Here is an 87,997-nt window from a genome sequence, read left to right as displayed (position 1 = left end):
TTAATAATCAAAGGCTTGAGAGTTACTAACTGTTAGGGTCATTCAGATACAACGATGGCTGTGTGATCGCACGCAGCTACGACGCGAAGCCGTTCATCAAGATGGGCGAGCCGTATTTCCAGATCAAGCATAAGCTCAGGCAGCACGGCATTGTCGCGTTCTCCTCCAACTATGCGCTGTACGGCGACATGAGCGAACGCGTGATGAGCTTGATCGAGGCGATGGTACCGGCAGTTGAGGTGTATAGCATCGATAAGAATAAGTTGCATACTGTGGACGCCCAAAGTTAGATAGGGTTCCCATGGACATTGGCGCTTTTTCTTACAGAGATATCCCTTGGCTACCGTTGAGCACATCCACTTCAGTCCGCATGACCTTTCTGTCAAAGACCGCCTGATTACCTACTCGTCGAATAGCTCCCGGGTAGTAATCGAAGGGCTACCACAAATTTTCTGGGTAAACGGCTTGCCCTGGAGAGAGGCGAACCTCTGGGCTATGGAGCGTGTCACCAATGGGGAAGCAATCCTAAAGACCGTTTCCAGCAACGTTAATGGACTGCTGAACTACGCGAAGTTTTTGGAGAGCCGCAGACTTGAGTGGTTTGAGTTCCCGTCTCGAAAAGCTGATCGGTGTCTCGTTCAGTACCGTGGGGCGCTTATTAAGGCGCGAGATGCTGGTCATATCAGCCCAGCAACGGCCTCCGAGTACATGCGCAACTGCATCAGTTTCTATAGGTGGGTCAGGAAGCGTGGGCTTCTATCTCCGCTGTTGCCACTATGGAAAGACAAGCGCTTTTTCATCAAATACTTTGACCAGGTTGGTTTTGAACGAACCTTCGCTGGCACTACTACCGATCTGGGGATTCCCAACCGGAAACGCATCGGGATCACTTTGGAAGGCGGGTTGCTTCCTGTCACCTCATCTGACCGCGACGTCATTCTCGATTTTGCAAAACGTAATGCCTCGCCTGAGCTGTACCTGATGCTAGCTCTAGGCTTTTTCACGGGTATGCGACTGGGAACAATCTGTGACCTTCGTATCGGCGCGTTGGAACGTGCGATACCTGATCCGTCCGCTAAAGGCCTGCTTAGGATATTTGTGGGGCCAGGTGCGTCCCCGCCCGTGCATACCAAATTTGGAGTAACTGGCCAGGTATGGATTCCCGAAGCTTTGTGTTCAGAAGTTTTGGAATATTCCAAGGGGCTCCGCAGGTTAAGTCGCGAGGCATCTGCTGCCGATGAGAATCGAGACCTAGTTTTCTTGACTCGTTTCGGTAATACCTTCGGACGGCGCAGCAGCGATCAGTCTTCGGCCATAAACGTTGAGATGTCATCGCTTAGAAAAGCAGGCATCACAGCTGGCGTTAAGGTACTCAGGACATTTCGCTTCCATCAGTCCCGGTGCACCTTTGGAACTGAGCTAGCCAAGCTGGCTTTAGCAAATTGCGATGATGTGGCGATAGTGATTGCGACTGTTAGCAATGCATTGCTTCACGGTCGAAATTCGGAGGCTACTACCTTCAAATACATCAAGTTTGTGCAAGCCACACCCGCTAAGCAGGCCATTGCGAACAGCTTCATGGCTGCGTTTACAGGGATTTCTTCCAGGCACGGAGCGAGCAATGAATAATCGGACGTCTTCAGACCTAACGTTTCCAATGCTTGAGTACGCGAAGAACGAGACGCCTTGGGATCTGACCCCATTTTTATACAGCGGTGGTGCAAAGGCAAAAGTGAAGACTGTACGCAATGAAATCACATCAGGTGTTTTAGGGGATCCTTTGCTGGAACGGGTAGAGCTTGTAAAGGAGCTCCACGAGTGTTTGGCCGACGACCTTGTAGGCGGGGGGAGCCGCTTTTCGGCGAATAACAAGATCGGTTCGTTGCGGCAGTTTTTTCGGTGGGCGGATCAATCCGGACGCCAGTTGAGCATTGACAAGGTTGCGCAAGCTTACCTGGGGTGGGCAGAGCATCTTTTACACCGTCACCGTGTGGAAGGATATTTAACTGCCGGATCGTTATACGACACTGCAAGTTTGACAGCGACGATGCTTGATCGAGTGCTAGGCCGAAGCTCGACACTTTTGTACAGCACACGAATTCGCAAACCCAGAGGCAACGGACGGGTTAGAAATGGGAGCGCTGATAAGCAAAGTGTGGAAGAGAGCTTTTCTTTCGGGCAGTTAATTGCCGACCTCTGTACGTCACTCACTTATGAGGCTGTGGCGGGACCACTCCCCATCCAAGTGGCATTGAGATCGGGTACAACGCTACCTATCTGGTGCGGCCTTCGCGATACAGAGAAAGAAGCGTCACGACGGGTTCGACCTCAAACCAAATTCCAGATTGCGGCCATCCTTCGACACCGAGAATTCCGGGACTCTGACGTTTCAATCGAGACTCGATACCCGGCAGTAAATCTGAGAATCGAAGCCGAGATGCTTATGTTCATCGCGCAAACCGGCATGAATTTGTCGCAGGCGCATCAACTTCGGATCGACCAATACCACTATACGAGTCACCTTGATGGTTACCAAGTCAGGTCTTACAAAAAGCGTCGTCAGGGCGAAGTGCTATTTGAAGTTTTCTCAAGCTACAAGGAGTGGTTTGAACGCTACATTGAGTGGCGAAACACGTGGTTTCCGGACGACCTAGAGGGGCTTCTTTTTCCTCTCGTCCGTCTTGGGGGACGTCTCGTTGTAGAAGCTCCTCAGTTCACAGCTCTAGTGCGCCTCTGTACCGATTCCAATATTCGATTCGTTCGACCACGTAAGCTACGGGGTGCTCGTATTAACTGGTTGTTACGTGAATCGCAACGCCCTGAACTGGTCGCGGAAATCGCACAGCACACAGCTGAAACGTTGATCCGTGTGTACGCTGAGCCCAATCCGCAAATTGCGATGATTGAAATTACTCGATTTCACCGGCAATCAGATCCCGTCATTTGCTCACCTGCTCCAGGTGCTTGTGCGACGTCCTTGCCAGAATCGGTCGTAGATGCTCCGACGAATGCACCTGATCCCGATTGTATCAACGCTGCTGGTTGCCTCTTCTGCGTCAATCATCGGGATATTGAAAGCGAAGATCACGTCTGGTCGCTAAGTAGTTTGCGCGTGCTCAAGAGCTTGGAGCTAACTAGATATCGTCCAGCTTCCACGGATAGATCTGAGGAGGCTGACCATCCTGCAATGCTTGCGATTGAGCGTCTGAGTGCGAAGCTGCGGTTCTTTCAAGAAAGTAGCGAGGTGCGTCGGCTTTGGGTTGAGGAGGCACTGGCTCGCATAGCTGAGGAGAGTTATCACCCAGCTTGGGACGGATTTATTCGGCTGGCGGAAGTTACAGCGGGACCTTCCTTATGAATATCCTCACGACGTTAGGGCTTTCTATTGAGTCGCCTCTCGCCGTTCCCGGAGCGCCAAATTACCGTCCTGAGAGCTGGCCTCCGCCACCTGATTGGCCTGTCGTAATTGATGCACAGGGCAAAGTAGTAAGCCGTTGGGGCGACCCAGTTTGGAGGCTTGACCCATGGGCCAAGAAGGCGTTAACGCTAAATTTCGGGGATGGCCCCGCCACAAAAGTCGCGGCGCCCATTAGCTCGGCGAACGCTGATCTGCTTCGTATCATCACAGGCTGGTGGCTATACGGGCCGTACGGCGCTCGCGGCTATCGATCTCTAAAGACGCGGTTCGATCAGATGCGGCGGTTGTTTGTTTTGTGTGAAGAGGCAGGAATACTGGCCAGCGAATTGAGCCGCTTTCCACGCGTATGCGAGGAAATCCCTGCCTTTCTTCATGCCTCAAGAAAGACTGAGTTTCTGTCGTTAATGCATGAGCTATACGCGTCTCGCAGCGCCGTAGGGTTTACTTTGCTGGATTCGGGCTCGCTAACCCGTCTGGCTGCGCTGTTTCCACCCCACCAAACAGCTCAAACACCGTACATTCCTCCACGTATTTGGCACTACCAAGTCACCAGGCTGCGAGAGTGTCTTGATGACTTCCTATCCCATCAACAACAAGTTGAAGCTTGTTACCGGTTCAGCATTGAGGCTTACGAACATAATCATAGAGTTTCAAAAAGAGTGGCGTGCGCAAACGCACAACCTTTTTGCGGCCATAAGATGCATTTATCAGGCGCTAAAACGGGGCTTCGTTTTCTCGGAGCGTTTGCAGATACCGCGAAACGCTTCGGCATTTTTGAGCTACTTGAACGTTGGGTGGGGCGCAGTGGTGAATTGCAAGTAAGAACGCTGACTAGCTATCTGAAACTGGTCAATAGCGCAGGTTTAGCTTACATCCTTAACTTCAGCCTCATGCGAGTCGAGGAAGCTTGGAATCTTCGAGCGGGATGCCTTGAGGTCGAGCACGACAAGAATTTCGGCGACATTTTTTTGTTACGTGGACAGACGACGAAAACGCAGGCCGATAGCGACGCCCTGTGGGTCACATCCCCATCTGTAAAGGTCGCAGTGAGGGCGATGGAGGTCATTTCTCTGTTTCGGTCATTATACGCACCTCATGTAGCTGCGAGCGGGCTCACGGGGCGTTTTTTAACCTCGTTTTCTTACGAACCGTGGGCCCCATCGAGCAAGAAAAATGATCACTCACTGAGACCAAGTATTCCGTCATATTCCGACCTTTTGAGCCACTACGGCAAGGTGTTTGACTTGGAGCGTTTGCGTATCACGAGTGAGGATTTGAAATTGGCCCGGCTAGCTACTCCTACATTGCCGGAGGACTATCAAGTGGGCGCGGTATGGCCGTTAGCATGGCATCAGTTGCGTAGAACTGGTGCAGTAAACATGCAAGCTTCCGGGCTCGTAAGCGATGCCTCGCTTCAGTACCAACTCAAGCACGTCACCCGAGCGATGAGCCTTTACTACGGACAAAATCACTCGCAGATGCGTCTAGAGGATAAGGCTCACACGCTGTACGTTCGCACGATGTACGAGACGCTTGGTAGAGAGTTACAGCAGCTTACGAGTGAGCGTTTTGTAAGTCCCCATGGAGATAAACGTAAGGCTGAGATCGTTCGGCTGATCACGCCAGAGGATGCAAAGAAGATGATCGGTTTGGCGAAGAAGGGTGCCGCAGCATGTCGCCAAATCCTTCTTGGCGTTTGCTCGAGTCGCAAGCCTTGTCCGTACGGAGGAGTCGACAACATTGCTCATTGCGGGGGCGGTGATTCGGAGGATGAAAAACCTTGCCCTGATGTGCTGTATGACTCAGAACGATTGGACGCAGTCGATGATCTTGAACATGTCCTCAAAGAGCGGCTTGTTAATGCTCAGTACGGAAGTCCGCTAATGGAGTCCTTAATCGCTCAACAACGAAGCGTAGAGAGCTTCCGGCGAGTCATAGGGGGAGCAAATGGACGTTGAACTCACGGCGCGTCGCAGCGCGGCCGATCAATATCGCGAGGCTTTTGAGCGCTTGAAACTCAATAAGCCGCAGCTTCTAACGAAGGGGACACCGGTTACTCAAAACAACGTGGCCAAAGAGGCCGGGAGCGATCCGTCGGCACTTAAGAAATCACGTTTCCCGAGTCTCATCGCAGAGATAAAAACCTACATCGAACAACATGCGGAGGAGCGACCTCGTTCGTTGAACCAGATAAATCATCTTGCCCGTCAGAAAAGCCGCGCCTTGCGAGATCGGATTGAGCAGGTTGCCCGACAGCGCGACCAGCTAGCAAGTTTATTGAGCGAGGCGGATGCGAAAATCATAGAGCTGTATGACCGTATTGCTGAGCTTGAACGACAGTTACCTGCGTCCAACATACTATCGTTGGATCCACGCGGGCCCAGAAAGCTTTGAGATGGCAGTCGTGGGGGTACACGATCCGCAACTAGCCGCAAGGCTAGGGGCGATACTCAATGAGCGTGTTGTGAGGCTATGCTCAACGAGCGTCCGCTTTGGCTGACCTTGCTGACTGACCAGGGGGACGAGACGACACCTGGAGTATCGTCGAGGCGGATCATCACGACAGTCGCGGTGGATTTAGAGAATTAAAACTGTCGCTGCGAAGCCCGGCTTTCTGGGGCTTCAAGCCAACTCTGGAGGAAACGCAAAACTGTCGCAAACCCTCAAGTCTCTGCTGTGGAGCGGAGGCCTAGAGAATTAAAACTGTCGCGACCACCCGATTAGGCATGTTGCAACTGTTCAGCGAGTCACGCCTGCGCAATTGCCGACCTGAGCGGGTAGATGAATTCATCCTTCCATCTACGTTCACACATTACAGACTCAACCCAGCCGTCCTTTCTGCTCATTCTCCAACTCGGTGTGACGCTAAGAACAGAACGCGCATCGACGGTAGTGGCGACGGGGACCGGGCACATCGACAGGGCTACATTCTTTGGTAAGCCCCGCGTCAGCGGTTCAGGCGTGCTGGTGCAGGTCGGGCAGCTATAGCTTCGCTCCCATACCCGAATGCCTGATTTTGAGTTTCCAAAGCGCCCGTAACGATGCCAGACCTCAGATGGCCGTCCAAACCCAACGCCATATTTTTCGGCGCTAACTTTCACGGCAGACATGCCCAGGTCAAAATATCTTTCCACCGCCCTCATTCTAGCTGTAGGTAGAAGCCCCTTTCCCACCCTGCTTGTCCTAAAGCAACTAATGAACATTGGGGCAGTTTCACCGGAGATTCTGTTGAGAAGCAAAACACAGCCGAACGGGTAGAGCCATCTGTCTCCGCATGCACAGTTTATGAGCAGCGCAACTGGTCTTGCTGGCGTTTGCTGGTAGTGCGACAAGTCATCGTAGAATGCTTGGCCACGACACACTGCACTCGCTATATCGGCTGCATCCAGTGGTGTTTTTGCGACGAACACGGGGTTTGTTCGTGCTAGATCCTCGTTGATAACGCCCGTCAGGCCGATACTGCCGAATATCCAAAGAGTCGGAACACCAGAGCGATTGCGTTGTTCAGTGCGCTCATATGTCCGCTGCGCAGACTGAGGCGAAATCTGCACTTCTATTGCTAGGCGCGGAGCAAAGGCCGAGTCGCCAACCAGAATGTCAGCCCGCCAATCGTCTACGCCGTCTTCAAGCTCGGCTTGAATGCCTAGAGCAACCAGCTTCTTGTAAATGGCCACCTTCATGGCGATATGGTCTGGGCTTTCAGTGCTGGAGTAGCCCTCAGGGCTCTCTCCAGGAAAATGGGAAAAGTACCTGGTGATGCCTCCATCCCGTCTGAGGGTTTTGGCCTGTGCCGGAAGTTTCGTATCCGGCATGAGCACCTGGCGGCCTTTCGATATTTTCACTACTTTCTTCCAATCTTCATCGCTAAGCACTGAGGCCACAGTACGACAGCCGTTCACTAAACCCACGCAAGCCAAGGCAACCTCCTTTTCCAAAGACGCAGTTCAGATTCACAACAGAGTCAGTATTTGATCTTTAGTAATCTGAAACGTCTGTCAGGTACGACGCCTGGAGAATACTTATTTGGCAGCGACCCGTCACAACGGCGACCAGCCTGCGACAGATTTTTATACCCTGCGACAGTTTTAATTCTCTGAATTTAGCGGGGACCATCGCAGGATGTACTTATGCTTGTGGTCGTGCGCTAACGTTTTAGATCGTTTTGGTTACGAGACACAAGCCCAGTGAGTACGGCACGGGCCCTTTGACGTCGCAAACAATCCAGTGAGCATGAGATGCTGCTATCATCCAGGGTTCAGCGGGGGTGAACGTAAACAAAGGTGATTTGCGGAAGCGTAGTAAGCGTCTAGCCAACACACCTTACTGACCCCAAAGCATACTCCGAAGCTACCAACAAACACCTGAACACCGCTTCTCCAAAGGATAGGCGCTGCGAAATATGCCCGATCCTCGTAGAGACTATTCAAGCTCTGGCTAGAATCAATTATTGTCGATGCCGAGGTTCCAACCATGACCCTAGCCCAACTCCTCCTATTTCTCCCCGCAGCAGCAATCGTTGCCGTCTCACCGGGCGCCAACAACCTGCTTGCATTCGCAAATGGCAGCAGGCAGGGTTTGCTGCCTACAGTGGTCGGTCTGTCAGGTCGGTGTACGGCCTTTGCATTGATGATCGCAATGGTGATTGTCGGTTTAGGCGCATTGCTAGAGGCGTCTGAACCCGCTTTCCAGATTATTAAGTGGGTAGGTGTCCTTTACCTCGCCTATCTCGGCGTAAGAATGATGATAGGCCGTGATTGTCACGAAGATGGGGCTTCGGTATTCCAGCCTGTCGATGCCTACTCCTTGGCACGCAGGGAGTTCATGACTGCCATGACCAACCCCAAAGCAATCTTGCTCTTCACTGCTTTTGTTCCCCAATTCATTGTTGCTGGTACTGGCGCCTCCTTCACTGCCCAGTTCGTCGTTTTAAGTGCAATCTACATTGCGGTCGAGTTTATCGCCGCTATAGGCTGGGCCCTTGCTGGCAGCATCATTCGATCTCTGCACCCTTCGAAGCGGAAATTGTCGATCATCAATCGCATAACGGGTGCAATGATGCTCGGCGCAGCCGCCTTATTGGCTACAGCCAGACGAACTTAAGTGTGTACGTCCGAGCGTCACCCTTACATGATTAAACGGGCTCCCACTTATGCGGAAGCAACTGCTTGATTTCACTCACCCGCTGCGTCGGCAGGCGTCTGAGAACGTCTTTCAGATAAGCATACGGATCATGACCATTCAGCCGTGCAGACTGGATCAGGCTCACGATCGCTGCCGCACGTTTACCGCTGCGCAGCGACCCTGCAAAGAGCCAGTTCTTCGGCCCAAGAGCCCATGGCCTGATTTGGTTTTCGGCCCATTTGTTGTCTATGGGTACGGCACCGTCATCAAGGTAGCGCGACAGCGCTGCGGCCGTGTAAGACCCGACTTGCTGTGACAATGCGCTTTCTAGACTGGCGCTCACGACTAGACAAAATCCATGTTCGAAGGCAAGTCTGAAAGTGGTGGCGACGTAGGGATGGGCGTTAACTTGGGTAAACCAACTCAGACGGCCTATGGGTCACAATTTATTGGTATAAAGGACGGTAAGGAGATTCGCTCCTCGAAATATTGCGATCCTATTATCTAAAATCGGGCGTGTAAGCCCGTCACAGGAGAGGCGATGTCAAAATCCTATGTGATTGGGATTGCAGCTGCAATTTTCGCTACGTTCAGCTGGGCGCTTAATTTTCTGTCTCCTTACATGATGGGAGATTTTGGACCGGTTGATTTTATTACATTGAGATTCATCATCTCTGGCTGCATTGGTCTTGTTGTTATTCGTGTTTATTGGCCTGGCGATCCAGTTTTAAGCTGGCGTTCAACTATGATGGCCGGGCTGCTTGGCGTCCTAGGATATGCTCTTTACATAGGATGCATTATGGGAAGTGTACTTCACGGTGGGGCTATAATCGCACCCGCATTTTTGAGCGCTACGCCGGTTATAGTTGCCATCACAGGCAATTTGATCAACCGAACAGTTTCCTGGAGCAGCTTCTGTGCACCCATAATTCTGGCAGTTTTTGGTTTGGTTGCAACGAATTATGGAATTTTGGTCAGCGTTTTAGATGGAGGCGCGCCCTCGTACCTTGTGGCAGTAGGTTATGCGTTAGGCGCAGTATTGGCTTGGTTAATGTTCAGCATATTAAACCAAAAGATATTGGCAAAAATTCCCCAAGTACATTCAGGTCTTTGGACTGGACTAATGATGAGTGGAGCAGGTGTCAGCGTCCTGCTTTTCTTACCTTTCGGGCTTGTGTTTGGGGTATATAGCTACCCGCACATTGACCTACGTTTGGACAATACTCTACCGGTTTTCGCCGCAGCATCAGCGCTGGCATGTTTTGCCTCCGTTGGAGGGGCATGGGCTTGGAACATTGCAAGCCAGCGGTTACCCATGGCCCTGTCTGGGCAGCTCATTTCTGTAGAAACGATCTTCGCCGCTGCGTTCGGCCTTATCGCCGAAAACCGTCTACCTACCGGTCTTGAGATGCTGGGAGTAATAGCCCTGTTAACAGGTGCCACAATCGCAATAAAGGTCATGACGCCAAGTTACCGCGCAGGTTCGAGTGTACAGGCGTGATTTGCTCTGAAAGCCCATCGGAGAAAGTTCTTTGGTAAGCGTCGTTTGGAGTCACCTACACAAACCCAGCTATAAGCGCGATGGTGTTCATTTTAAAACCGGAGACACCGTGGCGCTTAATGCCGGAGCTTGGAAGATGTGTTGGCTGGACACCGCTGACAGGACGCATACGTCAGTGCGCATTCCACGAACTGGCCGTCGACCGCTAGTGAGCAGGAACCGGGAAAATCGTATACTAAGGTTTTCCGACCTGCCGTAGCGGCCTGAATTTTCCATCTTCCAGTTTGTGGCTCTGCCGCCACACGTAATCGCCTGTCAGGTTGATGTGCTACCAGCCCAACGGCGACAGGTACTGATACAGATCTGTATTCACCGGCTTTCCGGCGTCGGCTGACCTTTGGGCTGCCCGCTCGAGAAACACCGTGTTCCACAGCACAATGGCTGCGGTCAAGTCCAGCAAAGATGGCTAGACACCCGTGTGCACCGGGGCGACATTACAATGTGTGATGCCCGGTGCTTGCGCATTATCACAAAGCGACACGTCCCCCTTTCGCGGAGTATACCTATGTTCAGTCACGTGCACGTCGGAGCTAGGGATCTTGAGTGTTTGGTAGTCTTTTACGACGCCTTGCTGGCGAAACTAGGCCTTATCCAGATGCCTGAAGGGAACGGTGGGGCTGCTCGCGGCGTAGGCTGGCGATACCCCAATAGGCGATGGCCCCAGTTCTACGTCCAGCACCCTATAAATGGTCTTGCAGCCACTTGGGGGAACGGTGTTCAAGTGAGTTTTCTGGCAGCTTCGGAGGCCCAGGTTCGTGAGGTCTGGGCGCTTGCTATTGAGATGGGAGGAACCAATGAGGGTAAGCCGGGCTTTCGAGAATATGCTTCAGATTTCTATGCAGCATATTGTCGGGATCCAGAGGGGAATAAGCTTTGTTTTGCATATGCTCCGGATCCCTAAGCGTAGCTTGAAACTTTGAACAGTCGAGAATCGAGGGCGCAGCATTATCTATCGGGAAGCAAGGCGTGTTCGCCGGACGGATACGGCAGTGGAGCTGCCGTCAAATGCGAGCATCACCTTTTCGGGCTTTTTATAGCTGCTAGCTGTGATCAGGATAGGCCGGTGAATTGTTCGCACCACAGCTTCTATCTGGCTGCCAAGGCTGTGCGCGTTGCGTGAGTTGTCTTCACCCACTCTTCCTATCACCAACAGTCGAATCCTCCTGAAGGTCGCTCAGATTTCTACCAAGTGTCCGTGGCGCTGCTTCAGCTCAGGAAACGCAGCGCCGGAAATGGCCGTTCGCTCCCTGGCCTTTTCCAGCATGTGTTGGCCATGCTCCAAGGCCAGTTTTGCACGCTGCGCATCCAGCGTGGCCAGATCTTCCAGTAGATGTTCACTGCTGCCGAGACCGATATTGCCGCTGAGGTCAGCGGATGCAGGATATTTCTCCTTATCCAGCACATGAAGCAAGGTCAGGGGGAGCGCTGAGACGTTGCGAAGCCCATGCTGCGTAATCACAGACCGCCAATGCGGATTGTGAGTTATCTGCATGCCATTACGTGGGTCATTGTCGTCCTCCTTAGTGGCTCATGAGCTTGTCGATGGCACCGGGTTTGTCATGCATACCGAAGCGGTCAACGATTGTTGCGCTGGCTTCATTGAGACCGAGCACTTCAACCTCAGCGCCCTCACGGCGGAACTTGATCACGACCTTATCCAGCGCTGCGACGGCGGTAATATCCCAGAAATGCGCCTGTGTGAGATCGACGGTGACCTTTTTCAGCGCTTGCTTGAAGTCAAAACCCTCAGTGAACTTGTCTGCAGAGCTGAAGAACACCTGGCCCACAACGTAATAAGTCCGATGCGATTGCGCCTCTTGCAGAGTGCTCTTGATGTCCAGATAGTGTCCGACCTTGTTGGCAAAGAACAGGGACGCCAGCAGCACACCGACCAATACGCCGTAGGCCAGGTTGTGAGTGGCCACGACGACCACGACGGTCGCCACCATGACGAGGTTGGTCGACAGCGGATGCTCTTTCATATTGCGCAAGGAATCCCAGCTAAAGGTACCGATGGACACCATAATCATCACTGCCACGAGTGCCGCCATCGGGATTTTAGAGAGCCATTCGCCAAGAAATACCACCATCAGCAGCAGGAAAACGCCGGCACACAATGTCGAGAGGCGGGTGCGGCCACCAGATTTCACGTTGATGACTGACTGGCCGATCATCGCGCAACCTGCCATCCCGCCGAGCATGCCAGCGGCGATGTTGGCCACACCCTGACCTTTGCACTCGCGGTTTTTGTTGCTGGTGGTATCCGTCAGACCGTCGACGATGGTCGCGGTCATCATCGACTCCAATAGGCCTACAACTGCCAGCGCTGCGGAGTAAGGAAAGATGATGCGCAGGGTTTCAAAGTTCAGCGGCACTTCAGGCCACAGAAAAATCGGCAGTGTGTCCGGCAATTGGCCCATGTCACCCACGGTACGGATGTCCAGCCCGAGGTAAAAGGCAAGTGCAGTCAGTGTCAGGATGCACACTAATGGCGAAGGAATCAGCTTGCCAATCACAGGTACATACGGAAACAGGTAGATTATCCCTAGGCCCGCTGCGGTCATGGCGTAGACGTGCCAGGTCACGTTGGTCAATTCAGGTAACTGCGCCATAAAAATCAGAATCGCTAATGCGTTTACAAAACCCGTGATCACAGAGCGAGAGACGAAGCGCATCAGCGAACCTAGCTTCAGGTAACCCGCGAGGATTTGAAGTACCCCACAGAGCAACGTGGCTGCCAGCAGATACTGAAGTCCGTGCTCTTTAACCAAAGTAACCATGAGCAGTGCCATGGCGCCGGTAGCCGCCGAGATCATGCCGGGACGACCGCCGACGAAGGCAATAACAGCACAGATACAGAAGGAGGCGTAGAGACCAACCTTGGGGTCGACGCCGGCAATGATCGAGAAGGCAATGGCCTCCGGGATCAATGCCAGGGCGACTACGAGACCTGCTAGCACGTCTCCACGGACGTTGGAAAACCACGTTTGTTTGAGCGATTGCAGCATCAGAATATCCAAGGCAAAGCATCGCGCACGCCAAAGGAATGGCGAACGAATCGATACAAGTTCAAATTTTGAGGATTTTTTGCTGTGTGCTTGAGGTGCAAAAACCAGGCGTACAGCAGTGTGCGCCCGCGAGCGAGACTAGCGGAAGCAGGTGTTGCGAGGGGGGCGTAGCGCTAAGGCGGCGTAGGCTGCCAGTAGATCGTTTGGAGTACAGTCATGCTGATGTTCCTGTGCTCAAGGGGTATGCGGAACCGAAGTATACAATGAAGCCGTCGCCGATTGCGACCCGTTGCCAAGCTCTGCATGAGCTACGTCAGATATAGGCTTAGTCAATCGGTATACCTGCGGGCAAGACTTTGCTTTCCATTCATTCCTGTTCGAGCTGGTCTGTGTGCTGAGCGGTGAGTTGGCCAGACGGTTACTGTTAGCTGCCTTCGTGGCCGACCGGAGGCAGTTCTGCTCGCGTTTGATCGTCCAGGCTTATCGTCATGCTGGCGTGAACCTAGTGTCGGATGCGGACTTCTGCCATCCGGGGTGTTCCGGAAGGCGGCCGAGAGAACCCGGAAAAAACGTACGCTAACCTTTTGGTTTCTTCTAACCACAAGATACCGGCGCACTGAGCGCAGCGTAGGATGTCCAGCTGTTCCGCACGTAATAGTGTAGCAATGCACACTCTGCTATCATCCAATTTGCTCCCTGTGCGCGAGGCCATAGAAAAGTTCCAATTTTTTTGGGGCATTCCATCGAACCCGAGAGCACAGCTACTGGCCTTATTCCTGTGAGTGCACACTATGAACACCGTGACTCATCCCGTCAGTTCTAGTAAGTCCGCTCAAGAGGAAGCGCTCAGGATGAACGCTGTTCGCAGGTACGCCATCCTAGACACGCCTCCGGATGGCGCATTTGATCGTGTGACCGCGATAGCAGCTCGTCTTCTTGGAACTCCGATAGCAATCGTGAGCATCGTCGATACAGACCGAATCTGGTTCAAATCTCATCACGGACTCGACGTAAAACAAATTCCCCGCAATTCAGGCCTTTGTTCTTCCGCGATCCTCCAGGCAGAACCTTGGTTAGTAACGGACGCTAGACACGACCCTCGTACGCTCGTTAATCCCCTCGTCGCAGGCGAATTCGGGTTACAGTTTTATTTGGGAGTACCGCTTCATACCCACGACGGTTTCAATCTTGGCACGCTATGTGTTTTGGACACGCAGCCGCGTACGGTCACCCAAGACCAGCTAGACACATTGACGGATCTTGCAAGCGTTGTGATGGATCAACTGGAGCTGCGCCTGTCTGCTATGCGATCCATCGCGGAAAAGGAAGCGGCGCTGAATCATTCCCACTTAATGGCCGAAGAAATCGACCATCGTGTGATGAATAGCCTTCATCTGATTGTGTCGATGTTGAGCATTCAAAGTGCTCAGCTGGGCAGCTCTGAAGCGGCTAAGGAGATTTCCAGAGCGGCAACCAAGATATTTGCTGTAGCCAATGTGCATAAACATATTAATGTCGGCAAGGCAGCCTCTACGCTGGATAGTGCTGACTATCTCGTCCAATTGTGCGCTGGCTTATCTACGATGCTGGGATCTGAAAGCCAGATGGTAATCTCAGTCGACGCCGTCCCACTGGCGTTGGATAGTGAACAACTCAGCCGAATCGGTCTGATTGTTAACGAATTGGTGACCAATGCATTGAAATATGGAGCCTCTAAAATCAACGTTCATTTAACACCATATCAGCACCAATGCTGCTTGACTGTGAGCGACAATGGCAGAGGCCTCCCGACTGACTTTGATGTACATAAAATGTCGGGGCTGGGAATGAAGGTGATCACTGAACTGGTAAAGAACCTAGATGGTTCGCTAAGTCATGAGCCCAACGCAGACCTTGGAGGCACCGCGTTTCAGATAATTTTTTCTCCTGTGTTCAAGACTCGCCTCCCCGCAAGGCTGGTTCCTGATGGTCTTCTGAGATGAGCAGGGAGACCGTAACGTACAAGGACTTTAATGGAAACGGTCTGCAACTTCATCTCGGCGAGCGCTCTGTGTAAGGTTAATCTGAAACCCGTGTCGGGCAATGGATTGTCAGATATCGTATCCCTCGGATGCTCAAAAAGCCCGCCCAGCGTAGGCTTGAATGATTGGCGCTATCCAAGAGCAGCAATTATCCGCCACTGCTCATTACTGTTTTGTAGAGGTAACGACAGAGCTGCTCTTGCTGGGTTCTGTATTGGATTTCAAGACACACCACTGCTTCCATCTGACCCAGCCAAACGTCATCTGAAACGTGTTGCAGGTGATTAACCGTATCCCGCCAAGCAATGCGAGCCAGCTCAACGGCTTCCACCAATTCCACCAGGTACGAATCTGAAGCCAGCGTAGAGACTGTGTGCATTTAAAAAATCGCCACCCATGAGCCCTTCAAGGGCGCTGGCAGCGATCCCGCTTCGTGGTGCTCAACGTAAAATTCCAGCCAGCCAACGTACGTTCGGAGATTTTGTTCATTAAGTTGAGTGCCAAAATTTAAGGAAAATATTCGCTACGAATATGGCTTTCTCACGATAAGCAGCTACCGTAAAGTTGCCAATAAAATCTAACTGTGCTTTGTCCCTGCCTCGCAAGAGTCACGGCTGCTCCATGGAGGGGTAAATGGGCTGCTTGATATGCGCTCAAAAGACTGGTTTGCAACGGTCAATTGGCGATTGGGAGGAGCGTCACTGTGCTACCTGCGGGCATTACCGAATCTCAAGAAACTTTCTCGTTCTTATGGAAATACAGGGTCTGAAATTCAATATCGAGGAAACGAGACTCTGGCTGTCAACTCTGAGGAGAACTGATCCTCTCCCTGGAATCGTCGCGGAGAATGCGATTTGTGTTAAAAATTTATCTATCGGTTCTCGCGTTTATGCCACACGCGCAACAGGTAGACGATAGATCCCGTAATTTCGTAACGCATCTCGTAGTGGCCAATCAGGATTCGGCGCACATCGCTAGGTTCGAACTCATCTAGCCGCTCACCGATGCGTGGATTTGCCAGCAACGTTGTCGGGGCAACTGTTAGTTGCTGTACAGTACGAGCAGCGGCAGGCTGATCCACCACCGTCGCCAGAAATTCATATAGGCGAGCAAGGTCAGAAAGCGCTTTGCTGGTGCAATTCAACTCCATCAATTCGGGATTGCTAATGGCGATTCGGTGTTGGGGCTGTCGGCCCAGGCTTGGACAGCTTAGTGGTCAATCACATGACCAGCGTCTACATCGGCCAACGCTTCGCGTGTCAGGCGACTGCGCCCCCCTTCTTGGTCTATCCAAGCAGCCAGAGTCTGCTTGACGATCCAATTCTTGGAGCGCTCCAGCCGCTCAGCCATTAAATCTACCTTTTCGGCTAACTGCATAGGTACATGAGCGGTGACGGATCGAGTTTTTGCGGTAGTTGCCATGAAGACTGCTACTTCTAACCAATTGGCTGCACAAGGTGCATGCCTTGCCGGCGTTCAATCACAGCAGCTTCCGATGCCGCTTGGCGTAACGTAATGGCACGTTCGCTGGCTTGGCGTGCTTCGGCATAATCGCCATTTTTTCTGAGTTCATTGGCGCGCCATTCCGCCGCTTCGGCAGAAGCAAGCAACGCCAAAGAGTGCGGCACGTTTTGCTCTGATTTTTGATTCAGTTCTTGCGTGCTTCGATGGCGCTCGATCACGTGCGAGGCCTCGCGGGCCGCATTACGCAATTGGGTACGGGCAATATCGTAACTGTCATTGGGTACAGCTTCGAGGGTTTGGAGGCAATTATGCAACGACTCCACTGCCGTCAGCAGCTTATCAATTTTCTGTAACAGCTCAACTGTGTCAGGATGATTTTTCATGAAGCGTCACTTCTCTCGAATTGGTACGGTGGGGTTCGAGTGAGGAATGTCATCAGCAGCCGGTGGAATGACATGTGATTGAGCCTCTCATTCTACGCCAGCGTCCAAAAAAAATGATTCAAAGTAATCATAACTAATAATATTATGTTGACAAGCTGCGGTGTCAGGCTGGGCTATACCCTAACCTGATGTCAGCTCCTGCTGCTCGCAGTCAACAGCGGCTTTCGGTATGGACAGATTAGGCTCTGAAAGCGCTTCGTAGGTGGATATCCATGGTCATGGTGTATTCAGCGGGAAACTAGAGTTGGCGTGGGCTTCACTCATGTCCATGGGTTGACATCTTTCCTTTAGATCGACGAGGCATTCGCCGACCTGACTGGTATCGGTGGACTGGATGCCTTAGGCCGACAGATCCGCGCCCAGGTACTGCGTTGCACCGGCATTCCTGTCGGTGTGGGTATTGCTCATACAAAGACTCTAGCGAAGCTGGCAAACCACACCGCGAAGCGGCTGCAGTCGCAGACTGGCGGGGTGGTCAATATTACCGATCCGGTTAAGCGGGACTGGGTGCTGCGTAATACGGATGTGGCGGAGGTGTGGGGCGTTGGCCGCAAGATGAAGCTTCACCTCGATGCGATGGGTATAAAGTCTGCAATGGACCTGGCTAAGGCGGACCCATGGGCGCTCCGCAAGAAGTTCAGCGTTGTGATCGAGAAGACGGCCAGAGAGCTGGGCGGCACGCCTTGCCTAGAGCTGGATGAGCCCGATCCGCCAAAGCAAGAGATCTGCTGCAGCCGCATGTTCGGTAAGCGGTTGACGGAGTTGCAACCGATTAAGGAGGCCGTGGCTACGTACATGATGCGAGCCTCTGAAAAGCTCCGCGCACAGAATTCTCTATGCAAGAAGGTGCGTGTTTGTATTCGCACCGGGATGTTCAACCCGGAGGAGGCAAAGTACGCCAATGGCGTGATAGTGGATTTGCCTTATCCTACTAACGACGTGCGCTTGCTCACTCAGGCGGCGGTAGGCGCGCTTGATCGCATATTTCGGGTAGGCTTCAAGTACAGCAAGGCAGAAGTAATATTACTCAACCTCTGCCACCCAGGAGAGTACACAGATGATTTGTTTGCCACATCGCAGCCTACTGAGGCAACGAAGGTGATGAAGGTACTGGACCAGATCAATGAGCGGTGGGGGAGGGGGACTCTGCGCTCAGCTAGCGTGCCGTCGGAGCCTGACTGGGGTATGCGTCGTGATGTGATGAGCCAGAGCTATACTACAAAAATCGACCAACTTTGGTCTGTAAGCTGTAAATGACGGTAATTTTCCTGCCCAAGGCTGATGCTCAAGAATCGAGATGCGTAATGATAAAAGAGATGGTTGCTATCGTTAAAGTGCTGACCGATGCAGCGATGAGCTTTAATAAGTTTAAAAGTACGACCAAAAAAAATAACGATAACTTAGAGTTGCTCAAGATTTATTTTCTTCTCAAAGATGTCTTAGAGGATGGTAGGAAATTACTAGACGTGGCTTCGCCATATTCAGTGGTAGGGAGTGATGCGATAGATGGTGTTCTGAATATGCGGTTGAAGACTTGGGACACTGTCCTTCGGCGGCAAGGGCGGCGGCTTTATGAAATACATGGGTATATTAGCGAGCGAAGTGAGTTGTCCATCATAAATCCTCAGATTCAAAAGAGGTTGAAGATAATTGTAGGTTCTAAGCGTGACCGGGTACTTAGTTTGTTTAACTTAGGGGCAGGGTTGTTTTTTAGGACGGTTTTTCCGATTGAAGAAAGTTCTGAGGCTCTGCGGGGGGTAGTGTTGAAAACATTAACTCTTCATAGTGATGATGTTTTGGATGTTACCAAGATTCATCTTGAGTTAAATGAGTTGGAGTGTGCATTGGAAGAGTATAGAGAGTTGATATTGCGAATGATGTCTAGCGATGAAGTGAGGCTTTTGTCTGAAAAAGCGCGCAAGGAGACCGGGATTCATTGGTGAGCGCAATTAAGCTGTAAATAATAAATTATGGGGGACGTTTTTATTCGTTTGCTTGCCGATTAACAGGTTACTTACTTTGATAAAGGGATGGGTTAAAAAATCGCTCTTGGTTGGTTTTTTTTTTTTTTTTTGAGGTTTTTTAATTAATACATCGCAAAGTCAGGATAAGAAAATAAATGCCCGTTTCTTGCATCATTCAGCCAGTGGAACGCTTGATCTACACTATATCGACTGACGATTTCCTCAGCGAAAGCATTATGCCCCAGCGCAAATAAACTCATCAGTATGTTGTCCATTGCGTTGGATTTTCTGAACACATGCATAAAGCTGTTCTTGACGTTGTCCCCGCCCCACTCAAAATACGCTGTGCTTTCAGTAAGCTCTTGGAGATATATTTTTTCATAGCGCTCCACGTAAGTTCTATCTCTTGCGAAATAGAATAGGGTATGCAGTCCAGCAAGGCTCTCGGGGGTCAGAATCTTAGAAAACGTATCCCATACGATAGTTTCTGATTTTGCACGCTCTACAATATCCCTAATTAATTCTTCAGTTCCTATCGTGAAGTAGTCGAATATACTTTCACTTTCTTCAGTGATCTTTGCATGAGGGTTCTGAAGAGCCCAGAGATCAAGAAATAGTATAATTTGATCTCGCTCAACGCCTTTTATTGGAAGAGGTTCACCGATCATTGCGGCTAGGAAGTAATGGTTTTTGATTTTTTCAATCGCTCTGGATAGCTCACGATTGCTCACTCCGTATTTAGCCATTAAAGCTTTTTTCGCGATTGGAAACTCTTCTGAACTCCAAGACTGCTGTGGGGGTAATTCGCGTGCAAGCCTGTATAGCATAGGTCGAGAGAAACTTGTTGTAAATGTGTCTTGAGAGTATTCCTCGCGCAACCATACATTGAGCCTGTGGAGAACGTCTAGGCAACCTTCAAGCTCAATAAATTTTTCTTTTAGTCTAAAAAAATTTATGGCTGAAACATCTGTTAAGTGTTTGTCGTTTTGATGGCCTAATGGATACCTGAAAACCTGTCCTGTTGCATCAACCTCGGCAATGTCACATATAGTGGAGTTAATTTTGATGTTTAGTGTTATGTATCGGTCATCGAGCATTTCAGACTGATGCTTGAAATATCTCCATATGTTTCCTATGTCATGGGATCCGGTGAGGTCAAATCTAAGTGTTTGCCCCTTTTTAAATGCGACATGAGTTAGCTCCTCAATAGCTCCTTTCAGCCTTAGTTCAACAGAGTGACGCATATTGAAGCACACGGGATAGATAAGCTCATCGACACTCAATTTCAGGCCGCGGCCTGAAATCACTTGATCAATTAAGACATTTGCAGCAGTCGAGAATCCTGCCGCATACTCAACATAGCCGGGGCTTCCATTATTCCCTACGCAGGCGTTTGCCCATGATGGTTCCGCACTACAAAATGTCGGATTCTTATTAGCCGGCATGCCTACTCCAAAAAATCTAAAGGTGGGGCAAAAATGGGGCAAACCATACGCCAATCTATGCCATCCAATGCCCATTATGCGTTTACGCAACCTGCCTTGGGCGAGCGTCACAACCCGCAATCACGGGCCTATCTCCCAAAATCCCCCACATACTCCTACACAATCGGGGTGTGGGAGGACAGGTCTGAAGTGTTTTTACTCATTGGGTAGTAGGCAAATTCGTTGAAAGTGATGGGGCAAAGGGGGCGCTTGGCCCAGCATTTTTTGCGATGGCGGCAAGGTTAACACGCGAGGTCGGGGGTTCGCAGGTCGCAAACGGATAGGTAAAAAAGCAAAAGCGGTGCCGCCCCGATATCCACCACTAAAGGAGCGGCGCCGCCACAGGTTAGCGGTTACCCGCCTTTTCTATTTTCGCGGCTTACTGGGTATTAACCGGCGAATCCAACACCTTCACCCCATCATCAACCACCGCCTCGACCATTTCCTGCAAATCATGCGAAGCCTAGGCGTAACGGTCCGTCTCCATGGTCATCGCCGCATCTTCTGCGAGCAGCTTGGCGACGTGGAGAAGATTGGAGGTGTGGTGCAAGGCGTTTTGCAAGGAAACACCGCTGTTAACGCGTGAACCTGCTCTGGCTTTTCAGAAAGTTGTGTTTATGAAGAATTGTTTAAGTTGCGCTCGCAGGTCGTGCCTTCGCGAGATTCTTTCCGGGGCGAGCGTTTTTGAGCGGGTGAATATAATTTCGAATAATCAGGGTTTTAGAAAAAACATCCGCACTAAAAAGAATCGTTGATGTGATTTTTATTAGCTTCCTATCATTTTTTTCTGGCTCTCTATTCCAAAAAGGTCTTTTGTCGAAAAATTCGGAGCATGTTTTATTGCTCACAGATGTAACAAATTGTTTCATTTTTTTGCCGTTTTTCGGTATCGACAAGGGGGCTTTCTGTCGGCGAACAGGTGAGTTCCGTTCGTTGCGACGCAGTGGGTTAAGCCTGGGACATTGATGATTTTGCGTGTGTCTGTTCGGCGCACTGCAAACAAGGGATTTGACAATTATCGAGGCTTGAACCCATGAATCATGTGATCAACTCCATACTGGAAAATGCATCAACTCGCCCCTCAATCGGCCATACCAACCCCGCGCTACTGCATGACGTCCTATGGCGAGCCCTGGAGCACGCACTCAAGGCCAACACGGATGATGCTTCCCACACCCCGCATGCCCGTGCCTGTCTCAGGATCTATGCTGAAATCGATACGCTGTCGTATCTGGACAAGGGTGATTCGAAATTGGCCGCAGCTCTGGGCAAGGCGTTCTTCGAATCGCGCTCCAGCAAAGACGTCGAGGCATTCTGGAAGTTGTTACTGATCAAGCAACTGCTGTTCGAATTGTCGGTCAGGGGTGTGGCGACCCAGATTGCTTCGCAAGCCAGTCTGCCTCGTCAGTTGCTCACGCTCGATCCGCAGTTGATTGCAGCGCCTGCGGGCGTGAATATCAGCCTGGGAGTGCTGTGCAAAGAAACCGACCAGCTCAAGCATTCCGTTGTGCTGGTCTTGCAGAAACTGGCACAGCACGTCGAGGATCGTGGCCTGAAAAAGCCTCAAGTCACTGCGCAGCTTCTGCTGGAGTTGTACAACGCCGTGTGGTCGGGCAGTAATGGCACCGATATCGAGTCACAGATTTTTTACGCCGACAGTGTGTATAACGCGTTGCCCGACGTGCATCACGCCCTGGGCCTGGCGCCGCAGGAAAAATGGCTGACTTTGTTCACCTGGTTATACGGCGACAAGGATGGCCGCCCCTATGACACCAACCAGCACACCGAAACCCTGGTGGTGGCGCTGGAAACGGCGCTGCGCAATCGCTACATCGCTGATATCGACAGTCTGATCAAGGACGGCGGCGCACGGCATCGCCTTGAAGAGATTCGTGCTCGCGTGGGCAAGGATCATCCCGAGCATTTCAAGCGTCCCGCCGAACTGATCGACGCACTGAGCAGCATCCGTTTTACCCAGCCCGCCGCCATCGACCGTCTGCTGCTGCGGGTGCATGCGTTTGGCTTTCACTATCTGGATATCGAGTTTCGTGAAAACGCCGAGATGTTCAGCTGCGTGGTCGATGAGATCCTTTCCAGTCAGTGGCTGGAAACCATCGGCCTGGGCCAGGGCCGGCACTATCACGAGCTGGATGAGCGTGCGCGTCAGGCCGCCCTTGAGGTCGCGCTGGAGGGCGGGGCGGCCCGGACGCCCGCTGCCCTGTGGCAGGAGTATTTGCAACGCACCACGCCGATTTACACGCGGAAAGTCGAGCAATATGCCGGCCAGGATTACATTGCGCTGATGGAGCAGGATCCGAGCTATATCCGCATGCACGATGCGCGCAACGCGGTGGAACGGTTTGAAATGATTGACCGTTATCGCGACCGGATGAAAATCCACGGGATCGCCGAGTACACCTCGGCCCTCAGCGCGCTGGAGGTGCTGTTCCTGATGAAAGCGGCCCAGGTACGGGACGGGATTGACATCGCTCTGCAACCTGAAGACCTGGCAGGTGCCGAGCGCACGCTGGCCACGGTGCATGAGGTGTACGAAAACCCGGTGTACCGCCAGCACCTGGCAACGCGCGGCAACCGCCAATACATCACGTTTGGCCCCAGCGACACGGGCAAGCAAGGCGGCAAGGCCATGCACAAGCTGAACATGGCGATTGCCAACCAGCACAAGTTGATCGCGGCCCGTTATGGCATCGAGGTGGTCGTCCACGTCATCATGGGCGGGGAACACGCACGGTGTAATGGGGTGATCGCCGAGACCTTGCAGGAGTTCGGCGCGCTGGAGGGCCCGGAAACCCGCTTCATGCTGGCCGGCTGCGCGGAGATGCGCGCTCATCTGCTGACCCGCAACCAGTCCGTCAACTTTCTCAGCCAGTTGTACCGTATGCACGCCGAGCCCAAGCCGCAGCCGTCCGAGGAGGTCATTGCCGGCAGGGTTCAACGTTGGGGGGGCGTGGTGCGCCGCTACCAGGCGACGTTCTTCGAGCATCCGGCGCTGCCTTCCCTGCTGCGGGACCTGGCGCGATTCGATGTGGTCAGGGCCACCGCCAAAGGCACCCGGCCGCCTTCTCGTATCTTCAACATCAAGGTGTTCGAGTCGCGTCCCGATGCCATTCGTGCGATTCCCTGGACCCGCGCCTTGCTGGCCGGTGGATTGCACAGCGAACTGATCGGCGTCGGGCAGTTTGCGCAAGAGCCGGCAACTTGCTTGTCCAAGGCCTTCAACGAGGATGAGAGCTTTCACACCTACGTCAAAGGCATGGCCTACGCCATTGCGCGAACCGACCTCAAATGCGCCTGGCTGACCCTGACCGGCAGCATCCCGGAAAAGGCCCACATCCAGAGGCTGGCGCAAGCCTTGAAGGCCGAAGCCGTCGGTACCGCCGAACAGCTGCTGGCCAGCCTGCACCTGGAAGTGATTGAAGGTAAGCGCTTCGTGTACAAAGCCACCAACGGCACCGAGCCGGCGGATCCATGGAAAATCAAGGAAGGCAGCTTGCTCAACCTCTGGCCCAGCCTCAGGGCCGAGGTCTATCTCAAGGAAAAGAACTTGCGAATCTATCGCTTGTTTCTGCTCTACGCCAAAAGCAATCCCGCGTTCATCCAGTCGTCATCGCTGAATGATTTCTACAGCGGGTTCCTCGCGGCCGTGAGTACCGATGCAGGTTTGGTCGATCCCGCAAGCGCCCACCATTTCACCTGGTGATTAACCCCGATGCCCAGGGCAACCTGGGTATCGGCAGGCGCTACCCTCCAAGAGGATCAACTGTATGGCATTTACCACCTTGATACTGGATGCCCCCGGGCCGCCGTTACTGTTTGAGGAAGTCGATCGCTTTCTTGAACTGGGCCTGGGCGTCACCCTCAACCTGCATTATTTCGCGGACAAAGAGCGCATCCGGCAGCACTACGGCACGCGCATTCACTATGCCGAGATCAACTGCCATGACGAGCCTGGCTTTATTGCCGCCGTGAGTCAGGCCGGGGGTTATAGCGTGTTCAAGACGCGCCTGAACATCCCGTTGGGCGCTGGCCTGATCCGCGCTGCCACCTCGCCGGCGTTGGCCACGCCACTGCGCGCCATTGCCCAGGCTGGCACAGGGATCAATCATATTGATCGGCTGGCGTGCGAGCAGTGTGGCGTGGCGATCCTCAACACACCGGGCTCCAACGCGACCGCTGTTGCCGAATACGTCGTGGCCCAGGCGCTGTTTCTGTCGCGCGACCTGGATGACTACAACGCTGAAACGCACAACGGCCATTGGGCAAAAGGCTCCTTGGCACCTGCCTGCGAATACGCCGAACTGACGCTTGGGCTGGTGGGCACCGGCAGCATTGCCCGGCAGGTGGCGCGCAAGGCTGCGGCGCTGGGCATCAAGGTGATCGCCACCGGATCCGAACGTTTTACCGAACCGGTGGCGCACAGCCTTGGGCTTGAACGGCGGGCAGGTCTTGAACAGTTACTGGCCGAGGCGAACATCGTCTCGATCCACGTGCCGCTCACCCCGCAGACCCGAGGCTTGTTCGGCACCGCCGAGTTCCAGCAGATGCGCCAGGGATCAATCCTCATCAATACCGCGCGCGGCGGGATCGTCGACGAACACCGGTTGGCCGCTTTCATGCGCCAGTTTCCCAGGCATATCAAAGCCGTCGCCATCGATACCTTTGCCCTTGAAAAAGACCGCTTCGACTCGCCATTGACCGCTATTGCCAATGCGCAATTGACGCCGCACATCGCTGGCAATACCACCACGGCAATCCGGACGGCGTCACGCCAGATCGTCGACAAGATCCACGCATTCAGTGCCGACGCCACCGCGCGTTAACCCACAGGACACAAGGAAGGCCACATCATGCAAACCTCTATTGTTACCCGCCTCGACGCCCTGAGTTGCACCGACCTCAGCGATGCGATGGACCGCCTGAAAATCGTTTGCCAGTGCACCGACATCATGCCTCTGGACCGGTCGTTCAACCTCACAGGCAAAGCCTGGACCCTGCGCTACGGCCCTATTGGCCTGGACGGCGGCTCGGTGGGTGACTACATCGACGACCTTGAGGCTGGCCAGGTGGTAGTGATCGACAACCAGGCGCGGCTCGACACCACCGTGTGGGGCGATTTACTGACCTCTACCGCCGCCCGTAAGCAGTTGGCCGGGACGGTGATTGACGGTATCTGCCGCGATGTCGACCGTGCGTTGGAGCTTAACTACCCGATCTTTTCCCGGGGGAACTGGATGCGCACCGGCAAGGATCGCGTGCGTGTCGAAGCGATCCAGGCGCCCGTTACGCTGGGTGGCGTGCGGGTACAACCCGATGATTGGTTGCGCGGCGACGGTGACGGCCTGGTGGTGATTCCGGCCGGCTCACTGAGCGAAGTGCTGGAGGTGGCCGAAGAAATCCACCAGGCCGAAGAACATATTCGTACGGCTATCGAGGAGGGCGTTCCTTTACGCAAAGCTCGCGCCGATTACGGCTACCACGCCTTGCAGACTCCGCGCCGCTGACTGGCCGACGACAGAAGCCGCCGCGGCTGCGGCTTCAGTTGATGCTGGTCGGGGTGGTCAATAGCACCGACCCGGTTAAGCGGGACCGGGTCTTGCTCAATACAGACGTGGCGGAAATCCGAGGTGTTGGCCGCAAGATGAAACTCCACCTCGGTGCGATTTTTGCAGCCGGTCGCTGCTGGATAAGCTCGGCAAAAACTAAAAAAAAGATCAGTGCCTTGAAGATGATTAACTGACTTTTGCGTGCTCACACCTTAATGCCGGATAGAGAGAAGTCAGGGTATGAGTACGACCAGACTATTTGGATTTACGCCCACTAGCCGGAAACAACCCTCTGATCACCCCAAGAAACGCCGCAAACAAGTTGATTGAAGTCGCCGTAGTGATGGCAATCAACACATTGTCCGAGAACGGCGCTTTACCCGAGTAATACGTCGACCAGCCATTCCACACCAGCAGGACCCCCCAGAAGATCACCCCGCACGCAGCGAACCAAAACGCACGCCCCGCATATTTCTTGCGCAGTTGCCTTTCAGCCTTCTGGTCTTTGAGGTTCTGGCTTCTTTCATCGTCGGTGCCTATGGCTTGCTCGCCACCGGCTTGGGTGTCCTGGTCAGGCCCTGCCACGGGGGGCAAGGTGAGTTCCAGGTTGTCGAGTTCTTCACTCACGGATGCGGCTCTTTGGGTGAATGAGTGTGGCCATGTCTTCCCAGTCGATGGCCGAACCGTCGGCGCCCTTGAGGGCCCAGGCTGTGCCGTCCTCGTGGGAGAGGTTGGACAGTTGGGTGCCAGACCACTTGCCGTATTTGTTGATGATCCGGTCAATCAAACGATGGGTGTAGGTATCGCTCTCAGGCACTCTCGGTGTCACGAAGACAATGTCTTCAGCGTCGGGCTTCAGGTTGCTGAGCAACGCGGTCACCGGGCGATTACCGTAGGATTTTAACTCATGGTAAAGCGACGGAATGACCGGGCCATATTGCCAGCGGGCGAAGTGATCATCCATGAGGGGCTGATCCCGTTCGCGCAAATGCCAGGACTGCGTATAAAACAGCAGTTTTTGCAGCTTCATGGGCGTCAGGCCCGAAAGCTTGCCTTCCTTCGCACGTTCAATGAAGGCGTTAGCGACAGCTAGCGCTGAATAAGCCATGAGCACCTCCGTCGTTGCTGGCTACGTTGTCAAAGAGTTTTATACATAGGCCTTGAGTTGTCGACATGCAAGGTGTTGATCGGCAGCAATACCAAGCTGTCGGAATAATAGAGTGTCGATAACTGGTTGTATATACAGTGTTCTGATTCGAATTAAGTGAGATCCGGATGTTTAATGCATAAATATGCAAATTAGCATTTGCCAACCCCCCAAACTCCCGTCACTATCCGCGCTATGCAAAAACGCAACGTTTCTATCGTCTTAAGAGAGCTGCTGGACCGCGACCGGATCTCCCCCACGGAGCTTCACCGACGCACTGGCGTGCCTCAATCCACACTGTCCCGGATCCTCAGCGGCAAGATCGTTGATCCGTCGGATAAACACATCTCCCGTATCGCCGAGTATTTTCGCGTGAGCACTGATTACCTGCGCGGGCGTGCAGCAGTGGGCGCTTTGCGCGATGACGGGCGCGACCCGATGCATTCGGAACTCAAGGACATAAGCCTGTGGGACGACGACACCCCCGTCAATGATGACGAGGTGTCGATCCCCTTTCTGCGCGAGGTTGAATTGGCTGCTGGATCAGGAAGATTCGTCATCGAGGAAAGCGAAAAGGCCAGCCTGCGGTTCGGCAAGCGCAGCCTGCGGCATAACGGTGTGCAGTTCGACCAGGCCAAGTGCGTGACGGTGCGCGGCAACAGTATGTTGCCGGTGTTGCGCGACGGCGCCACGGTGGGGGTCAATGCCGGCAAGAGCGGCATTGGCGACATCGTCGATGGCGACCTGTATGCCATCAATCACAACGGCCAGTTGCGGGTTAAACAGCTCTACCGCCTGCCTTCCGGTATCCGCCTGCGCAGCTTCAATCGTGATGAACACCCCGATGAGGACTACAGCTTCCAGGATATCCAGGACGAGCAGATCAGCATCCTCGGTCATGTTTTCTGGTGGGGTATGTACGCCCGCTAACTCCCACTCGTAAGAAGAAACCCGCCCATGTGCGGGTTTTTTTTCGCCCGCAGAAAACCGGCAAACCCCAAGCCAGTAGGCCTTCTAATGCATATGCGCATTTCCGCAGCAAAAATAAATGCATTTGTGCATTGACTGTATATGCGTACATGCATATTCTTCATCTCAAGCCAGCCAACAAGGCCTGGTGGAGGCGGCAAGGATGCTGCCAAGGAAGACAAGGAAGGCACGCAACATCGGCAAGGACGCCATCGAAGCGATGGCAGGGATGCCAGGCAACACCGGCAAGGATGCCGACGCTCTTTAGTTTCACCGCTTCAACAACAGGCAGCGATGAACCGGCCTTAACGGTTCAGAGGGTTGGCAACTGACCCGGGTGTGCAGCGTAAAGCACCAGAAGCAGTTATCCGGCAGACAGGGATCGTGGTCGGAAAAACATCGAGGAAAGGACCGTACCGCGCCAGTAGCGCCGAAAGTCCGAGGACATCATTACTGAAAAGCCCGGGCGACCGGGCTTTTTGGAATGCCTACCTACTCAAGCATTTGTAAATGAAATACGGACTATCTATTGCTCAGCCAGGAGGCGTGACATGACAAATGAACAGCAAGCGTTAGCGGAAATGCCTATCTGGCTGGTGATCGTATTGGCAGTGATCGGCGGCGTATCCGGCGAGATGTGGCGGGCCGACAAGGAGGGCGCCCGCGGTTGGTCACTGATCCGCCGTCTGGCCCTGCGTTCCGGGGCGTGCATGGTTTGCGGGGTTTCCGCCCTGATGCTGTGCTACGCCGCCGGAATGTCGATCTGGACCGCCGGCGCCATTGGTTGCCTGACCGCCATGGCCGGTGCCGACGTGGCCATCGGTCTTTATGAACGGTGGGCAGCCAAGCGCATCGGGATCAACCAAGGCTCCCGCCAGGACCCGCAGTAATTGTTGCAAGGACGCTACTTAAAATGACGCTTATCGAAAAGCCATCCCAACTGCCCCAGGCCATCGGCGCGGTGCTGCACGCGGCCTTCCCGGACATCAAGGTCGGTAGCCACCAGGACTTTAAGGGCGACGCCGAAAAAACCGGTGTGCAGGTCACGGTCGAAGGCAATGGCCCGGGCATTCGCTCTCGCGAAGGGCGCAAGGCTCACGTGCTGAGTATTTCACTGAGGGCCATGGTCGCCCCCGGTGCATTGCCGTTCGATGCCTGCGACCTGGCCAGCCAACTCATGGACCTGGTGTTGGATAACCGTTGGAACCTGCCCCAGACGCAGTGCGATTTGCCGGCGAATATCGTCGCCGCTCCCGCTGCGCGCACTTCCGTGGAAACGGACTACGACACCTGGACGGTTTCCTTCACGCAAACCCTCTATCTGGGGCCGGTGTTACTCGACGATCCCACAGGCCAACCGCTATTTGCCTGCACTTGGGACGTCTCCAACATCGACGACCCAACCCAATACCAGCCACTGGCGGAGTAGCCCATGTTCGACGCGCTGTTACGCATGCAATTGGGACCGATCGTCGAACGCCTGGCAGAGATGGAAACCCAGCTCGAAGACCTCTACCGCCGCGCCGAAAGCTTCTGCCGGATTGGCATTTGCCAGCAGGTCGACGCGGCCAGCAACACCTGCAAGGTCAGCCATGGTGACTTGCTCACCCCGGCGATCCGTTTTTTCAACCCCAGCGCCGGTGCGCAAACCGAAACCCGTATCCCCACGGTGGGTGAACAATGCCTGCTGCTCAACTACGGCGGAGGGGAGGGCGGGGTGCAGTCTGTGGCGCTGTTTGGTCTCAACAGTGATCGCTTCCCGCCGGTCTCCAGCGTGGCGACGCTGACCCGGCGTCGACACCAGGACGGCACCCAAAGCGACTACGACGATGCCAGCCATACCTTCAACTGGGCCAACGGCCCAACCACCGTCAGTGGCTCCCGTGAACAGGTCGACATTAAAGTCGGCGCTGCCAGCCTGACCATGAATGCCCAGAGCATCACCCTGCAAATCGGCGGTACCAGCCTGTTGCTGGATGCCGGCGGCGCGCACTTCAGCGGCCCGGTGGTGGACCATCAAGGACGCGTCATCAGCCCCCGATAAGGACACCCCATGCTCGGAATCGATAGGAACACCGGGGCGGCCGTCGACGACTGGCTGCAATTTGTGCAGCGCGCCACCCGAGCGCTGACCACCCCCATCGGAACGCGGCAAAAACGCCCGCTGTACGGCTCACTGATCCCGCAATTGCTCGGCCAGAACCTGGGCGATGACTTGCTGATCCTCGCCCAAAGCCACGCCGCCCAAGCGTTCTACAACATTCATAACGGCATTGGCGATTTTGACCCTCAGGTCATTGTCGCTACCCGCCAGGGCGCCGGCCTGCTGCTGCGGTTTGCCGGGACCTGGAAAAACCGCCAACAATCCTTCGAGGTCGTGACATGAGCATGCTGATCCCCGGCCAGAACCAACTGGCGGAACCGGCCATCATTAAGGTCGATGAGTTCGAACCGTTGCTGGCCGAATTCAAAGCGTTTGTCATCGACTACGTCGCCACTCGCGCGCCGCAAAGCGCAGCCAAACTCCAGGTCAGCCTCGACAACGAAAGCGAACTGCTGACCCTGGCCTTGGAAGCGTTTTGCGTGCGCCTGCAAACCCACGAACGCAAATACAACGCGCGCATCAAGCAGATGCTGGCGTGGTGGGCCACCGGTAGCAACCTGGATGCGCGCCTGGCCGATATGGGCCTGGAACGCCAAGTGCTCGACCCAGGCGACCCGGCGGCTTTCCCGCCGGTGCCGCCCACCTTGGAAAGCGACGACGACGCCCGCCTGCGCTACTACTTGGCACCCCACGCCCCAGCGGCGGGCTCGCGCATGCAGTATCGCCGCGAAGTGTTCACCTTGGGCGAGCGCCCAGCAGTGAAAGTACAAAGCGCGACGCCCGGTGTGGTCACGGTCACCTACACCTTCGACCCCGACGGCTACGCGGCCCAGGTCAAGGACGGCAACGCTCGCCGCACCGCACCGGGGGAAGTCATGGTCACCGTGCTTTCCAGGGAGGGCGACGGCACGCCATCTGTCGACTTGCTTGACGGTGTACGTCGACATTTCGCACGGCCGGATGTACGGCCAGAAACCGATCTTGTCAGCGTCCAAGGCGCGCAGATTCAACCCTATAAAATTCGTGTGGTGGCCAAGATCAACGCCGGCCCGGACTCGGGGCTGACCCAAGTGGCCGCGCAGAAACTGCTGCAAGACTACGCCGAGTCCTGCCACCGTCTGGAAGGTCGGGTGGACCCCAGCTGGATCGACTACGCCATCCACAGTGCCGGGGCCGCGCAACTGCACATCCTCGAACCGCTGGCGCCGATTGTCAGCACGGCGTTCCAGGCCCCGTATTGCACGGGCGTCGAGGTGGAGGTGCGCACACTATGAGTGAACCCAAAGCGAGTTTGCTGCCCGCCAACAGCTCACCGCTGGAAAAGGCGTTGGACTTGGGCTTCGGCACATTGCTTGAGCGTGTCGCCCCGCCGTTTCCGGCGCTGATGAACCCGCTGTATACCCCTAGCGAGTTCCTGCCTTACCTGGCCGCCGACCGTGGCGTCAGCGAATGGGATGCCGAGGCCAGCGAAGCGGAAAAACGCCTGACCGTGGCCTTGTCCTGGCAGATCCAACGCCAGGCCGGCACACCCAAGGCACTGAGCCATGCGGTGGAGTCATTGGGCTTCACGCCGAATATCAGCGCCTGGTACCAGCAACGTCCGCTGGGCGTGCCTTACACCTTCGACGTGCAGGCGATCATCGGGCGCAGTTGGTCCAGCGGCGACCACAACCGGCTGATCCGTCGCATCAACGCGGCGAAAAGCGAGCGCGATCAGGCGACGATTACCATCGTGCATGAAACCGAAGGCCAGCTCGCGCTCACGCAAGTGCTCGACGCGCCTTTAAGCGACGGCGAGTTCTACCTGAACGGCGCATTGCCGGACCTGGCGCTGGTGGCTCGCCTAAACAGTGCCGGGGTTGCCCAGCACTACACCATTAACGATTACGACCTCAGGGCGCAGCCATGACAGATGAAATCACGCGCCTGGTGCGCTTCACCTCCAAAGGTTTGGATGAAGTGCTGCAGGCAAAGAACCAGGGCCTCAAAGGCGAAATCACCCACATCGGCGCCGGCACCGGCCGCTACAACCCCGACGGCACGGAAGTGGCCTTGCGTGACGAGCGCCAACGGGTGGCCATCGTCGATTACGAAGACCTGGGCGAGCGCCAACTCAGGATGGCCGCGCTGTTTGATGGCGACGGCGAATATGAGATTGGCGAGTTCGGGTTTTACCTCGCCAGCGGCACCTTGCTGGCGGTGTATTCCGTGGCGGGGAAGTTGCTGACGTATAAAGCGGCGGCGGCGCGGGTGCTGCAGAAGTTTACGCTGGATGTTTCGCCGTTGCCGGCGGATAGCGTGACGATTGTGGTGGGGAGTGAGAACTTGAATCTGTTGTTGGCGGAGGAGATCGCGATTATGGCCGCGGCTTCGGTTGGCAATATGTCCCGCCACGTTGATTTGATGTTTCGGGTTATGCAGCTCGAAGCGAAGTAGTAGCACTGACAAAAGTGCTGGAAAGATTAACTGACAGGGAGTTGATGATGGGACTTGAAACGACTATCACGAAGGTTGTGGATGCATGTAATAAACTTACGGAGACGGTTACCAACCAAATTGGGAAGATTGATGCGCGGGTAGAGGCCGCTTCGAGTCAGTTTACTGCTTGGCGTAATAGTGTGCAGGCTAAGGATATTAATGGCCGTGCCTCTTATACACAAACAGTTGATCTTACGGGACTTTCTACCAATATTTTTTATCCGGTCTGGTGGCGTATGCCAGGTAACGAGAGAGGTATGTCGGAGATCATAATTTCCAGAAACTATGGCTTGGACGCAGGCCTCAATCCATTCAACAACAATTTTGAGCCCCATGTCGCCGGTCTAAATCTGCAAATGGAGGGCTGTGGGATCCCGTGGAATGGGGACGCTAATTTTTTGACTATCAAGCGCATCTCTCAAACCTACCGAGAGACCGTCCGTCGTGCTCAATTCGGGATGTGGTCGTACGTCCGTCCGGTCACTGGCTTGAAGCCCATCTGGCTTAACCAGATACCAGGCACATTGGTCTCGTCCCCGCAGGAATCTGGCTGCTATTTGCGTGGCGGGCTGACGTATATCGTCACCAAGAGCTTTGAGGAGCCTGTGAAGTACAGTCGCTCAGATGCTGAAGTGGAATTGAGCCAAGCAGTGACCCCTGAATATGAAATTTGCTGGAAGGTGAAACCGTTTGCGATAACCGCCACCGAACTTGGAGAAACTTATCCGGAAAGCCGCTTGGCTTATACGTTGGATAACGATCTGCGTTACACAGCAAAAGGGGTATGAAGATGATTGGATATATCAAAACACTACTGCTTCCCTCTGGAGAGACGCTGATCAATGTCCCTGCGGACCGCCCAACATTGATGGCATTGGGATTTGACGAGGTTCGCGCAGATGAACTCGTCATGCAGGCGGAAAGCAATGCCAAGTTGGAGAGCGTTATCTCTGCGCGTCGTACGTTGTACGTAACTGAAGCTGATCCATTATTTCTGGAGTGGCAATACGACGAAACTCCAGAAAAAGAAAAGGCCTGGCGTGACAAAGTCGCCGAAATCAAGGCGCTCTATCCCTTGCCTGATCGCAACTGATCCCCACCGCGAAAGCGGTTTTTTTTCGCCTCCCCAAAGCCCCTCCCCGCAGGGGCTTTTGCATTTCTCACCCGGAGATTTCCACCCATGCCCACCCGCCAAACCTACACCGTCCTCGTCCCATTCCCCATCGGCAACGGCCATTGGTCCACCGCCGGCGAGGAACTGGAACTGCTCGACGTCGAAGCATCCGCCCTGCGCACCGCTGGCCGTCTGGAACTGACCAGCGTCCTCAACTCCACCCCCAAGAAGGCTGAATAACCATGGCAGAAGTCCTGAACTTCGAGCACAACGGCATCACTGTGAATGCCACTGAATCCCCCGAGGCCATGGGTGGCCTTGGCGATAACGTCATCGGCCTGGTCGGCACTGCGCCGAATGCCCATGCGTCAATCCCGAAAAACGCGCCGTTTCGCATCAACAGCTTCACCGCCCAGGCGCTGCTGGACCCTACCGGCACTGAGTCGGGCACCTTGTTCCAGGCGGTGTACCAGATCCTCAAGGTGGTCAAGGTGCCGGTCTATGTGGTCATCGTCGAAGAAGGCGCCACCCCGGCCGATACGATCAATAATGTGATCGGCGGCAACGACCCGGTCACCGGTCGCAAGCTGGGCCTGGCGGCCCTGAGCAGCGTGCCTGAAGACCTGACCATCATCGGCGCTCCAGGCTTTACCGGCACCAAGGCCGTGGCTGGTGAGTTCGCCTCCTTCGGCAAGCGCATCAAGGCCCGTGTGGTACTGGATGGCAAGGACGCGTCCGTTGCCGACCAAGTGACCTACAGCGGTGAACTGGGTGGGGCCGACCTCGGCTTCGACCGTTGCCTGCTGGTGCACAACATGCCGTCGGTGTACTCCAAAGCCGCGAAGAAGAACGTGTTCCTGTCGCCATCCTCGCTGGCCATCGCCGCATTGGCCAAGGTCAAGCAGTGGGAAAGCCCGGGTAACCAGGTGACCTTCGCCGAGGACGTTTCCCGCGTGGTCGAGTACAACATCCTCGACACCTCCACCGAAGGCGACCTGCTCAACCGCTATGGCGTGAGCTACTACGCCCGCACCATCCTCGGCGGCTTCTCGCTGTTGGGCAACCGCTCCATCACCGGCAAGTTCATCAGCTACGTCGGCCTGGAAGATGCCATCAGCCGCAAGCTGGTCAAGGCCGGCCAGAAAGCCATGGCCAAGAACCTCACCAAGTCCTTCATGGACCAGGAGGTCAAGCGCATCAACGACTGGCTGCAAACCCTGGTGGCCGACGAAACCATCCCCGGCGGCAGCGTATACCTGCACCCGGAGCTGAACAGCGTCGAGAAGTACAAGAACGGTACCTGGTTCATCGTCATCGACTACGGCCGCTACGCGCCGAACGAACACATGGTTTATCAACTCAACGCCCGCGATGAAATCATCGAGCAGTTCCTGGAGGACGTTCTCTAATGTTTACCAACCGAGTCAGACAGGCCATTGCGGCCACCCTTCAAGGCCTGCCGTTGTCCGCAACCGTGGAAGAATTCACCCCGCCGAAGATCGAGTTCGACATGGAGGCCATGTCCGGCGGGCGCTTTATCGCCGAGGAAATGGCCAAGAGCGGCAAGGTGCTCAATGCCAAGCTGGTGCTGCAAGGTGCCGGCCCGCAAATCATGCTGGCCCTGGGCGTGCGCATGGGCGACGACATTTTGCTGAACGTGCGTGAAGCCGGCCAGGATCAAGACGGCAAGACCTATTTCACCTACCACACCGTGGGCGGCAAGCTCAAATCCCTGGAGGAGGCGAAGCTGAAAATGGGCGACAAGGCCACCACCACGCTGGAACTGTCCTGCCGTACCTACAACCGTCTGGAAAATGGCATTTCGGTGATCGATATCGATGTGCGCACCCAGAAGTTCGTGCTCAACGGCGTCGACATCCTTGGCGATGCGCGCCGCGCCGTGCTGATGCCTTAAGGGCCGGCGCAATCTGAGGCGAGCACGGTCAAGGTGGGAGCTGGCTTGCCTGCGATGCAGGCGACTCGGTATCCCTGGTGTATCGAGTGGATGCCATCGCAGGCAAGCCAGCTCCCACAGGGGCCATGCTCAGGTTTAGATTTTTCGCACTTTTCAACACCGCTCAACAAGGAATTCCCCATGGCCTGGATGCCACCGTTGCACATCCTGCTGTCCCCGATCACCGCCGACACCGGTGCAATGATCGAGCAAGTTCAACTCAAACCGTTGTTCTACGCCGCGCAAAAAGACGCGCTGGCCCGGGCCGGTGATGACGAGGACGACCAGTTCTTCGAACTGGCGAAACTCGCCACCGGCCTGTCGGAAAAAGAACTCGACCAACTCAAGCGCCCGGACTACGTGAGCATTGCGCAGTACGTACACGAAATGTCGACACGCCCGGCCTCGTTCTTCCTGAAAGAACAGGACGTGACGACCCACGACCAGCCTGTCCACCTGCTATTACCCCTGGAAGCCGCCGGCCGAAACCTGTCGGAACTGCCCCTGGAAATGCCCGCCCTGCGCGCTACCAAGGTGATGAAAAAACTCGCCACTAACAAAGAGCGCGCCGAGTTCATCACCGCCCATTGCACGGGCCTGATGATTCCCGATCTTGCCGGCCTGACCGTGCCCGACTGGACCGAGCTGCAGGAGCGCATCGACGATTTTTTAAACAAACCGGCGGACTTCTTTCGGAGCGCGACATCGAAGTGATTCTCGATGTAGTGCCGCTGGTTTACTCGGTAAGCGAAGCGGAAATCCTCGACTGGGAAGCCGGAAAAGCAATGCGCCGCTACGACATCGCAATCAGTCGTCTTGGTGTTAAACAGGAGTAGAGCGCAATGGCAGACGGTAATCATGGAGCGGGGTCAGCCATTGCCAAGGAAGGCGTGATGACTCAGGGCTCACTTGCAATGGCAGGGGCACAAGCTAGCCTCAAGCCTATGGCGCAAACCCTGGCGAGCCCGCTGGAGGCACCGGGGAGTACGGCGAATTTGGCATTGGCATTGGCCGATGCCAGCTTGCAGATCAAGCATCTGGCGGACGGGCAGGTACGGTTGGTCGATACGCTGGAGCTGTTCAACGTCTCGTTGCTCAAGGTGATGGACGCCCGGCAAGCTCAAACTGCCGGGAACGCAGAGGGTACGAAGACCGTCGCGGCTACAGACAAGCGCACACCCTCGCAGGCGCTGGACGCCGCGATGACTGATATTGATCAACTGTTGATGTTTGCCCGGCATGAGCGCAAGGCATTGCGTGAAGCCAACCTTGCCATGGCGTCCGAGCCGGTGGTAGCTGCCAGTGGTGCCAGTGCCGTCGACCTCGCGAAGGTCGAGTATGCCGCCGCCCGTTCCGGTATCGGCAGTGATCGTAAGGACGCTTCGGGCAATATCGACCCCGTTGGGCGCCGGGCAGACCTGCAGCAGTTCGCTCGCGACGCTGCGATCATGGCGACGGCGTTCAAGATCGACGTCAAAAATGCCGGCGAAATCATGGGCGGCTGGCGCGAGTCAATGCACCTTGATCGCGCACAAGCCTTGGACCTTGCCGACGCAACAAACGTGCTGGGCACCCAGGTATCGCTCAAGGCCGAATCGGCGGATATCGGCGCTGTTGTGCAACTCCAGGGCGCTGCCGCGAAGGCTGCGGGCATGAGTCCCGAACAGGCTGCAGCGCTTTCGGCGGCGTTGTTGAGCGCAGGTAACAGCAAGGCTGTTGCTGGTGCCGGGCTGGAAAAAATCAGCACCGTCCTGGCTAAAGGCGACAACGCCTCTGCAGGGCAACGCAGTGCCTGGGCAGAGCTCAAGCTTGATCCAAAAGTACTCGCGGCGGGCATGAAACAGGACGCCCCACAGGCCGTGCTTACGGTGCTGGAGGCGCTCAAGTCGCAACCTGCCGAAAGGCAGGCGGTGCTGGCGACGCAGTTGTTCGACGGCAACCAGACGATTCTGAGCCTGGTACCGGTGATCGACAGCGTGAAACAGGCCTTTTCGCTGGTCGCAGAAAAATCCACCTACGCCACTTCGACGCTGGGCGACCAAGGTTCGGTGCTGCGTTCGGCCGCGGTTCGTGCGGACTCTACTTACGCGCGTCGGCAAGCCTACGAGGCCAGTACCACACGCTTGAGCACCGCCTCTGATACAGCGCTTGCCCCCGTTGTAGATGCCTCGCTGACCGCAATGAACGGCCTGGTCAGTGGCGTGGCTTGGCTCGCGGAAGGCCTGCCCAAGGCTGCCGCTGCCGTCGCCCTGGCGGGGGCGGTGCTGATCCCGGTGGTTTCTGGTGTTTTCGGTGCCGTGAAGGACAAGATTTTCGAAAAGGTCGCAGGGAAAGTGCTCGGAGAGGGGCCGGCAGCAGGGAATAAAACCACGCCGCCGGACAGCCAGCGCAAAGCCCCGAGCAATGACGAGCACAGCGGTAATCGCCCGCCTGCTTCCGGCCCTGGCATCTCTGGCAAAGCGGCGAAGGTGAGCAAGCTGGCCAAAGGGGTCCCCCTGGGTTTGGTGGTGGCCCAGGCCGGTGTCGAGATGACGCAAGGCGCGATGACCGGAAACCTGGGTCAAGCGGTTGGCACTAGCGTGGGCTCTATCGGCGGCGGTGTTGCCGGCGGTGTTGCCGGCGGTGTCGTCGGTGATGTGGCTGGGATGGCGATAGGCCGAGCGGTCGGCACGCTGGCGGGAGCTGTTATCGGTTCGGTCGTTCCGGGTGCCGGCACAGTGTTGGGCGGTGTGATGGGCGGCGTCGCCGGGGGCGCAATCGGTAAGGTAGTCGGTGGTGCCGTGGGCACTTTCGTGGGCAGTGACGTCGGTGCGTGGCTGGCTGAAAAAGTGATGGGGGCGGGCGATCGCCTGCCATCCCCCACAGAGGTCAGCAAAAACCTCAACGCCCCTCAAGCCGACAACCGCCAAATCAACTTCGCCCCGCAAATCACCATCACCGCGCCTGAGCAAGCCAGCCATCAACAACTGGCGGCGCTCGTGGTGCAACAGATCGAAGCGCAATTTACCCCGCTGTCGATGGACAACCTGCTGGCGACCCGACGCGGCGCAGCACTCACCGATGGAGCTGTGTGATGCGACAACAGATGGTCTTGGGTACTTTTATTTTCGGGCTGTCCCGTGGGTTCGCCTACGACACGCTTGATCGTGGTAGCAGCGGGGGCTGGGTCAGTCTCGACATCATTGCCGGCAAACCTAAATCCAGCCAGGTCGGCCAGGGGCTCGAAACGCTGGCATTGGGCGGCAAGGCTGCGCGTGCCAATGGCATGGCGCGCCTGGATGAGTTGCGCACCCTGCAGGCCCTGCGTGCGCCGTTGCCTTTGGTGGACGGGTTAGGGCGTAACTGGGGGCTATGGACCATCCAGTCGATCAGTGAAAAACAAGCCAGCGTGATCGACGACGGGACGGCCATGGTGATCAATTGGACATTGTTACTGGAGGAGTTCGTCAATGCGTAGGGTTCGAAGTATTGCCGGCGACTCGGTGAACCTGTTGCTCTACCGTGAACTGGGGCGCAGTGATGATGCCGCAGAAGAAGCGTTGTGGCGCTTGAACCCGGAGTTGGCCGAACAGGGCGCGGTACTGCCGGCGGGCGTCAGCGTGCTGGTGCCCGAGTTGGACGCGCAACCGGTTGCGAGCCGGCCGGTTTCCGCCTGGGATTAAGGAGCCATCATGGCACTCGGATTTACACCTGTAGTGGAGCTATACGGAGCCAATGCCGCGTTATTCAACGAGCGGCTCTTGGAGTGGGAACATACCGACGCAGCGGGGTTTGTATCTGATCAACTGAAGCTGACCCTCGATATCGAGGGGCTTGAAGGGCTGCCCGATCTGGGCGGCAAAATTGGCCTGCGTATTGGGTACCTGGAATCGGGCCTGGTGGATAAGGGCGTGTTCAAGATCACCCAGCGCACGCCCTCGATGTTCCCATTGCGACTGGTGCTGGTGGCCACGGCGGCACCGTTCGACGAGCACGAATTCAAACAGCGCCGCACCGCCAGCCATGGTCCGATAACCCTGGGTTCGCTGTTTCGCCAACTGACCACCCGATACGGTTTTTCACCGCGTGTGGCGCCTGAACTCGACGGTGAGCCGATCGCGCACATCGATCAGACCAATGAAAGCGACATGGCTTTTCTGACGCGCCTGGCCAAGCGCTTCGATGCGGTGGCCAAGCCTGTCGATGAGCTGTATGTACTGGGGCGCAAAGGCCAGATCAAGACGCTGTCGGGCAAGGCATTGCCGGATGTACGGTTGTCGATCACCCATGATAATCGCCCAGGTGACCGCGCGTTCATCAGCGCCAGTTTCACCGAAACCAGCCGTGCCAAATACAACGGCGCGCAAACGTCATGGTGGGACGCGGCAGCCGGAAAACAGCGTGTCGTCAAGGTGGGCATCGCACCCTTCAAAGTGGTGACACAGCGCTACCAGAGCGAGGACGAAGCACGCTCGGCGGCGCAGGGAGAGATGCGGCGGGTGGGGCGCGAAGGGTTGCAGATTGATGTGGTCTGCCCTGGTAATCCTTCGTTGGCTGCTGAAGGCCTGTTGCTGCTGGATGAGTCGTGGCCGGGGTTCATGCAAGGGCGCTGGTCGATTAAAACGGTGAAATCCAGGGGCGAGCGAAAAGGTGGCTATCGGAGTACGGTCCAGGCCAGCGGTTTGTCGGTGTAGATCCTTCCTTAGAGTAAAACCCATGGTAATCACACATGCTCAGCTTCTGGGTGTCATGCCTGGAGCCCGCCTTCGCGCGGGCATTTTTTTAACCTTTCTAAATGCGGCCTTTGCGGGGCATCAGATCAATACGGCCCGTCGCGTCGCCGCCTTCCTCGCCCAAATCGGCCACGAGTCTGCCCAGTTGCAGTACGTGCGCGAATTGGGCAGTGATCAATACTTGAGCAAATATGACACCGGCGTCTTGGGCGCGCGCCTGGGCAACACCCCGGAAGCGGACGGAGATGGACAAAAGTATCGCGGCAGAGGGTTGATCCAGATAACCGGCCGCCGTAATTACCTTGCGTGCAGCCAAGCACTGTTCGGCGATGATCGCCTGCTGCTCCAGCCGCAACTGCTGGAACAACCGCAATGGGCCTGCGAGTCCGCCGCCTGGTTCTGGCAAAGCAACGGCCTTAACGAACTTGCCGACAACGATCAGTTCACCACCATCACCCGTCGGATCAACGGCGGCCTCAATGGCCTGGACGACCGTTTGCAGTTGTGGGCGCGGGCGAAGGCGGTGCTCTGCGTTTCTTAGGTGCGTTTCGCCTGATCGGTGCGCGCCTGCTCATGGCGCATGTGTGGCAGGTGCAGGCCGTCGCGCATTAGCCTCTTGATGCACTCTGTACCTTGCATGGCCGATAGGCTCCTGTAGGGTAGACAAACCCCCGCCCATTCCTGGAGACGACCGTGAAGGAAATCACTCAACTGGCTGCCGAACTGGGGCGCCGTTTGCAGGTGCTCAGTGCCCACGTGACCACTGCCGAGTCCTGTACCGGCGGCGGTATTGCCGAAGCCATCACGCGGATCCCGGGCAGTTCGGCCTGGTTCGAGGCGGGCTATGTCACTTATTCCAACCGACAGAAGACCCGGCAGTTGAATGTGCCGGAAAAACTGTTCGCCAAAGTCGGAGCCGTCAGCCAGGAAGTGGTGGAAGCGATGGCCCGCGGTGCGCAGGAAAAAAGCCTGGCACGGTTTGCCGTGGCGGTCAGCGGTGTCGCCGGCCCGGATGGCGGTTCGCCGGACAAGCCGGTGGGCACCGTTTGGCTGGCCTTTGCCGTGGGCGACGAGGTGACCGCCGAGCTTGCGCACTTCCCCGGCAACCGCGACGAGGTCCGCCGACAAACGGTAAAAGCCGCGCTGGAGGGCTTGTTGCGACGAGCTGCAGCAGAAATAGACAATCAGGGGTAGGCGATCACCGATCTTTGTGGAACAATACTGTCTACTTATACAGGTGTTGGCCGTCAGGCCTTATTGATTACGTGAGGACTTTAATGGACGACAACAAGAAGAAAGCCTTGGCTGCGGCCCTGGGTCAGATCGAACGTCAATTCGGCAAGGGTGCCGTAATGCGTATGGGCGATCACGACCGTCAGGCGATCCCGGCTATTTCCACTGGCTCTCTGGGTCTGGACATCGCGCTCGGCATTGGTGGCCTGCCAAAAGGCCGTATCGTTGAAATCTACGGTCCTGAATCTTCCGGTAAAACCACCCTGACCCTGTCGGTGATTGCCCAGGCGCAAAAGATGGGCGCTACCTGCGCGTTCGTCGACGCCGAGCACGCCCTGGATCCTGAATACGCCGGCAAGCTGGGCGTCAACGTCGATGACCTGCTGGTTTCGCAGCCGGACACCGGCGAGCAAGCCCTGGAAATCACCGACATGCTGGTGCGCTCCAACGCCATCGACGTGATCGTGGTCGACTCCGTGGCGGCCCTGGTGCCCAAGGCTGAAATCGAAGGCGAAATGGGCGACATGCACGTGGGCCTGCAAGCCCGCCTGATGTCCCAGGCGCTGCGTAAAATTACCGGTAACATCAAGAACGCCAACTGCCTGGTGATCTTCATCAACCAGATCCGTATGAAGATCGGCGTGATGTTCGGCAGCCCGGAAACCACCACCGGTGGTAACGCGCTGAAGTTCTACGCTTCGGTCCGTCTGGATATCCGTCGTACTGGCGCGGTGAAGGAAGGTGACGAGGTTGTCGGTAGCGAAACCCGCGTCAAGGTCGTGAAGAACAAAGTGGCCCCGCCATTCCGTCAGGCTGAGTTCCAGATTCTCTACGGCAAGGGTATCTACCTGAACGGCGAGATGATCGACCTGGGCGTACTGCACGGTTTTGTCGAGAAGTCCGGTGCCTGGTATGCCTACAACGGCAGCAAGATCGGTCAGGGCAAGGCCAACTCGGCCAAGTTCCTGGCAGACAATCCGGATATCGCTGCCACGCTTGAGAAGCAGATCCGCGACAAGCTTCTGACCGCAGCGCCGGACGTGAAAGCGGCTGCCAACCGCGAGCCGGTAGATGAAATGGAAGAAGCCGATACTGACGTCTGAAGCAAACGATGACTGTTGTACTGGATACACTCGTCGCCGTTCGGCGCACTGCGATGGACCTGCTCGCTCGCCGCGAGCATGGTCGAGTCGAGCTGACACGTAAGTTGCGTCAGCGCGGCGCAGAGCCAGAGATGATCGAAACAGCCCTCGACCGGTTAACGGAAGAAGGGCTGTTGTCGGAAGCCCGTTACCTTGAAAGCTTTGTGTCTTACCGCGCACGTTCCGGTTACGGCCCTGCGCGGATTCGCGAGGAGTTAAGCCAACGTGGACTGCAACGTGCCGATATTGACCTTACGCTACGTGAGTGCGGTATCAATTGGCAGTCGCAGTTGGAAGACACCTGGCGTCGCAAATTTGCGGGGCATCTTCCGATTGATGCCAAAGAACGTGCGAAGCAAGGTCGTTTCTTGAGTTATCGCGGGTTTTCGATGGACATGATCAGCCGCTTGTTGAGCGGCCGGGGTATGGACGACTGAACGCCAAAAAACAAAAGGCCCACTATGAAAATAGTGGGCCTTTTTTTTTGCCTGCAAAAAATCACGCTGTCTCTGGCGTCATCCGTTGCTGGGCCTTGCCCTGAGCCTGTGCCCAGTTCTCCGGCAGGTTGATGTAATCCACCAACTCTCGCAATCGCCCCTGATCGCGACCGTTGAAATTGAACACCAGGCGCGTCAAATGGCTGAATCTCGGTTCGTCATGGTCTTCGCCCGTATAGGCGAGTTGCTGGAATTCGCCACTGAGCCGCAGGCTGGCAAACGCTTGCTGCATATGGGCGAGGGCGCGCTCACTCAGGGGATGATTCATGCGCACCACAAACTCACGCTTAAGCCAGCGGGTGGAGTGGAAGTTGGCGTAGAACTGGTTGATTTCGTCTACGGCCTCTTCGGCGCTGTAGACCAGGCGGACCAGTTTGAGGTCGGTGGGCAGGATATAGCGATTGGCTTCCAACTGACTGCGGATGAAATCCAGGGCGCCTTGCCAGAACCCACCGCCCGGCGCATCCAGTAGCACGACCGGCACCAGTGGGCTCTTGCCGGTCTGGATAAGGGTCAGCACTTCCAATGCCTCGTCGAGGGTGCCGAAACCGCCAGGGCACAACACCAGCGCGTCGGCTTCCTTGACGAAGAACAGCTTGCGGGTAAAGAAGAAGTGGAATGACAGCAGGTTGTCGGTGCCATCAATGGTTGGGTTGGCATGCTGTTCAAAGGGCAGGGTGATATTGAACCCTAGGCTGTGCTCCAGGCCCGCACCTTCGTGGGCCGCGGCCATGATGCCGCCACCGCCACCGGTGATGACCATCAGGTCGGACCGTGCCAACGCCGCACCTACCTCTCGGGCTAGCGCATACAGGGGGCTTTCCACTGGCGTACGCGCCGAGCCGAATACCGTGACTTTGCGCCGGCCCTTGAATTGTTCGAGCACCCGAAAGGCATGGTCCAGTTCGCGGATGGCCCGCAGGGTGATCTTGGCGTTCCAGCGATCACGGTCGTCCTGGGCCATGCGCAGGACGGTGAGGATCATGTCTCGATAAAGGGAGATATTCGGGCTGTTGGGGGCGATCAACTGAATTTGTGCGTCGACCTGCTGGGTGAGGTCGGTCCCGTTTTCTTCAAAATGACGAAGCAACAAATCATTCGATTCATAAGGCATTCAATTTCTCCTTCTCTACAGGGCCTGGGTAGTCGACGAGAACGTCGCCTGGGCCACGACACTGCTTGTGTCGCGGCATGCCGCAGGAGGGCAGGCCTTTTTTGCCCTGAAAATGTGACAGAACAGCGTTAAAAACTGTGGTGGGCGGGCATCTGGGATGAGCTGATCATGGGCCGAAAAACCCTTGGCTGGCAACCGCTTATTGATGGCTCATTAGGCAGTTTAGTCGTTGACAGCAAACGCAGCGGGGGCGTGCGCGCCGCTGGGCAGCGGCGCGGGAGGGGCAAGCAAAGGTTACTTTTTCTTCTTCGTCGGAGCCGGGCAATCGGCCTCTGCGAACTTGACCGAGGCCACCGGGCGATTGGTCTTGTTCTCGGTGATTTCATAGCGCATCACTGCGCCCTTGGCCATCAGCTCGCGGTAGCCCGGGTTGGTGCATACACTGCGGCCCAGCTGGAAATACACAGCCTTGGGGTTGGCGCGCATCTGTTCGGCACGGTCAGGCAACACGCTGAGGTGATCGATCAGTTGCATGCCTTCAACGGTGTAGGCGACTTCCAGGGTTTTTTCATCGATTTCCCGGGGCAGGTCCTTGTTGCTTTCGGCCGCGACGCTTTGCAGCTTCTTGTTCATTTGAGCCTCCAGCAGCGAGGCCGCGTGGGCGCCCATAGGCAAGACCAGCGCAAGGGCGACGGATGGGGCAACAAGGCGCAGCATGGAACGCAGCATGAAACTCTCCTGATTCGGTTACTGGTGCATAGACCAGCCACTGGGCTGTGCGTTCAGTGGCGCGCAATTATAGGTGAGCCCTTGCCACTACAGCCAGGCGTATCGCTGGTAAACTGCGGGACTTCTGTTTTTCACGAGTTTGTTCCGTGTCGATTTCTTCTACTTCGCCGCGTGCCCGATGAGTCACGCCGTCTCCCGTTTGCGTACCCAGCGTCTGGCGCGTGCCGTCAGGCCGTTTCTCAATCGGGGTTCCCGTGCTGAGCGCTGTCCCGGCTGTCGGGTCATTCCTGAGTACTGCCTGTGTGCCTGGCGGCCTCAGGTAGAAGCCAAGTCCGCCATGTGCCTGTTGATGCATGACGTTGAACCGATGAAGCCCAGTAACACGGGCTGGCTGATCGCCGATGTCATACACGACACCACCGCGTTTGCCTGGTCGCGTACCGAAGTCGACCCCGAGTTGCTCAGGTTGCTGGCCGACCCGCAGTGGCAACCCTACATCGTATTTCCCGGTGAATTCGTGGCGCCGCAACGGGTGGTCAGTGAAGTGCGCGTGGAGGAGGGCAAGCGCCCACTGTTCATCCTGTTGGACGGCACCTGGAGCGAAGCGCGCAAGATGTTTCGCAAAAGTCCCTATCTGGAACATTTACCGGTGCTGAGCCTGGCGCCCGAACAGTTGTCACGCTACAAACTACGGCGCTCCAAGCGCGATGACCATTTCTGCACCGCCGAGGTGGCGGCGCTGTGCCTGGAGCTGGCCGATGACCTGGCCGCCAGCGAAGTGCTGGATGCCTACCTTGATGTGTTCAGCACCCATTACCTGGCTGCCAAATTCCAACTGCCATTGGATGCGGCGGACACCGTGCATACCCGCCTTGCACCCTACATCCCGGCGGGATAACCAGACGACGTTTGCATGATGGCACTGTAAGCCCGCAACCCGCTAAAATCCCCACGGGCGTAGTGCTTGACCCTCCAGGCTACGCTGGGCATGCTGTGCGCCGATTGGGTGCAACCGTGAATTATCGACGTCGTTTCATGTGTTTTTGACGTTGAGCGGGCCCTGTGGCGATCGCTGCCTGGCCGTCGCCTCGTGTATTGGTGAACCCTGAACCCATCAGGGCTCCCATAAAAAACAGGATCATTTAACCAATGGCCACATACGAAATCCTGATTGCCGATGACCACCCGCTGTTTCGCAGCGCACTGCATCAGGCCGTAACCCTGGGCCTTGGCCCCGATGTACGTCTGGTCGAAGTTGCCAGCATTGCCGAACTGGAAGCCCGCCTGACTGAAAAATCCGACTGGGATCTGGTGTTGCTCGACCTGAACATGCCGGGCGCGTACGGTTTCTCCGGGCTGGTGCTGCTGCGTGGCCAATACCCGCAGATCCCCGTGGTGATGGTGTCGGCCCAGGAAGAAGCCGACGTGGTGGTGCGCTCCAAAGAGTTTGGCGCCAGCGGCTTCATTCCCAAGTCCAGCGCGATGGAAGATATCCAGAAAGCCGTGCGCACGGTGTTGGACGGCGATGTGTCCTGGCCACCCCAGGCGTTTGAAGAAATCAATGTGTCCGATGAAGCCAAGGCCGCCCGCGATGGCCTGGCCAGCTTGACGCCCCAGCAGTTCCGAGTATTGACCATGGTCTGCGAAGGGTTGTTGAACAAGCAGATTGCTTACGAATTGAGTGTGTCGGAAGCGACCATCAAGGCCCACGTTACGGCGATTTTCCGTAAGTTGGGCGTGCGTACGCGCACTCAGGCGGCGTTGCTTTTGCAGCAACTCGAGTCCATCTCGCAACATTAAGTTACAGCCGCTTCACGCTTTTTTGACTTTGCGTGATCTAGCTTCCCCACTTCTTTGGTTCAGTTGCCTACATCTATGTCGCCTTTCAAGGGTCAAACCGGTATCAAACGTATCTTCAATGCAGGGGGCTATTCCCTGGATGGCCTGCGTGCGGCTTTCACTGGCGAGGCGGCATTCCGCCAACTGGTATTGCTGAATGTCATCCTGATTCCCGTGAGCTTTTTCCTGCAGGTCAGCCGGGTTGAACGGGCGCTGCTGATTGCAGTGTGTTTGTTGGCGCTGATCGTCGAATTGCTTAACTCAGCGGTAGAAGCGGCCATTGACCGTATTTCCCTGGACCGCCACCCGCTGTCGAAAAACGCCAAGGACATGGGCAGCGCCGCGCAATTCGTGGCACTGACCATGATCACCCTGGTATGGGCCGTAATCCTGATCTGACGATCACGCGATACTCGGCAGCACGATCTCGTCGCTGCGCTGCACCCCAGCGGTGAAGGCGCGGCACAGTTCGAGAAACTCGCGCATCGCCGAGGTCTGGTACTTCTGCTTGTGCCAGATGAAGTAGAACTGCCGGGCCAGGTCCAGGTCCGGGGTTTCTACCGGCACCAGGCTGCCACGGCGGAAGGCATCGCGCAGCGCCAGCCGCGAAATGCAGCCAATCCCCAACCCCGACTCCACAGCCCGCTTGATTGCCTCGGTATGTTCCAGCTCCAGGCGGATATTCAGCGCGCTGCGATGATGGCGCATGGCCTGGTCAAAGGTCAGGCGCGTGCCAGAGCCTTGTTCGCGCAGGATCCACGCTTCGTGGGTCAGCTCATCCATGCTTGCCACGCCACGCTTGGCCAGATGATGCTGGGGCGCGCAAAACACCACCAGCTCGTCTTCTACCCAGGTTTGCACTTCGATATCCGGGTGGCTGCAGTCACCTTCGATTAGACCCAGGTCAATTTCGTAGTGCGCCACCTGATGCACGATATGCGCAGTGTTCTGCACATGCAGTTTCACCTGGCTCTCGGGATGCTGCTGCATAAAGCTGCCAATCAGCAGCGTCGCCAGGTAATTGCCGATGGTCAGCGTGGCGCCGACCGCCAGGGAACCGAAGCCTGACTTGCCGTTGAGCAGGTCTTCGATCTCCTTGGCCTGGTCCAGCAATGCCACCGCCTGGGGCAACAGCTGGTGACCGAGGGCGTTGAGGCTCAGGCGTTTACCGGCGCGGTCGAATAATTGACAGCTGGATTGACGCTCCAGCTCGGTGATTGAGGTGCTGGCGGCGGATTGAGATAAGGCCAGAAGGCCAGCAGCGCGCGAGACGCTTTCCTGCTGGGCGACGGCGACGAAAACTTGCAGTTGACGGAGAGTAAATCGCATATCGATATAACCGATAACCCTTATCTTAATAATCCAGTTAACAGATATTGTCGCCGCCATTAGAATGCTGTGCAATTGCGCATCCTTACCTTTGGCGCAGACCCATTTCCAGGAGTCCCCCGTACATGAGCAACATGAACCACGAGCGTGTCCTCAGTGTTCATCACTGGAACGACACTCTGTTCAGCTTCAAGTGCACCCGCGATCCGGGCCTGCGCTTCGAGAACGGTCAGTTCGTGATGATCGGCCTGCAACAGCCCAACGGCCGCCCGCTCATGCGCGCTTACTCCATTGCCAGCCCGAACTGGGAAGAGCATCTGGAGTTCTTCAGCATCAAGGTGCCCGATGGCCCGCTCACTTCCCAGTTGCAGCATCTGAAGGAAGGCGACGAGATCATCATCAGCAAAAAACCGACAGGCACCCTGGTGCTTGACGATTTGAAGCCGGGCAAGCATCTGTACCTGCTCAGCACCGGTACTGGCCTCGCTCCATTCATGAGCGTGATCCAGGACCCGGAGACCTATGAGCGTTTCGAAAAAGTCATCCTGTGCCACGGCGTGCGCTACGTCAACGAAGTCGCCTACCGCGAATTCATCACCGAGCACCTGCCGCAGAACGAGTTCTTCGGCGAGGCCCTGCGTGACAAGTTGATCTACTACCCGACCGTGACCCGCGAGCCGTTCGAAAACGAAGGTCGCCTGACCGACCTGATGCGCAGCGGCAAACTGTTCAGCGACATCGGCCTGCCGCCGATCAACCCCGAGGACGACCGCGCCATGCTGTGCGGCAGCCCAAGCATGTTGGATGAGACCAGCGAAGTGTTGAACAGCTTCGGCCTGAAAGTTTCGCCACGGATGCGTGAGCCGGGTGACTACCTGATCGAGCGTGCGTTCGTCGAGAAGTAATACAGAGTCAGTAACACCAGCGATCCAAAAAGTGTGGGAGCTGGCTTGCCTGCGATAGCATCACCTCGGTTCAACTGAACCACTGAGGTGTCTGCATCGCAGGCAAGCCAGCTCCCACATTTGGTTTTCGCCCTATTTAGCCGAAACCACTTCCAGCACACAAATCATCCCCGGCTCCGGGTAGTGCCAGCGCACATCCACATCCCAGAACCGCACACCGTATTCCCGTTCTGAGGTAGGAACCTGATACGCCGGCCGCGGATCCTGTGCCAGACACTGTTCAATCAACTCCACCAACGGTTCACCAAGGCGCTGTGCATGGCCTTGCGCCTGTTGCAGTGCAGCCTTGAGCCATTGCACGCCGATCAGCGCGGGCGCATTGCTGGCGATGTCGTTGGTGGCCGCATCCACGATATCGGCATACGGCACATACGGCTTGATATCCAGCACCGGCGTGCCATCGAGCAAATCTATGCCCGATATCCACAACCGCCCCGGTTCCACCTTGTCCAGCTTCACCACCGACTGGCCGATGCCATTGGGACGATGGGTTGCGCGGGTGGCAAACACACCCATGGACGTATTGCCGCCCAGGCGTGGCGGGCGCACTTTCAGGCGTGGCTTGTCTTCCAGTGCCTGATGAAACAGAAACAGCAGCCACACATGGCTGACCTGCTCCAGCCCCTGCACCGCCTCACCCTGGTCGAACGGCGCCACCAGCTCCAGCACGCCACGGGCAGCCGGTGCCAGTTGCGGTTGGCGCGGGATGGCGAACTTCTCCTTGAAACAGGAGCGTACGAAGCCGACGGGCGAGACCTGGTAACTCATGGGCTTAGGCACGGACCCGCAAGGTCAGGCCCTTGAGGAAGTTACGCAGCAACTGATCGCCACAGGTGCGGTAGTTTGTATGACCAAACTTACGGAACAGCGCGCTCAGCTCTGGCTTGGACACCGGGAACTCCGCCGCCTTGAGGATTGCATGCATGTCGTCTTCCTTCAGTTCGAAGGCCACGCGCAGCTTTTTCAGGATGATGTTGTTGGTCACCGGGGTTTCGATCGGCTGCGGCGGGCGGCTTTCGTCCTTGCCGCGCTTGAAAATCACCAAGCCATCGAGGAAGTGAGCCATGACTTCATCCGGGCAGAACACGAAGCCTTCTTCCTCATCTTTTTTGAGGTAGGTCAGCAGGTCTTCCTTGGTCACGTCCATGCCGCCGAGCTTGATGATCTCGACCATCTTGTTGTCGCTGATGTCGAGCATGTAGCGCACGCTGCGCAGTACGTCGTTGTGAATCATGGTGGGCAATCCTGGTATTCAACTGATGACACCGCCGGAATCAGGCGGTGTCGGGAAAAGGGGAACGGCTTAGAACTTCTCTTTGCCGGACAGGTAACGCCATTGGCCCACTGGCACTTTGCCGATGGACACGCCGCCGATGCGGATGCGGCGGATGGCGATGACTTTCAGCCCAACGGCTTCGCAGAACAGCGCGATCACGCCGGGTTGCGGGTTTTTCATCGCAAAGCGCAGGCGGTTCTCGTTCTGCCAGCTGGCTTTGACGGCAGGCAGCTCTTTGCCTTTGTAGGTCAAGCCGTGGTTCAGGCGGTTAAGGCCGTGGGCAACCATGTCGCCTTCGACTTCCACCACGTATTCCTGCTCGATCTTGGCGGCATCGGCGGTCAACTTGCGCAGAATCTTCCAGTCCTGGGTAAACACCAGCAGGCCACTGGCTTTGGCTTGCAGGTCGGCGCTGGCGCTCAGGCGCAGAAAGTGCCCCTTGAGCGGACGCTTGCCGAAGCGGTGTTCTTCAGAGAGGGTTTCGGCGCTGATCGAGGCCATGGCGGTTTCAGCATCCATGCCTGCGGGGGCGTGCATCAGGATGGTCACCGGCTCTGGCGCGGTGGCTTTAGCTTCCGGGTCCAGCTCGACTTTCTCGTCAGTGACCTTGAACTGCGGCTCGTCGATCACTTCGCCGTCCACCGAGACCCAGCCGCCTTCGATAAACAGCTCAGCCTCCCGACGGGAGCAACCGACCAGTTCGATAAGGCGTTTGGAGAGGCGTATGGGGTCAGTCATGACAAGGGCCGTAACAAAAGGGGGCCACTATTGTACCTGCCTGGCGCCGGTTAATCCCGGCCCCATTTCAGCACATCGGCCATAACAATTACTTAACTAACACAACACGGGTCAAATGTGGGAGCTGGCTTGCCTGCGATGGCGATATACCAGCACCGGATGGGTAGACTGACCCGACGCCTTCGCAGGCAAGCCAGCTCCCACAGTTCAGGCATTACGGGCCTGTTGCTGCTGGCGCAGACGCAGGTGCAACAACGGATAAGGCTGCCCAAGCCCATCATGGTCCGTTCGCCCGATCACCTCGAAGCCTTGCTTGAGGTAAAAACCCAGGGCCTGGGGGTTCTGTTCGTTGACGTCCAGTTCATCGGCGTTCATGTGTTCGATCGCGTAGCCCAGCAATTGCCGGCCCAGCCCCTGGCCACGGTAGCGCGGGTCGATAAACAGCATTTCCACCTTGCCCGCCGACACCCCGGCGAAGCCGGTAATGTGCTGGCGCACGTCCTTGGTGCAGATCAGCATGACCGCATCGAGGTAGCGGCTCAGCACCAGGTTTTTCAACATGTCGATATAGCTGTCCGGGAGGAAGTCGTGGGTGGCGCGTACCGAGTCCTCCCAGATCTGCACCAGGCGCGTGTAGTCGCTGGTTTTAGGTGTGTGAATCACCGAATGCTGACGCATACCCGCTGTCCCTTGCTGTATTCGGGGTTGATGGACAATACGATAGACCTAAAAAAGCCCCGCATCTTCTCAGAGGCGAGGCTTTTTTATCACCGTGCGATCAGTCGCGCTTTTCAGCCCACAAGTCGTACTCGTCGGCGTCGGTCACGGTGCACCAGACTTTGTCACCCGGCTTCAGGCCGCTGGCATCGTCGATAAACACGTTACCGTCAATTTCAGGGGCGTCGAAGAAGCAACGACCCACCGCGCCTTGCTCGTCGACTTCATCGATCAGCACTTCGATTTCCTTGCCGATGCGCAGTTGCAGGCGTGCCGAGCTGATGGCCTGCTGGTGCGCCATGAAGCGCTCCCAACGGTCTTGCTTGACGTCGTCCGGCACCACGGCCAGGTCCAGCAGGTTGGCCGGAGCACCTTCCACCGGCGAGTACTGGAAGCAACCGACGCGGTCCAGCTGCGCTTCGGTCAGCCAGTCCAGCAGGTACTGGAAGTCTTCCTCGGTCTCGCCGGGGAAACCGACGATGAAGGTGGAGCGGATGATCAGCTCCGGGCAGATCTCGCGCCAGTTCTTGATGCGTGCCAGGGTCTTGTCTTCAAACGCCGGACGTTTCATCGCCTTGAGCACTTTCGGGCTGGCGTGCTGGAACGGGATGTCCAGGTACGGCAGGATCTTGCCGGCGGCCATCAACGGGATCAACTCGTCCACGTGCGGGTAAGGGTAAACATAGTGCAGGCGCACCCACACGCCCAGGCTGCTGAGGGCTTCGCACAGCTCGGTCATGCGGGTTTTCACCGGCGCGCCGTTCCAGAAACCGGTGCGGTATTTCACATCGACGCCGTAGGCGCTGGTGTCCTGGGAGATCACCAGCAGTTCCTTGACGCCAGACTTGACCAGACGCTGGGCCTCGTCGAGCACATCACCCACCGGGCGGCTTACCAGTTTGCCGCGCATCGACGGGATGATGCAGAAGCTGCAGCTGTGGTTGCAGCCTTCGGAAATCTTCAGATACGCGTAGTGACGTGGGGTCAGCTTGATGCCTTGAGGCGGCACCAGGTCGATCAGCGGGTTGTGATCCTGGCGTGGCGGCACCACCTCGTGCACAGCGTTGACCACCTGCTCGTACTGCTGCGGGCCGGTCACCGCCAGCACACTCGGGTGCACGTTACGGATATTGCCTTCTTCCACCCCCATGCAGCCGGTCACGATGACCTTGCCGTTTTCCTTGATGGCTTCGCCGATCACTTCCAGGGATTCGGCCTTGGCCGAGTCGATGAAGCCGCAGGTGTTGACCACCACCACATCGGCGTCCTGGTAAGTGGACACGACGTCGTAGCCTTCCATACGCAATTGCGTGAGGATGCGCTCGGAGTCGACAAGCGCCTTCGGGCAACCCAGGGAAACAAAGCCAACCTTGGGGTTGGCTTTTGCGATGGTGGTGGACATGTCTAACCTCGGTATTGAATGACGCTGCCGGTCGTGCACGACAAGGCAACGGATGGGCGCTTGGTGCGCCTCTGATCAAAAAGTGCGCAATTCTATCGGTGGGCAACGCACTTGACCAGCTTTATGCAGGGAAATGCGACGAGTGCTGCGCCGGGTCATCCCCATAGCCACTGGCGCGCGCTTAAGCCCGGATGTCTTGTTCGGTTCGGTGCGATACCACTTTAGACATACCCACACCTAACGCCTGGAGGACTTTAAGCAAAGTGGAGAGCTTAGGATCGCCGCCGACGCCGATGGACCTGTAGAGGTTTGCTCTATTGAGTCCTGTGTTCTGCGACAAGCTGAGCATCCCACCACGGGCTTCCGCCACTCGACGGATAGCGACAAGGAAAGCGTCCTCGCCACCGGCTTCATCTATTTCCTCAAGCGCGACAGATAAATATTCGAGGGCGAATGCTTCGTCGTTGCGAAGCATTTCCAGAACGCTATCTTCGTGCGGGCGGGTACGAATGGTCATTTTTGCTGCACCTTGTAAGATTTCCAGAGAGCCTTGGCCTGATCGATATCGTTCTGCTGTCTGGCCTTCGAACCACCGCCCAATAGGAAAATGATTTTTCGATCCTGGACTGCCTAATACACGCGAAACCCTGGGCCGAAGTCGAGCTTCATCTCAAAGACCCCATCACCCACTGGCTCGGTAACGCCAAAGTGACCAAGGGACGCCCGATCCACTCTGGTGGTGATTCTTGCTTTCGAACGCGTGTCCTGCACTGTATCCAGCCAAGCCTGGTAGATATCCACGCCGTTGATTGACAGTACGTGTTTCACTTCGTACATGAGGAGTGTACCTTAAAAGAGACAGTCCGATAGTTGAGTTTTTATATCGACTGCGCGCCCTGCGAGTGCACGATTGACTGATCAGGTAATCCGGCCAAGGCGCTCCTGCTCACACCACCCAGGCATCACGACTGAGCCGGGCCAGGAATATACGGTTGGCGGTAAATGTGATCAATGCAGGCAAAAAGGCGCCAAAGTGCTGCTGTGGCCTCTATGACTGATTGCCTAAAACGACATCCCGTTCACTTGAACGGGGAAATGCGACGAGTGCTGCGCTATGCTTCGCGCCGTTGCGCACGGGTAAAGCCCTTGGGTCAATAAAACGTCTGTTACGAGAAGTAAAACAGCGCATGCTAGGGTCAGCTTAGAAGCGCTGTTTATAAAAGACCTCAGGTCAAAGGGCAGGAGTGGTTGATGGGTCAGGCAAGTAGTCAGGCAGCAGGTGCCGAGCATTCAAAAGCCAAGCCGATTGGCATGCTAGTGGCGGCGGTCGGGGTGGTTTATGGCGATATCGGGACCAGCCCGCTCTACACCCTTAAAGAGGTGTTCAACGGCGGTTATGGGGTGCAGGTCAACCATGACGGTGTCTTGGGGATCCTTGCGCTGATCTTCTGGTCGCTGATCTGGGTGGTGTCGATCAAGTACGTGCTGTTCGTACTGCGTGCCGACAACCAGGGCGAGGGCGGCATCATGGCCCTCACCGCGTTGGCCCGGCGAGCTGCCGGGAAGCACACGAAATTGCGCAGTTTCCTGGTGGTGTGTGGCCTGTGTGGCGCGGCGTTGTTCTACGGCGACAGCATGATCACCCCGGCAATTTCGGTGTTGTCGGCCATCGAAGGCTTGGAACTGGCGTTCGACGGCCTGGAAAAATGGGTGGTGCCCATTGCTCTGGTGGTGCTGGTGGCGCTGTTCCTGATCCAGAAACACGGCACCGACCGCATCGGCAAGCTGTTTGGCCCGGTGATGGTGACCTGGTTCCTGGTGTTGGGCGGCCTGGGGGTGTACGGCATCCTGCAGCAACCCGAAGTGCTCAATGCACTGAACCCGGCATGGGGTGTGCGCTTCTTCATGGTTCACCCCGGTATTGGCGTGGCGATCCTCGGCGCGGTGGTGCTGGCATTGACCGGCGCTGAAGCGTTGTACGCCGACATGGGCCACTTCGGCCGCAAACCCATCGCCCGCGCCTGGTTCCTGCTGGTGCTGCCGGCGCTGGTGCTCAACTATTTTGGCCAGGGCGCGATGCTGCTGGGCGATCCGGAGGCGGCGCGCAACCCGTTCTACCTGCTGGCGCCGAGCTGGGCCCTGGTCCCGTTGGTGGGCTTGTCCACCATGGCCACGGTGATTGCTTCCCAGGCGGTGATTTCCGGCGCGTTTTCGTTGACCCGCCAGGCGATCCAGTTGGGTTACATCCCGCGCATGCATATCCAGCACACCTCCAGTGCCGAACAGGGCCAGATCTACATCGGTGCGGTGAACTGGTCGTTGATGGTCGGTGTGATCCTGCTGGTCCTAGGCTTCGAATCCTCCGGTGCCCTGGCCTCGGCCTACGGCGTAGCTGTGACGGGCACCATGCTGATGACCACCATCCTGGTGTCGGCGGTGATGCTGCTGCTGTGGAAATGGCCACCGGTGCTGGCCGTGCCGCTGTTGCTCTGCTGCCTGTTGGTGGATGGCCTGTTCTTCGCAGCCAACGCGCCGAAGATCCTCCAGGGCGGCGCCTTCCCGGTACTGGCGGGGATCGTGCTGTTTGTGCTGATGACCACCTGGAAGCGCGGCAAGCAATTGCTCGTCGGCCGTCTCGACGAGGGTGGCCTGCCGTTGCCGATCTTCATCAGCAGCATCCGCGTACAGCCGCCCCATCGCGTTCAGGGTACGGCAGTGTTCCTCACCGCGCGGCCCGACGCCGTGCCCCATGCGCTATTGCATAACCTGCTGCATAACCAAGTGCTGCATGAGCAGGTGGTACTGTTGACCGTGGTTTACGAAGACATTCCACGGGTGCCAGCGGCGCGACGCTTCGAGGTGGATGCCTACGGCGAAGGCTTCTTCCGCGTGATCCTGCACTTCGGTTTCACCGATGAGCCGGATGTGCCTGAAGCGCTGAAACTGTGCCATCTGGATGACCTGGACTTCAGCCCGATGCGCACCACTTACTTCCTCAGCCGTGAAACGGTGATTGCCTCGCGCATCAAAGGCATGGCCCGTTGGCGCGAAGTGTTGTTTGCCTTCATGTTGAAAAACGCCAACGGCAACCTGCGGTTCTTCAAACTGCCGGTCAACCGTGTGATCGAGCTGGGTACCCAGGTCGAGATGTAAGGCGCTGCCTACCGGGAGCCGGCAATCGGCTCCCGCTTTCCTTCTGAACCCTGTGCAAACGATGGTTGTCGACTAGGCTGGTAGGAGCGAGCTCGCTCCTACAAAAATGCCTATGAAGCCCAGAAGAGGTGCGCCATGAGTCAGCTGCTCGAACCTTATACCCTGCGCCAATTGACCCTGCTCAACCGCATCGCGGTTTCACCCATGTGCCAATACTCCAGCGACGATGGCCTGGCCAATGACTGGCACCTGGTGCATCTCGGCAGCCGGGCCGTGGGTGGCGCCGGGCTGATTTTTACCGAGGCCACGGCGGTGACCGCCGATGGCCGTATCACCGCCCAGGACCTGGGCCTGTGGAACGACGCCCAGATCGAACCGTTGCGGCGCATCACCCGTTTTATCGCGGCCCAGGGCGCGGTGGCTGGGATCCAGCTGGCCCATGCCGGGCGCAAGGCCAGCACCCATCGGCCATGGATCGGCAAACACGGTAGCGTCAAGCCGGAGGAGGGCGGCTGGGTGCCGGTGGGGCCCTCGCCGATTGCCTTCGACCCCAATCACACCCAGCCCAAGCCACTGGACGAAGGGCAGATCCAGCAAGTGATCGCTGACTTTGTCGCCGCCGCCAAGCGCGCCTTGACCGCAGGCTTTGAGGTGGTGGAAATCCACGCCGCCCACGGGTATCTGCTGCACCAGTTCCTCTCGCCGATCAGCAACCAGCGTCAGGACCACTATGGCGGCTCCTTCGAAAACCGCATTCGCCTGGTGCTGGAAGTGACCAGGGCCGTGCGTGCCGTGTGGCCAGAGGAGCTGCCGCTGTTTGTGCGCGTGTCGGCCACCGACTGGGTGGAAGATGGTTGGAACCCGGATGAAACCGTGGAGTTGGCGCGCCGCCTGAAAGACTTGGGCGTTGACTTGATCGACGTGTCCTCTGGCGGCACCGCTGCCAATGCCGAGATTCCCACCGGCCCCGGCTATCAGACGCGCTTCGCCGAGCGAGTGCGCAAGGAGTCGGGCATCGCCACCGGCACGGTTGGCATGATTACCGAACCGGCCCAGGCCGAGCATATCCTGCGCACTTGCCAGGCCGACATCATCTTCCTGGCCCGGGAACTGCTCCGCGACCCGTACTGGCCTTTGCATGCCGACGATGATCTGGGTGGGCGCAAGGCCATCTGGCCCGCGCAATACCAGCGCGCCACCCACCGCGACCAGCCGATTCATGAGTCGGATCTGCGCGATTGATCCTGCACACGGCCCTACCGGACCCACCCTGACACGGTGGGTTTTTTCTTGCTCGCGTTTATAGGAAGGCTGATCCTTGGCGGTTGTTAAGCAGGAGAAGCTTATGCTGGTGGAACGCGCGTTAACCGAAGACGATATCCCTTTGCTGGCAACCATCGATCGTACGGAGCTGATCCCGGCGTGCTATCGCATGGACTGCGGCGAACTGGTGTTGTATGCCACACATCATGATATGCGCGGCTGGCCTGAAGGCGAGGCTGAACAGGATGCGGTGGCGCTGCATGCCTGCCTCCAGCGCGGCGGGTGGTTGTGGGGCGTATTCGACGGCCCGGTGCTGGTCGCCGCAGTGGTGGTGGACAATCGGTCCTTCCATCACCAGGGCTTGCTGATGCGGCAGTTGAAATTCCTGCATGTCAGCCATAGTGCCCGCGGTACTGGCCTGGGCGGTCGGTTGTTGGCGCTGGCTTGCGAGCACGGCCGGCAAGTGGAGGTCCAAGCGCTCTATATCTCGGCGACGGAGTCGCGTAACACCGTGGACTTTTACCTGCGCCATGGTTGCCATTTGTTGCAGCAACCCCACGCTGAGCTTTATGCGCAAGAACCGCTAGACATCCACCTGTATCGACCCCTGCGTGAGTAATGGCTGTAGGCTTTTATTACCGACGTTATTTTTTTAAGTTAATACTCTAAAAAAATCCCACGAATGGTGAGATAGTTTCTACGCTAAGGGTAAGCCCGACTCCTGGCCCAGGGAGACAGGCGGTTGGTCCGCGAAGCCGTTGCGCTTCCCGGGAGTTGGGAAATGGGCACCAGGAGTGTTTGACTGATATCAGGAGTAGCGGTCCATGGCCAAGTCCTATGGCGTAGCGGGTGCGGTGGCGTCTTTTCTGAGTCGCCGGATGTCCTTGCGGGGTCGAAGGTTGAGTTCAGATGAGATGGAGTTGCTGGTGCAATACCGGGCGCTGACCGAGAGCGATCAGGTGGCGATGCGCTATCTGATTGGCGCGATGAAAAGCGTGTCGCGATTCTGAGCCAAATCCGATCATTCCCACGTTATTGCGTGGGAATGATCGTGCAGTGTGGCATCAGGTGTATTTGCGTTGCTCTGGGGCAGGTGGGAAGTACTGATACAGCCAGGTTTCACTGAGGGTGCGGTCCTGGGTTCGTATAAACAGGCGCAATTCGACGGGTTCCACGCTGTCGCTGGTGGGGTACCAGTCGAACAGGATGCGGTAGCCCTTGATGTTGTCCAGCACCAGCACACTGAAGTCCTTCACCTCACCATGGGAACAGGTCACCACGGGCTCGATGCCGGTGCCCGCTGGCAGGCGATCCAGGCCGCCGCCCTTGAAGTCCACGGCGAAACGCCGCGCCCATACCTTCGGATAATGCTCGCCGGGTGCCCAGCCTTCGGTAAAGCCGCCCATGCCGGAACGGGTCGCATCGACCTGTGCCAGCGGCGTGCTCACTGGCGGCAGTGCGCTCCAGTACAGCTTGTAGCCGTAGTTGAGCGAATCACCGGCGGCCACAGGCTTTTTCGGGGTCCAGAAGGCCACGATATTGTCCAGGGTTTCGCCAGTGGTGGGGATTTCCAGCAAGTCGATGGAGCCTTCGCCCCAGGCCGTGGTCGGTTCAACCCACAGGCTTGGGCGTTTGCTGTACCAGTCGACGGTGTCCTGGTAGCTGGCGAACTCATGGTCGGTCTGCACCAGGCCGAAGCCTTTGGGGTTGGTGTCGGCGAACGCGTTGAATTGCAACTTGGCCGGGTTGTTCAGGGGGCGGCAGATCCACTCGCCGTTGCCGCGCCACATGGCCAGGCGGTCCGAGTCGTGGATTTGCGGGTGGATGGTGTCGCACATGCGGCGCTCATGGGTGCCGCAGCTGAACATACTGGTCATGGGCGCGATGCCCAGTTGCTCGATGGCGGTGCGCGCATTGATGTGCGCGTCGATCGCCATCACCACTTGGTTGGCCTGGCAGTCGATGTCGAAGCGGTAGGCACCGGTGGCGCTTGGCGAGTCGAGCAGGGCGTAGACCACAAAGCGCGTGGCGTCCTTGTCCGGAGTTTCGAACCAGAACTGCGTGAAATCGGGGAACTCCTCGCGTTTTTTCGCGTAGGTATCAATCGCCAGGCCACGCGCCGAGAGGCCGTACTGGCCGGTGGAATCCACCGCACGGAAGTAGCTGGCGCCCAGAAACGACAGCACGTCATGGCGGTCCAGCTCCGGTGCCTTGAACAGCTTGAAACCGGAGAAACCCAGGTCGCCGGTCAATTGCTGGGTGTCCACCGTGGTTTTTTCATAGTTGAACAACGACGGGCGAAAATGCACTTCGCGGGCTTCACGGGTCTTGGGGTCGACGCTGTGCATGCGCACCGGCGTCTTGAAGCCCATGCCGACGTGGAAGAACTGCACGTCCAGTTGGCCGTTCAACTCTTTCCACAGCGAATGGTTACGGTCATAGCCGATGGCGTTGAAATTCTGCGGGGTCATGGTAGCCAGGGTCGGCGGCAGCACCTGCTTAGTGTCCTGGTAGCCACGGGTGGCCAATTGCTTGGCCTGGGCCTTGAGCGATTCGAAATCGAACGCCACGGCCTTGCCATCGGCAGCCCGATTCCCGGCCCAGGCCTGCGCGGCCAGCAGGCCACTGGCCGACAAACCGGTGTAAGCCGCAATGGCCATGGATGCTTTGAGCAAATTCCTGCGGTGCATAGAGACAACCTGTCGTGAGCAAATCCCGCGCCGTTCCTGGCACGTAGCGGATCAGAAATAACGGTTCGGACATGCCTTCGGCCAAACGCAACGGACAACAAACAGACGCCGGATAGCTTAAGCGGTTCGATGAACAAGGAAAATTGATTGATGGCGGGATGATGGCGTTGCATATGCAACAAGACATTTCCAGCATCGCAGTAGAACGTTACATCTGGAAGCACTCTAGATCGCGGCTTTTTGGCACTTAGTTTTACGCTGAAGGCCTATTGGTCCTACGAACCCAAGTGTCTGGAGGCTACGAATGAATACCCGTGGATTGCTCGATCAACTGCTTAAGTCTGGCCAGGATATGTTGCAAAACAAGGCGGGTGGGCAGCCTAAGTCGAATGACAAGGGCGCCCTCGGCGGCTTGCTCAGCGGTGCAGGCGGCGGGGCCCTGGCGGCGGGAGCCATGGGCTTGCTGCTGGGCAACAAGAAGGCGCGTAAATTCGGTGGCAAAGCGCTCACCTACGGCGGCCTGGCCGCACTGGGTGTGATTGCCTACAAGGCTTACGGCAACTGGCAGTCCCAGCAGGCCAGCGCGCCCCAAGGCGAGCCGCAAACCATCGACCGCCTGCCAGCGGCCCAGGTCGAACAACACAGCCAAGGCATTCTCAAGGCATTGGTGGCCGCGGCCAAGGCTGACGGCCATGTGGATGAGCGCGAGCGTGCCTTGATCGAAGGCGAGTTTACCAAGCTGGATAACGACCAGGAGTTGCAACACTGGCTGCACGCCGAACTCAACAAGCCCCTGGACCCCACCGACGTCGCCCGCGCCGCCAGCACCCCGGAAATGGCCGCCGAAATGTACATCGCCAGCGTGATGCTGGTGGACGAAGAAAACTTCATGGAAAAAGCCTACCTGGACGAACTGGCCCGCCAACTGAAACTTGAGCCCGGCTTGAAGCTTGAGTTGGAAAAACAAGTGCGGCTTAACGCATAAACAAGGCCGCACGCCAATCAAAAATGTGGGAGCGGGGTTGCTCGCGAATGCGGTAGACCAGTCACTCTATTTCTGGCTGACTCACCGCATCCGCGAGCAAGCCCGCTCCCACTTTTGCATTCTGTGCACTGCACATCAAAAGCCTTGATAAAAGCGCGCAGCCGCTCAGCTATACTCCCCTCCATTTGAATGGCCCTGCGAGGAATTACTGTGAAGAACTGGACCCTGCGCCAAAGGATTTTGGCGAGCTTTGCGGTAATTATCGCGATCATGCTGCTGATGGTCGTGGTCTCGTATTCGCGCTTGCTGAAAATCGAAATCAGCGAAAACTCAGTGCGGGACGATGCGGTGCCCGGGGTGTTTTTCAGCTCGATGATTCGCAGCGCCTGGGTCGACAGCTACCTGCAAACCCAAGAGTTGGTCGGAATCCACGAGAACCAGGGTATTTCCGAAACCGACAAACAGGACTACAAGTCTTTCGAGGCTCGGCTTGAGCAACATATGGCCAGCTACGCAGGGACGATCAATATCACCCAGGATCGCACCGAATTCGATGCCTTCGAAAAACTGCACCAGAGCTACAACCAGATTCTCGCCCAGGTTTTGGCGGCCCATCAGAGCAATAACGCCGCCGAAGCACTGAGGTTGTTCAACGAGCAACTGACCCCCGCCTGGACAGCAGGCCGCATGAAGCTCAATGACATTATCAATGAGAACAAGCAGGTCGCCGACAACGCCACCGCCGCCATCGATGATGCGGTAGCGGCCGCGAAGATCAGCATGGGCGTCTCGCTGTTGCTGGCGATTCTCGCCGCCGCGCTGTGTGGCCTGTTGCTGATGCGCGCGATCATGGCGCCGATGCAGCGCATCGTTCAAATCCTCGAAGTCATGCGCACCGGTGACCTGAGCAAGCGCCTGAACCTGGAGCGCAAGGACGAATTCAACGCGGTTGAAACCGGCTTCAACGACATGATGACCGAGCTGACTGCCCTGGTGTCCCAGGCGCAGCGTTCATCGGTGCAGGTCACCACCTCGGTCACCGAAATTGCCGCGACCTCCAAGCAGCAACAGGCGACCGCGACAGAAACCGCAGCCACCACCACCGAAATCGGCGCCACTTCCCGCGAGATTGCCGCCACGTCCAAGGACTTGGTCCGCACCATGACCGAAGTGTCCACCGCCGCCGACCAGGCCTCGGTGGCTGCCGGTTCCGGCCAGCAGGGCCTGGCCCGCATGGAAGAAACCATGCACTCGGTGATGGGCGCCGCCGACCTGGTCAACGCCAAGCTGGCGATCCTCAATGAGAAGGCCGGCAACATCAACCAGGTGGTAGTCACCATCGTCAAGGTGGCCGACCAGACCAACCTGTTGTCCCTGAATGCGGCCATCGAGGCTGAGAAAGCCGGTGAGTACGGGCGCGGCTTTGCCGTGGTTGCCACCGAAGTGCGCCGCCTGGCCGACCAGACCGCTGTGGCGACCTACGACATCGAGCAGATGGTGCGTGAGATCCAGTCGGCGGTGTCGGCAGGGGTGATGGGCATGGACAAATTCTCCGAGGAGGTGCGCCGTGGCATGTCGGAGGTGCAGCAAGTGGGCGAGCAACTGTCGCAGATCATCCATCAGGTACAGGCCCTGGCGCCGCGGGTGTTGATGGTCAACGAAGGCATGCAGGCCCAGGCCACCGGCGCCGAGCAGATCAACCATGCGCTGGTGCAATTGGGCGATGCCAGCAGCCAGACCGTCGAATCCCTGCGCCAGGCCAGCTTTGCCATTGATGAACTGAGCCAGGTTGCGGTCGGTCTGCGCAGCGGCGTCTCGCGTTTCAAAGTCTGATGAGTGAGCTCGCGGCTAAACGCGGTGCCGTCCCGGCAGCGAAAAAGGCATTGTTTCTGGTGTTTCGCATCGGCAACGAACGCTTTGCCCTCAAGGCCACGGAAGTGGCCGAGGTGCTGCCGCGCCTGGCGCTTAAACCTATCGCCCAAGCGCCCTTATGGGTGGCGGGTATCTTCGCCCATCGTGGGGCGCTGGTGCCGGTCATCGACTTGAGCGCCCTGACGTTCGGCACTTCGGCCCAGGCGCGTACCAGTACGCGCCTGGTGTTGGTCAATTATCAGCCGCAGCCTTGGAGTGAGGCGCGTTGGCTAGGGCTGATCCTGGAACAGGCCACCGACACCCTGCGTTGCGACCCCGCCGAATTTCAGCCCTATGGCCTGGACAATCAGCAGGCGCCATACCTGGGGCCGGTGCGCGAGGACGCACAGGGCTTGATGCAGTGGATTGGCGTCGCCGATCTGTTGACCGCGCCAGTGCGTGCCTTGCTGTTTTCCGCCGAGTTGAGCCTATGAGCAATGACCCGCGGTTTTTCGCGTTCTTGAAAGAACGCATCGGCCTGGACGTCGCTTCGGTGGGCGAGGCGATCATCGAGCGCGCGGTGCGCCAGCGCTGCCAGTCGTCCCAGTCGCCGTCGGCGGAGGCTTACTGGCAACACCTGCAAACCTCCCATGACGAGCAGCAGGCGCTGATCGAAGCGGTGATCGTCCCCGAAACCTGGTTTTTCCGCTATCCCGAATCCTTTGCAACCCTGGCTCGCCTGGCCCAGGCACGCTTGGCCGAGATCAACCAGATGCGCGCCCTGCGTATTCTCAGTCTGCCGTGTTCGACCGGCGAAGAGCCCTATTCGATTGCCATGGCCTTGCTCGATGCGGGGTTGGCGCCCCACCAGTTCAAAGTGCAAGGCATGGACGTCAGCCCGCTGTCGGTGGAGCGCGCGCGGCGGGGCGTGTACGGCAAGAACTCGTTTCGCGGCGCCGATCTTGAATTTCGCGACCGCCACTTCACTGAAGACGTAGGCGTTTACCGCATCGCCGACCGGGTGCGTGAACAAGTGCGCCTGCAAGTCGGCAACTTGCTGGACCCGGCACTGCTGGCGAACGAGCCGACCTACGATTTTGTGTTCTGCCGCAACTTGCTGATCTACTTCGACCAGCCGACCCAGAAACAGGTCTTTGATGTGCTCAAGGCATTGACTCACGTGGACGGCGTGCTGTTTATCGGCCCGGCCGAGGGCAGCCTGCTGGGGCGCCACGGCATGCGCTCCATCGGCGTGCCGCAGTCCTTTGCCTTCAGTCGGCATGTAGAACCGGCCGCGCCGGCTGCACCTGTGATCAAACCGACGCCCGCGCCGCTACCGCAGCGCAGGGCGGCGCCGATACCGCTCAAGCCGCGACCGTTCAGCACCGTCAGCCCCAGCGTGCCACCGGTCAACGTGGTGCCAACCGATGCCGGGGATCTGCTCAGCCAGATCGCAACCCTGGCCAACGAGGGCAAAAGTGCCGAGGCCCGAGCGGCCTGCGAGCGGTATTTGAGCAGTCACCCGCCGGCCGCCCAGGTGTTTTACTGGTTGGGGCTGCTCAGCGATGTGGCTGGCAGTGCCCTGGAGGCCCAAGGGTATTACCGAAAAGCTCTGTATCTGGAACCGCAGCATCCCCAGGCCCTGATGCACCTGGCCGCGTTGCTCGAGTCCCAGGGTGACAGTGTCGGCGCGCGTCGTCTTCAGGCACGCGCCGCCCGTAGCGAGCGAGCTGACAGTGAGACCAAACGATGAGTAGCCCTGACGCGCTCGACACCGCAGGCCTGGACCTGACGCTGACCGATACCCAAGCCATTGACGACTGTTGGAACCGCATCGGTATTCATGGCGACAAGTCCTGCCCGCTGTTGGCCGAGCATATCCACTGCCGCAATTGCTTGGTGTATTCCGCCGCCGCCACACGCCTGCTCGACCGCTACGCACTGCAACAAGACGACCATCACGCGCAGGCAGCTGCCGAAGCGGATAGCGATGTGGTCACCCGTTCGCTGTTGATGTTCCGCCTCGGCGAAGAATGGCTCGGTATCGCCACCCGCTGCCTGGTGGAAGTGGCGCCGTTGCAGCCGATCCACTCGCTGCCGCACCAGCGCTCCCGAGCGCTGCTGGGCGTGGCCAACGTACGCGGGGCGCTGGTGGCGTGCCTGTCGTTGGTGGAACTGCTGGGCCTGGACAGCACCAGTGCCGGCGCCAGCGGCGGGCGGATCATGCCGCGCATGCTGATCATCGCTGCCCAGGACGGCCCGGTCGTCGTACCGGTAGATGAAGTAGACGGCATCCACGCCATCGATGAGCGCACCTTGAAGGCTGCGTCGGTGTCCGGCACCCAGGCCAGCGCACGCTACACCCAAGGCGTGTTGCAGTGGAAAGGCCGCAGTCTGCGCTGGCTGGACGAAGCGCAATTGTTGTCCGCCGTGACCCGGAGCCTCGCATGACCCCCGACCAGATGCGCGATGCCTCGCTGTTGGAACTGTTCAGCCTGGAAGCCGATGCGCAGACCCAGGTGTTGAGCGCGGGCCTGCTGGCGCTGGAACGCAACCCGACCCAGGCCGACCAGCTCGAAGCCTGCATGCGCGCCGCGCATTCACTTAAAGGGGCGGCGCGGATTGTCGGCGTGGATGCCGGGGTCAGCGTGGCCCACGTCATGGAAGACTGCCTGGTCAGTGCCCAGGAAGGCCGCCTGTACCTGCAACCTGAACATATCGACGCGTTGCTGCAAGGCACCGACCTGCTGATGCGAATCGCCACGCCGGGCAATGACGTGGGGCCGGCGGATATCGAGGCGTACGTAGCGCTGATGGAGCGCTTGCTCGATCCCTCGCAGCCGATTGCCACGCCCGTGCCAAATCCCGAGCCCATCCCCGCGCCGCGGGTTGACGCATTGCTGCTGGAGCCCGAGCTGGAGCCCGCGCCGGTCAGCAGTGAAGCGCCGCGCCAGAGCAAACGCATGACTGAAGGCGGCGAGCGCGTGCTGCGGGTGACGGCCGAGCGCTTGAACAGCCTGTTGGACTTGTCCAGCAAATCCCTGGTGGAAACCCAGCGGCTCAAGCCGTACCTGGCCAGCCTGCAACGCCTCAAGCGCATTCAGAGCAACAGCTTGCGTGCACTGGATGCCCTGGATGGCCAGTTAAAATCCCTGGATCTGAACCTGGAAGCCCAGGAAGCCCTGGCCGATACCCGTCGCCTGCTGAGTGAAGCCCAGGCCCTGCTGGCGGAAAAAAACGCCGAGCTGGATGAGTTCGGCTGGCAGGCCGGCCAGCGCGCCCAGGTGCTCTACGACACCGCATTGGCCTGCCGCATGCGGCCGTTTGCCGATGTGCTGGCCGGGCAGGTGCGTATGGTGCGTGACCTCGGTCGCAGCCTGGGCAAGCAAGTGCGCCTGGAGATTGAAGGCGAAAAGACCCAGGTCGACCGTGACGTGCTGGAAAAACTCGAAGCGCCGCTCACCCATTTATTGCGCAATGCCGTCGACCACGGCATCGAAACCCCTGAGCAGCGCGTGCTGGCGGGCAAGCCGGCGGAGGGCTTGATTCGCCTGCGCGCGTCCCATCAGGCCGGGTTGCTGGTGCTGGAATTGAGCGATGACGGCAACGGTGTCGACCTCGAGCGCCTGCGCGGCACTATTGTCGACCGGAATTTGTCTCCGGTGGAAACGGCTCTGCGCCTGAGCGAAGAGGAGCTACTGACCTTCCTGTTTCTGCCGGGGTTCAGCCTGCGGGACAAAGTCACCGAAGTGTCCGGGCGCGGTGTGGGCCTGGACGCGGTGCAGCATATGGTTCGCCAGTTGCGCGGCGCAGTGGTGCTGGAACAGACGGCGGGGCAGGGCAGTCGCTTCCATCTTGAGGTGCCGCTGACCCTGTCGGTGGTGCGCAGCCTGGTGGTGGAAGTCGGCGAAGAAGCCTATGCGTTTCCCCTGGCGCATATCGAACGCATGTGCGACCTGGCCCCCGACGACATCGTGCAGTTGGAAGGCCGCCAGCACTTCTGGCATGAAGGCCGACACGTCGGCCTGGTTGCCGCCAGTCAGTTGCTGCAGCGCCCGCCGGGGCAGACCCCTTCAGATACCTTGAAAGTGGTGGTGATCCGCGAACGCGATGCCGTGTACGGGATTGCCGTGGAGCGCTTTATCGGCGAGCGCACGTTGGTGGTGTTGCCGCTGGATGATCGCCTGGGCAAGGTCCAGGACATTTCTGCCGGGGCCTTGCTCGATGACGGCTCGGTGGTGTTGATCGTCGATGTCGAAGACATGCTGCGTTCAGTGGACAAGCTGCTCAATACCGGCCGCCTGGAGCGCATCGCCCGGCGCAACCAGCAGGCCACCGAAGCGCCGCGCAAGCGCGTGCTGGTGGTGGACGACTCACTGACGGTGCGCGAGCTGCAACGCAAATTGTTACTCAACCGGGGTTATGAAGTTGCCGTGGCGGTCGATGGCATGGATGGCTGGAACGCATTGCGCTCCGAGGACTTCGACCTGCTTATCACGGATATTGATATGCCTCGCATGGACGGTATTGAATTGGTCACACTTTTGCGCCGTGACAGTCGCCTGCAATCATTGCCGGTGATGGTGGTTTCCTACAAGGATCGTGAAGAAGACCGCCGCCGTGGCCTCGACGCCGGGGCCGACTATTATCTAGCCAAAGCCAGTTTCCATGACGACGCCTTGCTCGACGCCGTGGTTGAACTGATTGGAGGCGCCCGGGCATGAGGATTGCGATCGTCAATGACATGCCCCTGGCCGTAGAGGCATTGCGCCGTGCCTTGAGTTACGAGCCCGCCCACGAGGTGGTGTGGGTAGCCAGCAATGGCCTGGAAGCGGTGCAGCGTTGCGCCGAGCTGACCCCGGACCTGATCCTGATGGACTTGATCATGCCGGTGATGGACGGCGTGGAAGCTACCCGCCAGATCATGGCCGACACGCCATGCCCGATCGTGATCGTCACCGTTGACCGCCAGGCCAACGTCAGCCGTGTATTCGAAGCCATGGGCCACGGCGCCCTGGATGTGGTGGACACCCCGGCACTGGGCGTGGGCAACCCCAAGGATGCGGCGGCGCCCCTGTTGCGCAAGATCCTCAATATTGGCTGGCTGATCGGCCAGCGCGGCACGCGGGTGCGTGCCGAAACCCCGCCGCAGCGGGTCACCGGCAAGCGTCAACGGCTGGTGGCGATTGGTTCTTCGGCCGGTGGGCCGGCGGCCCTGGAAGTTCTGCTCAAGGGGTTGCCCCGGGATTTCCCTGCCGCCATCGTGCTAGTGCAGCATGTGGACCAGGTGTTTGCCGCTGGCATGGCCGAGTGGCTGAGCAGCGCTTCCGGCCTGCCGGTGCGCCTGGCCTGTGAAGGCGAGCCGCCTCAACCCGGCGTGGTATTGCTGGCCGGCACCAACCACCATATTCGCTTGTTGAAAAATGGCACGCTAGCCTATACCGCAGAGCCGGTGAACGAGATTTACCGGCCGTCGATCGACGTGTTTTTCGAAAGCGTCGCCAGCCACTGGAACGGTGACGCCGTCGGCGTCTTGCTCACGGGCATGGGGCGCGACGGCGCCCAGGGCCTCAAGCTGATGCGGGAACAAGGATATTTGACCATCGCCCAGGACCAACAGAGTTCGGCGGTGTATGGCATGCCCAAAGCGGCGGCGGCGATTGATGCTGCTGTTGAAATTCGCCCACTGGATAGAATTGCGCCCCGATTGCTGGAGGTCTTTGCAAAATGAACAAAAATCTCCCGCCGTGCTGGCTTGCAGGTAGTAATTCAGGTGACTGCACATGAATGATTTACAGCTCGACGACTTCAAGACCGACGAAAACGCCGCCATGGTGTTGCTGGTCGACGACCAGGCCATGATCGGTGAAGCCGTGCGACGTGGCCTGGCCCATGAAGAAAACATCGACTTCCACTTTTGTGCCGACCCGCACCAGGCGATTGCCCAGGCGATCCGCATCAAGCCCACGGTGATCTTGCAGGACCTGGTGATGCCGGGCCTGGACGGCCTCACTCTGGTGCGCGAATACCGCAATCACCCGGCCACCGCGAATATCCCGATCATCGTGCTGTCCACCAAAGAAGACCCGCTGATCAAGAGCGCGGCCTTTGCGGCCGGGGCCAACGATTACCTGGTCAAGCTGCCGGACAACATCGAGTTGGTGGCGCGCATCCGCTACCACTCGCGCTCCTACATGACCCTGTTGCAGCGCGACGCGGCCTACCGCGCGTTGCGCGTCAGCCAGCAACAGTTGCTGGACACCAACCTGGTGCTGCAACGCCTGATGAACTCCGATGGCCTGACCGGGCTGTCCAACCGCCGCCACTTCGACGAATACCTGGAGTTGGAATGGCGCCGCGCCATGCGCGACCAGACCCAACTGTCGCTGCTGATGATCGACGTGGATTTCTTCAAGACCTTCAACGACAGCTTCGGCCACGTCGAGGGCGACGAAGCCTTGCGCAAAGTCGCCAACACCATCCGTGAAGCCAGCAGCCGCCCTTCGGATTTGCCGGCGCGCTACGGCGGCGAGGAGTTCGCGCTTGTCCTGCCCAACACCTCACCGGGCGGCGCACGCCTGGTCGCGGAAAAGCTGCGCATGGCGGTAGCGGCGTTGAAAATCCCGCACATCGCCCCGGCTGAAGGTGCCAGCCTGACCATCAGTATTGGGCTGTCGACGTTGACGCCTGTCCAGGGTACCGATTGTCGGCAGTTGATCATGGCGGCGGACAAGGGGTTATACACGGCCAAGAATAATGGGCGTAATCAGGTGGGCATCGAATAATCCCAAGCGCCGGGCGCCTCTGTGGGAGCAGGTAAGCCAGCTCCCACATTTGATCGCTATCTGGCTATGGATCCTGTACAAACCACCGCCTTTTCGGCCAAGCGGACTGCCGTTCGCAGCCGTTTGCCGTTATACTCGCCGGCTTTCAAAAGTTCGCCAACGAGTGCTGCCCGCCATGGAAATCAACCCGATCCTTAACACCATCAAGGACCTGTCCGAGCGCTCCGAAACTATTCGGGGGTATCTTTGACTACGATCAAAAGCATGAGCGTCTGACCGAGGTCAATCGCGAGCTTGAAGATCCGAGTGTCTGGAACAAACCTGAGTACGCCCAGGAACTGGGGCGCGAGCGCGCTGCGCTGGCACAGATCGTCGATACCCTCGACGAACTGAACACCGGCCTGGGTGATTGCCGCGACCTGCTGGACATGGCCGTCGAAGAAAACGACGAAGGCGCAGTGGGCGATGTCGTCGCCGAGCTGGCCCGTCTCGAGGAAAACCTCGCCAAGCTTGAATTCCGCCGCATGTTCAGCCATGAAATGGACCCGAACAACGCCTATCTGGATATCCAGGCCGGTTCCGGTGGCACCGAGGCCCAGGACTGGGCCAACATCCTGCTGCGCATGTACCTGCGCTGGGCCGACAAACGCGGTTTCGACGCGACCATCATGGAACTGTCCGCCGGTGAAGTGGCCGGTATCAAGGGCGCGACCGTGCACATCAAGGGCGAATATGCCTTTGGCTGGCTGCGCACCGAGATCGGCGTGCACCGCCTGGTGCGCAAGAGCCCGTTCGACTCCGGCAATCGTCGCCACACCTCATTCTCTGCGGTGTTCGTCTCGCCAGAGATCGACGACAAAGTGGAAATCGAGATCAACCCGGCCGACCTGCGGATCGACACCTACCGTTCCTCCGGCGCCGGTGGCCAGCACGTAAACACCACCGACTCGGCCGTACGTATTACCCACGTACCGACCAACACCGTGGTCAGCTGCCAGAACGAACGTTCCCAGCACGCCAACAAGGACACCGCCATGAAAATGCTGCGGGCCAAGTTGTACGAGCAGGAAATGCAGAAGCGCAACGCCGCTTCCCAGGCGCTGGAAGACACCAAGTCGGATATCGGCTGGGGCCATCAGATCCGTTCGTACGTGCTCGATGCCTCGCGGATCAAGGATCTGCGCACTAACATCGAACGCAGCGACTGCGACAAGGTACTCGACGGCGATATCGACGAATACCTGGAAGCCAGCCTGAAATCCGGCCTCTAATACCCTCTGTGGGAGCGGGCTTGCCCGCGATCCCCCGCCGAAGGCTGGGGGCAACGAACCTGATGGAATATTTAAAGACATGAGCGACCAACAACTCGACCCGCAAGCCCTGCAACAGGAAGAAAACTCCCTGATCGCCCTGCGCAAGGAAAAGCTTGCTGCCGAGCGCGCCAAGGGTAACGCCTTCCCCAACGACTTCCGTCGCGACAACTACTGCGATGCCTTGCAGAAGCAATACGCGGACAAGACCAAGGAAGAACTGGCAGAGGCTGCGATCCCGGTCAAGGTGGCAGGTCGCATCATGCTCAACCGTGGCTCGTTCATGGTGATCCAGGACATGACCGGTCGCATCCAGGTCTACGTCAACCGCAAGACCCTGTCCGAAGAAACCCTGGCCTCGGTGAAAACCTGGGACATGGGCGACATCATCGCAGCCGAAGGCACCCTGGCCCGTTCCGGCAAGGGCGACCTGTACGTCGAGATGACCAATGTGCGCCTGCTGACCAAGTCCCTGCGCCCGCTGCCAGACAAACACCACGGCCTGACCGACACCGAACAGCGCTATCGCCAGCGCTACGTTGACCTGATCGTCAACGAAGACGTGCGCCAGACCTTCCGCGTACGCTCGCAAGTCATTGCTCACATCCGCAGCTTCCTGATGCAGCGTGACTTCCTGGAAGTGGAAACCCCGATGCTGCAGACCATCCCGGGTGGTGCCGCAGCCAAACCGTTCGAAACCCACCACAACGCGCTGGACATGGAAATGTTCCTGCGTATCGCGCCGGAGCTGTACCTCAAGCGCTTGGTGGTGGGCGGCTTTGAAAAGGTGTTCGAGATCAACCGCAACTTCCGTAACGAAGGCGTCTCGACCCGTCACAACCCTGAATTCACCATGTTGGAGTTCTACCAGGCCTACGCCGACTACGAAGACAACATGGACCTGACCGAAGAACTGTTCCGCGAGCTGGCACAGCTGGTGCTGGGCAGCACTGACGTGCCGTACGGCGACAAGGTGTTCCACTTCGGCGAGCCATTCGTGCGCCTGTCGGTGTTCGACTCGATCCTCAAGTACAACCCCGAGCTGACCGCTGACGACCTCAACGACATCGACAAGGCCCGTGCCATTGCCAAGAAAGCCGGCGCCAAGGTGCTGGGCTTCGAAGGCCTCGGCAAGCTGCAGGTGATGATTTTCGAAGAACTGGTGGAGCACAAGCTGGAGCAGCCGCACTTCATTACCCAGTACCCGTTCGAAGTGTCGCCGCTGGCCCGTCGCAACGACGACAACCCCAACGTCACCGACCGTTTCGAGCTGTTCATCGGTGGCCGCGAAATCGCCAACGCCTACTCCGAGCTTAACGACGCGGAAGACCAGGCCGAGCGTTTCATGGCCCAGGTGGCCGACAAGGACGCCGGTGATGACGAAGCCATGCACTACGATGCCGACTTCGTTCGGGCCCTGGAGTACGGCATGCCGCCGACTGCCGGTGAGGGTATCGGCATTGACCGTCTGGTGATGTTGTTGACCAACTCGCCGTCGATCCGCGACGTGATCCTGTTCCCGCACATGCGGCCGCAAGCGTAACCGTAGCGAAATCCGAAGCCGCCTTTTATAAGGCGGCTTTTTTATGTGGCCTGTTCAAGTGGTGCTCGTCAGTGATCATTCCCACGCTCCGCGTGGGAATGCACCCTGTGACGCTCCGCGTCACCTCTAAAGGAAGAAGTGTGGTGAACCGCGTAATAGCTCAAGAAGGTGCCGCCGGCATTGCTGCTGCCGTGGCTGAAAGCGTTCAGTACCAGGGCCGCAAGGCCAGCCGACGGGGCAGCGAGCAACGCCGGCAAGACATTCTCGATGCGGCCATGCGTATCGTCGTGCGCGATGGCGTGCGGGCCGTACGTCACCGGGCAGTGGCGGCAGAGGCGGGGGTGCCGCTGTCGGCCACCACCTATTACTTCAAAGACATCGACGACCTGCTCACCGATACCTTCGCCCAGTACGTGGAACGCAGCGCCGCTTTCATGGGCAAACTGTGGGTGCGCAACGAAGGCCTGTTGCGCGAGATGGTCGCCTATGGCGATGGCAGTCCGGAGTCGCGCTCGCAACTGGCCGATGATATCGCGCGCCTGACCGCAGACTATGTACTGCGCCAGCTGACCAACCGGCGCGAATACCTCATGGCTGAGCAGGCTTTTCGCCAGGAAGCCCTATTGAACCCGCGGCTGGCCGAACTGGTACGCTCCCATCAACAGATCCTGTTGCAGGGTACCGGGCAGTTTTTCCAGGTATTGGGCTCCCGTGAGCCGCAGCAGGATGCCAAGGTGTTGACGGCTATCATCAGTCGGATGGAATATCAGGGCCTGTTGGGCGGCGCAGAGCCTCTGACCGGTGACGAGATGCTTGAAATTCTCAAGCGTTACATGCACCTGGTATTGGCCTCGGTCTAGCCCTGTGCGCAATCTGCTTTGGGGGGAGCTGGGCTTGCTGCTGAAGCCGTGCGCTACCTGCGCGTGGGCCAATAACGTTTAAAGAGGAAGCACCGGGTGGACGATTACCAGCAGACGATACGCACCTTGTCCGATCGCATTGTGCTGGCGCAAACACCGATCCGCGTTCTCGATGCGGTGAAATGGGACGAAAACATTCGCCAGGGATTTCTCAAGGCCAAGGGCAAGGCGATGCCTGCCGTAGACCGTGATTACTACCTGAACCGACCGCTGTCGTTCGACTCCAGCGCGGTGAAGCTGGAATTCCAGAACATCGAGCGCGACATCACCCGTCGCCTTGGACAATTCAGCCCGGTGGGGCAGATCATGCGGCGCATGTGCCGCGAATACCGCATGGTGGTGCGCATGCTTGAAGCGCGCGGCACCGAGGACTTCGGTCTTATTTCCCAAGAGCTGTACGGCGCCGCCTCCGATGCGTTCCACGCTGGCGACCCGACCCTGGCCGACCTTGGTCTGATGCTCTCCGATTACCTGAACAACATTGATGGCCGGGGTGACCTCAAGGACGAAGCCAAGACCCTCACCGCCAAAGATGCGGTCAGCCTGCTACAAACCCGTCTGAACAAAGTGTTTGGCGAAGCGGAGGAGACCATCCGCGTATTCGAGTCCGATGGCATTGTCGCCGACGCAGCGGCGGGCGCTGACTACATCAAGATCCGCGCCGACGCGATGTTCAACGACCGCGACGTGCGCGCTTTGGAGGTGCATGAAGGCCTGGTGCATGTGGGCACCACCCTCAACGGCCAGAACCAGCCGATCTGCACGTTCCTGTCCAAAGGCCCGCCGTCGTCCACCGTCACCCAGGAAGGCCTGGCGATCCTGATGGAAATCATCACGTTTGCCTCCTACCCCAGCCGCCTGCGCAAACTTACCAACCGGACACGTGCCATCCATATGGTGGAGGAGGGGGCGGACTTCCTGCAGGTGTTTGAGTTCTTCCGCGAGCAAGGCTTTGAAATGGCCGAAAGCTATGGGAATGCCAGCCGGGTATTCCGTGGTTCGGTGCCCACCGGTCTGCCATTTACCAAGGATTTGTCCTACCTCAAGGGCTTTATCATGGTCTACAACTACATCCAGCTCGCTGTACGTAAAGGCAAGCTGGAGCAAGTGCCGCTGCTGTTCTGCGGCAAGACCACCCTTGAAGACATGCGTACCCTGCGCCAGTTGGTCGACGAAGGCCTGGTGGTGCCGCCCAAGTACCTGCCGGAGCAGTTCCGCGACATGAACGCGCTGGCGGCCTGGATGTGCTTCTCCAACTTCCTTAACCACTTGAGCCTGGACCGGATCGAGGCGGATTACTCCAATATCCTTTAACTGACGAAACCGGATCAAAATGTGGGAGCAGGCAAGCCAGCTCCCACATTTGATCTGCACGTGTCTTCAGAACTTTCGCGAGGCTTCAACGGATGAGAATCCTCGGCATTTTATGCCTGCTACTCACACTGAACGGCTGCAGCTCCTTGCTGTTCTACCCCGAGCCCGGCCTGCCCTTCACGCCGGAAAAAGCCCATCTTCCATACCGCGACGTCACGCTCACCACCGCAGATGGCGTGAAACTGCATGCCTGGTGGCTACCGGCCAAACCCGGTGTACCGCTCAAGGGCACCGTCCTGCATTTGCACGGCAATGGCGGTAACCTCGCCTGGCACCTGGGGGGCAGTTGGTGGTTGCCGGAACAGGGCTATCAAGTGCTGTTGCTGGACTATCGTGGCTATGGGCTTTCGGAAGGCAAGCCATCGTTGCCGGCGATCTACCAGGATATCGACGCCGCTTTCAGCTGGATCGACAAGGCGCCTGAAACCCAGGGTCAACCGCTGATTATCCTCGGCCAAAGCCTGGGTGGTGCACTGGCAGTGCATTACCTGGCAGCCCACCCGGAGCGCCAATCCCAACTCAAGGCGCTGGTATTGGACGGCGTACCCGCCAGTTATCGTGACGTAGGACAATTCGCCTTGAGCACTTCCTGGTTAACCTGGCCGTTGCAGGTGCCGCTGTCATGGCTGGTGCCTGACGGCGATAGTGCGATCAAGGCCATGCCAGGGCTGACCGGCGTGCCCAAGTTGCTGTTCCACAGCCTGGATGACCCTATCGTGCCGGTGTCCAATGGCATCCGCTTGTATCAGGCCGCCCCCCCGCCCAGGGTGTTGCAACTGACCCGTGGCGGCCATGTGCAGACCTTTGCCGACAAAACCTGGCAAACCGTCATGCTGCGTTATCTGGACGACCCGCAGCACTTCAACGGCTTGCGCCGCCTGGGAGAAATCCCGAATTACCCTGTTCCTAAAGTTGATTCATCAGAGAGCCCGCAATGAGCGAAGAACGCAATATGATCCCGCTGATTCTCACCGGCATCGGCACCATCATCGGCACCGTAGGCTGCCTGTGGTACTACGGCTACCTGCACTTCGCCAAGCCCGAAGATGCGTTGCTGCTCAGCGACTTCACCATGCTCAAGACAGTGCCGGGCGAGGATTACAAGATCTCCCTGACCCCGGCTGCGCAAGTGGCGCAGTGCGTTGACGGCGTGTTGGTGATGTTTGATACCGAACAGAAAGGCTTGAGCGGCGTGCTGGTCAATAACAAGAAGCAGGCCGTGCGTTGCATGGGGCAGGAAACCCCGCAGTTGCAACAGTGAGCCCAAAAACCATCCGGTGTGCAGCTTAGTTGCTCAAGGGCTTTCGAGCCTTTACAGATTGGAACCATCTTCATTCGTACGCCACAGATGAGGTACTGATTGGCCTGGCTGATCAGCGCACTTTATTTCATCAATCTGGAGTACGAGTTTTATGAATGGTATTGGCGCAGCACCTTCAATTGGCGTCGGCAATTCGGGAGGTTCTCAGGGGGCTTCGCAAGGTCTTGATCAGCAAATCCAGCAACTTCAAGAGCAAATCCGCGCTAAGCGCGGTGAAGGTTCGCAAGGTTCTGGTTCCGGTGGTTCCCAGGGGGGTGGAGGCGCTCAAGGTTCCGGAGCAAGCCAAGGCGCTGGTGGGGGAGAAAGCATTGAAGAGCTGCTTGAAATGCTGAAGCAACTGCTGGAAAAAAAAGCGGCTCAAAGTGGCCAAGCCGGTGAAGGTGGCTCAGCTGGCCAAGGCCAGATTCAGGCCGGCGGTGGCGAGAATCAAGGCTCAGTCACCTACTGATAGGCAACCCTTAAAAACCTGTCAGTTATCGACAGGTTTTTCATGTCAGCGGCATTGCACTTATCGGCGTACCGGGGGCGTGTAACGAAATTGTTTGGAACCTAATTGCGTCAGGTACCACAAAGGGCGATGTAACTTACGCACAGTGGGGGCGGGAAGGCAGTGATAAGAATTGATGCGATATGCAATATGCTGGCTATGGCCAGGGCGCATCAGGCGTTGGAGCGGGCGGATGCGCAAGAACAGGCGCGTAATCAGTTGGCAGGTTGCTCATCTGATACCTCCCGTCATAACAAAAAGATAACGCCGCCGGATGAAGATACTGATCGCATGATCAAGTTTCCCTAGTCAAAAAAACCACCGTTTCTGGTGGTTTTTTTGTGGCAATCGCAGCACCTTCGGATACATCAATGACTAAAGCTTGAATACGCATTCATGAATGGCAACGAAAAAGCCCCGCCTGAAGGCGGGGCTTTTTACCAGACCAATGATCAGTTAGCGACGGAAGACCGTGGCTTGACCGGCTGGTTGTCGTTGGAGATTGTCACCTCAACGCGACGGTTCATGGCGCGGCCGGAAACGCTGCCGTTATCGGCAACCGGATATTCCTTGCCATAGCCCTGGGTCACGATGCGCGAGATATCCACGCCTTGTTGAGCCAGTGCACGTTGAACGGAAGCGGCACGACGCTCCGACAGGCTCTGGTTGTACGAGTCAGAACCGGTGCTGTCGGTGTAGCCTTCGACGATCACTTTACGGTCTGGGTTGTCGCGCAGGAACTGAGCCAGCTTGGTGATGTTCACCAGGCCGCTGGATTTCAGGTCGGACTTGTTGGTGGCGAACAGCACGTCACCGAAAGTCACCAGGGTGCCACGATCGGTTTGCTTGGCGTTCAAGCTGTTTTGCAGTTGCTTGATCTGCGCATCACGCGCGTCCAGCAGGGCACGGGCGCGTTCGTCACCGGCGTTTTTCAGCTTGGCTTCGGATTCGCGCAGGACGATGGTGTCCTTGGCCACTTCAACGCGCTGGTTGGTCAGGTATGCGAGTTGGTCGACTTTCTTCTCGTCTTCTTTGTCGCGGTAGGCCTTGTCAGCCTTGTCCAGCCAGTCGCTGGCGTCTTTGGTTTCCAGCGCAGCCAGCTTGGTGGCTTGTGGGTTGGTTTGCAGGGACGAGAAATTGGTCCGCGCATTTTCCAGGTTCGCGTTCGGCGGGGTGGAGCAGGCCGCCAAGGCAACGCTCATCGCCAGCAGGGCAGGGATCATCAATTGTTTACGCATAGTCGTGTCGTCCTTTCAATTCGATATCAGGTGCGATGCAGTCAAGTGGCAGCGGCTTACTTCTGCATGATTGCAGCTGGGCGCATGCCTTCTTTACGCAGTTCGTCAACAGCCTTCTGGGAATCCTTCACAGCCTGTTGAGCCTTGGCAGCCTGGGCTTTACGCTCAGCGACGCGAGCATCCCACTCGGCTTGTTCAGCCAGTTGGCGAGCTTTGTCGTAGTTCTTGTCGTGCATGGCAATCTCAGCTTCTTTGAGCTTGTCCTGGGCCGACTTCATTTCCACCGCCGCATACTCGGTACCGCCGGCGCTGACTGCGCTGTTGACGGCCGATTGGGTCACGGCGTACTGCTCGGTTGGAGGGTTGCCGGCGCAGCCCGCCAGAACGAAGCTGGTGCCGATTGCCAGCGCGGCCAATTTGAGCCCGCGCAGGTGGTTAAACGAGGATTTGGCAGTGCTGGTGTTCATCGTCTTCAACTCCATTGGATAACTCCTGAAAAACATCAAAATCCATCGGGGCGTATCGATTTCGGGCCCGTCGGTAAAGCACATGGCGTCCGTTCAAACGACCGTTCCACAAGTGATGGCTACTGGCTGTGACCGGAGGCTTTTTTCAAAAGTTCAGCGGATATGGCGATTTGCCTAAAAAAATATCTGACTGACTGGTCAATGTTTAAAAAATGGAACTTTCGCGGCGGGCAGCGGTACCTCCGGGCCTGTAAAAGGCCCGGAATACGTGGGTTTAATTGACGTCAATAAATGTTTATCAGTGTTTTTGTTCGTCAGCAACGGCTGATAAATCATGCAAATGGCGACGGGATAACGTGAGAAAACGTGGGGTGGGGCCGACGTCTTCATACAGCGGATCACCCTCTTCGTCGGTGGCAATCACCTGCTGGCCCTGGATGTAGGGAAAGCTGGCTTCCAGCTCTTCCAGTGCGGCGCCGATCAGCTCGCCGAGCAGTTCTTCGACGTGGCGCTTGGGGTACATCTCGGCAATGGCCGCCAGCCGGGCAGCGGCTTCTACATCCAGATGAATGGCGTATTCAGTCTTGGTCAAACGACCCTTGGCGGTTTCTTCCCAATGCTGGGCCAGTTCTCGAATTTTCATGGCTACCTCAATAAAGCCTGCGATGGCAGGCGGTGATGAGTGACCAGCCGCCTGCGTGAAAATAACGCGGCGACTCATCGTTGAGACTAGCTGTAAGCGCCAAGGTTTAAAGTCGTTCGCGTTCGGCCTTGTCAGAAACCGACGTCGGCGGCACTCTGAAGCACCTGCGCGTCCCGGATTTCTGGCTGGAGATTGGCTGATGAGTGATATCGATGCACGCTTGCGTGAGGATGTTCACCTGCTGGGTGAGCTGTTGGGCAACACCATTCGAGAGCAGTACGGCGAGGCTTTCCTCGATAAGATCGAGCAGATCCGCAAAGGCGCCAAGGCCGACCGCCGTGGAGCCGTTTCGCAAAATGCCGCTGGTGATGAACTGAGCGCCAGCCTCAATCAGTTGCAGGAGGAGGAGTTGCTGCCCGTGGCGCGGGCCTTCAACCAGTTCCTCAACCTGGCCAACATTGCCGAGCAATATCAGTTGATTCATCGGCGCGATGAATCGCAATCTGCGCCGTTCGAATCCCGCGTCTTGCCAGAATTGCTGGCCCGTCTGCAAAGCGAAGGGCACAGCAATGAATCCTTGGCCCGGCAGCTGGCGCGGCTGGACATCGAGCTGGTGCTCACCGCCCACCCCACCGAAGTGGCCCGCCGCACGCTGATTCAGAAATACGATGCCATTGCCGCGCAACTGGCCTTGCAGGATCACCGCGATCTCACCACCGCCGAGCGCGAGCAGATTCGCGAGCGCTTGCAACGCTTGATCGCCGAAGCCTGGCACACCGAAGAAATCCGGCGCGTGCGCCCCACGCCGGTAGATGAAGCCAAATGGGGCTTTGCGGTGATCGAGCATTCGCTGTGGCACGCCATTCCCAATTACCTGCGCAAGGCCGACCAGGCCCTGCACGCCGCCACCGGCTTGCGCCTGCCCCTGGAGGCTGCGCCGATTCGCTTTGCTTCGTGGATGGGCGGCGACCGTGACGGCAACCCCAACGTCACCGCGCCGGTCACCCGCGAAGTGCTGCTGCTGGCGCGTTGGATGGCGGCGGATTTGTATCTGCGTGACATTGATCAACTGGCTTCCGAGCTGTCGATGCAACAGGCCAGCCCGGCGTTGCAAGCGAAAGTCGGCGACAGCGTCGAACCTTATCGTGCCTTGCTCAAGCAACTGCGCGAACGCCTGCGCGCCACGCGCCAGTGGGCCCACACCTCGTTGACCAGCACCACCCCGGCGCCGGCCGAGGTGTTGCAGGACAACCGCGACCTACTCGACCCTCTGCAACTGTGCTACCAATCGCTGCACGAATGCGGCATGGGCGTGATCGCCGATGGCCCGCTGCTCGACTGCCTGCGCCGTGCCGTGACGTTCGGCCTGTTCCTGGTGCGCCTGGATGTGCGTCAGGACTCCAGCCGTCACTCGGCGGCCATGACCGAAATCACCGATTACCTGGGCCTGGGGCGTTATGAGGACTGGGATGAGGATGCGCGTATCAGCTTCCTGACCCAGGAACTGACCAATCGGCGGCCCTTGCTGCCGGGTTACTTCAAACCCTCGGCGGACACTGCCGAGGTATTGAATACCTGCAAGGAAATCGCCGCCGCACCGGCGGCGTCATTAGGTTCGTATGTCATCTCTATGGCGGGCGCCGCGTCGGATGTATTGGCGGTGCAACTGCTGTTGAAAGAGTCGGGCGTACAACGGCCGATGCGCGTAGTGCCGTTGTTCGAGACCCTGGCCGACCTGGACAACGCCGGACCGGTGATGGAGCGCCTGCTGCAATTGCCGGGTTACCGCGCACGCTTGCAGGGCCCGCAGGAAGTGATGATTGGCTACTCGGACTCGGCCAAGGACGCGGGCACCACGGCCGCCGCCTGGGCGCAGTACCGGGCGCAGGAACGTCTGGTGGATATCTGCCGCGAGCAACAGGTGGAGCTATTGTTGTTCCATGGTCGCGGCGGCACCGTTGGTCGTGGCGGTGGCCCGGCACACGCGGCTATCCTGTCGCAGCCGCCGGGCTCGGTGGCGGGGCGTTTCCGTACCACTGAGCAGGGCGAGATGATTCGCTTCAAATTCGGTCTGCCGGATATCGCTGAGCAGAACCTCAATCTCTACCTGGCGGCGGTACTGGAAGCGACCCTGTTACCGCCGCCCCCTCCCGAGCCTGCCTGGCGTCATCTGATGGACGAACTGGCGGCAGACGGTGTCAGCGCTTACCGGGCCGTGGTGCGGGAAAATCCGCAGTTCGTCGAGTACTTCCGCCAGTCCACGCCGGAGCAGGAGTTGGGCCGTTTGCCCTTGGGCAGTCGCCCGGCCAAGCGCCGTGCGGGCGGGATAGAAAGCTTGCGCGCCATCCCGTGGATTTTTGGTTGGACCCAGACGCGCCTGATGCTACCCGCCTGGCTCGGCTGGGAAGCGGCACTGAGCAAGGCGCTGGAGCGCGGTGAAGGTCAATTGCTGGGGCAGATGCGCGAGCAGTGGCCATTCTTTCGCACGCGCATCGACATGCTGGAAATGGTGCTGGCCAAGGCCGATGCCGAGATCGCCCGTCTTTATGATGAGCGTCTGGTGCAGCCGGACCTGCTGGCATTGGGTGCGCACTTACGCGACCTATTGTCGCAGGCGTGTGACGTGGTGCTTGGCCTGACCGGCCAGTCGCAGCTGCTGGCCCATAGCCCCGACACCCTGGAGTTCATCCGCCTGCGCAACACCTACCTGGACCCCTTGCACCTGTTGCAGGCCGAGTTGTTGGCACGTTCCCGTCAGCAGGAGGCTGCGCAAGACAGCCCTCTGGAACAGGCGCTGCTGGTGTCCGTGGCCGGTATTGCGGCCGGTTTGCGCAACACCGGTTGAGGTTTTTTGCGTGCACTCAATGGCTTGCGGATAAACCACGACGACCGCCCGGAAACGGGCGGTCGTCTTTTGAGCAGGCGGGTTGCGCTCAGGCACACCCTGGCGCTGACGCATGTGCGGCGCGGGTTTCTCCTACTTTTGGCGGCTTGTATGGTGAGGGCCCGCTGTGTATCTTGATCAGCCTTTGGCCGTTTGATCGGCCTAGAACCACATTTTTACGAGATTGGCCCCACGCGGCGAATCCGAGCGTCATCTCTATAAAAAATTGAGGAGCACATCGATGCGCGTCATTCTGCTGGGAGCTCCCGGGGCCGGTAAAGGTACTCAGGCAAAGTTCATCACTGAAAAATTCGGCATTCCACAAATCTCCACCGGCGACATGCTGCGTGCGGCCGTCAAGGCTGGCACCGAGCTGGGCCTGATCGCCAAGAGCGTGATGGACAGCGGCGGCCTGGTCTCCGATGACCTGATCATCAACCTGGTCAAGGAACGCATCAGCCAGGAAGACTGCAAGAACGGTTTCCTGTTCGACGGCTTCCCACGCACCATTCCCCAGGCTGAAGCCTTGGTGAAGGCGGGCGTGGAGTTGGACGCCGTGGTCGAGATCGCAGTTGAAGACGAAGAGATCGTCCAGCGTATCGCTGGCCGTCGCGTTCACGAAGGCTCGGGCCGCGTGTACCACATCGTCTACAACCCGCCGAAAGTCGAAGGCAAGGACGATGTCACTGGCGAAGACCTGGTGCAGCGTAAAGACGACACCGAAGAAACTGTGCGTCATCGCCTGTCGGTCTACCATTCCCAGACCAAGCCCCTGGTGGACTTCTACCAGAAGCTGTCCGCAGCCCAGGGCAAGCCGAAATACAGCCACATCCCTGGTGTGGGCTCGGTAGAGGCCATCACCGCCAAGGTGCTGCAAGCACTGAGCTGATCCCTTAATCGGCGGCACAGACAACGGCCCGCTTGCGGGCCGTTGTTGTTTATACTGGCGCACTTTTTTCCGACTTGGACACCCACACCGATGAGCACCCTGCTGGCCCTGGACACCGCGACTGAAGCTTGCTCCGTTGCCTTGCTGCACGATGGCAAGGTCACGAGCCACTACGAGGTGATCCCGCGCCTGCACGCGCAGAAATTGTTGCCGATGATCAAGCAACTGCTTGAAGACGCCGGTACCACCCTGGCTGCCGTGGATGCCATCGCGTTCGGCCGTGGCCCCGGTGCATTCACTGGCGTGCGCATTGCCATTGGCGTGGTGCAGGGCCTGGCCTTTGCGCTGGAGCGCCCGGTGTTGCCGGTGTCCAACCTGGCGGTACTGGCCCAGCGTGCGTTGCGTGAGCACGGGGCATCGCAGGTGGCAGCGGCAATTGATGCGCGCATGGATGAGGTTTACTGGGGTTGCTACCGTGAGACCGCAGGCGAAATGCGCCTGGTCGGTGCGGAAGCGGTGCTTGCCCCCGAAGCTGCGCAGTTGCCCGCTGACGCCAGCGGTGATTGGTTCGGTGCCGGCACGGGCTGGGGTTATGGCGAGCGCATCAAGGTGTCCTGTGCCGAGCAGGACGCAGCGATGTTGCCCCACGCCGAAGACCTGCTGGCGTTGGCACGTTTCGCATTCGAGCGCGGCGAGGCGATTGCGGCGGACCAGGCAGCACCGGTGTACCTGCGCGATAAAGTCGCGCAGACCAAGGCCGAACGCGGGATTATTTGACGCCAAAAATGTGGGCGTTACGCGGCAAATTTCGCCAATCGTCAGAATTTGCCTGGGTTTTTAAACCTTTTACAAATTATGTGTTCTAGTTATCACCAGAGCATTTGCGCGCCATGGAAAGTGCCGCTAAATTGCCATCATTGATACCGAGTCTGCATGTATGCGTATAGACGGTTTTTCCTCACAGTCGTACCCCCTCAAGCGTAAGCCGCGCAAGGCGAGCGTGACGGTAGACGAGTCCGTCGAGGATTCACCGGACTTCATCGAAGTACACACCGATACGCCTTCCAAAGCTCCAGGCGCCTCGAGCGCACGTATCAGCGGCGTTCCTGCCCGTCAGCAAGACATGGTCTTTCCCCGTTCCATGAGCAAAAGCGTTGCCACCGCCCTGGCCAGCTACCTGACCACTGCCGGCTTTGTCGAATGGGATATGGAAGTGCTGGGTCTCGATATCCATATCTGATGCGTTTGCCTTATTACATCGGCTGCCCGTCCTGGAGTGAAAACGCCTGGCGCGAGTACCTGTATCCCGTTGAGGCACGTTCCAGCGATTACCTCGGGCTCTATTCCCAGGTCTTCAACGCCGTTGAGGGCAATACCACTTTTTACGCTCGCCCCTCGGCCGCCACTGTGCAGCGCTGGGCCGAAATCATGCCTGATGATTTTCGCTTCACCGCCAAATTCCCCGGCGATATCAGCCATGCTGGCGATTTACGTGAACAGTTGCCGGCGGCAGAAAGTTTTGTCGGCTTGATGAGCCCGTTGGGTGAGCGCGTTTCACCGCTGTGGCTGCAGCTCTCGAAGAGCTTTACGCCGCCACGCCTGGCGGAGCTGGCTGGATTTCTCGATGGCATTGATCGGCCGCTGGCCGTGGAGGTGCGTCATGAACAGTTCTTTGCCAAGGGTGATGCTGAGCGCATGCTCAACCGCCTGTTGCGCGATCGCGGTGTCGAGCGCATCTGCCTCGATCCCCGTGCACTGTTCAGTTGTACTTCTACCTCGGAAGCGGTGCTGCATGCCCAGTCAAAAAAGCCCCGGGTGCCACCGCGCCCGGCGGCCCTGACGCAGTTTCCCCAGGTGCGCTTCATCGGGCATCCGGACCTTGAGGCCAATGACCCGTTCCTGATTCCCTGGGTGGAAAAGATTGCCACTTGGATCGAAGAGGGCCGCACGCCCTATATGTTCCTGCACACGTCGGACAACCGTCTCGCGGCACAGCTGGCGCTGCGCTTCCACGCCAAGCTGATGGTGCGCCTGCCAGGGCTACCGCCGCTGCCTGCCTTGCATCGAGAACCCGTGGCGGAGCAGCTCGGACTACTTTGAGGGTTGAGCCGTGGGTGTGGTCAAGACATTGAGTGTGTTGCTGTTGTTGGTGGGGGCATTTGCGTTGGCTGTCTGGCGCGGTTGGGTGCCGATGCCGCCTGAATGGAACCCCTGGGCGCCCTTGGATGTGCGAGCGAGCCCCAACCTGTTGACGCGCTACAAGCTCAGTCGTTTGCAGGATGATCCAGCGCTGTGTGACCAGGTGTTGAACACCTCTGGTCTGCGCGTGAGCCGCCAGGCCGATACACCGACTGATGCAGCGTGCCCCTTGCGCAGTGTCCTGCGCGTGCAGGGCGCTGACGTGGCCTTGAGCAGCAGCTTTCTTGCCAGTTGCCCGCTGGCGGTGGCGTTCGCCTTGTTCGAGCGACATAGCCTGCAACCGGCGGCCCAGGCCGTGTTTGGCCAAGCGGTGAGCCGCGTCGAGCATTTGGGCAGTTTTGCCTGCCGTAATATCTACAACAACCGTGCCGACGGTCGACTCAGCCAGCATGCGTCGGCCAATGCCCTGGATATCGCCGGTTTTCGCCTGGCGGATGGGCGCAGCATCAGCGTGCTCAAGGATTGGCCGGGCCAGGGCGACAGTGCGCGTTTCCTGCGCTTGGTACGCGATGGCGCCTGTGATGATTTCAACGTGGTGTTGAGCCCGGACTACAACGCCGCCCATCGCAACCATTTCCATCTGGACATGGGGCGTTGGTGGGTGTGTCGCTAAGGTTCAGGCGGCCAGGCGCAGGTTGTGGGTCACCAGCGGGCGCGCCCAGTAGTAATCGAAATCCAGGGCCTTTTGCTGCGCCAGCAGTTCTTCTTCGGGGTACGGCGTGGCGGCCGGTGGCAGCAGGTCCAGCTCGAATTCGGCAATCGGCAGGTGCAGTGGGCGTGGTTGTGGCGCCGGGCCCGGCGCGGGTAGCGGTTGGCCGGCGTTCAGCACAATGGGGCGCACCCACTCGCTCTCAAACGCTTGTTGGCGTTGCTGGACGATAACTTCTTCTTCCGGGAACGGCGTCGCGGCCGGTGGCAGCAGCTCGGTTTCGAACTCGGCAATTGGCAGGAAGAGCGGTTCCGGCGGGGCGATCTCGGTGTCTTTCACATCGCACTCACGCTGGGTGAGGATCTGCGCCAGCAGGTCGGCGCCTTCGCGGGGTTCAACCGCCGGGTCTGCCGGGGCAGGCGTCTTGGCGGCGAGCGCGTCCGACGTTTCACCGAGCTGCTCGGCCAACGCACGGGCGAAGAAGTCCTGCCACACATGACTCACCCCGGCCAGCGCTTGGGTATTGCGCAGGCCGTAATGGTTGTGGGTCGGCAGTACACCGATGGAAAGGGGAAGAATGTCTGACATTTTTCTCGGTCGACGCTCAGCTCTGGCAAAATACCTGACTGTGATTTTTATCGGCCGTTGTTTGCCGATCCTTAATATTTTTGAGCGTGGCGATTGATGAACGAACAACCAGCGGCCAGCCGCATCCAGGTCCAAGCCTTGGCTGACAGCTTCCAGGCCCGCGCTGAACAGTGGGCTTCGCTGCTGGGGTTGCCTCTGCAGGTGGCCGATGCGGATTTTTCCCTGCAAGTGGGGGAGCACGGCTTGCAGTTGCAACAGCTTGGGCCTGATGCGCCAGGGCCGGTGCGGGTCGACTTTGTCGAAGGCGGCGCGGCACATCGGCGGTTGTATGGCGGCGGCAGCGGGCAGATGATCGCCAAGGCGGTGGGCATCGCCCAGGGCGTGCGCCCGCGGGTGCTGGATGCCACGGCTGGCTTGGGCAAGGACGCGTTCGTGCTGGCCAGCCTCGGGTGTGAGATGAGCCTGATCGAGCGCCAGCCGCTGATCGGCGCCTTGCTCGAAGATGGTCTGGCCCGCGCTGCCGAGGATTTTGACGTGGCGCCGATTGTGGCGCGCATGAAGCTGCTCAAGGGCAACTCCATCGACGTGATGCTCAACTGGCAGGGCGAGCCGCCTCAGGTGATCTACCTGGACCCGATGTTTCCGCACCGTGAGAAAACCGCCCTGGTAAAGAAGGAAATGCGCCTGTTCCGCCCATTGGTGGGCGATGACCCGGATGCCCCGGCGTTGCTCGCGGCGGCTCTGGCCCTGGCCAGCCATCGTGTGGTGGTCAAGCGTCCGCGCAAGGCACCCTGCATTGAGGGGCCGAAGCCGAGCCATGCGCTGGATGGCAAGTCCAGCCGCTACGACATTTATCCCAAGAAAGCGCTCAAGCCGTAAGCTGCAAACAGCAGCACTTATCTCCCAGGTGCGGCGAGATCCAACTGTGGGAGCTGGCTTGCCTGCGAAGACGGCCTGACAGCCGATGCCTATCTCTCTGGCGCGCCGCAATCCAAATGTGGGAGCTGGCTTGCCTGCGATGACGGCCTGAAAGCCGACACCTGTCTACCTGACGCCCCGCTATCCAAACTGTGGGAGCGGGCTTGCTCGCGAAGGCTGCCTGGCAGTCAACACAGTTGGATTGTGTACATATCCATTCCTGCGGTAACGGCCACCTAGGGTTCCGCTCTGACAGCGGCTCACTTTTGAAAAGCGCAAAAGTAAGCATGGGCCTGTCCCCCGGCAGCGTACGCCATGAAGCTGGTTATCCAG

Annotated in this window: 87 protein-coding genes and 7 pseudogenes; 67 read left to right on the top strand and 27 right to left on the bottom strand. The window is 57.9% G+C overall.

All coding sequences use genetic code 11. The features are described from left to right. Positions 1-50 precede the first annotated feature (50 nt). From AC4PS6_RS12625 to AC4PS6_RS12605, 5 genes and pseudogenes are all read left to right on the top strand, one after another. Positions 51-257, top strand: a pseudogene (locus AC4PS6_RS12625) (Y-family DNA polymerase); the annotation flags it as partial. A gap of 79 nt (positions 258-336) precedes the next feature. Continuing rightward, the gene (locus AC4PS6_RS12620) at positions 337-1,629 is read left to right on the top strand and encodes a site-specific integrase (protein ID WP_032873808.1); all 1,293 of its coding nucleotides are present in this window, start codon (positions 337-339) and stop codon (positions 1,627-1,629) included. Further along, a complete protein-coding gene (locus AC4PS6_RS12615) occupies positions 1,622-3,358 on the top strand; it encodes a hypothetical protein (RefSeq protein ID WP_019819593.1) in 1,737 nt (578 codons plus the stop codon). Before AC4PS6_RS12620 ends, AC4PS6_RS12615 begins: the two co-directional genes overlap by 8 nt. After that, positions 3,355-5,376, top strand: coding sequence for a hypothetical protein (locus AC4PS6_RS12610; RefSeq protein ID WP_236183096.1), 2,022 nt, complete (start codon positions 3,355-3,357; stop codon positions 5,374-5,376). The genes AC4PS6_RS12615 and AC4PS6_RS12610 overlap by 4 nt, the downstream gene beginning before the upstream one ends. Beyond that, complete coding sequence (locus tag AC4PS6_RS12605) at positions 5,366-5,812, top strand: hypothetical protein (RefSeq protein WP_019819597.1); 447 nt, start codon at positions 5,366-5,368, stop codon at positions 5,810-5,812. Before AC4PS6_RS12610 ends, AC4PS6_RS12605 begins: the two co-directional genes overlap by 11 nt. A 353-nt stretch (positions 5,813-6,165) precedes the next feature. Here AC4PS6_RS12605 and AC4PS6_RS12600 read toward each other — a convergent pair whose 3' ends face one another. Next, complete coding sequence (locus AC4PS6_RS12600) at positions 6,166-7,326, bottom strand: competence protein CoiA family protein (protein ID WP_236712996.1); 1,161 nt, start codon at positions 7,324-7,326, stop codon at positions 6,166-6,168. Between the two features lie 562 nt (positions 7,327-7,888). On the opposite strand from AC4PS6_RS12600, the gene AC4PS6_RS12595 reads away from it, so the two are divergent. Further along, on the top strand, positions 7,889-8,518 hold the full coding sequence (locus AC4PS6_RS12595) for a LysE family translocator (protein WP_019819600.1): 630 nt from the start codon (positions 7,889-7,891) through the stop codon (positions 8,516-8,518). 31 nt (positions 8,519-8,549) lie between these two features. On the opposite strand, the pseudogene AC4PS6_RS12590 reads toward AC4PS6_RS12595, so the two are convergent. Further along, a pseudogene (locus AC4PS6_RS12590) lies at positions 8,550-8,825 on the bottom strand (transposase domain-containing protein); the annotation flags it as partial. A 255-nt stretch (positions 8,826-9,080) separates the two neighbouring features. On the opposite strand from AC4PS6_RS12590, the gene AC4PS6_RS12585 reads away from it, so the two are divergent. Beyond that, the gene (locus tag AC4PS6_RS12585) at positions 9,081-10,040 is read left to right on the top strand and encodes a DMT family transporter (protein ID WP_019819605.1); all 960 of its coding nucleotides are present in this window, start codon (positions 9,081-9,083) and stop codon (positions 10,038-10,040) included. Positions 10,041-10,275: 235 nt separating this feature from the next. Here AC4PS6_RS12585 and AC4PS6_RS12580 read toward each other — a convergent pair. Next, positions 10,276-10,491, bottom strand: a pseudogene (locus AC4PS6_RS12580) (Tn3 family transposase); the annotation flags it as partial. A 114-nt stretch (positions 10,492-10,605) separates the two neighbouring features. Between AC4PS6_RS12580 and AC4PS6_RS12575 the strand changes: the two are divergent. Then, complete coding sequence (locus AC4PS6_RS12575) at positions 10,606-11,001, top strand: VOC family protein (protein WP_019819608.1); 396 nt, start codon at positions 10,606-10,608, stop codon at positions 10,999-11,001. Positions 11,002-11,085: 84 nt separating this feature from the next. Here the strand turns inward: AC4PS6_RS12575 and AC4PS6_RS12570 are convergent. Together AC4PS6_RS12570 and AC4PS6_RS12565 are read right to left on the bottom strand one after the other, a co-directional pair. Further along, a pseudogene (locus tag AC4PS6_RS12570) lies at positions 11,086-11,609 on the bottom strand (universal stress protein); the annotation flags it as partial. Between the two features lie 11 nt (positions 11,610-11,620). Then, positions 11,621-13,108: a SulP family inorganic anion transporter gene (locus AC4PS6_RS12565; RefSeq protein ID WP_019819612.1), complete on the bottom strand. Its 1,488-nt coding sequence runs from the start codon at positions 13,106-13,108 to the stop codon at positions 11,621-11,623. A 791-nt stretch (positions 13,109-13,899) separates the two neighbouring features. On the opposite strand from AC4PS6_RS12565, the gene AC4PS6_RS12560 reads away from it, so the two are divergent. Then, positions 13,900-15,090, top strand: coding sequence for a sensor histidine kinase (locus tag AC4PS6_RS12560; protein ID WP_081376978.1), 1,191 nt, complete (start codon positions 13,900-13,902; stop codon positions 15,088-15,090). Positions 15,091-16,000: 910 nt separating this feature from the next. Here AC4PS6_RS12560 and AC4PS6_RS12555 read toward each other — a convergent pair. The 3 genes from AC4PS6_RS12555 to AC4PS6_RS12545 are packed head-to-tail and all read right to left on the bottom strand — an operon-like array spanning position 16,001 to position 16,976. Continuing rightward, on the bottom strand, positions 16,001-16,279 hold the full coding sequence (locus tag AC4PS6_RS12555; RefSeq protein ID WP_019819619.1) for a type II toxin-antitoxin system RelE/ParE family toxin: 279 nt from the start codon (positions 16,277-16,279) through the stop codon (positions 16,001-16,003). Between the two features lie 59 nt (positions 16,280-16,338). After that, positions 16,339-16,551 carry a CopG family ribbon-helix-helix protein gene (locus tag AC4PS6_RS12550; RefSeq protein ID WP_019819621.1) on the bottom strand — a complete coding sequence of 71 codons (213 nt, stop codon included), beginning with the start codon at positions 16,549-16,551 and terminating at the stop codon, positions 16,339-16,341. A gap of 14 nt (positions 16,552-16,565) precedes the next feature. Continuing rightward, a complete protein-coding gene (locus AC4PS6_RS12545; RefSeq protein WP_019819623.1) occupies positions 16,566-16,976 on the bottom strand; it encodes a hypothetical protein in 411 nt (136 codons plus the stop codon). Positions 16,977-17,327: 351 nt separating this feature from the next. Here AC4PS6_RS12545 and AC4PS6_RS12540 point away from each other — a divergent pair. Beyond that, positions 17,328-18,293, top strand: a pseudogene (locus AC4PS6_RS12540) (DinB/UmuC family translesion DNA polymerase); the annotation flags it as partial. Then, positions 18,290-18,979: a hypothetical protein gene (locus AC4PS6_RS12535; RefSeq protein ID WP_336827136.1), complete on the top strand. Its 690-nt coding sequence runs from the start codon at positions 18,290-18,292 to the stop codon at positions 18,977-18,979. The pseudogene AC4PS6_RS12540 and the gene AC4PS6_RS12535, both read left to right, overlap by 4 nt. Before the next feature lie 143 nt (positions 18,980-19,122). Here the strand turns inward: AC4PS6_RS12535 and AC4PS6_RS12530 are convergent, their stop codons facing one another. Next, positions 19,123-20,445, bottom strand: coding sequence for a hypothetical protein (locus tag AC4PS6_RS12530; protein WP_336827137.1), 1,323 nt, complete (start codon positions 20,443-20,445; stop codon positions 19,123-19,125). 418 nt (positions 20,446-20,863) lie between these two features. Continuing rightward, a pseudogene (locus tag AC4PS6_RS12525) lies at positions 20,864-21,067 on the bottom strand (DUF3077 domain-containing protein); the annotation flags it as partial. A 450-nt stretch (positions 21,068-21,517) separates the two neighbouring features. Here AC4PS6_RS12525 and AC4PS6_RS12520 point away from each other — a divergent pair. The 3 genes from AC4PS6_RS12520 (at position 21,518) to AC4PS6_RS12510 (ending at position 26,006) form a co-directional block, all read left to right on the top strand. Further along, the gene (locus tag AC4PS6_RS12520) at positions 21,518-24,205 is read left to right on the top strand and encodes a phosphoenolpyruvate carboxylase (RefSeq protein WP_336827138.1); all 2,688 of its coding nucleotides are present in this window, start codon (positions 21,518-21,520) and stop codon (positions 24,203-24,205) included. 64 nt (positions 24,206-24,269) lie between these two features. Beyond that, positions 24,270-25,325, top strand: coding sequence for an NAD(P)-dependent oxidoreductase (locus tag AC4PS6_RS12515; RefSeq protein WP_060767089.1), 1,056 nt, complete (start codon positions 24,270-24,272; stop codon positions 25,323-25,325). Positions 25,326-25,352: 27 nt separating this feature from the next. Further along, positions 25,353-26,006 carry an RraA family protein gene (locus AC4PS6_RS12510; RefSeq protein WP_020301165.1) on the top strand — a complete coding sequence of 218 codons (654 nt, stop codon included), beginning with the start codon at positions 25,353-25,355 and terminating at the stop codon, positions 26,004-26,006. 297 nt (positions 26,007-26,303) lie between these two features. Here AC4PS6_RS12510 and AC4PS6_RS12505 read toward each other — a convergent pair whose 3' ends face one another. Both AC4PS6_RS12505 and AC4PS6_RS12500 read right to left on the bottom strand, forming a co-directional pair. Next, positions 26,304-26,675, bottom strand: coding sequence for a hypothetical protein (locus AC4PS6_RS12505; protein WP_014717155.1), 372 nt, complete (start codon positions 26,673-26,675; stop codon positions 26,304-26,306). Further along, positions 26,668-27,156, bottom strand: coding sequence for a Panacea domain-containing protein (locus AC4PS6_RS12500; protein ID WP_014717156.1), 489 nt, complete (start codon positions 27,154-27,156; stop codon positions 26,668-26,670). Before AC4PS6_RS12500 ends, AC4PS6_RS12505 begins: the two co-directional genes overlap by 8 nt. Positions 27,157-27,381: 225 nt before the next feature. Here AC4PS6_RS12500 and AC4PS6_RS12495 point away from each other — a divergent pair, with 225 nt between their 5' ends. The 23 genes from AC4PS6_RS12495 (at position 27,382) to recX (ending at position 43,338) form a co-directional block, all read left to right on the top strand. Then, complete coding sequence (locus AC4PS6_RS12495) at positions 27,382-28,125, top strand: LexA family transcriptional regulator (protein ID WP_172832690.1); 744 nt, start codon at positions 27,382-27,384, stop codon at positions 28,123-28,125. Between the two features lie 590 nt (positions 28,126-28,715). Further along, a complete protein-coding gene (locus tag AC4PS6_RS12490) occupies positions 28,716-29,054 on the top strand; it encodes a phage holin family protein (RefSeq protein WP_005785384.1) in 339 nt (112 codons plus the stop codon). A gap of 23 nt (positions 29,055-29,077) precedes the next feature. After that, positions 29,078-29,593: a hypothetical protein gene (locus AC4PS6_RS12485; RefSeq protein ID WP_014717158.1), complete on the top strand. Its 516-nt coding sequence runs from the start codon at positions 29,078-29,080 to the stop codon at positions 29,591-29,593. A gap of 3 nt (positions 29,594-29,596) precedes the next feature. Continuing rightward, on the top strand, positions 29,597-30,208 hold the full coding sequence (locus AC4PS6_RS12480; protein WP_060767087.1) for a phage baseplate assembly protein V: 612 nt from the start codon (positions 29,597-29,599) through the stop codon (positions 30,206-30,208). 9 nt (positions 30,209-30,217) lie between these two features. Continuing rightward, complete coding sequence (locus AC4PS6_RS12475) at positions 30,218-30,550, top strand: phage baseplate protein (RefSeq protein ID WP_014717160.1); 333 nt, start codon at positions 30,218-30,220, stop codon at positions 30,548-30,550. Continuing rightward, on the top strand, positions 30,547-31,542 hold the full coding sequence (locus tag AC4PS6_RS12470) for a baseplate J/gp47 family protein (protein WP_014717161.1): 996 nt from the start codon (positions 30,547-30,549) through the stop codon (positions 31,540-31,542). The genes AC4PS6_RS12475 and AC4PS6_RS12470 overlap by 4 nt, the downstream gene beginning before the upstream one ends. Continuing rightward, positions 31,539-32,177: a phage tail protein I gene (locus tag AC4PS6_RS12465; RefSeq protein WP_014717162.1), complete on the top strand. Its 639-nt coding sequence runs from the start codon at positions 31,539-31,541 to the stop codon at positions 32,175-32,177. Before AC4PS6_RS12470 ends, AC4PS6_RS12465 begins: the two co-directional genes overlap by 4 nt. Continuing rightward, complete coding sequence (locus tag AC4PS6_RS12460) at positions 32,174-32,704, top strand: phage tail protein (RefSeq protein ID WP_073453118.1); 531 nt, start codon at positions 32,174-32,176, stop codon at positions 32,702-32,704. The genes AC4PS6_RS12465 and AC4PS6_RS12460 overlap by 4 nt, the downstream gene beginning before the upstream one ends. A 47-nt stretch (positions 32,705-32,751) precedes the next feature. Beyond that, the gene (locus tag AC4PS6_RS12455) at positions 32,752-33,534 is read left to right on the top strand and encodes a phage tail protein (protein ID WP_492180848.1); all 783 of its coding nucleotides are present in this window, start codon (positions 32,752-32,754) and stop codon (positions 33,532-33,534) included. A 2-nt stretch (positions 33,535-33,536) separates the two neighbouring features. Then, complete coding sequence (locus AC4PS6_RS12450) at positions 33,537-33,839, top strand: hypothetical protein (RefSeq protein ID WP_032872916.1); 303 nt, start codon at positions 33,537-33,539, stop codon at positions 33,837-33,839. Positions 33,840-33,926: 87 nt separating this feature from the next. Next, entirely contained in the window at positions 33,927-34,100 is a 174-nt protein-coding gene (locus AC4PS6_RS12445) for a hypothetical protein (protein WP_191958244.1), read from the top strand. Positions 34,101-34,102: 2 nt separating this feature from the next. Next, entirely contained in the window at positions 34,103-35,269 is a 1,167-nt protein-coding gene (locus AC4PS6_RS12440; RefSeq protein ID WP_014717166.1) for a phage tail sheath protein, read from the top strand. After that, positions 35,269-35,775 (top strand): phage major tail tube protein, encoded by a 507-nt coding sequence (locus AC4PS6_RS12435; RefSeq protein WP_014717167.1) that lies wholly within the window; start codon positions 35,269-35,271, stop codon positions 35,773-35,775. The genes AC4PS6_RS12440 and AC4PS6_RS12435 overlap by 1 nt, the downstream gene beginning before the upstream one ends. A 180-nt stretch (positions 35,776-35,955) precedes the next feature. Next, positions 35,956-36,528 (top strand): phage tail assembly protein, encoded by a 573-nt coding sequence (locus AC4PS6_RS12430; protein ID WP_014717168.1) that lies wholly within the window; start codon positions 35,956-35,958, stop codon positions 36,526-36,528. Next, positions 36,525-36,650, top strand: coding sequence for a hypothetical protein (locus AC4PS6_RS12425; protein ID WP_020301160.1), 126 nt, complete (start codon positions 36,525-36,527; stop codon positions 36,648-36,650). Before AC4PS6_RS12430 ends, AC4PS6_RS12425 begins: the two co-directional genes overlap by 4 nt. Positions 36,651-36,656: 6 nt before the next feature. Continuing rightward, positions 36,657-38,888 (top strand): phage tail tape measure protein, encoded by a 2,232-nt coding sequence (locus AC4PS6_RS12420; protein ID WP_492180847.1) that lies wholly within the window; start codon positions 36,657-36,659, stop codon positions 38,886-38,888. Continuing rightward, positions 38,888-39,271 (top strand): phage tail protein, encoded by a 384-nt coding sequence (locus AC4PS6_RS12415; protein WP_014717171.1) that lies wholly within the window; start codon positions 38,888-38,890, stop codon positions 39,269-39,271. Before AC4PS6_RS12420 ends, AC4PS6_RS12415 begins: the two co-directional genes overlap by 1 nt. Next, positions 39,264-39,476, top strand: coding sequence for a tail protein X (locus AC4PS6_RS12410; protein ID WP_014717172.1), 213 nt, complete (start codon positions 39,264-39,266; stop codon positions 39,474-39,476). Before AC4PS6_RS12415 ends, AC4PS6_RS12410 begins: the two co-directional genes overlap by 8 nt. 9 nt (positions 39,477-39,485) lie before the next feature. Then, the gene (locus AC4PS6_RS12405; protein ID WP_198833025.1) at positions 39,486-40,487 is read left to right on the top strand and encodes a contractile injection system protein, VgrG/Pvc8 family; all 1,002 of its coding nucleotides are present in this window, start codon (positions 39,486-39,488) and stop codon (positions 40,485-40,487) included. Between the two features lie 22 nt (positions 40,488-40,509). After that, positions 40,510-41,067, top strand: a complete 558-nt coding sequence (locus AC4PS6_RS12400; protein ID WP_014717174.1) for a glycoside hydrolase family 19 protein — start codon at positions 40,510-40,512, stop codon at positions 41,065-41,067. A gap of 152 nt (positions 41,068-41,219) precedes the next feature. Continuing rightward, complete coding sequence (locus AC4PS6_RS12395; protein ID WP_020301157.1) at positions 41,220-41,720, top strand: CinA family protein; 501 nt, start codon at positions 41,220-41,222, stop codon at positions 41,718-41,720. A gap of 83 nt (positions 41,721-41,803) precedes the next feature. After that, positions 41,804-42,862, top strand: a complete 1,059-nt coding sequence (gene recA, locus AC4PS6_RS12390; protein ID WP_014717176.1) for a recombinase RecA — start codon at positions 41,804-41,806, stop codon at positions 42,860-42,862. Between the two features lie 8 nt (positions 42,863-42,870). Next, positions 42,871-43,338, top strand: a complete 468-nt coding sequence (gene recX, locus AC4PS6_RS12385) for a recombination regulator RecX (protein WP_020301156.1) — start codon at positions 42,871-42,873, stop codon at positions 43,336-43,338. Positions 43,339-43,399: 61 nt separating this feature from the next. Here the strand turns inward: recX and AC4PS6_RS12380 are convergent, their stop codons facing one another. After that, complete coding sequence (locus tag AC4PS6_RS12380; RefSeq protein ID WP_020301155.1) at positions 43,400-44,512, bottom strand: LOG family protein; 1,113 nt, start codon at positions 44,510-44,512, stop codon at positions 43,400-43,402. Between the two features lie 294 nt (positions 44,513-44,806). Then, a complete protein-coding gene (locus AC4PS6_RS12375) occupies positions 44,807-45,241 on the bottom strand; it encodes a PA3611 family quorum-sensing-regulated virulence factor (RefSeq protein WP_014717179.1) in 435 nt (144 codons plus the stop codon). A 178-nt stretch (positions 45,242-45,419) separates the two neighbouring features. Here AC4PS6_RS12375 and AC4PS6_RS12370 point away from each other — a divergent pair, with 178 nt between their 5' ends. From AC4PS6_RS12370 to AC4PS6_RS12360, 3 genes are all read left to right on the top strand, one after another. Next, a complete protein-coding gene (locus AC4PS6_RS12370; RefSeq protein ID WP_032903391.1) occupies positions 45,420-46,139 on the top strand; it encodes a tRNA-uridine aminocarboxypropyltransferase in 720 nt (239 codons plus the stop codon). Between the two features lie 251 nt (positions 46,140-46,390). Further along, the gene (gene erdR / locus AC4PS6_RS12365; RefSeq protein ID WP_003189050.1) at positions 46,391-47,041 is read left to right on the top strand and encodes a response regulator transcription factor ErdR; all 651 of its coding nucleotides are present in this window, start codon (positions 46,391-46,393) and stop codon (positions 47,039-47,041) included. Between the two features lie 75 nt (positions 47,042-47,116). Next, positions 47,117-47,479 carry a diacylglycerol kinase gene (locus tag AC4PS6_RS12360; RefSeq protein ID WP_019817716.1) on the top strand — a complete coding sequence of 121 codons (363 nt, stop codon included), beginning with the start codon at positions 47,117-47,119 and terminating at the stop codon, positions 47,477-47,479. Positions 47,480-47,482: 3 nt separating this feature from the next. On the opposite strand, the gene AC4PS6_RS12355 is transcribed toward AC4PS6_RS12360, so the two are convergent. Further along, a complete protein-coding gene (locus AC4PS6_RS12355; protein ID WP_010212678.1) occupies positions 47,483-48,409 on the bottom strand; it encodes a LysR family transcriptional regulator in 927 nt (308 codons plus the stop codon). A 125-nt stretch (positions 48,410-48,534) separates the two neighbouring features. Between AC4PS6_RS12355 and fpr the strand changes: the two genes are divergently transcribed. Then, complete coding sequence (fpr, locus tag AC4PS6_RS12350; RefSeq protein WP_003189055.1) at positions 48,535-49,314, top strand: ferredoxin-NADP reductase; 780 nt, start codon at positions 48,535-48,537, stop codon at positions 49,312-49,314. 132 nt (positions 49,315-49,446) lie between these two features. On the opposite strand, the gene tsaA is transcribed toward fpr, so the two are convergent. From tsaA to AC4PS6_RS12315, 7 genes and pseudogenes are all read right to left on the bottom strand, one after another. Then, positions 49,447-50,142 carry a tRNA (N6-threonylcarbamoyladenosine(37)-N6)-methyltransferase TrmO gene (gene tsaA, locus AC4PS6_RS12345; protein ID WP_014717182.1) on the bottom strand — a complete coding sequence of 232 codons (696 nt, stop codon included), beginning with the start codon at positions 50,140-50,142 and terminating at the stop codon, positions 49,447-49,449. A 4-nt stretch (positions 50,143-50,146) separates the two neighbouring features. Continuing rightward, on the bottom strand, positions 50,147-50,608 hold the full coding sequence (locus tag AC4PS6_RS12340; RefSeq protein WP_005785469.1) for a YehS family protein: 462 nt from the start codon (positions 50,606-50,608) through the stop codon (positions 50,147-50,149). 69 nt (positions 50,609-50,677) lie between these two features. Further along, positions 50,678-51,388: an rRNA pseudouridine synthase gene (locus tag AC4PS6_RS12335; protein WP_014717183.1), complete on the bottom strand. Its 711-nt coding sequence runs from the start codon at positions 51,386-51,388 to the stop codon at positions 50,678-50,680. A gap of 207 nt (positions 51,389-51,595) precedes the next feature. Further along, a complete protein-coding gene (locus AC4PS6_RS12330; RefSeq protein WP_336827140.1) occupies positions 51,596-52,066 on the bottom strand; it encodes a GNAT family N-acetyltransferase in 471 nt (156 codons plus the stop codon). A 100-nt stretch (positions 52,067-52,166) separates the two neighbouring features. Continuing rightward, positions 52,167-53,507 (bottom strand): 30S ribosomal protein S12 methylthiotransferase RimO, encoded by a 1,341-nt coding sequence (gene rimO, locus AC4PS6_RS12325; protein ID WP_003231334.1) that lies wholly within the window; start codon positions 53,505-53,507, stop codon positions 52,167-52,169. Positions 53,508-53,688: 181 nt separating this feature from the next. Further along, complete coding sequence (locus tag AC4PS6_RS12320; RefSeq protein WP_014717185.1) at positions 53,689-54,024, bottom strand: addiction module antidote protein; 336 nt, start codon at positions 54,022-54,024, stop codon at positions 53,689-53,691. Next, positions 54,021-54,344 (bottom strand): annotated as a pseudogene (locus AC4PS6_RS12315) (type II toxin-antitoxin system RelE/ParE family toxin). Before AC4PS6_RS12315 ends, AC4PS6_RS12320 begins: the two are co-directional and overlap by 4 nt. Before the next feature lie 414 nt (positions 54,345-54,758). Between AC4PS6_RS12315 and AC4PS6_RS12310 the strand changes: the two are divergent. From AC4PS6_RS12310 to AC4PS6_RS12295, 4 genes are all read left to right on the top strand, one after another. Further along, positions 54,759-56,660 (top strand): potassium transporter Kup, encoded by a 1,902-nt coding sequence (locus AC4PS6_RS12310; protein ID WP_014717187.1) that lies wholly within the window; start codon positions 54,759-54,761, stop codon positions 56,658-56,660. Between the two features lie 135 nt (positions 56,661-56,795). Next, positions 56,796-57,902 carry an NADH:flavin oxidoreductase/NADH oxidase gene (locus AC4PS6_RS12305; protein ID WP_019817719.1) on the top strand — a complete coding sequence of 369 codons (1,107 nt, stop codon included), beginning with the start codon at positions 56,796-56,798 and terminating at the stop codon, positions 57,900-57,902. A gap of 103 nt (positions 57,903-58,005) precedes the next feature. Further along, a complete protein-coding gene (locus AC4PS6_RS12300) occupies positions 58,006-58,542 on the top strand; it encodes a GNAT family N-acetyltransferase (RefSeq protein WP_014717189.1) in 537 nt (178 codons plus the stop codon). Positions 58,543-58,747: 205 nt separating this feature from the next. After that, positions 58,748-58,933, top strand: coding sequence for a hypothetical protein (locus tag AC4PS6_RS12295; protein ID WP_014717190.1), 186 nt, complete (start codon positions 58,748-58,750; stop codon positions 58,931-58,933). Between the two features lie 54 nt (positions 58,934-58,987). Here AC4PS6_RS12295 and AC4PS6_RS12290 read toward each other — a convergent pair whose 3' ends face one another. Then, positions 58,988-60,613: a glucan biosynthesis protein D gene (locus tag AC4PS6_RS12290; RefSeq protein ID WP_054917809.1), complete on the bottom strand. Its 1,626-nt coding sequence runs from the start codon at positions 60,611-60,613 to the stop codon at positions 58,988-58,990. A gap of 304 nt (positions 60,614-60,917) precedes the next feature. On the opposite strand from AC4PS6_RS12290, the gene AC4PS6_RS12285 reads away from it, so the two are divergent. The 15 genes from AC4PS6_RS12285 to AC4PS6_RS12215 all read left to right on the top strand — a co-directional run bounded on the left by AC4PS6_RS12285 (position 60,918) and on the right by AC4PS6_RS12215 (position 77,150). After that, positions 60,918-61,598: a tellurite resistance TerB family protein gene (locus tag AC4PS6_RS12285; protein WP_336827141.1), complete on the top strand. Its 681-nt coding sequence runs from the start codon at positions 60,918-60,920 to the stop codon at positions 61,596-61,598. Positions 61,599-61,808: 210 nt separating this feature from the next. Then, positions 61,809-63,431 carry a methyl-accepting chemotaxis protein gene (locus AC4PS6_RS12280; RefSeq protein WP_014717193.1) on the top strand — a complete coding sequence of 541 codons (1,623 nt, stop codon included), beginning with the start codon at positions 61,809-61,811 and terminating at the stop codon, positions 63,429-63,431. After that, entirely contained in the window at positions 63,431-63,943 is a 513-nt protein-coding gene (locus tag AC4PS6_RS12275; RefSeq protein WP_014717194.1) for a chemotaxis protein CheW, read from the top strand. The genes AC4PS6_RS12280 and AC4PS6_RS12275 overlap by 1 nt, the downstream gene beginning before the upstream one ends. Next, the gene (locus AC4PS6_RS12270) at positions 63,940-65,202 is read left to right on the top strand and encodes a CheR family methyltransferase (RefSeq protein WP_336827142.1); all 1,263 of its coding nucleotides are present in this window, start codon (positions 63,940-63,942) and stop codon (positions 65,200-65,202) included. Before AC4PS6_RS12275 ends, AC4PS6_RS12270 begins: the two co-directional genes overlap by 4 nt. Next, positions 65,199-65,900, top strand: coding sequence for a chemotaxis protein CheW (locus tag AC4PS6_RS12265; RefSeq protein WP_020301147.1), 702 nt, complete (start codon positions 65,199-65,201; stop codon positions 65,898-65,900). The genes AC4PS6_RS12270 and AC4PS6_RS12265 overlap by 4 nt, the downstream gene beginning before the upstream one ends. Next, entirely contained in the window at positions 65,897-68,173 is a 2,277-nt protein-coding gene (locus tag AC4PS6_RS12260) for a hybrid sensor histidine kinase/response regulator (RefSeq protein WP_032903262.1), read from the top strand. Before AC4PS6_RS12265 ends, AC4PS6_RS12260 begins: the two co-directional genes overlap by 4 nt. After that, a complete protein-coding gene (locus AC4PS6_RS12255) occupies positions 68,170-69,180 on the top strand; it encodes a chemotaxis response regulator protein-glutamate methylesterase (RefSeq protein ID WP_003189079.1) in 1,011 nt (336 codons plus the stop codon). The genes AC4PS6_RS12260 and AC4PS6_RS12255 overlap by 4 nt, the downstream gene beginning before the upstream one ends. Before the next feature lie 52 nt (positions 69,181-69,232). Next, positions 69,233-70,234, top strand: coding sequence for a response regulator (locus tag AC4PS6_RS12250; RefSeq protein WP_014717198.1), 1,002 nt, complete (start codon positions 69,233-69,235; stop codon positions 70,232-70,234). A 175-nt stretch (positions 70,235-70,409) separates the two neighbouring features. Further along, positions 70,410-71,505, top strand: a protein-coding gene (gene prfB, locus AC4PS6_RS12245) for a peptide chain release factor 2 (RefSeq protein ID WP_096001736.1) whose coding sequence is annotated in 2 segments (ribosomal slippage) — positions 70,410-70,481 and positions 70,483-71,505 — 1,095 coding nt in all. Because the reading frame shifts where the segments join, the coding sequence is not laid out codon by codon here. A 79-nt stretch (positions 71,506-71,584) separates the two neighbouring features. Next, positions 71,585-73,087, top strand: coding sequence for a lysine--tRNA ligase (gene lysS / locus AC4PS6_RS12240; RefSeq protein WP_003189082.1), 1,503 nt, complete (start codon positions 71,585-71,587; stop codon positions 73,085-73,087). Positions 73,088-73,230: 143 nt separating this feature from the next. Then, the gene (locus AC4PS6_RS12235; RefSeq protein ID WP_014717200.1) at positions 73,231-73,947 is read left to right on the top strand and encodes a TetR/AcrR family transcriptional regulator; all 717 of its coding nucleotides are present in this window, start codon (positions 73,231-73,233) and stop codon (positions 73,945-73,947) included. A gap of 96 nt (positions 73,948-74,043) precedes the next feature. Beyond that, positions 74,044-75,321 carry a flavohemoglobin expression-modulating QEGLA motif protein gene (locus AC4PS6_RS12230; protein ID WP_014717201.1) on the top strand — a complete coding sequence of 426 codons (1,278 nt, stop codon included), beginning with the start codon at positions 74,044-74,046 and terminating at the stop codon, positions 75,319-75,321. Positions 75,322-75,413: 92 nt separating this feature from the next. Continuing rightward, entirely contained in the window at positions 75,414-76,319 is a 906-nt protein-coding gene (locus AC4PS6_RS12225) for an alpha/beta hydrolase (RefSeq protein ID WP_014717202.1), read from the top strand. Next, positions 76,316-76,642 carry a PA3694 family proteiin gene (locus tag AC4PS6_RS12220; RefSeq protein ID WP_003172217.1) on the top strand — a complete coding sequence of 109 codons (327 nt, stop codon included), beginning with the start codon at positions 76,316-76,318 and terminating at the stop codon, positions 76,640-76,642. Before AC4PS6_RS12225 ends, AC4PS6_RS12220 begins: the two co-directional genes overlap by 4 nt. A gap of 151 nt (positions 76,643-76,793) precedes the next feature. Further along, a complete protein-coding gene (locus tag AC4PS6_RS12215) occupies positions 76,794-77,150 on the top strand; it encodes a hypothetical protein (RefSeq protein ID WP_014717203.1) in 357 nt (118 codons plus the stop codon). 491 nt (positions 77,151-77,641) lie between these two features. Here AC4PS6_RS12215 and lptF read toward each other — a convergent pair whose 3' ends face one another. The 3 genes from lptF to AC4PS6_RS12200 form a co-directional block, all read right to left on the bottom strand. After that, complete coding sequence (lptF, locus tag AC4PS6_RS12210; RefSeq protein WP_003189093.1) at positions 77,642-78,427, bottom strand: lipotoxin F family OmpA-related lipoprotein LptF; 786 nt, start codon at positions 78,425-78,427, stop codon at positions 77,642-77,644. Positions 78,428-78,483: 56 nt separating this feature from the next. Further along, the gene (locus AC4PS6_RS12205; protein ID WP_003189094.1) at positions 78,484-78,909 is read right to left on the bottom strand and encodes a DUF4398 domain-containing protein; all 426 of its coding nucleotides are present in this window, start codon (positions 78,907-78,909) and stop codon (positions 78,484-78,486) included. A 283-nt stretch (positions 78,910-79,192) separates the two neighbouring features. After that, positions 79,193-79,537, bottom strand: coding sequence for a hypothetical protein (locus tag AC4PS6_RS12200; RefSeq protein ID WP_014717206.1), 345 nt, complete (start codon positions 79,535-79,537; stop codon positions 79,193-79,195). A gap of 199 nt (positions 79,538-79,736) precedes the next feature. Between AC4PS6_RS12200 and ppc the strand changes: the two genes are divergently transcribed. The 6 genes from ppc to AC4PS6_RS12170 all read left to right on the top strand — a co-directional run bounded on the left by ppc (position 79,737) and on the right by AC4PS6_RS12170 (position 86,122). Beyond that, on the top strand, positions 79,737-82,382 hold the full coding sequence (gene ppc / locus AC4PS6_RS12195) for a phosphoenolpyruvate carboxylase (protein WP_032903260.1): 2,646 nt from the start codon (positions 79,737-79,739) through the stop codon (positions 82,380-82,382). A gap of 280 nt (positions 82,383-82,662) precedes the next feature. Beyond that, positions 82,663-83,310 carry an adenylate kinase gene (gene adk, locus AC4PS6_RS12190; RefSeq protein WP_003189104.1) on the top strand — a complete coding sequence of 216 codons (648 nt, stop codon included), beginning with the start codon at positions 82,663-82,665 and terminating at the stop codon, positions 83,308-83,310. Between the two features lie 90 nt (positions 83,311-83,400). Then, a complete protein-coding gene (tsaB, locus tag AC4PS6_RS12185; RefSeq protein WP_019817729.1) occupies positions 83,401-84,087 on the top strand; it encodes a tRNA (adenosine(37)-N6)-threonylcarbamoyltransferase complex dimerization subunit type 1 TsaB in 687 nt (228 codons plus the stop codon). A gap of 160 nt (positions 84,088-84,247) precedes the next feature. Next, positions 84,248-84,550 carry a hypothetical protein gene (locus AC4PS6_RS12180; protein WP_020301144.1) on the top strand — a complete coding sequence of 101 codons (303 nt, stop codon included), beginning with the start codon at positions 84,248-84,250 and terminating at the stop codon, positions 84,548-84,550. Further along, positions 84,550-85,410: a DUF72 domain-containing protein gene (locus AC4PS6_RS12175; RefSeq protein WP_019817731.1), complete on the top strand. Its 861-nt coding sequence runs from the start codon at positions 84,550-84,552 to the stop codon at positions 85,408-85,410. Before AC4PS6_RS12180 ends, AC4PS6_RS12175 begins: the two co-directional genes overlap by 1 nt. Positions 85,411-85,420: 10 nt before the next feature. Continuing rightward, positions 85,421-86,122: an extensin-like domain-containing protein gene (locus AC4PS6_RS12170; RefSeq protein ID WP_336827143.1), complete on the top strand. Its 702-nt coding sequence runs from the start codon at positions 85,421-85,423 to the stop codon at positions 86,120-86,122. A gap of 3 nt (positions 86,123-86,125) precedes the next feature. Here the strand turns inward: AC4PS6_RS12170 and AC4PS6_RS12165 are convergent, their stop codons facing one another. Beyond that, a complete protein-coding gene (locus AC4PS6_RS12165; RefSeq protein WP_032903259.1) occupies positions 86,126-86,746 on the bottom strand; it encodes a hypothetical protein in 621 nt (206 codons plus the stop codon). 96 nt (positions 86,747-86,842) lie between these two features. Here AC4PS6_RS12165 and AC4PS6_RS12160 point away from each other — a divergent pair, with 96 nt between their 5' ends. After that, positions 86,843-87,625: a class I SAM-dependent methyltransferase gene (locus tag AC4PS6_RS12160; protein ID WP_014717213.1), complete on the top strand. Its 783-nt coding sequence runs from the start codon at positions 86,843-86,845 to the stop codon at positions 87,623-87,625. Positions 87,626-87,997: the final 372 nt, after the last annotated feature.

It is taken from the genome of Pseudomonas sp. DW-iso17, assembly GCF_058725345.1.
Note: the sequence above shows the minus strand (reverse complement) of the source record. Positions and strands in the feature narration are given on the sequence as shown.

Bases quoted from the DNA above. Each gene is read 5' to 3' on its own strand.
- tsaB (WP_019817729.1), top strand. From the start codon at position 83,401: ATGAGCACCCTGCTGGCCCTGGACACCGCGACTGAAGCTTGCTCCGTT.
- AC4PS6_RS12265 (WP_020301147.1), top strand. From the start codon at position 65,199: ATGAGTAGCCCTGACGCGCTCGACACCGCAGGCCTGGACCTGACGCTG.
- AC4PS6_RS12300 (WP_014717189.1), top strand. From the start codon at position 58,006: ATGCTGGTGGAACGCGCGTTAACCGAAGACGATATCCCTTTGCTGGCA.
- adk (WP_003189104.1), top strand. From the start codon at position 82,663: ATGCGCGTCATTCTGCTGGGAGCTCCCGGGGCCGGTAAAGGTACTCAG.
- AC4PS6_RS12290 (WP_054917809.1), bottom strand. From the start codon at position 60,613: ATGCACCGCAGGAATTTGCTCAAAGCATCCATGGCCATTGCGGCTTAC.
- AC4PS6_RS12335 (WP_014717183.1), bottom strand. From the start codon at position 51,388: ATGACTGACCCCATACGCCTCTCCAAACGCCTTATCGAACTGGTCGGT.
- AC4PS6_RS12555 (WP_019819619.1), bottom strand. From the start codon at position 16,279: ATGGAGTTGAATTGCACCAGCAAAGCGCTTTCTGACCTTGCTCGCCTA.
- AC4PS6_RS12285 (WP_336827141.1), top strand. From the start codon at position 60,918: ATGAATACCCGTGGATTGCTCGATCAACTGCTTAAGTCTGGCCAGGAT.
- AC4PS6_RS12250 (WP_014717198.1), top strand. From the start codon at position 69,233: ATGAATGATTTACAGCTCGACGACTTCAAGACCGACGAAAACGCCGCC.
- AC4PS6_RS12435 (WP_014717167.1), top strand. From the start codon at position 35,269: ATGTTTACCAACCGAGTCAGACAGGCCATTGCGGCCACCCTTCAAGGC.
- AC4PS6_RS12490 (WP_005785384.1), top strand. From the start codon at position 28,716: ATGACAAATGAACAGCAAGCGTTAGCGGAAATGCCTATCTGGCTGGTG.
- AC4PS6_RS12410 (WP_014717172.1), top strand. From the start codon at position 39,264: ATGCGTAGGGTTCGAAGTATTGCCGGCGACTCGGTGAACCTGTTGCTC.
- AC4PS6_RS12515 (WP_060767089.1), top strand. From the start codon at position 24,270: ATGGCATTTACCACCTTGATACTGGATGCCCCCGGGCCGCCGTTACTG.
- AC4PS6_RS12545 (WP_019819623.1), bottom strand. From the start codon at position 16,976: ATGAAAAATCATCCTGACACAGTTGAGCTGTTACAGAAAATTGATAAG.
- AC4PS6_RS12575 (WP_019819608.1), top strand. From the start codon at position 10,606: ATGTTCAGTCACGTGCACGTCGGAGCTAGGGATCTTGAGTGTTTGGTA.
- AC4PS6_RS12455 (WP_492180848.1), top strand. From the start codon at position 32,752: ATGGGACTTGAAACGACTATCACGAAGGTTGTGGATGCATGTAATAAA.
- AC4PS6_RS12375 (WP_014717179.1), bottom strand. From the start codon at position 45,241: ATGCTGCGTTCCATGCTGCGCCTTGTTGCCCCATCCGTCGCCCTTGCG.
- AC4PS6_RS12340 (WP_005785469.1), bottom strand. From the start codon at position 50,608: ATGATTCACAACGACGTACTGCGCAGCGTGCGCTACATGCTCGACATC.
- AC4PS6_RS12330 (WP_336827140.1), bottom strand. From the start codon at position 52,066: ATGCGTCAGCATTCGGTGATTCACACACCTAAAACCAGCGACTACACG.
- AC4PS6_RS12430 (WP_014717168.1), top strand. From the start codon at position 35,956: ATGGCCTGGATGCCACCGTTGCACATCCTGCTGTCCCCGATCACCGCC.
- AC4PS6_RS12535 (WP_336827136.1), top strand. From the start codon at position 18,290: ATGACGGTAATTTTCCTGCCCAAGGCTGATGCTCAAGAATCGAGATGC.
- AC4PS6_RS12420 (WP_492180847.1), top strand. From the start codon at position 36,657: ATGGCAGACGGTAATCATGGAGCGGGGTCAGCCATTGCCAAGGAAGGC.
- AC4PS6_RS12440 (WP_014717166.1), top strand. From the start codon at position 34,103: ATGGCAGAAGTCCTGAACTTCGAGCACAACGGCATCACTGTGAATGCC.
- tsaA (WP_014717182.1), bottom strand. From the start codon at position 50,142: ATGAGTTACCAGGTCTCGCCCGTCGGCTTCGTACGCTCCTGTTTCAAG.
- AC4PS6_RS12275 (WP_014717194.1), top strand. From the start codon at position 63,431: ATGAGTGAGCTCGCGGCTAAACGCGGTGCCGTCCCGGCAGCGAAAAAG.
- AC4PS6_RS12360 (WP_019817716.1), top strand. From the start codon at position 47,117: ATGTCGCCTTTCAAGGGTCAAACCGGTATCAAACGTATCTTCAATGCA.
- AC4PS6_RS12595 (WP_019819600.1), top strand. From the start codon at position 7,889: ATGACCCTAGCCCAACTCCTCCTATTTCTCCCCGCAGCAGCAATCGTT.
- AC4PS6_RS12615 (WP_019819593.1), top strand. From the start codon at position 1,622: ATGAATAATCGGACGTCTTCAGACCTAACGTTTCCAATGCTTGAGTAC.
- rimO (WP_003231334.1), bottom strand. From the start codon at position 53,507: ATGTCCACCACCATCGCAAAAGCCAACCCCAAGGTTGGCTTTGTTTCC.
- AC4PS6_RS12160 (WP_014717213.1), top strand. From the start codon at position 86,843: ATGAACGAACAACCAGCGGCCAGCCGCATCCAGGTCCAAGCCTTGGCT.
- AC4PS6_RS12530 (WP_336827137.1), bottom strand. From the start codon at position 20,445: ATGCCGGCTAATAAGAATCCGACATTTTGTAGTGCGGAACCATCATGG.
- AC4PS6_RS12550 (WP_019819621.1), bottom strand. From the start codon at position 16,551: ATGGCAACTACCGCAAAAACTCGATCCGTCACCGCTCATGTACCTATG.
- AC4PS6_RS12370 (WP_032903391.1), top strand. From the start codon at position 45,420: ATGAGTCACGCCGTCTCCCGTTTGCGTACCCAGCGTCTGGCGCGTGCC.
- lptF (WP_003189093.1), bottom strand. From the start codon at position 78,427: ATGCGTAAACAATTGATGATCCCTGCCCTGCTGGCGATGAGCGTTGCC.
- AC4PS6_RS12605 (WP_019819597.1), top strand. From the start codon at position 5,366: ATGGACGTTGAACTCACGGCGCGTCGCAGCGCGGCCGATCAATATCGC.
- AC4PS6_RS12415 (WP_014717171.1), top strand. From the start codon at position 38,888: ATGCGACAACAGATGGTCTTGGGTACTTTTATTTTCGGGCTGTCCCGT.
- recA (WP_014717176.1), top strand. From the start codon at position 41,804: ATGGACGACAACAAGAAGAAAGCCTTGGCTGCGGCCCTGGGTCAGATC.
- AC4PS6_RS12445 (WP_191958244.1), top strand. From the start codon at position 33,927: ATGCCCACCCGCCAAACCTACACCGTCCTCGTCCCATTCCCCATCGGC.
- AC4PS6_RS12460 (WP_073453118.1), top strand. From the start codon at position 32,174: ATGACAGATGAAATCACGCGCCTGGTGCGCTTCACCTCCAAAGGTTTG.
- ppc (WP_032903260.1), top strand. From the start codon at position 79,737: ATGAGTGATATCGATGCACGCTTGCGTGAGGATGTTCACCTGCTGGGT.
- AC4PS6_RS12205 (WP_003189094.1), bottom strand. From the start codon at position 78,909: ATGGAGTTGAAGACGATGAACACCAGCACTGCCAAATCCTCGTTTAAC.
- AC4PS6_RS12220 (WP_003172217.1), top strand. From the start codon at position 76,316: ATGAGCGAAGAACGCAATATGATCCCGCTGATTCTCACCGGCATCGGC.
- AC4PS6_RS12400 (WP_014717174.1), top strand. From the start codon at position 40,510: ATGGTAATCACACATGCTCAGCTTCTGGGTGTCATGCCTGGAGCCCGC.
- AC4PS6_RS12200 (WP_014717206.1), bottom strand. From the start codon at position 79,537: ATGAAAATTCGAGAACTGGCCCAGCATTGGGAAGAAACCGCCAAGGGT.
- AC4PS6_RS12310 (WP_014717187.1), top strand. From the start codon at position 54,759: ATGGGTCAGGCAAGTAGTCAGGCAGCAGGTGCCGAGCATTCAAAAGCC.
- recX (WP_020301156.1), top strand. From the start codon at position 42,871: ATGACTGTTGTACTGGATACACTCGTCGCCGTTCGGCGCACTGCGATG.
- AC4PS6_RS12470 (WP_014717161.1), top strand. From the start codon at position 30,547: ATGAGCATGCTGATCCCCGGCCAGAACCAACTGGCGGAACCGGCCATC.
- AC4PS6_RS12165 (WP_032903259.1), bottom strand. From the start codon at position 86,746: ATGTCAGACATTCTTCCCCTTTCCATCGGTGTACTGCCGACCCACAAC.
- erdR (WP_003189050.1), top strand. From the start codon at position 46,391: ATGGCCACATACGAAATCCTGATTGCCGATGACCACCCGCTGTTTCGC.
- AC4PS6_RS12475 (WP_014717160.1), top strand. From the start codon at position 30,218: ATGCTCGGAATCGATAGGAACACCGGGGCGGCCGTCGACGACTGGCTG.
- AC4PS6_RS12380 (WP_020301155.1), bottom strand. From the start codon at position 44,512: ATGCCTTATGAATCGAATGATTTGTTGCTTCGTCATTTTGAAGAAAAC.
- AC4PS6_RS12270 (WP_336827142.1), top strand. From the start codon at position 63,940: ATGAGCAATGACCCGCGGTTTTTCGCGTTCTTGAAAGAACGCATCGGC.
- AC4PS6_RS12465 (WP_014717162.1), top strand. From the start codon at position 31,539: ATGAGTGAACCCAAAGCGAGTTTGCTGCCCGCCAACAGCTCACCGCTG.
- AC4PS6_RS12560 (WP_081376978.1), top strand. From the start codon at position 13,900: ATGAACACCGTGACTCATCCCGTCAGTTCTAGTAAGTCCGCTCAAGAG.
- AC4PS6_RS12260 (WP_032903262.1), top strand. From the start codon at position 65,897: ATGACCCCCGACCAGATGCGCGATGCCTCGCTGTTGGAACTGTTCAGC.
- AC4PS6_RS12320 (WP_014717185.1), bottom strand. From the start codon at position 54,024: ATGACCATTCGTACCCGCCCGCACGAAGATAGCGTTCTGGAAATGCTT.
- AC4PS6_RS12180 (WP_020301144.1), top strand. From the start codon at position 84,248: ATGCGTATAGACGGTTTTTCCTCACAGTCGTACCCCCTCAAGCGTAAG.
- AC4PS6_RS12450 (WP_032872916.1), top strand. From the start codon at position 33,537: ATGATTGGATATATCAAAACACTACTGCTTCCCTCTGGAGAGACGCTG.
- AC4PS6_RS12355 (WP_010212678.1), bottom strand. From the start codon at position 48,409: ATGCGATTTACTCTCCGTCAACTGCAAGTTTTCGTCGCCGTCGCCCAG.
- AC4PS6_RS12480 (WP_060767087.1), top strand. From the start codon at position 29,597: ATGTTCGACGCGCTGTTACGCATGCAATTGGGACCGATCGTCGAACGC.
- AC4PS6_RS12565 (WP_019819612.1), bottom strand. From the start codon at position 13,108: ATGCTGCAATCGCTCAAACAAACGTGGTTTTCCAACGTCCGTGGAGAC.
- AC4PS6_RS12500 (WP_014717156.1), bottom strand. From the start codon at position 27,156: ATGGCTTATTCAGCGCTAGCTGTCGCTAACGCCTTCATTGAACGTGCG.
- AC4PS6_RS12485 (WP_014717158.1), top strand. From the start codon at position 29,078: ATGACGCTTATCGAAAAGCCATCCCAACTGCCCCAGGCCATCGGCGCG.
- AC4PS6_RS12610 (WP_236183096.1), top strand. From the start codon at position 3,355: ATGAATATCCTCACGACGTTAGGGCTTTCTATTGAGTCGCCTCTCGCC.
- AC4PS6_RS12225 (WP_014717202.1), top strand. From the start codon at position 75,414: ATGAGAATCCTCGGCATTTTATGCCTGCTACTCACACTGAACGGCTGC.
- AC4PS6_RS12295 (WP_014717190.1), top strand. From the start codon at position 58,748: ATGGCCAAGTCCTATGGCGTAGCGGGTGCGGTGGCGTCTTTTCTGAGT.
- AC4PS6_RS12510 (WP_020301165.1), top strand. From the start codon at position 25,353: ATGCAAACCTCTATTGTTACCCGCCTCGACGCCCTGAGTTGCACCGAC.
- AC4PS6_RS12520 (WP_336827138.1), top strand. From the start codon at position 21,518: ATGAATCATGTGATCAACTCCATACTGGAAAATGCATCAACTCGCCCC.
- AC4PS6_RS12175 (WP_019817731.1), top strand. From the start codon at position 84,550: ATGCGTTTGCCTTATTACATCGGCTGCCCGTCCTGGAGTGAAAACGCC.
- lysS (WP_003189082.1), top strand. From the start codon at position 71,585: ATGAGCGACCAACAACTCGACCCGCAAGCCCTGCAACAGGAAGAAAAC.
- fpr (WP_003189055.1), top strand. From the start codon at position 48,535: ATGAGCAACATGAACCACGAGCGTGTCCTCAGTGTTCATCACTGGAAC.
- AC4PS6_RS12255 (WP_003189079.1), top strand. From the start codon at position 68,170: ATGAGGATTGCGATCGTCAATGACATGCCCCTGGCCGTAGAGGCATTG.
- AC4PS6_RS12585 (WP_019819605.1), top strand. From the start codon at position 9,081: ATGTCAAAATCCTATGTGATTGGGATTGCAGCTGCAATTTTCGCTACG.
- AC4PS6_RS12405 (WP_198833025.1), top strand. From the start codon at position 39,486: ATGGCACTCGGATTTACACCTGTAGTGGAGCTATACGGAGCCAATGCC.
- AC4PS6_RS12305 (WP_019817719.1), top strand. From the start codon at position 56,796: ATGAGTCAGCTGCTCGAACCTTATACCCTGCGCCAATTGACCCTGCTC.
- AC4PS6_RS12215 (WP_014717203.1), top strand. From the start codon at position 76,794: ATGAATGGTATTGGCGCAGCACCTTCAATTGGCGTCGGCAATTCGGGA.